Below are 115,343 nucleotides of genomic sequence, written 5' to 3'. Positions count from 1 at the left end.
CGCTAAACCCGTTTTCAAATAATGGAATTTATGGATAATATTCACCAATAAGAAAAACATAGACCGCAAGCCCATAATGGCAAAAATGTTTGAGAAAAATACAATATACGGATCTTTGGTTACTGCAAAAATAGCCGGAATTGAATCGACAGCGAATAACAAATCGGTAAACTCAACAATCAACAACACCAAAAACAAAGGTGTAACCAGGGTTTTGTGATTAATTTTTACAAAGAATTTTTTACCCTCATATTTAGGGTGTATTGAAAATATTTTCGAAGCCCATTTAACTACAGGGTGGTTTTCAGGATCTATTTTGTCATCATCGTCGTTGCTGAAGAACATTTTTACGCCTGTAAAAACCAGGAATGCACCAAAGAGGTATAAAATCCAGGCAAATTTGGCAATAAGTGCAGCACCAACAAAAATGAAGATGAAACGCATAATAATTGCACCCAAAATACCCCAGAACAATACACGGTGGTAATATTTCTCTTCAACCGCAAAGGCCGAGAAAACGAGTACAATTACAAAAATATTATCAACCGAAAGGGCATACTCTATTACGTAACCTGTTAAAAACTCCAGCCCCAGGTTTTGCCTGTAAATGGCTAAGCTGCCATCAAAATCATCAGGAATTAGTTTAATATGGTGCTGATGACTGATTACAATATCTTTCAGGTGGCTGAAATCCTTAATTCCATGCAGCTGATGACCCTCTGTTAACAACAAAAAATAAAAGCCCAAAGCCAGGGCAACCATAACCAAACTCATTATGCCAGCTTGTTTTAAGCTAACGACATGCTCTTTCCGGCTAAAAAGGCCTAAATCCAAAGCAAGTATCAGTACAATAAACAAAAGGAAACCTAAGCTGAAAAGTAGTTCGTTAGTCATTATTTTTTACGTTCTGTAGTATAAAGTACAAGCTGTTCTAAACCTGTTCTGGCTTCGCCGGCATCAAACCCGTGCAAAATAGCAAAAGCTTCGTTCTGGTATTCTAGCATTTTTTGGTTAGCATAATAAACCCCTTCATGCGCATTTACAAAATCAATAATTTGCTGAATTTTAACCGGATCATCCTGGTGGTTTTTAACCAGGTTAATCATTTGTTTACGTTCAGTTTTCTCGGCTTTGTTTAACGCATAAATTAAAGGTAAGGTTACTTTTTTCTCTTTGATATCAATGCCTAATGGTTTACCCACATCATCGGTACCAAAATCGAAAGTATCGTCTTTAATCTGAAATGCGATCCCTACTTTTTCGCCAAACAGGCGCATTTTTTCAATTGTTGCATCATCAGCCCCGGCCGATGCAGCACCCGCAGCGCAGCAAGAGGCAATTAAAGAGGCCGTTTTCTGGCGGATTACATCAAAGTATAAATCTTCCGAAATATCCATCCGTCGCACCTTTTCTACCTGCAGCAACTCACCCTCGCTCATTTGTTTTACCGCTTCCGATACTATTTGTAACAAACGGTGCTCGTTATTGTTTACCGAAAGCAAAAGCCCCTTGGCCAACAAATAATCGCCTACCAAAACGGCAATTTTATTCTTCCATAAAGCATTTATCGAGAAAAAGCCACGGCGCTCGTAGGCGTTATCCACCACATCATCATGCACCAGCGTAGCCGTGTGTAAAAGTTCTACCAATGCAGCCCCACGGTGTGTAGATTCTGTAATTCCACCGCACAATTTAGCAGCAAAAAACACGAACATAGGCCGCATTTGTTTCCCTTTTTGCTTTACAATGTAATGGGTAATCCTATCCAGCAACGGTGCGTCGCTATGCATAGATTCTTTAAAGGTTTTTTCAAACGCTTTAATATCAGCAGCAATAGGTGTTTTTATCTGTTCGATTCCCGGCATTAAGTCGAAAAATTTTGATTGCAAACTTAAGCTAATTTCCCATAAAAAGATAATCTAATGCAAAGCATTGTACAGGCTTAGTAAAGCAGTGCCAGCAATTATTTAGTACTTCAGGCCTGCTATTGCCCATGGTCCGCGCCCCCATGCTTCGGGCTGTGGGCTATTTGGCGCTATCAGGTTTAAAATCAATGACAGGTGCAAGTAAATGTCCCCTCAACCGGCAAAAGCAATTCGCTAAAAAATTAGCTTTATTTATTTCAAAAGTTTACATTTAAACCATTCAATCTAAATAGATGAAAAAGCGCTACAAAATCGTATTGGGTATTTCGGTACTGCTCGTGGCGGGCTATTTATTAGGCCCAAAGCCCAAAAAACCAGTTTACAACCAGCAGCTTACACTGGTGCCCGATCTCGAAGATCTGGATAATTATGTCGCTGGCATCGAAGCCCTTCACAAAATAAAACCCGGCAACGCCGCCGAAATTATCTGGGCCGATAGCAATCATCAGCAAACCGATTACGCCATTGTATACCTCCATGGCTTTTCAGCTTCAAAAACCGAAGGCGATCCTGTGCACATCAACCTGGCCAAAAAGTTACACGCCAATTTATACCTGGCCCGCCTGGCCGATCATGGCATCGATACGCTGGCACCCATGCAATATTTTACAGCCGACCGCCTTTGGGAAACCAGCAAACAGGCCTACGCCGTTGGTAAAAAACTAGGTAAAAAGGTTATTTTGGTTGGTACTTCTACCGGTGGTACCGTGGCCTTGAAACTAGCTGCTACCTACCCCGAAATTAACAGCCTCATTTTACTTTCGCCCAATGTAGCCATTAACGATAAAAATGCATGGATGCTTAACGACCCCTGGGGATTGCAGATTGCCCGTAAGGTATTGGGTAGCGACGAACGCAAGGTAGATGGCCGCACGCTCGAATATAAAAAATACTGGTACACCAATTACCGCATCGAATCGCTGGTAGAACTGCAGGAGTTTGTAGAAAGCACGATGACCAAAAAGGTTTTCGTACAGGTAAAACAACCTGTTTTAATGCTGTACTATTATAAAAATGATCTGGAGCAGGATCCTGTAGTACGCGTAGATGCCATGCTCAAAATGTTCGGTCAGCTGGGAACCCCAGAAAACCTCAAACGCAAAGTAGCTATTCCCAATGCTGGCAACCACGTTTTAGGTTGTTACATTACCTCCAAAGATTTGCCAGGTGTAGAAACCGCTATTGATAGTTTTGTGGAAAACATTCTAGACATAAAAAAGAGTTTGCCGGTTCCGGATATTTCTAGATAAAAATTCATTAATCTATTTATATAACTATTTTCTCAAATATAAAATTCATGAGTTACAATACACTAAGCCTTATTACATCATTAGATAATGATGATGATTTTGAAAAGTTAAAAATCAATTTTATTGAAATGCTTGAAGATTTTCAAATCAGGAAATTTAATCATCCGTTTAAAGGCATTGTGGCTCAATATAATCTAAAAAATTCTGATAAAAGTGACAAGAAGGAATCCATAGAGCAAATTGTAAAAAATATTTCCAGACTTTATCAACAAAAAAAAATCGCATTGATTGAGGTTGATTGTTTTGGTGGAAAATGTGACTCAGAAGGAAAAATTTACGCCAATGGTGATCTTATTGCGGAGGAAGACTATGATCATACATCTCATTTTAAACTACTTAAAATAATTAACGACAATTATCAGACTTGGCATTTCGAACCCTTCACTCGGGAATTCTTCACAAAGAAAGGAGGGATCTGGGGACAAATTAACGATGAAGAATTAATCTATTTTGGTTTGGGAATCGCAACAGCTTTTCAGAACAACCCTCTTTACAGAGTTCAAATGACACATAATGAACTTATACTTGAGAAAAAAGGGGAATATTATATTTACCTGATGCAACCTTTAAGTAATCGAATAAAAATTTTAGGCTCTATAGATAATGATTCTAATGAAACCCTTGAAGATTTAAAGAACGTATTAAAAGAACACATATTATATGCTAAGTCATACGTTTTTCTAGATCTGATAGACAAAGATGAATTTATTAAATTGGTGAACCTGGAAGATGATGAAATGACAGAAGCTTTATATAGATTTCAATCTTTTAATGATCGACCTTTCCCTTCTGCTGTCGATACAAATATTGAGAAGGATGAAAAGGAACAGGCAACGGAAACTGAAGATATCTTAAAAAAAGAAACCGATATGCCTGTTCATAATTCATGGTGGGATAAAATTATGCGATTGTTTGGGGGATAAATGATAATTCACCAAGATTAATTATAAAGCGCGACTTTTAGGAGCATTATATTAATACTTTAAATTTATTCAGTATTTACTCGTTAAACCTTAATTATATAAAGGTATTGGTTTTATAAGCTCAACTGTTTTATTGAAATTTATCTAAAAATGCTCAAAACAAAAAAGTCTTAATTGAATGCTTATGGCTCTTAGGCTATGTAATTTTTACTATACTTGCCGGTTTGGCCTTTTTTGGAAAAGCTATATTCGAAAAGGATATCGACATTAATCTTCACGATACTTATTTTGTTATTAAAGACCAACACTTCCTAATTTGGGGCTTTATTATTTTTTCGTTTATCCTGTATTTCATTAAAGAAAAAAGGTATGTTTTCAGTCGAAAACTTCCTTATACTATCTTTTTGGTTCTGGGTCTGGCCTTCAGCATACTCATCATGAAAGCAGCTCCAGTTGTATCTTTTTTTAACACCCGGTAAAGTGGGTGGACAGTTTATCCGCCACTACAGGCGAAAGTTAAACCAGAAGTTAGCCCGATACACGAATTCGCTGCAACATTTTTAACGCCTTTTAACGGATTACTTTTACTAGCGGTACTGGTAATTGCCACACTCTTATTGGCTACATGCCGTTACGCCAAAAGCAGAAGCAATTGACCTATAATTATTATCCTCGTATTTAATCAGTTAGCAAACAACTGTACTCAAATCCTTTACTTATTAAATTTATTGCTTACCGTTGCAGCAAAATTTCAATCCTATGAAACTCTTTTTTAGCCTGGTATTCACCTGCATCATCAGTATCAACCTTTGCTTTTCGCAAGAACAACCATTTGTTTTGGGCAAAATTGAAAAAATTAAATCGAAACAGCTTTCAGAAACCAGAACATTAAACATTTACTTACCCGAAGGGTATTCACCCGACTCGGCCAAAACCTATCCGGTAATTTACCTTTTAGATGGCTCAGCTAACGAAGATTTCATTCATGTTACAGGCCTTGTGCAGTTTTTAACCATGATTGAAGCCATGCCCAAATCAATTGTGGTAGGTATTGCCAATGTAGACCGGAAAAGAGATTTTACTTTCCCAACCAGCATTGAAGCCGATTTAAAAGACTTTCCAACTACGGGCAAATCGGCCAGTTTCATTTCCTTTATCGAAAAAGAACTTCAGCCCCACATCCAACAGAAATACAAAAGTAGTGGCGAAAAAACAATAATAGGGCAATCGTTGGGTGCCTTATTGGCCACAGAAATACTGCTAAAGAAACCTTCACTTTTCACCAATTACCTGATTATTAGTCCGAGTTTATGGTGGAATAATGAATCGCTTTTAAACGACATCCCAAAGTATACCGAAAACCTTTCGAAAGCTAAGGCCAATGTTTTTATAGCTGTAGGTACTGAAGGAAAAGTAATGGAAGAAGATGCTAAAAAGCTTTCAGCAGTTTTAAAGCCTTACCAGAACCTTAAGGTAAACTTTGCACCCCTACCTAGCGAAAACCATTTAACCATTTTACACAATGGCTTGTATAATGGCTTTGGTTTATTGTACCCTAAGAAAAAATAAGGATTTATATGCTGGTTGGTGAGGACACCAACCAGTAGGAAAAAAGGGAGTCCGTCATTCCCAACTTGATTGGGAATCTTAAAGCACATTGCATTCTGTTCCTACAGATATTGGAATGAAGATTTCTCCACTTGCTATGCTTCATCCGATAGCTATCAGATCGGAATTACGGAACCGCTTTAACCTGTAATATTTTTAACAATCATTTCGGCATGTGCCCGCGAGTTTTCGATAAAAAGCTTGTGGGTATCTAAGCCACCACAAACCACGCCTGCCAGGTACAATCCCTTTACATTGGTTTCCATCGTTTCTTCGTTATAAAACGGACAAAGGCTTTCGGGTAAATCAATGCCGAATTTTCGCAACATCGAAAAATCAGGCTGATATCCGGTCATGGCAATTACAAAATCGTTAGCAATGGTTTTTATTCCTTCAGGTGTTTTAATATCTACCTCATTTTCTCGAATAGCTACCAGTTCTGAATTAAACAAGGCGGTAACCTCTCCCTCTTTAATCCGGTTCTGAATATCAGGCCGAACCCAGTATTTTACATGCGGCCCCAAATCGCCACTCCGCACTACCATGGTTACATTTGCACCTTTACGGTAAGTTTCTAAAGCGGCATCCACTCCCGAATTGTTGGCACCAACGACCACTACATTTTGAAAAGCATACAAATGCGGATCTTTATAATAATGGGTAACTTTAGGCAAATCTTCTCCAGGAATGTTCATCATTAATGGCACATCGTAAAAACCGGTAGCTACAACCACATTTTTAGCAGTATAGGTAGTTTTCGAAGTATTTATTTCAAAAAGCCCCTCTTCTTTATTATCAACCTGTTCTACCCTTTCGAACAAATTAATTTTAAGGTCGAATTTCTCCACCACGCGGCGATAATATTCAACCGCTTCGTTCCGGTTTGGCTTCGGATTGATGGTTACAAATGGTACGCCTCCAATTTCCAGCCTTTGCGAGGTGGAAAAGAAAGTCATAAAAACCGGGTAATTGAACAAACTGTTCACCAATGCCCCTTTTTCTATAATAATGTAGCTAAGATTGGCTTTTTGGGCTTCAATGGCACAGGCCATACCAATGGGGCCGGCACCTATAATTAAAAGGTCGTAATGGTTTTGATTTTCAGACATCAGGATGTTTGTTATTCGCTTTAATGAGTGGTCGTCATCTCTATCCGATAGCTATCGGATGAAGCACCGTCGAATGCCCGCCCTTACAGGCTGGAGAGATCTATTAATAGTTTTCTCGACTACGCTGCGCTCCGCTAGAAATGACGCTTTATTTTTTGCAATTTAATTCATTAAGCTTTCATAGCTTTACTAGGGCAGGCAAAATCGGTTCTTTTTAAACCTGTATTTTTAATGGCTCCATAACCACCAGCGATATCAATTACCTGCTCTACTCCGCGCGATTTCAGAATTGATGCAGCAATCATAGAACGGTAGCCGCCGGCACAATGAATATAGTAAGTTGCTTTCGGGTCAATTTCGCCCATCCAGTCGTCTATAAAATCTAAGGGACGGCTAAGCGTAAACTCCAGATGCTCCGATTCATATTCGCCGGGCTTGCGCACATCGAGCGCAGTAATATCTGCATGAGTGGCAACCTGTTCAAAAGTATCGGCCGAGATCGATTCGATGGTATCTATTTCTTTATCGGCAGCAATCCAGTTTTCAAAGCCAGCATCCAGATACCCAATGGTACTATCGTAACCTACGCGGGTTAAGCGTGTAATGGTTTCTTCTGCTTTCCCTTGCTCGGTAACCAATAAAATAGGTTGTTGCAAATCGGTAATTAATGCGCCAACCCATGGTGCAAACTGCCCGTTCAACCCAATATTAATTGAATTTGGGATAAAACCTTTTGCAAAAACCTGCGGATCGCGGGTATCGAGCATAATTGCTCCGGTTTGGTTGGCCATATCTTCAAATTGCTGAGGAGTTAAAGCATTTAAACCTTTTTCGTAGACTTCATCAATGCTTTCTACCCCACCTTTATTAATGGCAGCGTTTTTGGCAAAATATTGTGGCGGAGGCAAAATACCATCGGTAACCTCAGCAATAAACTGTTCTTTCGTTTCAGCTTTCAATGCATAGTTTACCTGTTTCTGGTGCCCCAATGTATCAAAAGTTTCTTTACTCATGCTTTTGCCGCAGGCCGATCCAGCACCATGTGCCGGGTAAACAATTACATCATCGGCCAAAGGTTTAATTTTTTCGTTTAGCGAGTCGTAGAGCATTCCAGCTAAATCTTCCATGGTTAAGTTGCCTTTTTGAGCCAGGTCCGGACGACCAACATCACCAATAAACAAAGTATCGCCACTAAAAATGCAGTGGTCTTTGCCATTCTCGTCGGTTAACAAATAAGTAGTCGATTCCAAAGTATGGCCAGGTGTGTGTAAAGCCGTAATGGTTAGGGTACCTAATTTAAACTGTTCGCCATCTTTAGCAATGTGTGCTTTAAATTCGGTTTTTGCTGTTGGGCCGTAAATAATCTCTGCACCCGATTTCTCTGCCAAATCTACATGGCCCGAAACGAAATCGGCATGAAAATGAGTTTCGAAAATATATTTAATAACCGCACCGGCTTTTTCGGCCTTTTTTAAATAAGTGGCAACTTCTCTTAAAGGATCGATAATTGCAGCCTCGCCATTACTTTCGATGTAATACGCAGCTTCTGCCAGGCAGCCTGTATATATTTGTTCTATTTTCATGATTCTTCGTACCGTCACCCTGAATTCATTTCAGGGTCTTACAGAAAGATGCTGAAACAAGTTCAGCATGACGATTATTACTAGCAAAAATAGGGCTAAAACCGGATAACTGAAATGATATTACTCATAATTGCAGAAGTTTTACTTAATAGGTTGCTCAGAACCAAAGCAAATAAGGTCGGCGCTGTGCTTTGGTTGACCGGGATTTGCAAGCCCGACCGTATTACAGTTTAATCTTTAGTCAACTCTCCCCTTAGTGGCTCTTCCATCAACCTGCGGCTTTCTTCAAGCGGCAAACCCAGCCCCATCACAAACATCAGTTTGGTTACTGTTGCCTCGAAAGTTAAATCGTAGCCACTTAATACGCCCATTTTTAGCAGCTCCCTGCTGGTTTCGTATCGGCCTAATTGTACCGATCCTTTTTTACACTGCGAAATATCGATGATGATTTTTCCATTTAAAATGGCCTGACGCAAACTATCTAAAAACCATTGCGCGGTGGTGGTATTACCCGAACCGAATGTTTCTAAAATAATGGCATCTACTTTCGAATCGGTAATGGCCTGAACGGCTTGTGGGGTAATGCCCGGATATAATTTCAGCACACCGATATTCGAATTGAAATTGGTATGCAGGGTTAATTTGCCCTGCGGGGCTTTAATGATATAATTTCTGTAGAACTGCAGGTGAACACCAGCCTCGGCTAAAATCGGGTAATTGGGTGAGCGGAAGGCCTCGAATTTCTCACTATTGTATTTAATAGAACGGTTGCCCCTAAACAGCTGCGCATCAAAATAAATGCAAACCTCAGGAAACAATGCCCTACCATCTTCTTTGGTAGCGGCTATTTCCAGCGCTGTAATTAAATTCTCTTTCGCATCCGTCCTGATTTCGCCGATTGGTAATTGCGAACCGGTTAAAACAACAGGTTTATCGAGATTTTCGAGCATAAAACTCAATGCCGAAGCAGTAAAAGCCATGGTATCAGAACCATGCAAAATTACAAAACCGTCGTACTGATCATATTTATTATAAATCAGGTCGGCCAAAGTCTTCCAGATTTCGGGATCCATGTTCGAAGAATCGAGTACCGGATTAAAGGAATGTACGTCTAAATGATAATCTAAACGATTTAATTCCGGAACATTTTCTTTGATTTGTTCGAAATTAAAGGGAACTAACATCCCGTTGGTAGGATCGTTAACCATACCGATGGTACCACCGGTATAAATTATAAGTACTTTGGTCATTTGGTTGGTGAAGGTTGCTCACCGCAAAGAAAGCAAAAAATTACAAATGATCGGGCGATATTTTGAAATTAGCAACAAAAACATCTATTAAAACATTTTTGTTATCAATAAATTAAAAAAATTAGTTTTTCGTTAACAAATCAGCAAAGTAGATATACTCAGCTGGCTGGTGGGTACACGAAACAGTAGATGAAACAAAATAACCAGAACGAGTCAGAGACTCTGTTCCACTAAGAATCCGTAGAGCCCTTCGGAACTCTACCGACAGATGCTGAAACACCCGGCCGACCGGCCGGAAGTTCAGCATGACGATAGTCTTTCTATCGATTGGTGTCTCCACCGACCGAAACTAATAACGATGAGCTAAGCTGGTTGGTAAAGACACCAACTAGTAGCAGAAATTCTTTTTAAACGCCAAAAATCTTTTTCGAATTCTCTGTAGTTACTGCCGCAATCTCTTCGATAGGAGCGTCATAAATATCAGCCAGTTTCTGGGCAATATAAATCAGGTAACTGCTTTCGTTGGGTTTACCCCGGAATGGCACAGGTGCCAAATAGGGCGAATCGGTTTCCAGCACAACATTCGATAATGGAATATCAGCAAGCACAGCATCCAGCCCTGCTTTTTTATAAGTAACAACCCCGCCTATACCCAAATAAAAATTTAAATCAATGGCCTGTTTTGCCTGTGCCAAATTACCGGTAAAGCAATGGAAAATTCCACGAAGTTTTTCGTCCTTTTCACTTTCCAAAACTTCAAAAACCTCATCAAAGGCTTCACGGCAATGGATTACGATCGGCAGCCCCAAATCTTTTGCCAAGGCAATCTGTTTATGAAAGGCATCTTGCTGAATCGCCAACGTAGTTTTATCCCAATATAAATCGATTCCAATTTCGCCGATGGCATAAATTTTCCGTCCGGCAATACTTGCATTGATTTCGTCAAGTACACTCAGGTAATCTTCTTTTACATCGCAAGGGTGCAAACCTGCCATAGCGTAACAATTTGCCGGATATTTTGCCACAAGATCATCAATCATCGCAATCGATTTTACATCTACATTTGGCAGAAACAAACGGTTCACATTGTTTTCAAAACAGCGCTCCATTAACTGCGCCTGCTTTTCGGCATCCTGCTCGTAATATAAATGGGTATGGGTATCGGTAAAAATCATTTTTGTAATGTAAGATGGATGATGGAAAATGGGTGATGTAAGATGGGATCAATTAATCGGACTACTCTTTTGGAGAGGCTCTGAAACAAGTTCAGGGTGACGCTCTTAAAAATTAATTCTTCTTCTTTTTTGTTTTCGGTGTTTTAGGCGCAGCCTTTTGCTTGCTTCCTTCTAACTGCTCATGACTTGCTTCCCAATCCATTTCCTTTTTCAAAAATTTACCAGTTAAACTGATCGGGTTCTGGATTAAACCTTCGGGTGTACCTTCAAACAGGATTCTTCCTCCGCCAGCACCACCTTCTTCACCCAAATCAATTACCCAATCAGCAACTTTTACCACATCTAAATTGTGTTCAATCACCAAAATGGTATTTCCCTTATCAACCAGCTCCTGCAGCACGCCTAAAAGCACGTGAATATCTTCGAAATGGAGTCCGGTTGTAGGTTCATCTAAAATATAGAATGTTTTGCCGGTATCTTTTTTAGATAGTTCGGTAGCCAGCTTAACCCGCTGAGCCTCGCCACCCGAAAGGGTAACTGACGATTGGCCCAAAGTAATGTAGCCTAAACCAACATCCTTTAAGGTTTTTATTTTTCTATAAATAATCGGAATATTTTCAAAGAAATCGCAGGCATCTTCAATACTCATATCAAGCACATCGCTGATCGATTTCCCCCTGAAACGCACTTCTAAAGTTTCGCGGTTATAGCGTTTACCTCCACACTCTTCACAAGGCACCTGTACATCAGGTAAGAAATTCATTTCAATTACCTTCAATCCAGCTCCCTGGCAGGTTTCGCAACGGCCGCCTTTTACATTGAAAGAAAAACGGCCCGGTTTATAGCCCCTTATCTTTGCTTCGGGCAGCTGTACAAACAGGTTCCTGATATCAGAAAACACACCTGTATAAGTTGAAGGATTAGATCGCGGAGTTCTACCAATCGGTGCCTGATCGATCTCAATTACTTTATCAATTTCTTTCAGTCCACTAATTTTCTCGTAAGGAAGCGGAGTTTTTTTAGCCCGAAAAAAATGGTGGTTTAATATCGGATATAAAGTCTCGGTAATTAAACTCGATTTACCCGAACCGGATACCCCGGTTACCGCAATAAATTTACCCAGCGGAAAATCAACCGAAACCGACTTTAAGTTATGCCCGGTAGCTTTAATAATCGATAATTTATGTCCATTACCCTTTCTGCGGATTTTAGGCGTCTCAATTTTCTTGGTTCCGTTTAAGTAAGCAGAAGTTAGGGTTTTCGATTTCAGGATTTCTTTCGCAGTACCTTCGGCAACCACTGTTCCACCGTGAATACCTGCCCCCGGACCAACATCAATTACCCAATCGGCTTCCAGAATCATATCCTTATCGTGCTCTACCACCAATACGGTATTCCCTAAATCGCGCAGGTTTTTTAGTGCGTTAATTAAACGCTCGTTATCACGCTGGTGCAAACCAATACTTGGTTCATCCAGAATGTACATCACATTCATCAACTGCGAGCCAATCTGCGTAGCCAATCGGATCCGCTGTGCCTCACCACCCGAAAGGGTACGTGCGGTTCTATCTAAAGTTAAATAAGTTAAACCTACATCGGTTAAAAACCCGATCCTGGCTTTAATTTCTTTTAATATCTCTTTTGCAATAATATTCTGGCGGTCTGAAAGACGTTCGTCAACCTTTTCAAACCATTGGTAAAGGTTGCTGATATCCATAGAGGAAAGCTCAAAAATATTTTTTCCATCTACTTTAAAATGCAGGCTTTCCTTTTTTAAACGGGCACCGTTACATTCTGGACAGGTTTTCAACTTGCGGAATTCATCCATATCATCAGATGCAGACTCGCTTCTTTTTTCGTTCTGCTCTTCGAGCATCTTAATAATACCATCGAAAGTGATATTATAGTTCTGCACATTCCATTTATTGTATTCTACCTCAACTTTGATCAGATCGGGCGAACCATTCAAAATCATGTTGATTACCTCATCACTTAGTTTTTCGATGGGAGTAGAAAGCGAGAAGCTGTACTTTTTGGCCAATGCCTTCAACACTTGGAACATCCAGATATCACGGTACTCGCCAAGCGGGGCCAAACCACCGTTTAAAATGCTCAGCTTTGGATTCGGGATAACCGATTCCTTATCAACTACAAAAATATAACCTAAACCATCACAACGCTCACAGGCACCATAAGGCGAGTTGAACGAAAAACTGTTTGGCTGTGGCTCATCGTAAGAAATACCTGTTGTAGGGCACATCAAAAACTTACTGAAATGCGCTACATGGTTATCCTTATCGCTGATTTTGATTACGCCCTTACCCATTTTCATGGCGGTTTGAAGCGAATCCAACAAGCGCTTTTTATCTTTGGTATCGATAATCAGGCGGTCAATTACCACTTCTATATCGTGTATTTTATACCTATCGACCTGCATTTTAGCAGTAATATCTTTTATTTCTCCATCCACACGCACCTTTACATAACCTTGCTTACGGATCTGCTCAAAAAGTTCGCGGTAATGCCCTTTTCTACCTTTAACCACTGGGGCTAAAATATTCACGGCAACACCATCAAATTTCTGAAAAATGTTTTGCAATATCTGATCCTCGCTCATGCGCTCCATTTTCTCGCCTGTATTATACGAGTAAGCATCGGCCACACGCGCATAAAGTAAACGCATAAAATCGTAAATCTCGGTAATGGTGCCAACGGTAGAGCGTGGGTTTTTACTGGTGGTTTTCTGCTCAATGGCAATAACCGGACTCAATCCCGAAACCTTATCCACATCTGGGCGTTCCATCCCGCCCATAAACTGGCGGCTGTAGGCGCTAAATGTTTCCATGTAACGGCGCTGACCTTCCGCATAAATGGTATCGAAAGCTAGGGATGATTTCCCGCTACCGCTTAAGCCTGTAATTACAACGAGCTGGTTGCGCGGAAAACTTACATCTATATTCTTTAAATTATGTACCCTCGCACCATATACTTCTACATCTTTTTGCTCACCGAGGTCGATAGATTTATTGCTCATATTTTATTTAAAGTTGGGGAAAAATCAGGCCCAAAAACAAACCAGATTTCAATCGGCAAAATTGCTAAAAATTTTATCAAAAAGAAAGTCTAATTCAATCTGTAATAAGGATTAAATGTCATAATGTAAAAGCTATATTTTGAAATATTTCCATCTTTTTTCCACATCATAAACGTTGCGGAAAGGGCGATAGTTTTGTATTTTTAGAGAAAAACCGGTTCTTTTTTTTGTAAAAATGAAGAAAAATAAAAATGAATTACAATTTGAACAAAAGTCTCTTGAAGATTTAGAGGGTTCGAAATGGCCAGACCTGAAAGAATACCCAACTAATTTGATCAAAAGATGTCATGATTATAGAAAAATACCTATCAACAGACTTACACCAGAGCAATTGAGAACATTAATTGGACAAAACATTGGCTTAAAATATCTGATACCTGTCACAATTGAACTTTTAAGCAAAGATATTCTTACAGAGGGCGACCTATACCCAGGCGACCTACTTGAGAGAACAACAAAAATAGAAGATAGATTCTGGACTGAAAATCTAGTATTAAAAGAACAACTTTCTAAGCTAATTGATTTAAACTCTGAAAAGATCAGAAATAAAAATCTTCAACTTAAAAGCTTATAATAGGATCTTAAAAAACAGGTTACACAGAAAGGCCATGGGACGCATTTAAAGTAATGTAAATCAGGAAAAACTAAGGATAAGCATTCAACTAATGGATAATCTACCACTCTATCGTAGTACCATTCTCTGTGGGATGACCAGTGCACACTAGCACCCTGCCTCTTTCCAATTCATCGTCGGTAAGCACCTCGTTATAATCCATGCGTACACCACCTTTGGTGCAGTTAGCCACGCAAGTGCTGCATACCCCACCGCGACAGCTGTAAGGCAGTTTAATTTTATGTTCCAGAGCAACATCCAGGATCCGTTTAGGCCAGGGTACATCCAGATTGTAGGTTTCCCCTTTAAAGTTTAGAATTACCGAATAGGTATTCTTATCCACCACTTTTTCCGAACTATCATCTTCATCCAATTCATCTTCGGGAAGCACAAAAGTTTCGCGTTTAATCTGTTTTATATCGAAACCCATGCCCAATAAGGTAATGCGGCACAAATCCATATAAATAACTGGTCCGCAGGTGTAGAAAAGTGCATCTTTCCGGTCGAACAATAAATGTTCTTTCAGCAGTTTTTCAATGTAAAACTTATTTAACCTGGCAGTGAGCAAGTTTTTGCTGTTGCTAAATACCCAAACTATTTTTAAACGATCTGGAAATTTCTGCTGCCAATCGCTCAGTTCATCGTAAAACAAGGTTTCTTCTTTTGAGCGGTTGCTATACACCAAAGTAATTTTAGACTTTTTTTCGGTAACCAGCGCCGTTTTCATAATCGAGAACAATGGGGTGATACCCACACCTGCAGCAAAGAGAAAAATATCGCGTTCCAGATTTTCTACCGGCTGATAACTGAATAAACCTTGTGGTTCTTGCGCCAAAAGCACATCACCCTCAGTTGTTTTATGGTGCAGGAAACGCGAAATCTCGCCATTTTCGACACGTTTAACCGTAATCGCGAGTGGCTCATCCACATCCGGTGAACTATTAAAAGAATACGACCGTCTGATTTCCTTATGCTTTCCTTCAAAAACCAGCGATAAAAACTGCCCGGCAAGATACTTAGGATAGCTTTCACCTAACACCTCAAATTCAAAAGTAATGTTATCGCCCGGCTGGTTAATAATTTTCTGGATACTCAGTTTGAACATATTACAAAGAAAGGAAATTGGTTTATTAGTTCAATAGCTCATTACTCATTAGTTAGCATGATCCGTAATAAATTCCGTGTTAATCCGAGAATCCGGGGCTAGAAAACTCAATGGTTCACCCACAAAAAAAGCGTCCCGATTCGAAAACCGGGACGCCTTACCAAATGCTTGTCTTTATCTTAATTTATTATTCGGCATTGTAAGCCAATAATACTCTCGGTTTTGCGTAACCGTAACGTTTCGGATGTTCCATAATCTGTTTCATAGAGATTACTTTATAAACATAGCCACCGGTTTCGCGGTTCAACTTCATTTTGTAGTAATTATCCTGATTTTGATTATCGATTTGCTTGCGCAGGCGTCCGTCGCCAATGTTGTAAGCTGCTGCAACTAATGTCCAGCTTTCAAGTCCCTGATACATTTCTTTAATGTATTTGCAGGCTGCGATAGTTGATTTACGCAAATTATAGCGTTCATCAACCCTACCGTTTACTTTTAATCCATAAGTACGGGCAGTACCGGGCATAAACTGCCAGATTCCGGCTGCGCCTTTTGGCGAAACCCCTTCAGCCATTCCAGATTCGACCAGGGCCAAATACTTAAAATCGTTCGGAATTCCGTATGCTGCAAGTATAGGCTCAATTACCGGAAACCATTTTGCTGCTTTTGCGTGCAAACGGTTGGTTTGAGTATTCCCATAAGTATGTGCTGCAAGGATTTTTTTCATTTTGCGCTCAACTTTTTTATCGCCTAATGGCAAAGTTTCCTGAGCGAAATTTAATTGTGCCATTAAGGATAGAGGGCCGGCCTCATATTCAACTTCCAGGCTATCAGATTTGGGTGTTGTAGTGTTTAATTTTTCTTCTTTTACAAGACTTTTTTGTGCTAAGGGCATTTGGTAAGCGAACACTTTTGCCAAGATAAATAGTGTTGCCACTACCGCAAATGGTACGATGTGTTTCTTTAACATTTTCCTCCTTTTTTTGGTGAACTTATATAAAAACGTTGGCAAAGGTAAAAAATAATAAGCACATTATCAAATAGTTACAAAATTACCTGCAAAAACCAGCCTTTAAAGTGCTTTAAACGGCGATTTTCAATTTTGAATTTCAGCCATTTTTTCCTATTTTAGAGGCTATTTTTTTATCTGATTTTTCAGCTCCAAAAATTGTTATGTTCAGCTATTTTTTATAAATTTGCAGCCCGCATTTTTGATGTGGTTAAAAGCGTATCATGATAAATAAAAACAACAGGAACAGTCGGGATGACAAGTCCAAACCGGGCAGCCGGAGAACAGAAGGCAGAAGCAATGCTGCCGGTTCTGACAAAAGAAGATCAGACGACAAAGACAACAAATTCAAAAAATCATCCGATTCAAAAGATGGCTTCAAACCTAGAAGCGCAGACAGAGATTTCAAATCTAAATCTTTCGGAGACAAAAAAGATTTCAAACCAAGAACAGGAGGGCGTGATTTTAAATCGAAAGATTCGGAACCACAGAGCTTCAAATTTGGTGATCGTGAGTTTAAATCCAAAGATACTGGTTCAGGTGCAGAAGATCGTGGCTTCAAATCAAGAAGCGGTGGATCGAGAGATTATAAACCAAGAACCGGTGACAGAGATTTTAAATCGAAAGAAGGAGGTTCAAGAGATTACAAACCGAGAACAGGAGACAGGGATTTTAAACCAAGAGAAGGTGGAGCAAGAGATTATAAGCCAAGAACAGGAGAACGCGATTTCAAATCTAAGGATGGAGATTCGAGAGATTTTAAACCGAGAAGTGGTGGTTACAAGGATTTCAAATCGAGAGGCAATTCAGATGGTTTTAAACCAAGTGCCGGAAGCTCAAGAGATGTAAAACCAAGGGAACCGAAAGATGGCGATACCCGTCCGTTCAGAAAACGCGAAGAGGTGCAACCAAGGGATACAGAGTTTAACCGTCCGGAAAGAACAGTTATAGCACCCGCCCGCAAAACAAACGAAGATAAAGGCTTAATCCGCCTAAACAGATATATCTCTAATGCAGGTATTTGCTCACGCCGTAAGGCCGATGAACTAATTGCTGCCGGCATTATTACCGTAAACGGTGAAGCAGTTACCGAATTGGGGCACAAAGTAGACCCTGCAAAAGATTTGGTACGCTACAATGGCGAACTACTTAAACGCGAGAAAAAAGTTTACGTACTGCTAAACAAACCAAAAGATTATATTACTACTACCGACGATCCTCAGGAACGTCGTACAGTGATGCAATTGGTAGACAAAGCCAGTCGTGAGCGTATTTACCCGGTTGGCCGCTTAGACCGCAATACAACAGGTTTATTGTTGATGACCAATGATGGTGACCTGGCCGATAAATTATCGCATCCAAAAAACGGCATTACCAAAATTTACAACGTAGAATTAAACAAAGCTTTATCGCAGGGCGATTTGAATAAAATTGCTTTCGGTTTAGAGCTTGAAGATGGTTTGATTAAACCTGATAACATTTCTTATGTTGCAGGTGGCACCAAAAAAGAAATCGGTATCCAGATCCACAGCGGTAAAAACCGGATTGTGCGTCGTATTTTCGAACATTTAGGCTATAGTGTAGAAAAATTAGATCGCGTAGTTTATGGTAATTTAACCAAAAAAGATTTGCCACGCGGCAGATGGCGTTATCTTGAAGATCACGAACTGATTCAGATAAAACACTTAATTAAATAATACTCAAGGCAATCGAAAGATTGCTTTTTTTTGCGCTATTTCGTCCTCCTTTGCAACGAGGATGTGCAGGAAAGGCGATTGTATCGCCTCAATTAAAAACACAAACCTCAACCATGCGCATTACAAAAGATGCGATTTATAAAATTTTCCCATATTTGTTTAAAAACAAGACCATCTTTTATGAAGAAGTATTTTTCTATTTTGTTAATGTCGATGCTATCAACAGCTGCCCTCGCGCAAAAAAATTATTATAACCTTGTTATAGGCACCTATACTGCGCCCGGCAAAAGCGAAGGCATTTACACATACAATTTTAATACTTCAACAGCCGATGTAAGTTTAAAACATGTTACCAAAGGAACAGCTAATCCAAGCTACCTGGCCATTTCACCAGACCGGAAATATGCTTATGCTGTTAACGAAACCGGGAACACCAGTACCGTGAGCGCATTTAAATATGATGCGACAACCGGAGCACTAACATTTATTAACAAAGTAGATAGCCATGGTGCCGATCCTTGCTATATCACAGCCGACACCAAAAATGTAATTGTAGCCAATTATTCAGGCGGCAGTTTGGCCGTATTTTCGCGCAATGCGGATGGCTCATTAACCGAGGCTACGCAGGTAATTAAACATACCGGCAAAAGCATCGACCCAAAAGGCCGACAGGAAAGTGCACATGTACACATGACCTTATTTACACCAGATCACAAATATTTAATTGTTAACGACCTGGGAGAAGACCAAACCTACATATATAGCTACAACGCTGCAGGTAAAGCCAAAACGTTAACCCAGAAATCGGTACTTAAAACCAATGCCGGCACCGGACCAAGACACATTACCTTTAGTCCGAATGGAAAATTTGCTTATTTAGCCCACGAGTTTAATGGCAGCATTACTACTTTTGCCTATGCCAATGGCAAACTGACCAAAATAGACGAAACAGGCACAACACCAAAAGATTTCGCTGGCCGTGTTGATGCAGCCGACATCCATGTATCAGCTGATGGGAAGTTTTTATACGAAACTAACCGGGGCGATGCCAACAGTATCTCTACTTTTTCAATTTTACCCAACGGAAAGTTAAAATTTGTTGAAACGATAAGCACTTTAGGGAAAGGACCGAGAAACTTTAGTATCGACCCAAGTGGTAATTTCCTGCTGGTTGGCCATCAATACACCAATAACGTAGTTATTTTTAAACGAGATAAAAAAACAGGAAAATTAACAGATAGCGGTAAAAGAATCGATGTTGGCGCACCTGTTTGCTTAGTACTCGATTAAATAAAAACGCAATGGAAAATTTCGATTGGACCAAATTCACTTTAAGGGTGGCCATTAAAGCCAAGCTAAAAGATATCTATAACGCATGGACAACAGCCAGTGAGATTGAAAAATGGTTCCTGGTCGATGCCGAATTTTCTGATGAAAACGGACTGATACTGAACAAAACACAAAACGCACTTAAGGGCGATAAGTATAAATGGATCTGGTATCTGTACGATGATATTGAACAAGGTACGATAACCGAAGCCAATGAAACAGATTATTTCCAGTTTACTTTTGCCGGCGATTGCCTGGTTGAAATTAGGCTCCATGAAGAATTTGAATATACCATTGTAGAACTTACTCAAAAAAACATCCCTGAAGACAGTAATTCTAAGAGAAATATTCGATTAGGTTGCCACAATGGCTGGAGTTTCTATCTGATTAACTTAAAGTCGGTTTACGAAGGCGGATTGGATTTGCGCAATAAAGACAACCGTTTTAAACCCATGCTGAATAATTAAAAGGATTTGAAAAAACACCAGAAAGAAATTAACAGCACAGGTTTTACTGTGATAAACGGCATTTACAGTGCTGAAGAAACAAACAAAATTGCAAGAACTATCGATGCGGCCAATGCCGATCGCTCAAATTTCCGAAAATCAGAAGATCTTTTTGCCATCAGACAGTTTTTAAAGGAAATTCCGGACGTAAAAGACCTAATTTTTACACCTGCCTTAAAAAATGTAATCCATGAGCTTTTCGGTCATGACTATTTTCTGGTCAAATCGATCTATTTCGACAAACCCGAAAACTCAAATTGGTTTGTTGCCTATCATCAGGATTTAACGATCTCTGTAGATCAAAAAGTTGAGATAGCCGGATTCGGCCCTTACACTAATAAGCGCAATCAATTCGCTGTTCAACCACCGTTGAACATCCTTGAAAATAGTTTTACAATCCGCATTCATCTGGATGACACAAATAAAGAAAACGGAGCATTAAAAGTAATTCCTGATTCGCACAGTAAAGGAATTTACCGTCCCGAAAATGTTGACTGGGCTATTGAAACAGAAGTAAGCTGCAATGTAAAATGTGGTGGTATTATGATGATGAAACCTTTGCTTTTACATGGCTCGAACCGAACAACCAACAACAAGAAGAGAAGGGTAATCCATTTAGAATTCAGTAATCAAATTCTACCAAAAGAACTAAAATGGTCAGAACAGCTAAATATCGACTAATTAACAATTTGCTTTTTACAGCACAATAAGCTTAACTTTGTGTGTGACGAGCAGCGCTAAATCAACATATTACAAAAAGAATCATGCCAATTGGCTAATGGTGTTGGCACTATTTTTCAGCCTTTTGACTTTTTCAAATTACGGCGTCAATGCAAAAAAAACACCGTCAAATCCCATTTTTCAAACGGAATGGGTTAAGCTCAATAACCTGCAGCAAGCAGTAAAGCTTACATTTAAGCCAATAAGCGTAAAGCCTCAGCTTAATCAAGCCGCTATTGAAGTCGAATTTAGCAGAACAGTAAGGCTAAGACTAAGTCTACTCAAAAAATTGTTCTGTGCTAATTTCACCAATCCAATCTTTTTAATTCAAAAACGCACACCTAATTACCATAGCGAAGCGGAAAACAATAACCCAGTCGGATAAAATTACATCTGCATTAAGTTATTCTAATTCCCAAATAGCCAAGGCTTTTAACTAAGCTTCAGGTTTAATCTTACACTAAATGAAAGGCTTCAAAAAAACAGGGAGGCTCATTGGTTTGGTATTCCTAATCTTTCTGGCATCAATAGGAATTGGTGGTGGCATACCCATCCCACCCACTAACAGAAGAGAAAACCAAATCGAAATAAAAACTGAGCTAAAAGAAACCGAAGAACCGGAAAAGCTTGTGCTTTCTGATTTTAGGCAATAAAAAAGCGGCCCGATTAAATTGGGCCGCTTCTACAAATATTTTAAACTAACCAACGTTAAGCAGGCTCAGCCACCTTAGCTACATTACGGTATGGATAAGAATTACAGATATGGCGACGGGCAAAACGCCCTGGTGAATCGGCATTTACCAATTTGATATAAATCGCTCTCGGCACATCGAAATATTCGTAAGCGCTACCATCAAAAAACTGGATATTTAAAACCGATTGTTTGTATTCGAAATCTAAAATATTAGAATTAGTAATCGTTTCAGTATAAGTTTCGATATTTTGTTCGCGTGTTTCAGGAGCAATACTCACTAAGAAATGATAAGCTTCGATAATTTCTTTACTTCTTGCTTCCGCAGCCAGTTTCTCTTCTTCCACCTGAAATTTATCAGGGTGACACTCTTTCATCATGGTACGGTAAACCGACTTAAGCGCCGCAAGCTCAGCTGTTTTATCTACATTCAACAGCTTTCTGTAATCTACTATTTTCTTCATTTGCCGCAAAGGTACGATTTATAATGATTTGATTTTGAGAAAGTTTTGTTTTGATAAGTATTTCTTTCACAAGCTGTTTAAACTTTTTATTCCGGTAACATCAATTTAACAGTAACATATTTAAAACACCTTTCAAGCCAATAACCTCAAACAGTTGAAGATTCTAAATAAAAAAGCCATCTGAAATAAATCAGATGGTCTTTAATAGATCCTGCAATTCAAAAAAATTAATACTTGGCTTGCAAAGATGACTCAATTACTTCTTTATAAAAACTGATGTATGAGGGCAGGATTTTTTTAAGGTCGAAATCCTGCGCACGTGTAAATGCATTCTCTTTAAAGCGTTTTAGGGTTTCATCGTCCTTTAAAATTTCTATTGCATGTGCCGCCATGTCATCTACATCACCAACATCACTCATGTAGCCACAAAAGCCGTCTACATTTAACTCTGGCAAACCACCGGCATTGGTGGTAATTACCGGCACTTTACAGGCCATAGCCTCCAATGCCGCCAAACCGAAACTTTCGGATTCTGAAGGCATTAAGAAAAGATCTGAAACTGATAAAATTTCCTCTACCGCATCCTGCTTACCTAAAAACCTTACATTTTCGCAAATATTTAATGATCTGCAAAGCTGTTCATTGTAAACACGCTCAGGCCCGTCGCCAACCATTAACAGCTTAGATGGAATTACCGCCTGTACTTTTTCAAAAATGCGAATTACATCGCCCGTACGCTTCACCTTACGGAAATTGGAAGTATGGATTAAAATACGTTCGTTATTGGGAGCAATGGCTTTCTTAAAGTGATCTTTAGCTTGTAGGCTAAAGCGGCTGAAATCGATAAAATTGGGTATTACTTTAATATCCTTGGTAATTTCGAAATGGTTGTAAGTATCTTTTCTCAAATCGTCAGAAACGGTAGTTACACCATCACTTTGGTTAATCGAAAAAGTTACCACAGGCTTATAAGTCGGATCTTTACCAACCAGTGTAATATCGGTACCATGTAAAGTAGTTACCACCGGAATCTGGATGCCGTAGCTAGCCAAAATCTGTTTGGCCATAAAAGCTGCCGAAGCGTGCGGAATAGCATAATGAACGTGTAATACATCCAATTGTTCGAAACGCACGACATCTACCAGTTTACTGGCAAGTGCCGATTCGTAAGGCGCATAATCGAAAAGTGGGTAATCCCTTACCGAAACCTCATGATAAAACAAATTAGCTGAAAAGAAATCGAGCCTGGCCGGCTGACTATAAGTAATAAAGTGAACCTGGTGGCCCTCGTTAGCAAGTGCTTTACCAAGTTCTGTTGCAACTACTCCACTACCGCCAAAAGTGGGGTAGCAAACAATTCCTATCTTCATCGTAAATGTATTGTTGTTACCGCAAATGTAGCCGATTTTACGCTATAATGCATGTCGGTTTATTGCAATAAAAATAGTGACATTTCTGTGTTGTTTCCCTGTTTATTCATGTAACAATAACAACAGTATTTTTATTTAGAAGCGCGGGGGGTAATAGCTCTTTTTAAAGCAGACTAAACAGCAAAAAACGTGGTAAGAATACAAGTAGACCGCGTATTAGGAATGAAATTATTTAAGGTTACGCACTTCCTCTTTTATTACCAGTAAAAGTTCGTTAGGCCTTTGTGTACCAATAAAATATTCCAACCCGTCGCGATCTGTTAATACCACTGCATCTTTACCCGATGAATAAAAACGAATGGTACCCTTAGTATGCAGATTATAAACAGGGTTATTAAAAAAATAGCGGCTGTAAACGGCTTTACGCACATCTACAATACTGTTCAAGTCAATTTTCACGCGTTTGGTTGTCCATAGCCCGTCTAAAATCAGACTGCCATTGTCGACGATAATTTTATACTGGATTAAAAAAAGTAAAAGCATTGAAACGCCAATAATCCCGAAGCCTACCACCAGAAACAAGTCTTGAGTGTTGTCGCGGTCGCGCTCGTAAACGTAGGCAGCGAAACAGAAAGCAGCCATAATAAGCCTGATGAAAATGCGTACATAATCACGGCCAATGTATTGTTTTTCGATATAGGCGTATTTGCTTTCCACTTATTTTATTTTGAGTTCGAATATAGCAACTTTTTTGGTTGTGGTGGTTAATTTATATCGGTTATCCTGTCGCATACCCACAATCCAAACAATTTCACCATTTCCATTTACCAATATCGGCGTTGTATTTTTTAAATGCAAGGGCACTTTTTCGTCAATAAAATAATCGCTCACTTTTTTAGGGTTGCGCATCCCCAGCGGGATAAATTTATCGCCATTCTGCCATTTCCTCAACACCAAAGGATAAATCAGTTTATCGGCATTTACAAAAGCTTTGTTCGCATCCACATCAAACTTTACCTCAGCACTAAAAGCCATAGTAATTTCATCATTCGCAAACTCAATGCTGGCAGTATCGGGATGTATAAACTGATTCGTTATTACGGCGACATCTTTTTCTACAATAACCAGATCGTCCCTGTTGATAATGGCCTGGTGGCTGGCACTAAAAAAATGCGTTCCGCTTAATGCTTTCAGGCTATCCAGAATTTCCTGCACTACATTTTCACCAAAACCAAAAGGTCTTAACAGTTCGTACAACAATAGTTTCTGCGGATTTAACTTCGCAATCTCGTTTAAGGCGATATAAATCCCGTCAGCACGTTTTTCTAAAAGCGTTGCCTGTAACTTCTGAACCTCCAGGGTTAAAAAGATTTCAATTTCCGCAAAGCGCTCCATGTTTTCGGCAAAGGTTTTTTCCAGATGTGGATTTATTTCCTGTAAATGCGGCACCACCTGTAACCGCAATTTATTACGGGTGTAATGTGTACTCAGGTTCGAACTGTCTTCAACGAAAGCGATGTTGTTATTTTCTACTATTTCATTAACCTGCTGTCGGGTCAAAAACAACAATGGCCTGATTAATTTATCGCGCTTAGGCAAAATACCGTGTAAACCGCTAATTCCGGTGCCACGTACCAGATTAATCAATACCGTTTCAACTGCATCATTTTGGTGCTGGGCCAAAGCAATGTAATCGTAACCTTCCTGGCCCCTTATTTCTTCGAACCAGTTATAACGCAACTCGCGTGCAGCCATTTGTGTCGAAATTTTATGCTCGGCAGCATATTTTTTGGTCTCAAAATGCGTTACATAAAAAGGTAACCCTAAATTACTGGCCAGGAGCGCTACAAAATGTTCATCGCGCTGCGCCTCATCGGCCCTTAAATTAAAGTTACAGTGTGCTACACCAATATCTACGCCTATTGCCTTAAACAAATGTAACATCAGTACAGAATCCTTACCGCCGCTTACTGCCAAAAGAATACGGTTACACCCGGTAAACAGCTGGTGCTGTTCAATAAAATCGCGAAATTGCTGTAAGGGTAACATCCACCAAAAATATTTAATTTTAACTGGTATTCCGAACGTTCGGAACAAAAAACTAACTTTGTAGTGTGCAAAAACTATTTGTCTTTTTATTCCTTTTAATCAGTCCGGCATTTTTATTCGGTCAGCAAACCGCGTCGAAAATTAAAATCATCTCCTTTACAAAAGTAAACGGCGACAGGAAAAACAATGCTACCTATCTTCGCAACCCTGTTTTTCAGCAAGACAACGCAACATTAAGCTGCGATAGCGCCGTTTTTTACAGTGAGCGCAACTATTTTGAGGCATACAAAAACGTACACATCAACCAGCTTACAACCGATATTTATTCCGATCAGCTGGAATACGATGGAAATAAAAAACATGCCCACTTAACCGGAAATGTAAAAATGATCGATCCTACTTCGATCTTAACCACCAATATTTTAGATTACAATACACTGAGCAAAATAGGCACATATACCAGCGGCGGTAAAATTGTAAACAAAGATGTAACCCTCACCAGTAAAAATGGTTATTATTTCAGCAATTCGAACGACGCTTACTTCCGATATGATGTAGTGGTGGTTACGCCGCAATCGACCATCAAATCGGATACCATGAGCTACAATACGCAAAGCAAATGGACTTTCTTTTACGGCCCGACAAACATTAAAGGAAAAGACGACAATCTCTACACGGAAAACGGCCAGTATAACACCATGACCGAAGATGCCTTTTTCGGGAAGAAAAATCTTTACACCCAGGGCACCCGATCGTTAAAAGGTGATAGTTTGTATTATTACGGCAAAAAAGGAATTGGTAAAGCGGTTAAAAACATTGTTTTTTCTGATACCAAGGATAAAATGAAAATGTTTGGTGATTTGGGTTACTATTACAAGGTCGACCAAAGAACCCTGGTTACCCGAAACGCTTATCTGGGCATTGGCACCGAAGATTCGATTATGGTGAAAAATAAAAAGCGCCCTGATAGTTTGTGGATGGGTGCCGATACCCTCGAAACACAGATGGTATTGCAAAAAACGCTAAAATTAATTCCTAAAATTTCGATCAAAGCCGATAACCAGGTTGGAGAGGACGATGAAGAAGGCGCTGCAAAAAAAGGCAGTGGCGAAGCCAAGTACAAACCAGAAAGTGAACCATCACAAAAAGAAGACCGCAGTAAACGTAATTTAAGGAATAACAAAGCAGATAAGAAAAAGAAAGGTAAAGGCGACACCAATACCACTGATCCAACAGAACTGCCGAAAGATAAAAACATTGATAGCTTAAAATCCAAGGTAGACTCGGCTGGAAAAACTTTGCCTACACTTCTAACTGATAGCCTGAAAAAGAACAATGTTTTAAAGGCCAAGGCTGATTCGATAATTAAAAAACTACCTGCAATTAAAACAGATAGTATCCAGAAAAAAATAATAACCAAAGCAGATGCGTTGGTAAAAACCACTGGTAAAAGCCAGATAGATAGTTTAAGTAAAAAAGTACTAAAACCCGGAGTTAAGGATAGTTTAACCAAAGCCATAGGCAATTTAAAACCCGGTGCCTTGAAGAACGATACCGCTAAGTTTAGCCCTGCCGATACTGTACAGGCCCGTATTATTAAGGCCTACCACGGCGTAAAGGTATATAAAACCAATATTCAGGCTAAAACCGACAGTCTTTTTTACACCAGTGCCGATTCTACCCTACGTTGCTACAGTAACCCGATCATCTGGTCGGAAGGCTCACAGCAGGTAGGTGATACGATTTATGTACAGTTTAAGAATAAAAAGTTAAACAACTTAAAAGCTTTCAGAAATGCTTTTCTGGTAAATACACCTAAAGATTCGTTAAGGTTTAACCAGATAAAAGGCAGACTGATGACCGGTTTTTTTCATGATGGCAAACTCAAAAACCTGTATGTGGATGGTAATGCCGAAAGTATTTATTACACCCAGGATGATAGCACGAAGGTTTATAAAGAAATGAACCAGACCCTGAGTAGTCGGATTAAATTTATTTTTAAGAATAAAGAAAATGCCATCGAAGACATTGTTTATATCAAAGGGGTTGAGGGTGCATTAAATCCCGAAAATCAAATTGCAAAAGACCATGTTTTAAAGGGCTTTTCATGGAAACCTACCGAAAGGCCTAAATCGAAAAAAGATGCTATTGGTTCTGCCGGAAAGCCAAAGGTTAAAATTAAACCGAAGGCAGTAGCGGGCAAAACTCCTTCGGGCAAAGCACCTGTAAATACCAAAGGAGTAACTGCTGCAGGTAAAACCACAACAACACCAATTGTTGCGCAACCAAAAACAACAGTGGTAAAAGATAGCCTAAACCTGAATAAAAAACTGCCGGCAACTAAACCTGCAGATACAGCCAACTTTGGTATTAAGCCTATTTTACCTAAAAAGGATTCGACTCAGAGGAAAAAAGATTCTACGGTGGTTAAGAGGGCGGCAAGTAACTTCTAAAAGTGTAACCGTCATTTCAACTGAAGCGTAGCGGAATGGAGAAATCTATAATAAATGTGCGTAAATAGATTTCTCGACTACGTTACACTGCGCTCGAAATGACGATTCCTTTATTAAAAACTAGCAAGAACCTATAACTCCCCTTTCAAAAAAGCCATCATTTTTTTCAGTGCAATGGCCCTGTGGCTAATTTTATTCTTTTCGGCCATATCCATTTCAGCAAAAGTAATATTATAACCATTGGGCTGAAATATAGGATCGTAGCCAAAACCTTTCGAACCCGATAATTCCCTTCTGATTGTACCTTCAATTAGCCCTTCAAAAATATGGTTCTTTCCACCCTGCATTAAAGAAATAACCGTTTTAAACCTGGCTTTTCTGTTTTCTTTTCCTTCAAGTTTCTTTAAAACAAGTTCTATGTTTTCTAAACTATCTCGGCTCCCTGAGTACCTTGCAGAATACACGCCGGGCTCGTTATTAAGTGCTTCTACTTCCAAACCGCTGTCATCGGCAAAACAATCCAGGTTAAAATGCTCAACCACATAACTGCTTTTTAAAGTGGCATTACCTTCAAAAGTATCCGCAGTTTCCGGAATATCGGTTAAGCAGCCAATATCTTCGAGGTTTAACACCTCGTACCTGCCTGCCAGGGCCAAACGTATTTCTTCGGTTTTATGTTGATTGTTGGTTGCGAAAACAAGTTTTTTCATTTTAAAAGAGGTAAAGGTTTAGGGTGTAAGGCTTAAGCACCCGTTGCTAAATTTAAAATCCCACATCTTGATATCTGGTACTAAATACTTGATTCTAAAACTAGTTGATTCGACAATACTAAGCCTCTATTTAATTTTCTGCAGGTTGCCCCAAAGCAATTTCTTTGCGGTTAAATCGCTATCTAAATGATGCAGGTTAGGGGCAAAAATGATGCGGGTTGTACCGTGGACAATAATTTCGTTTTGCCAAACCAAATCTAATTTCAAATGTGCAATTTCTACCCCGAACGAAAGCATCGTAACCGGCTTAAAAAACTGGTAAAGTTCGGCAAAGCCGGTGCCCTGGTATTTGGAATAATTCAGGATGGCAAAATCTGGTGTACCGAGATCTACAGCTTTAACAATTTTGCGCAAGAGTTCGCGGCCCTGTTCGGTGCTCACATCGTTACTTTCATCATTAACCAGAATCAGTACCGATTTTTTATTACTGCCTAAAAATTTAAAGGTTTTTTCGGGTGCAGGCTCGGCCGCAACATGCGTAATTTCAGGAGCCTGAGGGTAAATTTTTGGTATTTCGGGCGCTTTAATACCTGGAATTTGCGTTACTTCTGTCTTTAAAACCGATTCTTTTTCTACTTCGGCAACCACCTTTTCGGCTACAAAAACAGGCTCAGTATTACGCAAAGGCTGAATTTCTATACTTTCATCTTTTACCAGAAAAACCTCATCGGTAAAAAATAAGCGTAAAGCATTCGCATTGTTGGTAAGCTGGTTTTCCATTCGTATTTTTGCCGGATAATAATTTCTGTTAAAATTAGTTAAATATCTTATAATAGCGACGCTAATTGTTACTTTTATCCCTTAAAATTTATAGACTGCTCTACGTGAGAAAAGCTTTTTGCCTATTTGTTTTTAGCTTTATTTATAGCATTTCGTTTGCACAAAACGTGGCTGTAGTTAACGGCAAACCAGTAAGTACCAAAGAGTTTATGTGGGCGTACAAAAAAAGCCATAATGGAAATATCAGCGTTTCGTTCGATACTCTACAGGCTTATTTAAACCTTTATATAAATTTTAAGCTTAAGGTTTTAGATGCCCGCGAAATGGGGCTTGATAAAACCCCTGGCTACCAGGAAGAGATCAAAAATTATGAAGAAGCCCTAACTACCCATAAAAAACCGGGTACCAGCAGCAAAGACCATGATTTTTTATTGAACGAATACCGCGAAGGTGTTTTGATGTTTAATGTTTCTGAACAAAAAATCTGGAACAAGGCACAGGAAGATGAGCAGGCAATAAACGAGTTTTACAGTAAAAACAAACAAAATTACAATAAACCATTGAGCGAGGCTAGAGGCGATGTAATTGCCGACTACCAACAAAGTCTGGAAGAAAAATGGTTGATTGGCCTTAAACAAAAATACCAGACTAAAATTAACGAAAGTGAACTAAAAAAGCTGGCCAAGCTATAATTAAGCCATTTTTTTAGTAACCAATAAGTATTAAATTCGCAAAATATAAACAATAGAATGAAAAAAGTTTTTTTAGTAGCAACCGCTTTAATGGGCCTGTTTTTAAACAGTTATGCGCAAAAGCACACTGTAGATAAAGTTGCTGCTGTTGTAGGAGGTAATATTATCCTGCTGTCAGATTTAAATCAACAATACACCCAATATCTTTATCAGGGAAACCCTCCTAATGAAACCATTAAGTGTAAAATTTTGCAACAAACTCTTACCCAAAAGCTACTGAAACAACAAGCCGAAATCGATTCGGTAATGGTTGAAGATGGCGCTGTTGATGATGAGGTAAACAAGCGTATGCGTTTCAGCATGCAACGTGCTGGTGGGCAAGAACGTTTAGAGCAGTTTTTGAACAAATCTGTACTTCAGTACAAAGATGAGATCCGTCCATCAGTAAAAGATGAGCTGATTGCACAAAAAATGCAGCAAAAAATTACAGAGAACATTAACGTTACCCCAATGGAAGTTGAAAAGTATTTCAAATCGTTGGGCGATAGTATCCCTGAATTTAACACAGAAGTAGAAGTTGGAGAGGTGGTGTTAAACCCTCAGTTAACCCGTGCCGAAAAACAAAAATTCCGCGATAAAATTGAAGCTTTAAGGTTAAGGGTTAAGAGTGGCGAGGACATGGGTGTTTTGGCCAAAACTTATTCAGAAGATCCGGGCTCAGCGGCCGATGGTGGTGATTATGGTTTTATCGACAGAAATACCATGGTAAAAGAGTTTACCGCCTGGGCATTTAAACTAAAAGCTGGCGAAATTTCACCAGTGTTCGAAACCGATTATGGTTTCCACTTTTTACAGGTATTAGAACGTAGAGGTGAGCAGGTACACGTTAGGCACATTTTAATTATGCCTAAAACCACACCCGAAAGTTTAACCCGTTTAAAATTACATGCCGATAGTATTTACAACAACATCATTGGCAAAAAACTAAGTTTTGCTGCTGCTGCAAACCTGTATTCAGATAATAAAGAAACCAAATACAATGGTGGTATGATGCTTAATGCTGAGAATGTTCAGGCAAGAAGTACCTTAATTCCGGTTGATAAATTGGATCCATCGGTATTTTTAGTAATCGATAGCATGAAAGTTGGTGGCATTTCTAAGCCTGATTTATTTACAGCTGCTGATGGAAAACAAGGTTACCGCATTTTATACTTAAAAGCTAAAATACCACCGCACAAAGCCAACATGCTACAGGATTTCTCAAAAATCAGAGATGCTGCACAAAGTGATAAAATTAATCGTACTTTAAGCGAATGGTTTGAGAAACGTCGCGAAAGTACTTACATTAAAATAGACGACGAGTTCAATACCTGCGATGAATTAAAAATCTGGACTAAAACCACAGCCGCAAAATAATACCAATGCAGTACAAGAACGAAGTAGAAGCTGTTGATGCGCTTCATCAATCTTTCAATAACATTAAAGCCGAAATAAGCAAGGTAGTTGTTGGACAGGATGACATCATAAAATCTGTTTTAATCGCCATTTTTAGCAACGGACACTGTTTGTTGGTTGGCGTACCCGGATTAGCTAAAACTTTACTTGTTCAAACTGTAGCTTCGGTTTTAGACCTCGGTTTTAACCGCATTCAGTTTACCCCCGATTTAATGCCAAGCGATATTATTGGCGCAGAGATTTTAGGCGAGGACAGGCACTTTAAGTTTATAAAAGGGCCTGTCTTTTCTAATATTATCCTGGCCGATGAAATTAACCGTACACCACCAAAAACGCAGGCCGCTTTATTAGAGGCCATGCAGGAAAAATCGGTTACGGCAGCAGGCCAAACCCATAGCCTACCCAAACCGTTTTTCGTTTTGGCTACGCAAAACCCGATTGAACAGGAAGGAACTTATCCACTGCCCGAAGCGCAGTTAGACCGTTTCATGTTCAACATCCAGTTAAACTACCCTGCCTTTGCAGATGAGTTAAACATCGTAAAAAATACGACCAGCAACAAAACTGTACAGCTGCAAAAAATCATCCATGCCGATGATATCCAGTATTTCCAAAAGTTAATCCGCGATATTCCGGTTACCGATAATGTTTTAGAATATGCGGTTAAACTGGCGGCAAAAACACGTCCGAATACCGAGTTTGCAACCGAAGCAGTAAACAAATACATCAGCTGGGGTGCTGGTCCACGGGCTTCGCAATTTCTTGTTCTCGGTGCAAAATGCCATGCTGCAGTAACAGGCAAATACTCGCCCGATATTGAAGATGTTAAAGCTGTTGCCGAACCCATTCTTCGCCACCGTATTGTACGTAATTATCGCGCAGAGGCTGAGGGCTTATCGATCGAAAAAATTATTAAAGATTTGTTGTAAAGAAGTTATATCCGATAAAAAATCCCGTAGTTAGATAAAACTGACTGCGGGATTTTTCTTTTTAAACTAAAAGGTTGATGTTTGTTTAGCAATATGATCAAAACATTTTGCTCAATAAAACCTAACGCTTAAACAACTATGGCTGAGAAAACAACTGAAACTTTTTGTCCTACGGGCCGCAAAGCCTGGCGCGAATGGCTGTTGAAAAACCATGATACCAAACAATCGGTTTGGCTGGTTTGCTACAAGGCCAAAGCAAACAAACCAACCCTATCCTGGAGTGATGCTGTAGAAGAAGCCCTTTGCTTTGGCTGGATTGACAGCATTAGAAAAACAATTGATGAAGAAAGTTTCACTCAGTTCTTTAGCAGGCGAAAACCCAATAGTGGCTGGTCGAAAATTAACAAGGCCAAGGTCGAGCAGTTAACCGCTGCAGGCTTAATGGCGCAGGCCGGGCTCGAATGTATCAATCGTGCAAAAGAAAACGGCTCATGGATCATTTTAGATGAAGTGGAAGAACTCGTTATACCTTCCGATTTAGCAACAGCATTGGAAAGTACAGCAGACTCAAAAGCATTTTTCATGGGCTTAAGTAAATCGGTACGCAAAGCCATGCTACAATGGATTACTTTTGCCAAACGGTCCGAAACCAGGCAAAAAAGAATTGCCGAACTGGTTGAGCTGGCCAGCCAAAACAAAAAGCCTAAGCAGTTTTAATTTTTAGTTTAACTGTTAGTCGGGATTTGTAATCCCGACTGCTTAATAAGCATTTCTTAATTTATTTAGGTGGATTAAAAATCCACAATACCCCAGATCTGGATTGCAAATCCAGACCAGCACATTACATTTCCTGTACGAGTTGAAAGTAGTTGCAAACAATTATATTTGTGATAACGATGCCTGACCAAAAACTTACCGGTGCAAAAGCTGCCCTCTTAGCTGAATATAAAAAAGCAATAGATGAACTGATTATGGTGATAAGTCCTGTCACTAATGAGCAATTGCTAAAAACCATCGAACCGAAAAGTACCAACACCGATTGCATTTCTATCCAAACCATTTTAACCCATGTAACTGCTGCTATTTTTAGTTATGCGGTGTACATCGAAAACGCTATTGGCCTTAAAACAGAAAGGCCCGAAAGACTATCGTTTAACACAATTAGCCCCTACATTTCCAGGCTGAATGAAGCTTTTGCCTACAATGAAGCGCTATTCACAGAGCAACCCGCTATCACTTTAGAAGAATTTAACTCCGACAAAAAAATACATACCCGCTGGGGACAGGAATACGATGTTGAACAAATATTGGAGCATGCCATTGTTCATATATTAAGGCATAGGCGACAAATTGAAAACGTTTTGGTTAAATTTAAATCTGAATTAAATTGAGTGCACTAACCAATTTTTATAATCGTTTTGCTTTTTTCTATCCATTGGTAGATATTTTTCTTAAACCGCAAAAGAAAAAGTTTTTCCAAGAAATTAATCAGTTACCCCACGGAAAGCTGCTCGAAATTGGTGTAGGTAACGGCTCACATTTCCACCTTTACCAAAAGCATCAAATTACCGGAATAGAAATTTCTTCGGCTATGCTCAACATAGCTAAAAAGCATGCGGCCGGCAATATTGAACTTTTCCAGATGAATGGCGAAGAGCTGGCCTTTGAAGCAGATAGCTTTGATTATGTTGTACTGTCGCACGTAATTGCTGTAGCCCAGCACCCCGAGAAACTCATATTGCAATGCCATAGGGTATTAAAAACAGGGGGTAAATTATTGATATTAAACCATTTTACCCCAAATAACTGGTTAAAATACGTTGACCGGTCTTTTAACTTATGCACTGGCTTATTTCAATTGAAATCTTTATTTTACATCAACAATATTAAAGCTATTGAACGGTTTAAACCCAAAAAAGAAATTGCCTTAAAACCATGTGCTTATTTTAAAATCTTAATGCTCGTCAAATCTTGAAAAAACACTATTGGTATATTGCCCCGGCGTTAGTAATCAGTTTATTTATCTACCTGTTTTACCGAACAGATAAAACACTGGTTAACCAGATTTTCATCCAGCTGAGTTCTTTAAAAACTTACGAAGACTTAAAGTATATCATTACCAGTAGCTTACCATTAAACAAATACATTATTTATTCTTTACCCGAAGGGCTTTGGGTGTTCTGCATTACCCTAACTTCAAAAGGCTTTTACATTAAACTTTTTAACAGACAAATCGACTGTTCTTTAATCCCGCCGGTATTCGCTATAGGGCTCGAATTATTTCAACTACTTCACATTACCAATGGCCGTTTCGATATACTGGATATAACGGTTTCGTTGTTCTTCTGGCTTTTGGCTTTAAAAATAACACATACAAAAGCCAGCCTGGAAAACGTATTTAATGCTTTCAATTTCAATAGTGTCGTGTGTTTACTCAGTTATTGTATTGTTTATTTAGCGCACGTAAACCATTAAAATTTTAATTTAATATTTGCAATTAGCTGGAAATAAATATATTTGCGTCAAATTTCACAGCAATGCTACGTCAAATAAATATCCAACAAATAAACTTTAGCCAGTCTTGTGGCTTAAAGGGTTGGGGTATTGAGGTAAATTTCCTTTCCAATCCTTAAGGTTTAAGGGGCCAACCCATAAAATCTACATTTAACAAATCTTTTTTAATTACCCTTTGCTAAGCCATAAGCGCTTATCAAAATTATTTATATCCGTTATGGACATTTATACCACTGCAGATGAAAAATATCTGCAGGCTATTGAAGAATTGAACTGGGGCGAGCTGCCCAAAGCACTTCAGTATTTTACCGAACTTATTGCTTTTGATCCGGATTACGCCAGAGGTTATTTTCAGCTTGGAAATTTATACCACTACCGTTTTAAAGATTATAAAACTGCGGGTTATTATTACAAGCGCTGTATCGAACTGGATGCTGATTTTCCTGAAGTTTATGAGCCCTATTTAAACCTGGTTATTACGTTGAAAATGCATAAGCTGGCTAAGCAGATTGCAGATAAAGCCTTAACTGTTGCAGGTGTGTGCGAAGCGCATATCTACGAAAATTTGGGTCTGCATGCCGAGCAGCAGCAAAATTTTGCAGGGGCAGCCAATTATTTCAAAAAAGCCGAGCTGTTTAATGCTGTTCAGGATAAACAGAGTGCATTGCAGGAACATCAGGATCGTATTAAAAATAAAATGAACAGTATCAAAGCAATGATTTATGATTTACAGGGATAAAGGCAAGCCTTTATCCTTCTTCCTTTTGGCGATACAAATCAGCTTTTAATCTTTTTATTTTAATTTTGTTATTATCTTTACTGCATAATTACAAAGCATAAATTTTTAAAATCAAAATATTTCGATATGTCAGCTCACGATTCACACGCACCAGTTCAGCAAACTAAAGGCATTTGGGCATTACCATTAACTGCCTGGATTATTGTTTTAATCTTGCTTGTGGCTTTCACAAGACCAATTTTCCACCATGCAGAAGAAGGTACTTCGCACGAAAAAACTGAAGTGCATCACTCAGAAGCTACTGAATCGCACCACTAGGCATTGCTAGTATAAACACAAAAAAAGCGCTGAGTTACAGCGCTTTTTTTGTGTCTTTTTTATGCTAATTGGTATCTGTACCAAAGGCTTGGCCATTACTTGTTTCGGTTGGCGAGGACACCAACCGATAGGATAAACTTAAGCTAGCTGTCGGCATCTTCACCGACAGCCACAGACTAACGTAGCGCTATCTGCAAAACGATACTCCCTTATTTCGGTCGATGAAGACACTAAGCGATAGGATAAATGCCTTATTAATATTTTATTTTAACCATTTAAAACTTTTGTGACAATATTTTTGTGCCTAAAAAATTTGTCACAAAAAAAACGGACACAAAGTTGTGATCGTTTTTCTTATGTGCGTCAAAGTTGCCACAATAATTGCAGATCAACATACTACAGCAGTGCTATTTGTAAAACGATGCTCCCCTATTCGGTTGGTGGAGACATCATATTGTTCGGAAGCTTTTAGATCAACTAAAGATAAGATATAAAGTCAGCGCCTATTTATCCAGCTGGCCCATAATGTTCGGGTAATCAGTTATAATGCCATCTACCCCTAAATCTTTAAAGTATTTCACATCCTTAATCGTATTCACGGTCCAGGGAATAATTTTGATCCCCATGGCATGGCAGCGATCTACCAGGCCTTTACCTACCAATACCGAATATGGGCTGTAAATGGTAGGTTTAAAGCCTAATTTTTCAATGTACGATTCGAAAGGTTCTTTCTCATCAATCAACAGTGAAGTTTGCACCTTCGGGTATTTCTCGTGCAGGTATTGCAGTGTGCGCATATCAAACGACTCGATAATTACCCGTTTCGTTAGTTTTTTAGCGTTTATAATCTCCATAATCAAATCCACAAATTCAGCTGGTTCGGGATGGAATTCGTTGTCGCCATTTTTAATGGTTTTGGTTTCGATACTGTAAACCGGTTTGGCCAGTTTATGTTCCTTAACATAAGCCTCCACTGCATCAATGGTTTCAGTAAGTAGTGGTTTGTAAGCTTTAAATTTCATTTGGCCCGGAAAACGGTCGTGCACCTTACTTCCGACATCAAACTTCTTAACCTCCTCGTAATCCATTTTATAAATGTTAAACTTCTTCTGGTCTTTCAGGGTAATGGGCTTCCCGTTAGGCTGTAAAGAAATTTCATTGTTAAAATAAGGTTCCTGCGAAAGCACCACCATTTTATCTTTCGAAATTACCGCATCCATTTCTAAAGTAGTAACACCTAAATCGAGCGCTTTCAACATCCCTTCTATGGTATTTTCGGGCATAATTCCCCTTGCGCCGGCTTTACCCTGCACATCAAACTTTTGTTTCTGTGCCGAGACATTAAAACATAACAAAGCGAGAGCAGAGAGTAGAAGTATTTTTTTATGCATGAATTTTAAACGTAAAATGAACAATTTTATTTGTGGTATTTTTCTTTGAAGCCCAAACATTAGGCTTGTTTTTAAAGTTCTGGATTAAAACCGCAGCTAAGTACAAGTTCCGAAATAAAAAAAGGGCTTCTTTTTACGGAGAGCCCTGTTTAATTCACATTTTGCTATTTATCTTTCGGCAGGTACAAAAGCCTGTACAATTAAGTTCCAGCTTGCATCTGCAGCTTTTTCGTAGACAAAAACATAGTTAAAGCTTTCTCTTAAGTCTGCTTTATAATCAATGGTAGCCACACCGTAAGTATAGGCTAAATCACTACCAATTGCTTTATCTACACCAGTTGTTTTTAAGCTAATTTTGCTCACCATGCTGTTATAAAAGGCAACAATTTTACCTTTTCCTTCAATGGCTTCATTACCCGGAAAAAGTAAACGTGCATCGTTAGTTAAAAAGCCACCAAATGCAGCAATACCATGCGTTTTTAACAAGGTATTTAAGGTTTTCTCGGTAGTTAAAATAATTTCTTTGCCGGCCTTAACTTCTTTTTCATTTAAGAATTTTGGCGCTACGTGGTCTTTTGGTTCAACAAACTGTGGCGTAACTTTAGCCAAAGGTTTATTGCTTTCTGTACCTAAATCGATAGCCAGTTTCCACTTGCCGTTTTCTGATTTCCAGATAGACAGGTATTGACCGTATTTTTTATCGGCAGCACCAACTTCATACGGACCTGTAGTGAAACCTAAATCTCCGCTACGCGATACTTTGGCCAAATTGGGAGTCCAGGAAACATCGTTTTCACTGTTTGCCTTATTGGTATAAAAAGTTTTGGCATTAATCGGGTTTGGTCTAAACACCAAAGCACTGCCCAGCGAGTATTCAAGAAAGGCATCTTTATCTCCGTTTTTGGCCACCGCTTTGGCAAAATCTTTCTCAGCACTTACTAAAGACTTGGTTGTTCCATCACTTTTTTGAGCAAATGTGCTCAGTGCTAAAAGTGAAGCTATGGCAGTTGAAAATATCTGTTTCATTATCAGTTTAAAAATATAGTTTGGCGAATATAAAATTTTCTTTAGGGTATGGTTTTAAAAGTAATCAACAATTTCACATTATTGACTTATTTCTCCCTGTAAATGGTTTCTAAAACAGTTTGACCTGTAGCTTTTAAAGTATTTTTATCAATATTGGCTAAGTTATCAAGCTGGGTATGCCAGTTGATGTAAAAGCCACTGTTATCGTTATAGTGAATAATATCAATAGAGGGAACACCAGCTTTGTTCATCCAGAAATGATCGTCGACCAGTTTACCGCTTGGAATTTTGGTAAAATAAGAGGCGTAGCCAATCTCATTGCCAATATCCCATACTTTATTAGCCACATCTGGCGCTGCCTGACGGGAGATTTCATCTTGTGTAAACTGTGCATTGCCACCGCCTACCATATCGAGGTTAATACCATAAAGTGCTTTATAACCAGAGGCTACAGCCTGTTTAGCCCAATACTGTGAGCCCAGGCACCAGGTGGTTTCATCAGGTGTTTCATCATTGGCTTTGCCATAATCTTCTAAATCCCACAATATAAAATCGACACCTACATTAGGTTGTTTCTGCTGTATTTGGCGAGCCATTTCCAAAATCACGGCAACACCACTGGCACCATCGTTTGCGGCATCGAAGGCTTTGGTATGGTTGGCAGGGTCGGTATCCTGATCTGAAAAAGGACGGGCATCCCAATGGGCAGTAATTAAAACCCTGTTCTTTTGTGTTGGGTTAAAGGCTGCTACAATGTTCTTAAGCTGAAAGCTTTTGCCATCGTATGTAGTTGTTTTTTCGCCTAGTATCTTCACATCTGCACCAAACGACTTTAATTTGGCCACCAGATAATCGGCACATTTTTGGTGGGCATCTGTCCCCGGAATACGCGGACCAAAGTCTACCTGCGCTTTGGTATAGGCATAAGCGCTATCAGCATTAAAATCAGGAGATACCAGGGTTATTTTCTCTTCGCTCTGGCTGGTGTCAGCTTGCTTATTTCTACAAGCCTGTACCCCCATAAGGGCGATAAAAGGCAGGATAAATATTTTTTTATTCATGATCAATTTAACGGAAAACGGATTCAATTGGTCTAAAATAGAGTTTATTTTATGAAACAATATAATCAACGATCGCTTTTGAGTGAATTTTAGTGGTATCGAATACTGGTATATCAAAATCATCCTGGCTAATAAGCATCGGAATTTCGGTACAGCCCAGAATAATACCTTCGGCACCTGCTGCAACCAATTCATTAACAATTTCTACATACCGCACTTTGGTATGTGGTAAAATCAATCCTCGGCCCAGTTCTTCTTTTAGTGTATGTTGTATATAATTTCTGGTATCCTGCTGCTTTGGAATCAAAACGTCCAATCCGGTAGCTTGGAGTTTTTTGATATAAAAATCTTTCTCCATGGTAAATATGGTACCCAAAAGGCCAATTTTTCTAATCCCAACATTATTTATGGCCTTAGCTGTTTCAGTGCCAATGTGAATAATGGGCACAGCGATACGGTTTTCAATTTCATCGGCAAATAAATGGGCCGTATTTGCGCATAACACAATGGCTTCTACCCCACTGTTTTTTAAACTTTGGCAGGCATTTAAAAGCAATTCAAATGATCCTTCCCAGGTTTTATCCTGTACATCGCAAAAATTAAGGGAGTAAATTAAACACTCGGCAAAATTTAATCCACCCAGGCGTTCATTTACTCCCTCATTTATAAATTTATAATAATCGATGGTTGATACCCAACTTATTCCGCCTACCAAACCAATCTTTTTCATTATAAAAAGTTATTTAGACTTAAGCCTTACTCCATGTAGTTCCTTCTTTACCGTCTTTAAGCTGAATGCCCAACTCCTGCAATCCAATGCGGATCCGGTCGGAAGTGGCGTAATCTTTATTCGCTTTAGCTTCGGTTCTTAAATCAATTACCATTTCTAAAACGCCATTTAAGTCGTTACTTCCGGCATCTTCATCTTTTAAGCCTAAAATATCGAATACGAAATCGTGTACCAGTTGTTTTAATTTAGCTAAAGCTTCGGCCGAAATTTTTCCTTTACCATCGTAAACAGTATTAATCATCCGAACAGCCTCAAACAATTCAGCAATTAAAATCGGACTGTTAAAATCATCGTCCATTGCGTGGATGCATTTCTCTTTCAGTGCATCGATATCAAAATCGTTTTGTTCTGATACAGGTAGTTTATCTAAAAGGCCAACCGCCGTCATTAAACGTCTAAATCCTTTCTCAGAAGCATCCAAAGCATCGTTAGAAAAATCTAAAGTACTGCGGTAATGTGCCTGCAACATAAAGAACTTAACCGTCATTGGACTATAACCCTTTTTTAACAGTGGGTGTGCACCGGTAAATAACTCTAAAGGTAAAAAGCCGTTACCAGCTGATTTAGACATACGTGTACCATTAACCGTAAGCATATTGGTATGCATCCAGTAACGTGCAGGTTGTTTATGGCTGCATGCTTCCGATTGCGCAATTTCGTTGGTATGATGGGTTGCGGCTAAATCCATTCCACCACCATGAATATCAAACTCTGAACCTAAATATTTAGCACTCATGGCCGAACATTCGATATGCCAGCCCGGAAAACCCATGCCCCATGGCGATTGCCATTGCATTAAGGTTTCTGGCTTTGCTTTAATCCAGAGTGCAAAATCCAACCTGCCGCGTTTCTCATCCTGACCACCCAGTTCGCGGGTATTGTTCAGCATATCTTCGAGGTTGCGGTTGGTTAATATGGTATAGTTATATTCTTTGCTGTATTTTTCTACATCGAAATATACGTTGCCATCAATTTCATAACCATAACCATTGGCAATAATCACCTTAATCATTTCGATTTGTTCAATGATATGTCCGGTAGCTGTTGGTTCGATACTTGGAGGCAAAGTGTTAAACATGCGCAATACCTCGTGGAAACCCAAAGTATATTTTTGTACAATTTCCATTGGTTCTAATTGCTCCAGCTTGGCACGTTTTGCAAATTTATCGTCGCCCTCATCCCTGTCGCCCTCTAAGTGACCCGCGTCAGTAATATTACGTACATAGCGCACCTTATATCCGGCGTATTTAAGGTACCTGAAAATTAAATCGAAAGAAATAAAAGTACGGCAATTGCCCAAATGCACATCGCTATAAACTGTAGGACCACAAACATACATCCCAACATTGGGTGCATTTAAGGGTTGAAAAACTTCCTTTTTGCGCGAAAGCGTGTTGTAAAGCTGTAAGCCAGTATTCATATTGCAAATGTAAGATTTAGTTAGAAAGTTGGAACGTTTAAAGTTGCAATGTTTAGCTTATGATTTTTATATAACATTTAACGTAATTTAGTTTTTCTTGTAAAGCGTGACAAAAAATGGTCGAAATCAGAGAAATTTTAGAACAAGATGCTGAGGGCATAGCCAAACTTTCTACAGCCTTGGGTTACGAAAGCAACACAGCCCAAACCCTTAACCGAATTGTGCAGATTAACAACAGCAGCGAAAACTGTGCGTTTGTGGCCGTACTTGATCAGGCTGTGGTTGGCTGGATTCATGGCTTTTTCACCCTACGGATTGAATCTGATCCTTTTGTCGAAATAGGTGGCCTTATTGTAGATGCTAATTTTCGTGGCCAGCAGATAGGCAAACAGCTGATTGAAGGCGTAAAACGCTGGGCAAAAAAACAAAATGTAAAAAAATTAAAGGTAAGGTGTAACACGAAACGTACCGAAAGCCATAAATTTTATGAAACGATTGGCTTTAAAGAGAATAAACAACAGGTTGCATTTGAAATGGAATTGGCTTAGTGCTACCCCGGTTAACCAGTTTAAACAATTAACCAGTTAAACACCTGTACTATTTATTACAACGCTCAAACATTTCGGCATTGCAACAATTCAATCCTATTCATTAACTTTGTGGCATGATTGATTTACCGGTAGTACCTGCTGTAACTGAAGTTAAACGTAAACCAGATTGGTTACGTGTTAAATTACCTGTTGGTAAAGAATATGCACAAGTTCGGAGTTTAGTAGATACGCATAAGCTTCATACCATTTGCGAAAGCGGCAATTGCCCTAATATGGGCGAATGCTGGGGTGCAGGTACGGCAACTTTTATGATTTTAGGAAATATCTGCACACGTAGCTGTTCTTTTTGCGCAGTTGCAACAGGCCGCCCCTTGGCTGTTGATGTAGATGAACCAAACCGTGTAGCCAATTCAGTAAAATTAATGGGCGTTAAACATTGCGTAATTACTTCGGTTGATCGCGATGATTTAAAAGATGGCGGATCGATTATCTGGGCCGAAACTTTACAGGCTATCCGCAGGGAAAGCCCAATTACCACACTCGAAACTTTGATCCCTGATTTTAAAGGTCAGTGGGATAATTTATACCGTGTTTTGGAAGAACGCCCGGAGGTAGTATCGCATAACATGGAAACGGTAAAACGCCTGACCAAACAAGTACGTATACAAGCTAAATACGATAGAAGTTTAGAAGCTTTAAAAAGAATCTCGGAATTTGGTTTAAGAACTAAAACCGGTATTATGCTGGGTTTAGGCGAAACTGAAGAAGATATTTTTGAAGCTATGGACGACCTGGTTGCCAACGGCGTGCATATTTTAACTTTGGGCCAGTATTTACAACCAACACGTAACCACCACCCTGTGGTAGATTGGATACACCCAGATACTTTTGCCATGTACAAAGAAGTTGGCTTGGCTAAAGGCTTAAAATATGTAGAAAGCGGACCATTGGTACGTTCATCTTACCATGCAGAAAAACATCTTTTCCCGATTGATGGGATAGTATAATTAAGGTATTAACCTAATTTTAAAAATGTTTTATAACCTCACTCCTCTACGGAGTGCGTTTATAAAACATTTTTTTGCTTTTGCTGTTCTGTATTGTAACTTAGTAACCAATAGTGACTGCATTTAAAAAATTAACCCTAACCGAGCCAGAACTTGTTCTAGCACTGCAATCGAAAGATCCTGCGGTACTGAAAACGCTGTACAGTATGTATTCATCGGCAATTTACGGTGTTATTTCGCGCATTATTACCCATACCGAACTTGCTGAAGACGTTTTACAGGAAACTTTTGTAAAAATCTGGCAGTCTGCAGAACACTACGACAATACCAAAGGACGTTTGTTTACCTGGATGATGAATATTGCGCGTAATTTATCGATCGACAAACTCCGTTCTAAAGATTTTAAGAATTCACTCAAAAACCAAGATATAGAAAATAACGTAAGTTTCGTTGATGAACAAAACAAGGTTACGTTTAACCCTGATGTACTGGGGGTTAAACAACTTGTAGAGAACCTAAAACCGGATCTGCAGGCTGTTCTTGATTTAGTTTATTACAAGGGCTTTACACATGTAGAAGCTGCAGAAAAGTTAGATCTGCCATTGGGTACGGTAAAAACACGTATACGATTGGCTATTATAGAATTGAGAAGGAATTTTAATTGAGCGTGGAAAATTTAAAGGCATATATAGAATCTGGAGTACTCGAGCTGTACGTTTTAGGTGATTTATCACCCGAAGAAGCGCTGCAGGTAGAGGAAATGGCATCTCAACACCTTGAGGTTAGGGATGAAATAGCCGCTATTGAGCAGGCTATTGAGCAATATGCTATGCAAAATGCTGTAGAACCATCTGCAGATGTAGAAACAAGATTATTCGAAAAACTGGGATTAAGCGAAGTTAAAGTACAGGAACCTTTTCAACCCGCTCCTATTAATACAGAAGAACCAAGAATTATACGTTTGGATGAAAGCGATGGTAAAGTGAGAACTTTACGTTACGCACTTGTAGCTTGTGTAGCTTTATTGATTGTGAGTATGGCCGCCCTGTTTATTACTTATAGTAAGCTAACTGATGCACACGACCAGATTGCCAGTTTAAACCTGGATAAACAAAAATTTGCCGGCGTAGTAAGCAAACTGGAATTTGAAAACCAGGGTTTGGGCAATATGGCTGCAATGGCCGATAGTCAGGAATGGGCAACTATCAGTATGAAAGGCCAGGCCTTTAGTCCTACCGCTAAAATGAAGGTGTATTGGAATAAAAAAGATAAAAGCGTATTGATTAACTATGTGGCTATGGATTTACCTAAAACCGATAAGGAGCACGAATATCAGTTATGGGCCATGGTAAACGGTAAACCGGTAAGCTTAGGCGTATTTGGCAAAAACGATTCTACTTCGAACGAAGCACTGGTTAAAATGCCGGCCATACAGGAAGCACAAGCTTTTGCAGTAACCATAGAACCTATGGGCGGAAGCATAAACCCTACAATGGATAAGCTTACCGTAATGGGTGGCGTATAGATAGAAATTATAAACTGATATAAAAAATCCCGGCATTGAAACTGCAGGGATTTTTTGTTTTCATTTTCTTCTGATCGTCATTGCGAGAAGGCTTTTTTTCAGCCGACGAAGCAATCTTAAACTATAAGTTATAGCGATTGTTGTAGGATTGCTTTCTCGTTCCTCCTCGCAATGACGAAGCTTTTTATTGAAGTCTGTCAGTGATAATGGGTTTAGAAAATCCTGCTTTGTGTTGCCACCAACCGAAAGACAACCAACTTAAGATTTTGCTGCATATTTTACTTCTTCGTAAGGCTGTACCAATACCCATCCTTCACCAAAAAACTCCAGCTGGAAAGATTCGCCACTACCCCTGCCAATAAAAGAACCGAAGGTTAAATTGGTTTTAATATTTGGGCTAAGGTTTTCAGACCAGGCTACAGTAGCATTCGGATCAGTATAAACCGGCTGGTTGCCAGTAACCCGCAACAGAATAGGCTCGCCATGGGTGGTAATGGCAATATAACCACTGCCCGATAGCTTCACTTGAAATAAACCTCCGCTCATCATACCAGCAATACTTTTCAGCATTTTAATTTCGTTTTTGACGCTTTCTTCTAAAGCCAGTACATCATTACCGTTCACAAAAACGGCTTCGTTCTGTAGTTTAATAATTTTTACTTTCTTGCCTTCATCGGCCAGGTAGAGTTTACCTGTACCCGCAGCATGCATCAGTGAGGTGCCTTCGCCCGATATGGCTTTTTTTAGCAAACCACCTAATCCTTTGCTCAATAAACCTTCTCTTTTAAAGTCGATATTGCCGATGTAAGCAACCATTGAACCGGCTTTGGCCAAAATCTTTTGGTTCTTTAAGTTTACCTCCAGCATGGCAGGCTTTTCTAATTCGAAAAAATCATTTTCGTGTGGATTTTCTGCCGATTCCTGAATTAGTTCATTCAGTGTGTACTCCCTTTGTGCCATAATAATTTAAGTTTTCCGTAAGTTTAAGATATCTGTTATTTTAAATTTCCCTTTAAACTATACATTTACAGGCAGGAAGCACAAAGTTTAAGCTGGCTTTTTTTCCACAACCGCACTACGACCTATTAAACAAACTATTTGGATATTAGCACTTTAATTTCTTTTGCAATGTTTAGGGCAAGCTGCGATGCGGTAACTACAAATTGTTCTTTTGCCAAATCGTCGCCTGTTTGGCCATGAATATAGCAGCCTGCGATAGCCGCATCAGCAGCTGTATATTTTTGCGCTACCAAAGCCGAAATAATCCCAGTTAAAACGTCGCCCATACCACCCTGCGCCATGGCCGGGTTTCCGGTTGGGTTGATGTGAACCTTACCAGTAGGTAAACAAACAAAGGTATATTGGTTTTTAAGTATAATTACAATTTGCAGCAGCCGGGCTTGTTCTCTGGCCGTTTGTACTCGGTCCCACCAGGTATTGTGCTCGCCAAATAAACGGTCGAATTCTTTAACATGCGGGGTAAGAATTGAATTTTTAACTAATTTTTTAGTCAGATCTGGTCTTTCTGCTAAAATATTCAGGGCATCGGCATCTATTATCAATTCGCGATTGGCCATAATCAGGCTTTCTAACAACCTTTCATTTTCAGCATCAACGCCTAAACCCGGACCAATGGCAATGGTCTGGTATTTTGCCAGATGCTCAATGCGCATATATTCTACCCTGGGCAAAGCCATTATCTCTGGCAAAGTGGTATTGAGTGCTGTTAGTCCACTTTCGGGTACGCAAGTGGTAGTTAAACCTGCTCCGCTATGCAAACAAGCCATTGAGGCCAGTAAAGCCGCCCCCATAGTATTGGTATTGCCAGCAATAATGAGTGCATGCCCATAAGTACCTTTATGGCTAAAGAGTTTGCGCTTTTTAAGTATTTTTTGAATGTCTTTTTCTTCAGTGAGGTAAAACTCCGTATCCTGCTGCCTGATAAAATCTTCATCCAGCTCAATATCTGCTACCTCATACTTTTCAGTCGCCAGGGCCGATTCGGGGAAGAAAAAATTTATTTTTGGCCGTTGAAAACAGATAGTTTTATAGGCCTTTATTCCATTATAGCTGTCTGTTAATCTATCCTCTGCAAAAAAACCGGTGGGTACATCAACTGCATACACCTTTTTATTTAGCTTATTGATGGCATGCGCCAACTCGGCATAATCGCCGGTTAAAGGTTTATTTAAGCCCGAGCCTAAAATGGCGTCAATAATTAAATCGGGCTTAATGTGTTTTAAATCACCGGGCTGGTTAATGATGGCTTTTTTACAGCGCGATTCATCCAGCCTTTGCAGGTTAATTGCAAAATCATCAGTTTGTTTCGCACTAAAATTTACGACGTAAACTTTAACGTTATCGTAGCCATTAACCAAAAGCAGGTGCGCGATGGCCAAACCATCGCCACCGTTATTGCCTTTCCCACAAAAAATTGCAATGCTCTTGCTCGCATCAAATTCATCCCTGATAAAACATTGTACAAATGCACGGGCAGCTTTTTCCATCAAATCGATGGACGCAATGGGCTTATTGGCAATGGTAAACTGATCGGCGTGGCGCATCTGCGCCGAAGTAAGCAATGTTAGCATATTACTAATATAATATTTTTAGCTAAAAATTGCGATTGTTCGCCTTGACTGCTGATCTGGGCGAAAGTATTTCGCTCACGCTAAACTAATATTTCTATTTTTATACCTTTTATAATGCTTTAGCGTTTTCAATTGAATTAAATTAAATCTCAAAACAATGAATCAAAAACCATCGAATGCATTCGTGGCAGCCGCCTGGATTGCATTAGGTATCGGAATGATCGGCTTTATTGTAGGCTTGTGGCGTTCTGATATGCTCCTAAACGAAAAAGGATATTATTTTACCGTATTGATGTTTGGCCTTTTTGCCGTAATTTCTTTACAAAAAGCTGTTCGCGATAAACTGGAAGGCATTCCCGTTACAGAAATTTATTATGGGTTAAGCTGGTTTTCGACACTGTTAACCATCACCCTACTGGTAATCGGTTTGTGGAATGCAACACTTTTACCAAGCGAGAAAGGTTTTTATGCTTTTGCCTTTCTACTCTCGTTATTTGGTGCCATTACGGTGCAGAAGAATACGAGGGATAGTCAGATTGTGAATAAAAACCGGGATTCGGAATAGTAAGTAAAGCCAGTAGAAAAACCTACTGGCTTTTTTTATTTAAGTCCACATCTATAAGTTCTGTCAAAAAAATTAAACTCCTCAACCTATATGGTACTTTTCATTCGCCAACCGGATATTGATTAAAAAACGATAACACTAAGCGCCGTTAATTAAACCGAAATACCCCATTAATTTATAAGATAAGAATAAAAAAATCACTAATTTAAACAGCAGATACCGAGGCCTATAGTTTTATCATTTTCGAGCAAATCATTGTAAACCTAATTAATATGGCAGGCACATATGGAGCAAAGTAAGGGCTTAAAAAAAACACTTACCCCGTTTATGTTATGGGGACTGGGTGTAGGGTATGTTATTTCGGGAATGTATTTTGGCTGGAATTTAGGCCTCGAAAAAGGTGGTACGCTCGGCATGGCCATTGCCACCGTGGCTATTATGGTAATGTATGTTACCTTTAGTTTCAGCTACGCCGAGCTGGCCTGCGCCATTCCAAAAGCAGGTGGTGTTTTCGATTATGCCAATACCGCTTTAGGCAAAAACGTAGGTTTTATTGCAGGCATTGCACAAATGGTCGAGTTTATATTTGCCCCACCCGCCATTGCTTTTGCCATTGGCGCCTATTTTAATGCTTTCTTTCCGCAGGTACCTATTCTTACCTCTGCCATTGCCATTTACTTTATCTTTACAGCTTTAAATGTATATGGCGTAAAGGCCGCAGCTTCATTCGAGGTTATTGTTACTGTGCTAGCGGTAGGTGAGCTGCTTTTATTTTCGGGAATTACCCTGCCAAAATTCCATTCAGAGAACCTTATTCACAATAATTTTCCCAACGGCTGGAGCGGTGTATTTGCAGCCATCCCCTTTGCCATCTGGTTTTTTCTGGGCATAGAGGGCGTAGCCAACGTTGCCGAAGAAACTAAAAACCCGCAACGCGATATCAGCAAAGGTTTTGGCTGGGGCATATTTACACTGGTGGTCTTGTGTGTACTCGTTTTCATTTCAACTATTGGTATTGGTGGTTGGGAGGCCATTGTTTATAAAAACGGAAAATCGGGCGAGACTTCCGATTCTCCTCTTCCCCTTGCCCTTTCGATGATTACCGGTGATAACCATTTAATGTATCACCTGTTAATTACCGTTGGCTTATTTGGGCTGATAGCTTCATTCCATGGATTGGTTTTGGCAGCCGGCCGCTCTACTTACGAAATGGGGCGGGTTAAAAGTATTCCGGCAATATTGGGCAAAATTTCGCCAAAATTCCAGACACCGGCCAATGCATTAATCGGTAATATGGTAATCGGAATTATAGCACTGCTATCAGGCAAAACGGCCGAAATTATCATCATATCGGTGTTTGGGGCTTTAACACTTTATATCATTTCAATGATTTCGGTAATGGTGCTCCGCAAAAGCAAACCCGAAATGCTGCGACCGTTTAAGACACCTGTTTACCCGCTGTTTCCTGTTATTGCACTAATTATTTCATGTGTTTCATTTATCGCAATGCTGATTTATAATCTTAAATTAGGATTAATTTATTCGGGCATTGTTTTAGGCATATTTCTACTATATAAACTTTTTAAAAAGGTTGATTAATGAGTACAAGCAAAGAAATTCTGGATTATGTTAAAAATCATCCATCGGGTAAAGTAAAGTTAGCTGTTGCAGATATCGATGGTATTTTAAGGGGTAAATATGTAGCCGCCGAAAAATTTGCCTCGTTAGTGGAAGGCCGTTTAGGTTTTTGCGATGTTACCTTTGGTTGGGATGCCGCCGACCTGGCTTACGAAAATGGTAAATACACCGGATGGCATACCGGCTATCCCGACGCGCAGGTCAAAATAGATTTAACCACTTTTAGAAAAATCCCCTGGGAAAACGATGTGCCCTTCTTTTTAGGCGATTTTATTGATGAGCACGACAGGCCAAATATTGTTTGCCCCAGGCAACTGCTAAAAAAGATTATTGCCGAATGTGAAAACGAAGGTTTCTCACCAATTTTTGCGCAGGAATTTGAATGGTTCAATTTTGCTGAAACGCCTGAAACAATACACGAAAAAGGCTTCAACAACCTGAAACCGCTAAGTCCAGGCATGTTTGGTTACTCCATTCTGCGAAGCAGCTATAAAAATGAATTTATGAGCGACCTGTTTGAGTTGCTGAATAAATTCGATATCCCGATTGAGGGGCTGCATACTGAAACGGGCCCCGGTGTTTACGAGGCGGCCATTAAATATGCCGATGCCCTGCAAGCCGCAGATCAGGCTATATTGTTTAAAACAGCTGTTAAAGAAATCGCCTACAAGCACGGTATCTTAGCTACTTTTATGGCAAAGATTAACGAAAACCTACCTGGTTGCAGTGGCCATGTGCACCAGAGCTTATGGGATAATCAACACAAAAACAATCTCTTTTACGATGAAAAAGATGTCGATAAAATAAGTGCAACGATGAAAAACTACATGGCAGGGCAGTTGCATTGTTTGCCACATATTTTGCCTATGATTGCACCAACCATTAACAGCTACAAACGCCTTGTGGAAGGGGCCTGGGCACCCACCACCTTAACCTGGGGGATTGATAACCGCACTACGGCATTGCGTGCGCTGCCCGGAAGCAAAAAAGCCGCGCGTTTAGAAACTCGGATTGTAGGCTCTGATACCAACCCTTACCTTGCGATTTCTGCTTGTTTGGCAGCCGGACTGTATGGCGTTAAAAACAAGCTAAAACTGGAGCAACCGGCAACAAAGGGAAATGGCTATACCGATTTATCAAACGGAACATTATCGCGCAATTTATTCGAAGCCACAGAAAAGATGAAAAATTCTAACGTAGCCAAAGAATTACTGGGCGCAGATTTCGTCGATCATTTTACCATGACCCGCGAATGGGAATGTAAACAATATGCTAAAGTGGTAACCGACTGGGAATTGAAAAGGTATTTAGAAATTATATAACCGAGAGAACCATTTGAACTTAATTCAGAAGATAAAAACAAACTCCATGATATTCGATAAGATCCATCAGTTTAACTTTCCAACCACCATTCGTTTCGGTGCAGGTGCGGCAAAAGAATTGCCAGCCTATCTGGTTAAAAACAATTTAAAAGCACCCTTAATCGTTACCGATCCCACCATAGCACAGCTTCCATTTTTTAAAAGCATCGTTGCAGATTTAAGCGCAAAAAATATTTCGGTAGAGGTATTTAGCGATATCCATAAAAACCCGGTAAAGAGTGATGTTTACAATGGTACCGATGCCTGGGATGCCACCCAACGCGACAGCATTGTGGGTATAGGTGGCGGTGCGGCCTTAGATGTTGCGCGGGCCATTGTACTCCGCGTTAATCATCGCGAAGATTTATTTAAGTACGACGATTTAATAGGCGGCGATGTTTACGTAACCAACGATGTCCCTCATTTTATCACCATCCCAACTACGTCTGGTACCGGAAGCGAGGTTGGCCGCAGTGCCATAATTGCCGATGATGAAACGCATCAGAAAAAAATCCTGTTTTCGCCAAAATTAATGGCACAGATTGTTTTTGCAGACCCGGAGTTAACAATGGATTTACCGCCCTTTATTACTGCCGCAACCGGTATGGATGCCTTAACACACAATATGGAAGCTTATCTGGCTAAAAATTTTCATCCCATGTGCGATGGGATTGCTTTAGAAGGGATTTCATTGATTAAAGATTCGCTGGTGCAGGCTACTAATAATCCTGATTTAGAAAGCCGCAGCAAAATGTTAATGGCTTCGATGATGGGTGCCATTGCTTTTCAGAAAGGCCTCGGCGTAGTACATTCGCTGGCGCACCCGCTATCGTCTCTTTTAGATACCCATCATGGCCTGGCCAATGCCGTAAATATTCCCTATGGCATGCAGTTTAATATTGCAGGCTTCGAAGACCGGTTTAAGAAAATAGCCATTGCATTAGCGCTTCCTGAACAAAGCGGCGATGCTGTTGTAAAATATCTGTTCGATTTGAATACAAGGGTTAATATTCCACATAAATTAAGTGATATTGGCGTTAAAAATGAACATATAGAAACACTAGCCGATTTAGCCTTTGCCGACTTCGCTCACCCAAACAATCCGAAGTCGGTAAGTCGAGAAGATTTTAAACAACTGTATCTAAATGCATTATAACTTAGAACAATAAGATTAGATTTAAAAACTTCAAGCATGCCAATCGGTTAAATCTATGGCAAAAAAAATGAATAATGATGTCTGATAAAATAATAATTGGGGTTACTGATTGCAGTAAATTTGATATTTATCGCAACTGGGTATTATCTTATAACGAAACCGTTGAAGTGATCCAGCTGGGGTATAAGCTCAATAATTTCGACGAAATAAAAAAATGCCAGGGCATTGTATTAACCGGTGGTGAAGATGTACACCCTCGTTTTTACCAGCATCCCGAATATTATCCGTTTTGCTACGAAGATGATATAGACGAAAGTCGTGATGAATTCGAATTTAAGGTTTTAGCTTATACTGAAGCTAATGCCATTCCTGTTCTGGGCATTTGTAGAGGCATACAGGTTGGCAATGTATTTTTTGGCGGCACGCTCATCCCCGATATTCCAACCTGGGGCAAATTCGACCACGCTAAAATGCCAGATAAATCGGACAGGTACCATGAAATTATCATCAATCCCTCATCATGGTTAAGCGATATTGTAAACACCGATAAGGGTTTGGTAAACAGCAATCACCACCAAAGTACCGATAGAACCGGAAAAGGCCTTGTGGCCAGTGCGTTATCGGCCGATGGCGTAGTTGAAGCCATGGAGCGCATGCAGCCCGAAGGAAAACCTTTCCTGTTGTTTGTTCAATGGCACCCCGAAAGGTTAAAAGACCAGCAAGGTCCTTTTAGCAAAAATATACACACCGCATTTTTAAATTCAATTGTTAACCGCAAACAAGATGCAAATCATTAATCCGGCAACCGAAGAAATTATAACCAGCTTAACCGAAGATTCAAAAGAAAGTCTTCAATCCAAGTTCGAAATGCTTAAAAGCGCACAGCAACTGTGGGCCAATAAAAGTTTAGCTGAACGGATTTCCATCCTTTCAAACTTCAGTACTTTACTCGAATCTGAAACAGAAGAACTGGCGCACATATTAACCAGCGAAGTTGGAAAACCCTTGCAACAATCGCGCAATGAAATTAATGGTGCAAGAGCACGGATTAAATGGATGCTCGATCACTCCATAAAGTACCTTTCTGATGAGGTGATGGTTAATGAACCCGGCTTAAAAGAAATTATCAAATACGAACCCCTGGGTGTAGTCTGTAATATTTCTGCCTGGAATTACCCCTACCTGGTTGGTGTAAATGTTTTTATCCCTGCTTTACTTAGCGGAAATGCTGTGATGTACAAACCATCCGAATATGCCAGCTTAACCGGACTTCAAATCGAGAAACTATTAAAGCAGGCAGGTGTACCCGATCAGGTGTTTCAGCTTGCCATTGGTGCAAAAGAAACTGGAGCAGCATTACTGGAAATGGATTTCAACGGCTATTTCTTTACAGGCTCGTACCAGACCGGGAAATACATTTACGAAAAAGTTGCTCCAAAAATGGTTCCCTGCCAACTGGAACTAGGTGGTAAAGATCCTTTATACATTGCCGAGGATGTGGCCGATGTTGCAGCTGCAGCTGTTGGCACTGCCGACGGCGCCTTTTACAACAATGGGCAAAGCTGCTGCTCAGTTGAACGTATTTACGTACACGAGAAAAATTATGAGGCCTATTTATCTGCCTTTGTTAATGAGGTAAAGAGCTGGAAAAGTGGCTCACCAACAGCCGATGGCGTATATATTGGGGCATTAACCCGGAAAGCCCAGATTTCGATTTTAGAGAACCAGATAAAAGACGCGCTGGATAAAGGCGCCAAACTATTAACAGGAGGTAAAAGCCTCAGCGGAAAAGGTTATTATTTTGAGCCAACGGTTTTAACGGAAGTAACCAACGATATGCTGGTGATGCAGGAAGAAAGCTTTGGTCCCATTATAGGCATTATGAAAGTTAAAGACGATGCCGAAGCTTTAAAAATGATGCAAGATACCGATTATGGGTTAACGGCATCTGTTTATACTGCCGATCAGTCGCTGGCAGAAAAAATACTGGCCCAACTGGATGCAGGCTCCGGTTACTGGAATTGCTGCGATAGAGTAAGTGCTGCCCTCCCGTGGAGCGGAAGAAAATATTCGGGCATTGGAGCAACTCTTTCACACCAGGGCTTAAGGGCCTTTACCAAACCAAAAGCATATCATTTAAGAGGCTAAAATGGAGAACAATTTAGATAATCAATTTGTTGAAGGCGAAATTGCCGATTACCTGCTAACTGACACGGGCATACTGGTTGCTTACAGTAAAAGTATTTTACGTACGGTAGCAAACATTAAGGCCAATGTTGCGCTGGTTAAGAAAATTACCAACAACAAGAAAGTGCCACTGTTAATTTATCTAAAAAACTCTCCGGTACCCGATAAAGCAACCAGAAAATTTTCGACCGAACAGTTGCCTAATATTTATACTGCAATGGCCATGGTTTCGAAACCCGGCTTGGCGCAACTTATAATGAGACTGCTCTTTAAATTTCAAAGCCCTCCTATTCCCATAAAATCGTTTACTGATGATGAAAAAGCCAAAGAATGGCTGACCCGTTTTTTGTGAAATACAATTCTGCGGTAATCAACGAAATCTGCGGGAGCCCTTAATGCTCCATTCCCCCTACCTTTCACATTTCTCCTAGCACAAACACCTCCGATTAAAATCTTTTTAATAAATTGCAGGTTAATACTTATTCGGTTAATCCGCAGTTATTTATTTAATGAAAAAAATATTCCTGATTATCACCTGCTGCCTCTTTACAGCCAGCACTTTCGCCCAAAATATTGTTTCTGAAACTGAAAGCGGCGACGCAGAAGGCACCATTGTTCAAACTCCTTGTGCCATTATTCCGGAGCCGGTATCGCTAATGAAAAAGGCCGGTACATTTACTTTACCTGAAAATGTAATTATACAAACCACCAAAAGTGCAGAGCTAAAGCAATCTATTGCTTATTTATCAGATCGGATTACAACCGCTACCGGAAAATTTGTAAGCACTTTAAGTAATTCAACCCACCCTACTATTAAACTTATCCTAAACACGCAAGATGATGCACAACTGGGAGCAGAAGGATATAAGCTGAATGTAAATCCTACACAGATAGTTATTACGGCAAACAAGCCTGCAGGCATTTTCTATGGTGTGCAGTCGTTATTACAGCTCTTCCCTGCCGAAATAGAAAGTAAAGAACAGGTAAATGATATTAAATGGAAAGCACCCTGCGTTGATGTGGTAGATTACCCCAAGCTAGGCTGGCGGGGCTTAATGTTTGATGTTGCCCGTCACTTTTTTACCAAGGAGGAAGTAAAGCAGTTTATTGATGGCATGGTGCGTTACAAGTTTAACCTGCTACACTTACACCTCGCCGATGATGAAGGCTGGCGCATTGAAATTAAAGGTTTGCCTAAATTAACCGAAATAGGTGCATGGAATGTTAAAAAAACAGGAACTTTTGGCGATTTTATTCCACCAACTGCTGATGAACCCCGCACATATGGCGGCTTTTATACACAAGAAGACATTAAAGAACTGGTGCAATACGCACAAGAGCGTTTTGTAAACATTTTGCCCGAAATTGATGTACCAGGGCATAGTTTAGCTATCATTGCCTCCTATCCCGAGCTATCGTGCACGCCGGATGCGGTGAATTATAAAGTACGTTCAGGCGAAAAAATAATGGACTGGAGTCGTGGAGCACCACCGATAGCCCTGGTTGATAATACACTTTGTCCGGCCAATGAAAAAGTTTACACCTTTTTAGATACCGTAATTACTCAGGTTGCACAACTTTTCCCTTTCGAATACATCCACATGGGGGGCGATGAAGCCTCGCATAATTTTTGGGAAAAAAACGATCAGATTAAGCAACTGATGCAAAGAGAAGGTTTAAAAACCATTCCACAGGTTCAGGCTTATTTTGAAAAACGTGTAGAGCAGATTGTAATGGCCAAAGGAAAAAAATTTATGGGCTGGGACGAAATCTTAGAGGGTGGTGTATCACCCACAGCAGCAGTAATGAGCTGGCGGGGCATGAAATACGGCATACAGGCTGCTAATGATAAACATAATGTGGTAATGAGCCCAACCGATTTTGCTTACCTGGATTACATGCAGGCCGATGCCATTACAGAACCTAAAGTTTACGCTTCGCTTAGGCTAAACAAAGCCTACCAGTTTAACCCTGTTCCGGCGAGTGTAAATGCACAGTATGTTATTGGTGCACAAGCCAACCTTTGGACCGAGCAGGTTTTTACATTCCGCCAGGTAGAATACATGGTTTGGCCACGTGCTTTTGCCATTTCAGAATCGGCATGGAGCCCGATTGAGAAGAAAAACTGGATTAATTTTGTTGACCGTACCCAGCAGCATTTTAAACGTTTGGATTTTGCCGAAATTAAGTACTCGCCTGCTATTTACGACCCTATTTTTACCGTAAAACGTAGTGCCGATAAACAGTTAATGGTAGAATTAACCCCCGAAATAGACGGACTGGACATTTACTATAGTTTTGATAACTCGACACCTGATCGTTTTTACCCTAAATATACCACCGCGCTACAAGTTCCAAAAGATGCCAGTATGCTGCGGGTAATTACATATCGTGGTAAACAACCTATCGGAAGATTGATCAGTATGCCGGTTGCCGATTTACAGAAAAGAACGAGATAAAATGACAGGCGAAAAAAGTTTGGAAAAGCTGTTGAAAACAATGAAACCAGTACATAATCCTGGCGAATTTGTATTTTGCAAGGTTGAAAATCTAAATGCAATAGATGTCAACCTTGCGGTTTGCCTATTCAAAGAAGAAGAAGCAACTACAATAATTTTAAAGAAAGAAATTGCTGATCAATTGGGTTTAGAATACGATTTTATCGCCTCGTGGATCACATTAACAGTACACTCTTCTTTAACAGCCGTAGGCTTAACAGCAGCTTTTTCTACTGCACTATCAGAACATGGCATAAGCTGCAATGTAGTCGCAGCCTATTATCACGACCATATATTTGTAGATTTGAAAGATACTGTGGCAGCCATGGATATTTTAAAACAACTCTCCGAATAATGGGAAAAGAAATAGAGCGCAAATTTTTAATCAATCAACAAAAGTGGGATAGCCTGAGCAAACCAGCTGGAAAGCTGGTTAGACAAGGTTATTTGCTTACCGATAAAAATAAAACAGTGCGTGTAAGGGCAACAGAAGCAAAAGGCTTTTTAACCATTAAAGGGCAAACGGTTGGCGCAACCCGTTTAGAATATGAATATGAAATTCCGCTTACCGAAGCCGTAGAATTATTAGATCACTTCTCGCAAGCTGAACTTTCTAAAACACGATATGAGATTGCGTTTGAAGGGAAAGTGTGGGAAGTTGATGTATTTTCGGGCCATAACGAAGGTTTAATTGTTGCAGAAATAGAGCTGGAAAGCGAAACGGAAACATTTAACCTGCCCGACTGGGTAAGCAAAGAAGTTACCGAAGAAGAAAAATATTATAATTCGAACCTCACCATCACTCCTTTTAAAAACTGGATTTAACAGTTTATTTAAATTTTATTTACAAATGAGTTAAACGTATTTCATATATTAGATTAATCGGATTCATCCCCGCCGATAAATAGTTATTTTAGTTTCAATATCTTGAATTTCAAATAATATCAATATAAACCCCAAAAGGATGAAAACAACTAAGTTATTAATGAGTATGGTTATTGCAGCTACGCTATTTTTTGCTGGCTGTAAACCGAAAGATGCTGCCATTCAGGCCGCGATCCAGGCCAAAGAAGCTACAGGTATTACGGTGGCCGTTACTAAAGGCGACGTAACCTTAACGGGTGTAGTTGATGATGAAGCTGCAAAAGCCAAAGCAGAAGAAATTGCAAAAGCAGAAAAAGGAGTAAAATCTGTAATCAACAGCTTAACCATTAAAACTGTAGAAGCACCTGTGGTTATTTCAGAAGATCCTGTTCTGATTAAAAATGTTGCCGATGCTACCAAAGATTTCCCAACGGTGAAAGCTGAGGTTAAAGATGGTGTGATTGTGCTAACAGGCGAGCTTAAAAAAGCTTCACTAATTACATTAATGCAGCATTTGAGTGCATTAAAACCAAAAAAAATCGACAATAAACTAATCATTAAATAACCTAGGCCATGGCATTAGAAGATAAATACAAAGCATTAACTGACGCAGCAACTGCAGCAGGTATAGCAGATTTAGCCGTAAGGGAACAAGACGGGGTTTTATATATAGATGGAACTGCAGCTGATGGAGCCACTAAAGATTCCCTTTGGGAAGTTTACAATCAGATTGATCCAAACTTTACTTCAGGTGATCTTGTTCTGAATGTAAATGTAGCCATTGATGCTGCCGTTACCCATGCAAAAGTGGTTACAGAAAGCAGCAATTTAAATATCCGCAAGGGCCCGGGCACCGATCAGCCCATTGTAGGTAAGGCTGCCCATGGCGAGGTAATTACCCTGGTAAACAGAAGCAATGATTTGTGGTGGCTGGTAAGAACCAATGATGGTGAAGAAGGTTATTGCTATGCACAATACTTAGAAGCTCAGGCTTAAAATATAATAGCCCTCATAGATGTAAAACTATGGGGGCTTATTTCTTAAATCAGCTGGTGTTCGTGCGCGAAATTCAACAAACCAACAATAGATTTTACCCCGGTTTTGCGCCAAATATTTTTACGGTGAGTTTCTACTGTATGTTCCGAAATAAAAAGCATTTTTCCAATGTCAGCTGAGGTATGCTCTTTTGCAATCAACCTGATAATTTCTACTTCCCGTGGAGATAAATTATTGATGGCAATTACATGGTTTTCTTTTTGGTAACCATTAATAAACTTATTGGCCACAGAACTTTGTATATAGGTTTCGCCATGCATTACTTTATTAATGGCCTTATGCAACTCGGTGTGTTTTACATCTGCCAGTAAATATCCTTTAATTCCTGCTTTCAACTTGGCCGAAATACTGTTAAAATCATCTTGTACCGACAATACAATAACTTTCAAGGCAGGAAATTCTCTTGTAATCATCCCCAATAACTCAGCTCCTTCCTTTTCGTTACTACTAAAATTTACGATCACAACATCAGGTGCCTTTAACTGAATAGTCTTTTGATTTGCAGCCATTAAAGTTACATTCCCAACCACCTCTACTCTGTTTAATATTTTTTCTACACATTCCATTAACGTGTACGCGTCATCAACCAGAAAGACCTTAATCTTTTGCATAAAGTTTAGTTTAGCTATTTATCTCTTAATAACTTGCTTTATCAATAATAGTTTGAATCAAACTGACAATTATCAATTTACATCTCTTCTCAATGACAAAAACAATTCATCAAAAGCCATAAATTTTATGTTTTTAGATAGGATAGGCAGTAATGTGATTTTAGCAGGCAACAATATGTGGTGCATATCTTGCCGATCAAATTGAAAGATACTTTTTACATTCAGCAGAGAACCTCTCAAAATCCTTCTTTGCGGCCTGTGGTAAACCGGCACGTATACCAAATTAAAAGCTATACTAAGCAGTAAGCTTTTTAGGCCCAGAAACAGAATAACAAAGTTTGAGCGCATCATGATAAATGGAATAATTAAAATTTCATTTCAACTAATTTAATGAATTATTTAATTATCTGCTATAGTTTTGCAATTTCCAACGCATAAAAAAAGCACAAAGAATAACTCAAAATTGAGGTTCCTTGTGCTTTCAGGCTTTATTGTGGTTTTATTTACTTAAAGGCAGCGCAACACCAGGCTTAATTATACCTTTTAGTGCTACATCGAATACCAATGGCGTAAAAGGGTTAATGGGCCCGCCGCCATTTTCGCCAAAGCCTAAGCGCGATGGTAAAATCATTTTAATTTTACCCCCCACCCCAATTAACTGGATGCCTTGTACAACACCCTGAGGCAACTGGCCTAAAGGTAATTTACGGGGAATGTACTGTACACTTTCTGAAAAAACGCCTGCTTCTTTGGCTATCCTGGCATCAGAAGTATCGAAAACATTAATGCTCCCGTTCGATTTTTTATTGGTAAACTGTCCGGTATAGTCAATTAATACCGTATCTGTTAAAACAGCCCGTTCAGCATTGCCCGGAGCAGCAATTACATATTGCAATCCTGATGGTGCAGTAGTAACTTTAAGTTGGTTATCGGCAATGTATTTAGCTATTTTAGCTGGCTCTACTACTTTATTTTTCTCATTTAAGGCTTTGTACTCTGCCTCGAAGAAAAGTCGTTTTTTAGCATCAAAAATCGAATCTGCATCATTCCCTTTGTGTAATACCTTCTCAATTTTAATGGTAAAGGATGCAATATTAGATTTTAAACCTTTTGGTTTCGGTTGGCCTGAATATTTCTCCATCGAATCTAAATTTAATTTAAAAACAGCACTATCGCCCTCACCCAATAGTTTTAGCCCTGAAGCCAAATCTCCCTTAAACATCGATTTACTGATAGCAAAAAAAGCAGGGCGTTCATTGTCGTAAGTATTTACCATTACCGAATCGGGATTGGTATTGGTTTCTACGGTTTGTACACCGTTTAGTTTTACATAGTCACCGTCCTGGATTTTTGGCTTACCGTCACTTTTATAGATTTTGTAAGTCATATCGCCTTCGCCTTTTTCGAATTTGTTACAGGCCGAAAGGCCCAAGGCTACCGCCAATAGCATTATAATTCCTTTTTTCATTTTCATTAATCGGTATAAATCCCTACAAAGATAGACTATAATAAGCTTCAATAAATCGTAGAAATGTTTTATTTCGTTGCTATCACAAAAAAACGACCAAAAAAAATCCTGCTTAAATAAATAAGCAGGATTTTCTAATCTGATATTATAAATTATTTTTTAACTATTGGAGCAGGCATTTGAACCGGAGGTTGTACCGGTGCTGGCTTTCCTTTAATAATATCTTTAATTTCCAATTCGAAAGCAATTGGGCTAAATGGCATAATACCAACTTGTGGAGCTCCTTGCTCGCCATAACCTAAGTTAGAAGGGATAATAACTTTGATTTTACCACCTTTACCAATTAATTGTAAAGCTTCGGTAAATCCAGGAATTGTACCACCTACTGGCATTTTTTGAGGGCCGTAAGGTTTACCTGGTTTAAATTCATTTTCAGCTTTAGCTAATTTCTCATCGCTGGTATCAAAGATTTTGTATTTACCATCTTTGTTCTTTTTAGTAACTCTACCAGTATAATCAATTAATACAGTATCGCCAAGTGCTGGTTTTTCTGCACTACCTGCGTTTTCGATAATGTAATGTAAACCGCTTGCAGTAGTTTTGGTAGTTAATTTATTATCGTCGATATAAGCTTTTAATTTAGCAGGCTCAGCAGCTTTCTTTTTATCAGCTGTTGCTTTGTAATCAGCCTGGAAAAATTCAGAAGCTCTTTTGTTGAAAGTAGAATCTGCTTCACCAGTTTTTTTCTTGAATACTTTTTCGATTTTTACCGTGAAAGTAATGTATTTATCGTTTTTAAACTGCTCTGGTTTTGGTTGTTTGCTATGGAAAGCCATAGTATCCAAATTCACTTTAAAAGTTGCACTATCACCTTCTCCGAACAAAGTTAACACATCATTCATATCACCAGCATACATTTTCTTTTGTGCAGGAAAAACTGCAGGAGTTTCGCTGTCAAAAGTGCTTGATAATACTGAGTCTTTATCGTTTTTCTGAATGAAATTCATTTTAACGATATCGCCTTCTTTAATTTTTTCGTTACCTGCTGAGTTGTGAATGGTATACAATAACCCTCCAGCTCCCTTTTTCTCTTTGTTACATGCTGCTAAGCCTAAAGTGGCTGCTGCTAGAATAATAATTCCCTTTTTCATTTATTTAATTTGACTTTTTAAGTTTTGATTGTTTTATTTCTGCCTTTTAGGCTAGCAATTGTTCTTTATAATTTTCTAATATCGATTTAAATTCTGAAACTACAGCATCTAACGGTTTTTCTGATGCTCCACCGGCGGCATTTCTGTGCCCTCCGCCATTAAAATACTTTTTACAGATTTCGTTGGCCGGAAAATCGCCTGTTGACCGCACAGAAAGCTTTACTTTATCGGTACGTTCTACAATGAGTGCTGCCAAACGGATGCCATTAATAGAAAGTGCATAGTTTACTACCCCTTCCGTATCGCCGGTAATGCTATGGTATTGCGCCAGTTCCTCTTTAGTAACCGAAATAATGGCCGTGTTGTAATCTCTTAAAACCTCCAGTTTATTAGATAGGCAGTAACCTAAAAAGCGCAGGCGGTTTTCGCTTGAGTTATCGTAAACCAACTCATGAATTTTTGATTGATCGGCTCCCAAATCGATTAGGTTTGCGGCAATACGGTATACAGTTGATGTTGCTGATGAGAAACGGAACGACCCCGAATCGGTCATGATACCGGTGTACAGGCAAGAAGCTACGTCTTTATTGATTAGCTCGCCATCCTGTAACTGATTTACAATAAATTCGTACACCAATTGCGCAGCAGCACAGGCATTAATATCCCAGCAGCGGTAATCGTCAAAATCCTCAGGCTCTAAATGGTGATCGATCATGATCTTTTTAGCACTTGCAGCCCTAACCAACTCGCCTAGTTCGTTAATACGGCTTAAGGTATTAAAATCAAGGCAAAAAATAATCGATGCTTCTTCTACTAACCTGGCCGCTTCTTCTTGCTGCTCGGTAAAAATAATTACATCACCGTTGTTTGGCATCCAATGTAAAAAAGCAGGATAATCGGTAGGTGTAACTACTTTAACATGATGCCCCTTCTGAATTAAATATCCATATAAACCAAGAGATGAGCCCATTGCATCACCATCGGGTTTATGATGCGTAGTAATTACAATGCGCTGTGGCGAAGCCAGTAATGTTTTTAATTCGGGTAGTGTAAGCATATATTTTTTGCGCTGCAAAGCTAAGTAATTTTTAATATTAAATAAGGTGTATTTACGCTTATCCTTTTATATTCATCAATTAAAACGTATTTTTGCAGAAAAATTGATATCAAAGCACAATGAGCACTAACAGAACTTTTACCATGATTAAGCCAGATGCAGTAGCAAACGGCCATATCGGATCTATTATTAACGACATTACTAATGCAGGTTTTAAAATCATTGCATTAAAATATACTAAGCTTACTGATGAAACTGCTGGTCAGTTTTATGCAGTACATGCTGAGCGTCCTTTCTACAAAGATTTAGTTAGCTTCATGTCTTCAGGACCAATTGTTGCTGCTATTTTAGAAAAAGACAACGCCATTGAAGATTTCAGAAAATTGATCGGTGCTACCAACCCTGCAGAAGCTGCAGAAGGTACTATCCGTCAGAAATATGCTAAATCAATCGATGCTAATGCTGTTCACGGTTCAGATTCTGACGAGAATGCAGAAATTGAAGGAAACTTTTTCTTCAAAGCAGACGAGCGTTTCTAATTTCTGATGTAAAATACAAACAATGAAACCTCGAATTTTTCGGGGTTTTATTGTTTTAGCATTTTTGTATCTTTCGTGCTTTAAAATAGTTACTATCCTTTAACCTGTTGAAAATAATTACACCATAAAACAATCAGTGAAACCATCATGATTTACTAATAATCAAAAACTAAGAAATCATGACAGCTTCATCACAAATGAAAACAAATTAATACGAATGAAAAGAATTTTCTTAGTGGCATGTCTTTCGGGCATTGCTGTTGCATCTTTCGCACAAACCAAAACTGCAGCAAAAAAATCGGTTGCAAAAAAAACAACCACAGTAAGTAAAACCTCAACGGTTACTGCATTAAAATCTACTTTAGACTCTACCAGTTATGCCTTTGGTACTTCAATTGGTGCGGGCTTAAAAACTACCGGATTATCAACATTAAATTACGAGGCCTTATTAAAAGGCTTAAAAGATGCATTTACAGGCGGTAAAGTTGTACTAAACCAACAACAGGCACAACAATGTATTAACGATGCATTGGCTAAAGCCTCGGCAGTAAAAAACAAGGCAGAAACTGAAGCAAATAAAATTAAATACGCACCAATTATGAAAGAAGGACAAGATTTCTTAGAACAAAACAAAAAACGTGCTGGCGTACAAACCACAGCAAGCGGCTTACAATACGAAGTTTTAACTGCTGGTACAGGAGTTAAACCAGTAGCTACCGATTCGGTATTGGTACACTATAAAGGTACATTATTAAACGGAAAACAGTTTGATAGCTCTTACGACAGAGGCGAACCAATTTCTTTCCCACTAAATGCTGTTATTGCTGGTTGGACTGAAGGTGTTCAATTAATGCCTGCAGGTTCGAAATATAAATTTTATATCCCTTACAACCTGGCTTACGGAGCACGTGGTGCAGGTGCAGATATTCCACCTTACAGCGCTTTGATTTTTGAGGTAGAGCTGTTGAAGGTAAACGGTAAATAAAACATGATGTAAGATGGGGGATGAAAAATATAAGATTAATCCATCTTCCTGATCGTCATTTCGTTTGAAGCAAAGCAACAAATGAAATGACGTTTTTTTTTGCCCTAAACTCAGCACTTAGCCCAATCTGATGGTGACATCTGATGCCACCGCAAGAACGATTATTGAAACGCCGCAAAACTTTCTTAACTATTTGATGTTCCTATTAAAAATCAACATCAATATGAAAAAGATATTCCCAATAGCATTAATTGCACTTTTGTGCACTACCTTAAGCAGCTGCGAGTTGGTAGAAGGTATATTTAAAGCCGGCGTATGGTCGGGTATTATTATTGTAGTAGTAGTGGTTGCACTGTTAATCTGGATATTATCCAAAGTATTTGGCGGGGGGAAAAGTTAGTTTTGACTTCGGAGTCTGGAGTCTTCAGTCCATAATCCGAAGTCTTTCAGGGTATAGGTAAAAACCTATGCCCAACATTTTTATTATAAAAATATCATTTCTGTAATCACTTCGCTTCCAGCGTGTTCATTCAATTTTTGGATAATACCTTGGCGCACTAAGATCAGTTCATTTTTAATCACTGAGGATTCGATCCTTAAAAAAAGCTTTTTATCGTGAATATAAATCTGCTTGGTACGGTTGGCAATGGCAGTACCCATAATTTCAGGCCATACCGATAGAATGGAAGTTTCATCGAACTTTCGGCGTATACGATACACATCAAGCATTTTGCTTATGGCATCTTTTAAGGTAACATCGTTAGGTTTACGCATTTTCTATAGTTCCATTATCAACTTCAAACAAAGTTACATCAACTTCTATTTTTTCGAAAATCGATTTTACTCTTTCTTTTCCGGTATCGGTTATAAATATCTGTCCAAAATCATGATGCGATACCATTTGCATTAATTTTTGAACGCGGTTATCATCCAGCTTATCAAATATATCATCTAATAAGAGTAAAGGTTTAAACCCTTTGTTTTTGGCAAGGTAGGCATACTGCGCCAATTTTAAGGCAATTAAAAAGGATTTCTGCTGTCCCTGCGAACCGAATTTCTTTAGTGGCATATTGCTGATTACGAAAGCCAGTTCATCTTTATGTATACCTGTGGTGGTACGTTCGAGTACGCGGTCTTTCTCCACCGATTTTTTCAACAAATCTTCAAAAGTCGCATCGTTGAGCTGCGATTGGTAATTCAGTTCTACCACTTCCTTGTTTTCGGTAAGGTAAATGTAATACTGGTTAAACATTGGGATAAACTCATCCATAAATGCCTTACGGGTACCGAATATCTTGTTGCCAGCTAACACCAGCTGCTCATCTAAAATTTCGAGCAATGCAGGATCGTATCTGCGCGTAATGGCAATCTGTTTCAATAAAGCGTTGCGGTTAGCTAAAATACGGTTATAGGTAATCAGCTGATCGAGATAATGTCCGTCGGTTTGCGAGATTACGTTATCGATAAACTTTCTGCGTTCTTCACTCCCTTCCATAATCAGGTTCACATCGTATGGCGACACCATTACCACGGGAAACAAGCCAATATGATCGGCCAGTTTATCGTATTCTTTTTTATTGCGTTTAAACTGCTTTTTCTGATTGCGTTTTACCCCGCAAGAAATTTTTTCATTCTTCTCACTGCGGTCAAAGTCACCCTGAATCATAAAAACCTCTTCGCCTGTTTTAATCTGCTGGGTATCGATTGGGTTAAAATAACTTTTACACAGGCACAGGTAGTGGATGGCATCGAGCATATTGGTTTTGCCCGATCCATTATTACCCGTAAAAACATTTACCGTTTCCGAAAAACGGAGACCGGCGTCGGTATAGTTCTTGAAATTGAGCAGGGTAATATTTTTTAACCACATAAATATGTCACAAATTTACCGTTTTTTAGCCGCTTAACATTCATTGTTTAAAATTAACGTTAATTACATTTAAAAATATTGTACTTTCATAGCAAGGAAAAATTTCAATGGTTGCACAAAAAATGTTAGAAGGAAATGTTCTGTGGTCCTACGATCATGAACTGACCAATGAAAAGGGTACTGGCTGGATTAAAAAATTAGCCGGTTTATTTTCATTTTTAAAGCCGAGACACAAACACGAAGGTAATATATTGCTTGCCTCGAACGGGATTTTTATTACGGGCGACGAGCAGCTGGAAGTGCCTTTATCGAATATAGAAGAAGTTTATATGGGTTTCGACGAGCTGTTTCCGGCTTCAGCCATCAAAAACTTTGGCTTATTCTGGCAGCCTATCCGCATCCGCTCAACCATCAGTCGTTCGGAAAGCCAAACAGTTTACCTGGTAATTAACCGTACAGGTATTTTTAGCGACAACCAAACATGGTTTAACACGCTAATTAGCCTGCTCCGTTAATTGTGACGGACATTTTGCACTTTTGCCCCCTAAATAACTAATGTTTAATTAAATACTTCAAAATAAAGATTGATACTTTGATTGAAAAATGTATTTTTGCAATCTTAATTTTTTAAACAAACATGTCTACAACAGATAATCAGACAATTCAACCGACTAAAAAAGGTTCATTTTTACAAGAGAATAATAAGAGCTTACTTTTTATAGCAGGCGCTGTAGTTGTATTAGTTCTAATCTACCTTTGGTATCAGGGCGTGTACTTAAAAGGCCGTGCTGAAGAAGCAGCGAGCAAAATGTACAAAGCAGAGCAATATGTTGGTGTAGATTCATTATCGAACAAAGCCGTTAAAGGCGAAAGTGGTTATCCGGGTTTTGAGCAAATTGCTAAAGAATACGATAACACCAAATCGGCAAACTTAGCAAACCTTTATTTAGGTGGTATTTATTTACGTAAAGGCGAGTTTAAACAAGCAGTGGAATCGTTAAGCAAATATAGCGCTACTGGTAGCCCGGTTGCTGATCCCTTAGCTTTAGGCTTATTAGGCGATGCTTACAGCGAGTTAAAGGATTATAAACAAGCAGCTACTTACTATAAAAAAGCAGCTGATAAAGCGAGTAAATTTACTTCGCCAATGTTTTTAAAGAAATTAGGATTAGTTAACGAAAACCTTAAAGATTTTAAAGGCGCTGTTGATGCTTACACTAAAGTAAAAACACAATACCCTGAAAGTGCAGAAGCACAGTTAATTGATGCGTATATTGCAAGAGCACAAGAGCAAGTTAAATAATCATTAACTATATTTTACTTAAAAGATCATCGAAAGATGGTCTTTTTTTGTTTCGTCTCATTCCATCCGATAGCTCCAATAGGGCGCGATCTGTTCCAGCTTTATATCAGTGGCGAAATGCCTACCCGTAAAGATGGAGGAGATCTGTTTCTTTTTTTTGGAAATCAATTGAAGATGCTTTTGGCCTGGTTCAGTCCCGCTCTTCGTTTTTTCCGGCGCTGATTTACCTGGTAAAACAAGTTGTTAATGAAGAAGCCCCCGAACCACTTCAATCAGGTTTAAGGAGCAAAGTCAGTAGTGCTATTTGGGGTTGCATGGTGACAGAAAGATTTAACGCAATCTTAAGAATAGTTTAGTATTGATAATCCTTCGCCATTTGCAGAGCAAAAAAGCATAGTAACTGAAACCTAGTTCCTATAACTTTTAAAGGTGGAGGTGCTGAAATAAATTCAGCATGACGGATTGGAATAACTACCAGTTAACCGATCTAAACAATTAACCAGTTAACCTAAATTATTTATTAAAAGCCGTCATAGTGTGAGCCGGGCCAACGGTAACAAAACTCTTAATCAGGTCTACGCTTTTATCAATTAACGCAGGAAGTTCTAACTGCTCGTTTTTATCAAATAAACCCAACACGAAATCTACCTGGCGGCCTTTTGGATAGTCGCTACCGATACCAAAACGTAAACGTGCGTAGTTTTGCCCGCCGCAAACCTCTTCTATGCTTTTAAGACCGTTATGGCCTGCGCTTGAGCCTTGTAGTTTTAATCTCAGCTTACCCAGTGGCAATGCCAGGTCATCAACAATCACCAGCACGTTTTCGGGCGCTATTTTAAGCTCTTTCATCCAATAGTTTACCGCTTTACCACTTAGGTTCATAAAGGTAGTTGGCTTAATTACATGTAGCTTCTTGCCTTTAAAACCCACTTCTGCATAATAAGCCAGGCGGATATTATCAAAGCTTCCGTTTAAGCCCTTAACCAGTTCATCGGCAATATCAAAACCAATGTTGTGTCTGGTATGCGCATAATCCGGACCGATATTCCCTAAGCCTACGATAAGATATTTCATGGCGCAAAGATAAAATGTTTAATGGAAGATGGAAAACAGATCATGGAAAGCTGGGCGATTAGCATTAAGTATTTGGCGGAAGATTAAGCTTAAAGCGAAAAGACCAAAGAATAAAGCTCAAATAATAAAAAATCAATAAAATAAAAAAGCGGTAAAGAATTACTTCTCTACCGCTTCCAGTATCTGTGAAATCAGCTACTATTTTTTACCTTTAGCAGCTTCAGTTTCTGCTTGTTTTAATGCTCTTGACATTGCAACAGAAACGATAGTATCTTCAGGAGTGTTAGTGATTACGTATTTATCACCTGAAAGGTCACGAACACGGAATAAACTACCTACTTCTAATTTCTCTAAGCTTACTTCTACGTTTTGTGGCATGTTAGCTGGTAACGCTTTAACACGTAGTTTACGTAATTTCTGGATTAATTTACCCCCCATTTTAACACCTGGAGAAGTTCCGGTTAATTTAACAGGGATTTCCATAACGATTTCTTTCTCGTCGAATAATTGAAGAAAATCGATGTGTAATAATACGTCGGTAAGTGGGTGAAACTGAGTATCTTTAACGATAGCTTTAGTTTTAGTACCGTTGATGTCGATCTCCACAAAGTTCACTTCCGGGGTATAAATAACGTCTCTTAAGTCGGCAATAACTACAGCAAAATGTTGTTGTTCTTTACCACCATACAATACCGCCGGAACTTTACCTTCGTAACGAAGTTCCTTGGCATCGCGTTTCCCTACGTTCTCTCTTGGAGAACCGCTAATTGCGATTGTTTTCATTTTTATTTTCTATTTATTTATTAGTATTAAGTATAGGTAATTTGTATCAAGACTTAAAGCTTTCTACGCATCACTTTCTACCTTTATTATTCTCTTTTTTGTTTAATTGGTTAACTGAGCACAAAATCTACAATTAACCGATTAACCAGTTTATACAATTAACCGACTATACTCTAAACAGATCGCTAATTGAGCCGTGTTCGTTTACATTGGCAATTGCCCTTGCAAATAAACTTGCTGTACTTAGCACTCTAATTTTCGGGCTTTCCTGTTTTAAAGGAATAGTATCGGTAACAATTAACTCGGTTAATACCGAATTTTCTACCGTTTCAATAGCTTTACCTGATAATACAGCATGTGTACAAACCGCTCTAACACTCGCAGCACCATTTTCCATAATCAAAGCCGCAGCTTTTGATAAAGTTCCTGCTGTATCGCAAATATCGTCGATCAATACAACGTCCTGTCCCTGCACATCACCAATAATCGACATCGATTCGATTTCGTTGGCACGTTTACGGCGTTTATCACAAATAATTACCTCTGCATTAAAAAACTTGGCAAATGTACGTGCCCTGTACGAACCACCCATATCAGGCGATGCGATAGTTAAGTTTTTTAAGCCTAGGCTTTTGATATAAGGCACAAAGATAACCGAGCCGTCTAAGTGATCAACCGGAATATCGAAGAAACCTTGTATCTGTGCAGCATGTAAATCCATCGTCATGATGCGGTGAATACCTGCCGACTTTAATAAGTTAGCCACCAGTTTAGCACCAATAGCCACACGTGGTTTATCTTTTCTATCCTGACGGGCCAAACCATAGTAAGGAACTACAGCAGTAATGTAATGTGCTGATGCTCTTTTAGCGGCATCAACCATTAACAAAAGCTCCATTAAGTTATCGCTAGGCTGGTAAGTAGACTGGATTAGAAAAACATCACTACCACGAACTGATTCATCGAAAGAAGGCTGAAATTCGCCATCACTGAATTTGTGAATGGTTACGTTACCAAGTGGTTTGCCGTAATGTTCGGCAATCTTAAGTGATAATCCCTTAGAACCTGTTCCGGAAAAAAGTTTAACCGGGTTGAACTGCAATGGCATGGGTCCGTGTAGTTTGCTGTTAAAAAAAATCGGATCATGTCTGTTTAAAACATGATCCGACGTTAAATTTCTGTTGTCCGACCTGGATTCGAACCAAGACAAACGGTACCAAAAACCGTTGTACTACCCTTATACTATCGGACAAAAACTTCTCGAAGATATTTCCTCGAAAGGGAATGCAAATGTAGGAAGCTTATTTCAAATTTGCAAGAGTGATTTTAAAATATTTTTAATTTCTTTCCCGCTCTTCCTGATTGCGATGCAAAGATAAAAAAATCATCATATAGCGTGCAACATTTTCTTTTTTTCTGCGACTTTTTTTACTACGAACCACTTAAATCATTTATTATCAAAGACTAAATTTTCACTATGAATTACTCGAGGATTAACACCATTGGGGGCTGGCTATGCTTCATTGTTGCCGCAACCACCTACATTTTAACCTTAGATCAATCTGTAAGTTTCTGGGACTGTGGCGAATTCATCGCTTCGGCCTTCCGGATGGAGGTTGTACACCAGCCTGGCGCACCAATGGTATCGATGATCCAGCGATTATTTTCTACGCTTGCCCTAGGTGATAAAACCAAAATTGCCTATTTTATGAATGTAGCTTCGGCATTGGCCAGCGCAGGTACTATTTTATTCCTGTTTTGGACCATTACTGCCCTCGCTAAAAAAACCATTGTTAAAAAAGGTGAAGCCATAAGCGCTCAAAAAATAATCAGCATAATGGGCGCAGGTCTGGCTGGTGCATTGGCTTATGCCTTTTCTGATAGCTTCTGGTTCTCTGCAGTAGAGGCTGAAGTTTATGCCTTGTCGTCGCTCTGTACCGCAATCGTATTCTGGGGTATCTTAAAATGGGAATCGCAGGCCGATGAACCTAAGGCAGACCGCTGGTTATTGTTTGTAGCTTATATCATGGGGCTTTCAATCGGTGTGCATATTCTAAATTTACTTACCATCCCTGCCTTAATATTTGTTTACTATTTTAAAAAGCACCCATCGCCAAAATGGCAAAATATTGCAAAAGTATTTTTTATTTCTATCGCAGTATTGGCTGTTGTACAATTTGGCCTGATCCAATATCTGGTGGCCTCTGCAGCCAAATTTGATTATTTCTTTGTAAATACTTTAGGTTTTGGATTTGGAACCGGTGTAATGCTCTTTGCTATTTTGCTTATCGGAGGACTCGTATATGGTATCCGCTATTCCATCCTTAAAAACAAAAGGGCCTTAAACTTAATCCTATTATTTACTGTATTGCTCTTATTCGGTTACAGTTCTTTTGCGCTTTTAATTATCAGGGCACAGGCCAAACCCAATTTAAATAATACCGATCCCGAAAATGTGTTTAACTTTTTAAGCTATGTAAACCGTGCCCAATATGGCGACAGGCCTTTGTTGTATGGCGAGAATTACAATTCGGAAAAGATCGACATTAAAGAAACCGGACAGTTATATAGAAGAGGAGAAAAAAAATACGAATCGGCGGGAACCAGATCTGAATATGTTTTCGGCGAGAAAACCCTTGCACCGCGCATGTATAGCGATAAACCTGAGCATGTTAAATTTTATAAAAATTACATGGGCTTTGACGATACGCATAAGCCAACCTTAATGGATAACCTGAAATACATGTTTTCTTTCCAAACCGGCCAAATGTACATGCGCTACTTTATGTGGAATTTTGTAGGCAGGCAGGATAATGAAGATGGCCAGTTTGGTGGCCGCCCAGGCACCTGGTTAAGCGGCATTAAACCTATAGATGCCATCCGATTAGGCGACCAGAAAAACCTGCCACCATCGATTGTAGAAAACAAATCTTATAACCGTTTCTTCTTTTTGCCTCTAATTATCGGGCTAATCGGTGCTGTTTGGCACTTTAAACGCAACCAGAAAGATGCTGGTGTTGTTGGGTTAATGTTTGTTTTTACCGGCATTGCCATTGTAGTGTATTTAAACTCGGTTCCAATTGAGCCGCGCGAAAGAGATTATGCCTATGTAGGTTCGTTTTATGCTTTTGCCATCTGGATTGGCCTGGGTGTATTCGGGTTAAAAGATTGGGCGTTTAAAAAGCTAACGCCTGTAAGGGCAAGTATCTTCGCCTCCATTATCGCTTTATTTGCTGCACCACTTATTATGGCCGAACAAGGCTGGGATGACCATAACCGATCGGATAGTCACGTAGCCCACGATATGTCGGTTAATTACTTAAAATCGTGCGCACCAAACGCCATCTTATTCACTTATGGTGATAACGATACCTACCCGGTTTGGTACGCACAGGAAGTGGAAAACATCCGTCCGGATGTACGCGTAGTAAACCTAAGCCTGTTTACAGCCGACTGGTATATTGACGGGATGCGAAGGAAACAAAACCAATCGGAGCCCCTGCCCATTACTTTGACACCTAACCAATATGTAGCCGGAACACGCGACATTATGTATTACCAGGATTATAAAATTGCACAGCGTATTGAGCTGAAAGAAATCCTGGATGTACTGCTATCGGATAACGACGCGGATAAGGTAACCATGAACGATGGTTCAAAATACAATGTGTTGCCAACCAAAAACCTGAAACTTTCGGTAAGTCCGCAGCAGGTTTTAGATACAGGCACGGTACCCAAAGAGGATGCAGGCAAAATTGCCGATAGCATGGAGTGGACATTTAACCAGAATTACGTGACCAAAGGCACGCTGGCTTTATTTGATATTCTGGTACACAACAACTGGAAACGCCCGATTTATTTTACCGGAGCAATGCCTGATGAGCAATATGTAGGAATGAATAAATACCTATACTCGGAAGGACTGAACAAAAGGTTATTGCCTTTAAAACCAGATACGGCAATTGAACAAGATTTTGACCGCATTAACATTAAACCTTTATACAACAACCTGATGAACGTTTATGGTTATGGTAACATTAAAAATGCCAGCCATTTAGACAGACAGTCATCAGATGATGTAACCATGTTATCGAACATGTTTAACGGTTTATTAAATGGCCTGATAAACGAAGGTAAAATTGCGGAAAGCAAAAAGGTAGCCAATAAATTTATGGACGTGATTCCCACTAAATTTTACAGCATGCGCCAGGTAATGAGCACCTATTATTTTACAGAAAGCCTGTACCGTTTAAACGACCTTAATCGGGCAAATGAAATGATTAGAAAAACAGCTGATTATGTAAATAAGGAACTCACGCATTTGGCAGATGTTTCAGAAAGCAAAAACCAGCTCGCTGCAGAGCAGGATGTGCGCTTTTATCTGGCCTATTTAGGGCAAATGGTAAAACTTACAGAAGCCTTTAAACAAGACGGGTTAAGCAAAAACCTCGAAAAACAATATAACAACCACATTATCAGGTTTACCCCATTTGCAACGGGCTAAGCTAAAAACAGTTCAAATTTTAACCCACGGGCAGATTTTACATTTCAGGCCCGTGGTTTTTTATTTTCCGGATTGGCCAAAATCCTTGAAGTGAACGGGATTAAGGCGTTAAATTTTGTTAAATCAATCTAAAAAATTACCTGTTTTATCGACTAGAATAGTTAATTTCGGCAGCATTTTTATGTAAAAACAATTTTTAATATCATTAAACAAACCAATGAATTATTCAAAAGTTAATAATATAGTAGGCTGGATCTGCTTTTTAATTGCTACAATAACTTACGTTTTAACCCTCGAGCCTTCCGCTAGCTTCTGGGATTGCGGCGAATTTATCGCATCAGCATTCAGGATGCAGGTAGTTCACCAGCCAGGTGCACCTTTATTCCTAATGATCCAACGTTTCTTCTCTATTTTTGCCACCGGCGATTTAACCCGGATTGCTTACTGGATGAACGTAGGTTCTGCGGTTTCGAGCGGGGCAACTATTTTATTCTTATTTTGGACAATCACTGCGCTGGCTAAAAAAACCATTGTTAAAGCTGGTGAAGAACTTACCAGTGGTAAACTGATCAGTATTATGGGTGCCGGAGCTGTTGGCGCACTAGCCTATACTTTTTCTGATAGTTTTTGGTTTTCGGCAGTTGAATCGGAGGTTTATGCGCAGTCGTCGTTATTTACTGCGATCGTTTTCTGGGCTATCCTTAAATGGGAAGCACATGCCGATGAGCCAAGAGCCGATCGCTGGTTGCTGTTCATCGCCTATATTATGGGTTTATCAATCGGTATCCACTTATTAAACTTATTAACTATCCCTGCGCTGGCTTTTGTTTATTATTTCAAAAGAACTGATAAAGCTACTACAGGTGGTATTTTTAAAACCTTAATTGTTGGTATTTTAATTTTGGCTGTTATCCAGTATGGAATTATCCAATACCTGGTTTCGTTCGGTGCATATTTCGATTTATTCTTCGTAAATACATTGGGCATGGGCTTTGGCACAGGGGTTTTATTCTTTGCCATTCTATTAATCGGCGCCTTGGTTTGGGGTATTCGTTATTCGATTAAACACCAAAAGAAACTTTTAAACTTAGGTTTAATTTCTACAGTACTGATTATTTTCGGTTATGCATCATTTTCGATGATCATTATCAGGGCTAAAGCAGATCCTAACTTAAATAACAGTGCTCCTAAAGATGCTTTCTCTTTCTTAAGCTACCTGAATCGTGAGCAATACGGCGACAGACCTTTGGGTTATGGCCCTAACTATAACTCAGAAAGAACAGGTGTAACTGAAGGAAAAACCATCTGGAGAAAAGGAAAAGAAAAATACGAAGTAGCCGGCAAAAAAACCGATTACGAGTACAACAACAATACTTTGTTGCCACGCATGTATAGCGATGACCCTAAACATGCCCAGTTTTACAAAGAATGGATGCATTTAGACGATTCTAAAACGCCAAACCTGGTAGATAACGTAGGTTTCTTAGCCAGCTATCAGATTGGTTATATGTACATGCGTTACTTTTTCTGGAATTTTGTTGGTCGCCAAAATGATGAGCAAGGTCAGGGTAGCGGTTTTGAAGGAGAGTGGATTAGTGGCGTTAAACCTATCGATACATGGTTACGCGGCAATCAAAGTAACTTACCACCATCAACCATTGATAACAAAGCTTATAACCGTTTCTTCTTTTTACCTTTAATTATGGGCATTATAGGTGCCTTATGGCACTTTAAGCGCAACCAAAAAGATGCAGGTGTAGTTGGCTTGTTATTCTTCTTTACAGGTATTGCCATTGTATTATATTTAAACCAGAAGCCTCTTGAGCCGCGCGAAAGGGATTATGCTTACGTAGGCTCTTTCTATGCTTTTGCCATATGGATCGGTTTGGGTGCGCTCGCCCTCAAAGAATGGGTATTTAAAAAATTAACACCAACTGCCGGTGCCATTGGCGCAACAGTAATTGGTTTATTGGCTGCACCGGTTATTATGGCCGAGCAAGGCTGGGATGACCATGACCGTTCTACCAAACTGGTTCCACATGATATTGCTTTAGATTACCTGCAATCATGTGCGCCAAACGCTATTTTGTTTACGTATGGCGATAACGATACCTATCCGTTATGGTATATTCAGGAAGTAGAAAATGTGCGTCCAGATGTGCGTATTGTAAACCTGAGTTTATTTGATACTGATTGGTACATTAATGGCTTACGTCAAAAGCAAAATGAGTCGGCTCCATTGCCAATTACCATGAAACCTGAACAATATGTACAGGGCGAGCGCGATGTAATGCCTTACGATGATTATAAACTTGCAGGCAACGTTGAGCTTAAAAACGTGGTTGACTTGTTATTATCAAACGATGAGAGCGATAAAGTACCAATGCAGGATGGATCGAAATCTAATTTCCTACCAACCAAAAACTTTAAAATTACTGTAGATCCGCAGCAGGTAGTAAGCACCGGAACAGTTTCGGCTGCAGATGCTTCGAAAATTACCACCGAAATGGACTGGAAATTTAACAAAGGTTATGTTACCAAAGGAACTTTAGCGATGTTCGATATCCTGGCGCACAACAACTGGAAACGTCCGATTTATTTCGCTTCTACAGTACCTTCTGAGCAATACAACGGTTTAGACAAGTATTTATACAGCGAAGGATTAGCATTGCGTTTATTGCCATTCAAAGCTGACACGACCTCAACAGATGAACGTCCGGAGCAGTTAAATACACCAGCTTTGTACAATAACGTGATGACTAAATTTAAGTGGGGTAACATGAAAACCGCTAAATATTTAGATCCACAATCATCTGATGATACTTTTATCTTCACCAACATTTTCAGCAGCTTAACCAGCAGCCTGATTAAAGATGGTAAAATAGCAGAAGCTAAAAAAGTTGTAGATAAATATTATGAGGTAATGCCAGATAAATTCTTCGGGATCCGTACAGTAGTAGTGAAGTTCTACATGGCCGAAAATTTATACAAACTAGGTGAAACAGCCAGAGCGAACGATATTTTAGAAAAATCGGGTGATTACATCACTAAGGAATTAAATTACCTGGCCGATATTTCTGAATCGAAAAAAAGCTTAACAGGCTCGCAGAATATTCAAACAGGCTTGTATTATCTGGATAGGATGATTAAAACCAGTAAGGCAGCTGGTCAGGATAAATTGAGCGACAAGCTTCAAAAAACATTTAACACATTGGAAGGTCGTTTATCGATCTTCTTCCCGCAACAAGGTCCGCAATAGTAAGGGGATTCTAAAAATAGTTTACAAGCAGCTGCATTAATTTGTAGCTGCTTTTTTATTTATATCAAATACGTTCGCTTGCGCTCATTTCTAATGAGTGCATATTCAGCTTTGTGATTCAATCGCAAGTAAAAACCACCTTAACATCGTAAAAGACGACAAGCTACTAACACACTCGTTAGAAACGAGCGTGAGCAGAAATTTAACAAAAAAAATCCTGTCCGGCATAGCCAAACAGGATTCAAATTTATTTTAGTTAATGATGATTATTCGTTAACGACACCCATCGCACAGAATTTATCAATCCGTTGTTCGATCAGTTTATCGGTTTTTAGCTTACCTAATGAAGCTAAATCTTTAAGAATGTATTCTTTTAAGGTTTGCCCCATCAATTCAGGATCCTGGTGCGCACCGCCCAAAGGCTCAGGAATGATCCCGTCAATTAACTTATTGCCGAACATATCATCAGACGTTAGTTTAAGGCATTCTGCTGCTTTTTCCTTAAAATCCCAGCTTCTCCATAAAATAGAAGAGCAAGATTCAGGAGAAATAACCGAATACCAGGTGTGCTCAAGCATATAAACCTTATCGCCAATACCAATACCCAAAGCTCCGCCTGAGGCGCCCTCTCCTACAACGACACAGATAATCGGTACGCGAAGGATTGACATTTCTAACAAGTTACGTGCAATGGCTTCACCTTGTCCGCGCTCTTCGGCTTCTAAACCCGGGTAAGCACCCATGGTATCAATAAAAGAAATTACAGGTTTATTGAATTTTTCGGCCAGGCGCATTAAGCGTAAAGCTTTGCGGTAACCTTCAGGGTTAGCCATACCAAAATTGCGGTACTGCCGCTCTTTGGTGTTTTTACCTTTCTGGTGACCAATAACCATTACTGTTTGGCCGTTTATTGAAGCAAAACCACCTATAATAGCTTTATCATCTTTAACCGTTCTATCGCCGTGCAACTCAATAAAATCATCACAGATCATGCTGATATAATCGAGTGTTTGCGGGCGGTCTGGGTGACGGCTCATTTGAACCTTATTCCAACCGGTTAAATTTTTATATAAGTTATTGGTAGTTTCATCTAATTTACCGTCAAGCTCATCTAAAGTGGCAGACATATCTACCTTAGTTTTTTCGGCAACTTGCTTAACTTTCTCTATCTGCTGAACCAGGTCGGCAATAGGTTTTTCAAAATCGAATGATGTTTTTATCTGCTGCATAATTGAACCACAAAAATAAGTAATTATTTTTAGTTTGCAGTGATGAGTTTTTGGTTTACAGTTTTACTATACAAATACCTGTCGCAAAGCAGATTATTATCTTCTACGATCTGGAAAGCAATTGCAGCTATCTTTCAGTTAAAGTAGCCCCACCCCGTTCTGCCGGTTGAAATCTGTGAAACAAGCAAGCATACCATAAATAAATAAAACAGATGCTTAAAACAGCATCTCACTATGGTCAGGTTTAGTTTACGCAGGCTTTTGCTACTATCAGGGAAATTTCCCTGCACTGCCATGGGTTATTTAGTTCTGATCCGATAGCTATCAGATGAAATGAATCCCGATTTTTTCATCGGGAGTAATGTAAAGCAGGACCAACATTAATTGTTGTACTGGTATTGTGCTTCAAAAAATTAAAAAGCAAAAAAAGAGGTCCGTGAAGGCACGAACCTCGGCGGTGAGAGTTGACAACTTAAATGGCATTGCGTCTATAAAAGTTGTCAACTCTGGATTTGGGAATCCTAAAATCGGTATATCCTTAAAATCCTGATTAAAACTTAGCCGATTCGCCAGCTTTTGGCAAGGCTTTTTTAATAAACTCGCGGATATGGTTATTGGCTGTTTTTAAATCGTCTTTACGCAGGTACATCATGTGTCCGCTACGGTAACCTTCCCAGCTCACCCTATCCTGTAGTTTACCGGCAGCATCTAACTGCCACATGCTATATTTGGCGTTGAAGTAATCGCAGGCACCATCGTAGTAGCCGGATTGTACGAGCAAATGCAAATAAGGGTTTTGAGCCATGGCCTGGCGCAGGTTATCTCCGGTTTGGTCGCCACTTTTATCCCACGGATAAACCGAGCCGAACATGTTGTACTTTAAATCTGTTTTATAATTAAGCTCATTGCGTAGATACATATTTATAGCCGGCGTGAAAGAGTGTAACCAGGAAGTTAACTCAGCATTATAATCAGGGCCTTCGCCAGCACTCATTTTATCTATACCGCGATAGCGCGAATCTAAGCGACCAACAGTAAAGCCTTTATCCCTTAATAATTCTTTCCAGAAAAAATCGGTAGGTACGTTGAGATTATGATCTAAAATTACCTTTTCAGAAAGACCTGAGTAACGGGCCATTTTACCTGCAATGGCTTTCTTTTTATCGGCACTAAGCATACCGCCTTGCGAAATGGCCGGAATGAGCTCGTTAATGGTAAACGTTTCTACCTCGGGTAACATTGCAGTTAAATCTTTGCTCTGTAAATCTGCTGCCAGAGCTTTATGGTACCAGGCCGTGGCCGCGAAATAAGGCAAACGTAAAGCTGCATCAACCGGGCCACTACGCTCAATACCCAGCTCGGTAGGTGAAACCAATACAACTCCGTTTAAATACATCCACTGGTTGTTTTGCAACTCAAGCGCTAATCCCGAAACGCGTGTAGTACCATAACTCTCGCCAATTAAAAATTTAGGCGAGGCCCAGCGGTTATTGCGGGTTACAAAGGTATTTATCCACTCGGCCAGGTATTTAATATCAGCACGCACCCCAAAAAATTTATTGCCGGGAATATCTTTGCTCACCGCTCTCGAATAACCTGTGTTTACCGGGTCGATGTAAACCACATCGGCCACATCTAAAATAGAATATGGGTTTTCTTTATAACCATAAGGCTGAACGGGATAACCCTCATCATCAATATTTAATACCACAGGGCCAGTGTAGGCAATGTGCATCCAAACAGATGCAGAACCAGGACCTCCGTTAAAAGAAATCACAAGAGGCCTTTTATCACGGTTTTGTACATCACTGCGTTCGTAGTAAGTATAAAACAAACCTGCAATTGGTTTTCCATCTTCATCCCAAACTGGCAGGGTGCCGGCAGTTGCCTTATAGGGCACGGCCCTACCATCAATAGTTACAGAGTGATTGCTTACCACTGTACTCTCTACTTTTATATTCCGCTCGTTGTTACCCGGTTTGGCTTCTTCCTTAACGGTAACCTGTGTGGCGGTAACAGTTTCTTTTGACTGATTTTTTTTTGGGCCTTGTTGGGCCTGGACCATAAGACCTCCTATTAGTAAGGTGGCTAGTACAAATCTGAATTTCATTGCGTTAGTTGGTTTGGTTTCTAAATATCAAACTATTGTATGGTTAATCAAAAATCGCATTAGAAATGTTACCAATAAAAAAGCCTGCATTGCTTTTGGCAATGCAGGCTGCTTAAATGTTAAAATCTAAATTCGCTATATGCAAATATTTATATCACTGCTTCCGCTGTGGCACTATAAATTTGCCAGCCACTTGTGGTATTTCCGGTAATGGTAACATAGATGTGGTAGTCGTAGGTACCATCTGAAATATAGCCCTCAAATTTATCTACATTAATTGTACCTCCCGAATGTGAAACATTGGTTAAAGTAACGGTACCAACTCCTTGAATAGTGGTTGTTACAGCACCATAAAGTTGCCCCGCATTATACTGGGTAGTTGCTACTCCCGGTACACTATTATCAGCTGTAAAGTTTTTGGTAATTACGATAGGAGGCAAATGTTTGACCGCACTCTTGGCTACATCCGGCTTAAAACTACTGAATAAACAAATGGCAGCTGCCAGGATTAATGCAAAATAACGTGTTGTTTTCATGTTTTTTTAAGATTAAGTTGTTTATAAATTTATTTTTTGGTGGCTGCTAAAATAACTTCGTACAAATATTTACCCGGTCTGTTTATACGTGTATTAAACCTAACATTCAGTTTAACTGGTCTTTTGCTCCAGGTACCGTAAGGTAATTGCGATGGCGGTCCCCAAATTGGAGCGTTTGCTGTGTCAATAGATGCAATGTTGCTGGCATTAATCCGATAATAACAGTTTATACCGTTACTTTGTGTATCCCAATAAAGCGCAGGGAAAGGACTAGTAGCATAATCGTAAAGCACAGCTGTATCGGTAACAGTAGTTTTATATGCAAAAGTACCTAGGGTTTTAAGGTAAGTATTACCACTTGGTCTTTGTTTGTACTCTGACGGAGTAATTAGCGCGCCGTTTTTATCTTTAAATTTAAGTACAACCTGATTTGGAGAATCGGCAATACGCTTAATTTTCAACCATGCTGTAGTTGAGCGACCTACGGTAGCATCAATCCAATCTGCATCGTAAGCAAACCTGATTGCGGTTTCGCTGGTTGCCTCAACAGCAAGTGAGTATGGTGCATTAATATACTCATACTCTACCTGTGGTGCCAATATAATGGTACATATACTATTGTACACTTTTGTGCCGTTTGGATTTTCAACCTGGATATCCAGCAAATACTCTCCCGGAGGGATATTGTTACTTCCCTCATTAAAAACCATTTGCCCGCTGGCAGGTGCTACTTCGAAAGGCGTTTTCTTAACGCGAGTTCTTTTCGCATTGATTAAAGCAAGTGTGGTATCAGTTCTGGGATCGTAAGGTAACTTCCAAACATCTAACTCATACTCTTTAAAAAATTCATCGGCACGTTTTCCGGTTGCTTTATTCCGAACATTTAACAAGGTTACTTTAAACGGTGGTGTTGACGCATCTGGTATTAATCCTTGCGACAGATAAAACGAGCCTGCATTAACCCTTAAGGGATTTGAAGAATAGCGCAGGTAATCACTTAAAAAGCCTTCTTTTACTTTTCTGCAGGCATTTAAGCTTACGGCAGCTATGATAAGGCAAAGTATGCCTCCAAATAAATATATCTTTTTCATAAAATATTGCTTTAAAAATCTTTTACTTTAAATGTCCATGGATGCGAATTGCTCAGTACATGAACAATACCGTTTGTGGTTTGAATACCTGAAGTTTGACAAACAGTACTTCTATCTAACAACGCAGGATCTCCGGTTGGATCTTCCATTTTACCATTTACCATAATATCTCTGTCTCCCAGTACTTTTACAAAATAGACCAACCTGGCGTCAGTGGTTATAATCCCATCCACAAGGTAACCTGTTGTTTTTGTATAGGAGATCAGGAAATTTTCAGCTGGAGCCACCACCGAGTGGTAAATTTCTCCGGCTTCCGTAAGTTGTCCGTAGGAGATTTTACCTTTAAAAACGTAAATCCCCAGCGAATCGCGAAGCATGGCAGGTGTAAAATATTTAAAAAGAGAATCTAAAGTATACTTTTTGTTCTCATCGATTTGACGGGCTTCATCACGCTTAATGTTCAGAAAGTTATTAATCGAATAATTGTTGGGTACAAAGAAGGTCACATCTCCGTTAATGATATCTTTTAAACCCGCTTTATCAATCACCATTAAAGTCGTATCGAAAACCTTTTTAGGATGCGACTTTAAAAAATCGTAAGTATTAAAATTCACCTTTGGATTGCTTAGCCCTCCATCGATAATGCCGTTGCCTTTTTTACAGCCGAAAAAAATCGCTACAGCTGCAAAAATTATAAATATGTATCTTTTCATGTTGTATATGCTTAATATTTACCTTTCCAAAATTCGGTTTGGTTAATGAGGTTGTTGTTTTGCAGAATACTGTTGGCAATTGGCCATCTCCAGCCTTTAAGTGTTTTACGGGCATCAGTCATCCAGATTGGGCTACGGTTCATCCTTACTCCGTCGAAGAAATTCTGCCCTTCGCCTGCAAGTTCGCGTACACGCTCGTTCATAATGTCAATTTTTAAGAGGTTACCCACAGCACTGCTCGCCCCAGTATTTGCTCTTGTTCTTACCACATTCAAAGCTGTTTTCGATTCAGGATCCCTGTTCAGCGCATTCAGTGCTTCTGCCTTTAATAAGTACATATCTGCTAAGCGGTAAATAATCAGATTACTCTCGATGTAAGGCTCGGTTGGCGTTTTGTAACCCACATCACTGTATTTTATCAAGAGATCGATATCAGCGCTGCTACTGTAGCCATAAAATTTTTCTAACCGGATATCTGCAGTGTTTGGATAGATATTGAAAAGAAAGTCAGGATTAACATAATACAAAGGCTTACCGAAACTATTTGTGTAAGGCTCCATTAAGGTTTGAAAACCAATACCTCCATAGAAATAAGCTTCCTTTTTTGCATTTGAAGAAGGGATTACAAAAATATTCTCTTTTGAATTGGTATTCTTAAATGGCATTCTGATATTCTCGCCAGTTTCCAATCCGTAGGTATCTACCCTGTTAATAATAGAATCGGTATAAACCAGGGTCTTAGCATAATCGTGTCGCCAAGCGGTAACGTGCGCCAGCAGTCCTAAAGCTGCGCCTTTATTAGCCCTTGCCCGTTGATATTGCGTGGTGCCTTCAAAAGTCATTAATGCCGATGCCTTTGTAGCATCACTGATTACCTGATCGGTAATCTTTTCTTCCGGCGACTGTGCCAATAACTTAATTTGTTCTGCAGTATAAATCGCGTCATTTTGTAATGGTACTTCGCCCCAAACCCTCGCCAGGTAGAAATAGCACAGGCCACGCAAGAAATACGCCTCGCCAATAATATAGTTCTTCCCTTTAGCACCACCTGCAAAAGAAGCATCGGCTATAGTTGGCACCTTATCTATAACAAGGTTACAAACATTAATTACTTTGTACCAGTTGGTCCATGTATGTGCACCACCTTCACGATAATAAACGGCATTTAAACCTCCATTTACATAAGGACCCTGCATGTTGGTATCATCAGTTTTAAACTCACCGTAAGGTAAATCGCCCCAAATAAAGAAAGCATTATCTGTATATAAACTGGTACGTAAAAGCGCATAAGCCCCACCTATAGCCCCTTGGGCATCAGATTCATTTTTCCAGAATTTATCATCGTAAGTGGCATTATCTAATTCATTATCTAAAGCCTTTTTACAGGATGGAGCAATTAATATGGTTAGTAGCGTTGCTATAATGAGCAAACTACTTCTTGTTTTTTTATAATTCGTTTTCATCTGCTTATTTATTAAAATTCTACCTGAAGACCAAAGGTGTATTTTTTAGGGATAGGGTAACCATCGCCAAAATCATATCCTTGCGCATTTACTGCCTCAGCATCAATTCCAGAGAATTTCTGGAACATCACCAGGTTATCAACCATAGTGTACAGTTTTAATCGGTTAATGCTTAACTTTTTCATCCAGGGATAATTTTTTGGTGTAAAATCGTAACTCAGGTTTACATTTTTAATCCTAACATACCAGCCTGGTTCTACGTAAAAGCTCTGATTAGACCTGAATACATATAAACCTGCAAAGGGATTGAGTGCTGGGAACGTAGCATTATCGCCAGGTTTACGCCAGTAATTGTATTGCTCATAATCTCCAATTGATGCTCTGGCCAAATCTTCAGGATCACCATAAAATAAGCCATTAGATAATCGCTGTGCCAAAGTGCTGTTTACAATGGTTCTGCCCAGGGTAAACGTGGTAAAAACAGACAATGAGAAGTTTTTATACCTGAAAGCATTGTTAATACCACCCGTAGCCTTTGGATTTGGATCGCCATAAAAGGTAATATCATTTTCACCATTGTTATCAGAAATTTTATAATCTCCACTGATATCTCTCCATTTTGGCATACCCAAAATTAATGTACCCCATTTGGTGCTACCTACCTGCCCAGTGTAAGGGTTTACCAATAAATCGTTTATAGAGTTAATTACGCCATCGGTAATGTACATCTGAAACATGTTTAGCGGCTTACCTACTACATAGATGGTCCCATTGCTATACAAATCGCGGTTTCCGTTTGGAAGCGCGGTAACTATATTTTTATTGAATGAAATATTAATTGACGGGCTCCATTGAAAAGCAGACTCCGGTTTAAAAACCCTACCTGAAATCTGAAATTCAAGTCCGGAGTTTCTAACACCTGCAGCATTGCTTAGCGAGGTGCTGTAACCAGAGGTTTCGGGTACCAGTACCTTTAGCATTTGTCCGGTCGTATTTCTTACATAAGCATCGGCCGTAATACTTAAGCGGTGTTTAAAAAGGTCTAAATCTAAACCAATATTGGTTTGTGCCGATTCTTCCCAGGTTAAATTATTGTTGGTTAATTTATTAAAGTTTGGGTAGATTACCGGAACACCATCGTAAGTGCCGGCGTTGCTACCGTTATAACCTGCACCACCAAGTGCAAAGCTATTGTAACGATCGTTATCACCAATACTGGCCTCATCGCCACTTAAACCCCAGCTAAACCTTACTTTTGCCATATCAATCCATGAAATATTTTTCATGAAATTTTCCTCTGTAGCTACCCAAGCAGCAGAAAACGAAGGGAAAACGGCCCATCTGTTATCACGTCCAAATCTTGAGGATGCATCGGCCCTGAGGTAGGAATCGAAAAGGTATTTTTCTTTATAATCATAGTGTGCACTGCCAAAGAACGAAAGCTTGGCATAAGTAGAATGATCTGATCCACCTGATAAATCTCCTTGCGCAACACCAGACACTACTTTGATATTATCATTCGGAATCCCTTCACCCGCTACATTTAACGATTTATTATCGCGGCTCTCAAAAGCCTGTCCGGCAAGAAAATTTAAGTTATGCGTTTCGTTAATGCTAAAGTGATAAAGTAAGGTATTGGTAACTAAATACTTTAAGCCTTCGCTATATCCCGAATAAGCATAAGCCCTCCCATTGTATTCGCTTCTGGCCGGACTAAAGAAATCTCGTTTAGACGAACTATAGTTAATGGCTGCCTCGGTGTTAACAGAAAGGTTTTTAACAATATTATAGGTTAACTTCGTTACAATACTCACATTATTATCAGAGTTGTTATTCCGTACAGCGTTATAAGGTGCGTCTATATCTGCCCTATCCTGATCGGATAAATAAAACAATGAAGAGGGCATACTTACAGGATTAATTTTAAATGCATTGCGATAGCCCTGCTCTTCTGGCCTAACCCTGCCTGCCAGTCTTATCCCCCTGCTTAAACGCAGTGAAGTTTGCATCTGAAATTTTTCACTGAAGTTTGCACCTAAATTCGCATTAATAGAATAGCGTTCGTAGCCAGTAGCTTTAATAATTCCTTTCTCATTGTAGTGGCCAACACCAACACGGTAATTGAATTTTTCACTTCCACCTGATACGGCCAAATCCTGATTAGAAACTGTGCCATTCTGGTAAAATAAATCCTGCCAGTTGTTATTATTATTAAATGAAGGATTTAAACTATCAGTTAACATAATCGGAACCCGGTCTCTTAACTGTGTAGGGTTTGCGTAGTTATAAATCAGATCGAGTTTTCTTCTTCTTTCTTCAGCACCAATAACAGTTTGTAAAAAATCGGGTTGCTTAACTATTCCGTAATAAGTATTAAAACTTACTTTCGGGACACCAGCTACTCCTCTTTTTGTTTTAATCAAAATTACACCGTTTGCACCCCTCGAACCGTAAATGGCTGCTGCAGATGCATCTTTCAATACATCGATAGATTCTACATCATTAGGGTTTAATGAGGTTAAAAAATTGGTTCCGGTTTGGGTGAATGATTCGACCTCATCTTCTGATATCGGTAAACCATCTATAACATACAGCGGGTTACTGAAGGCCCTGTCGCCATCAAATTCTCCTGCCGACATGATCCGGGTATTACCACGCACCATTAAAGAGGTACTTACCCCTGGCTGACCGGTAAAGTTTTGTACGTTCACCCCAGGTAATTTACCCTGTAAAAGTATGTCAACACTAGCAGCCGGAAGATTCTCGATATCTTTACTGGTTACTGTGGCAAGTGCAGCGGTAGAGTTTTTTCGCTTTATTTGCTGATAACCCACCACAACCACATCTGTTAATGATTGTTGATCGGGATTAAGGTTAACGTTAATTTCGCTACGCCCATTTACCTGTACTTCTTTTAATTTGTAGCCTACATAACTGAAAATTAAAGTGGCCTCTTTTGAGGCAGTTAAGCTATACCGGCCGTTTCCATCGGTACTTACTGCTGTTGTGGCATTTTTTACCTTTACCGATACGCCGGGTAACGACAGGCCATCGTCAGAGCCCTTGACAACTCCGGTAATTTTTAACTGGGCTGATACGGACGTAACAACCAGCAGAAAAACGGCAAGAAGGCCGATTTTTCGGATGTAAAATTTGGTCATGAAAAAAAAATTAGGTTTGATTAGTTGTTATTTTTACCGCTTACAATAAATTATAACCAGTAATTATTTTGGGAACGTTAGTTTTGTTTGTTATCTTAAAGGTAAGGTCAAACAAATCACATTTTTTTACAAAACAATGCGCAAACGTTTGATCGATATTCTATGAAATAAATCAAAAAAACCTCACCTAAAAATTTAGTAATTGTTTATTTTAAAGGATATTTGAGGGATTATTACAAAATAAAAATGTAAAGGCTACATTAACGCTAAAACGCCACAAATTATAGCACAAACGTTTGACTGAACAGGGATTTCAATACCTTACCACATAAAAAAACCGACACTGTTTTTAGCAATGTCGGTCTGTAAAAAAGGGATGATTTGTTTTATTTATCCCACCATACTTTACCTACGAGTTTATCTCCACCCGGAACAGCGGCTGATGCAGCCTTGTAGTTCGTGGCATTAGATACACCTTCAAAAAGCGGGTAAGGAAAACGACGGGGAATTGAGCCACCGGTGTTGGTATTAGGATATACCACAGGAACTAAAGCTGGAATTCCAGTTCTTCTCCAGTTAGACCAGGTTTCGTAAAAATCGAGCATGGTGATGGTATGTGCCCAGTATTGCGTAGCAATCATATCTAAACCATTTGTTGGTACATAAGGATGTGCAGTTAAATAAGCAGCAGCATCGGTTGCACTAACAGCCATTGCAGCATCGTACTGCGAAAGATAAGTCATAGCAGATGTTACACCTGCATTATAATGTGTAGCGGCCGAACCTCCAATACCATAACGTTGGGCAGCTTCGGCCCAAAGTAGCTCAGTTTCTGCATAGGTAAGGATAAAGGTATTGCCATTTCGTTTTAGCATACCTGGGTTTGGTGAAGAATAATCTGTAAAATCGGTATAAGATGGATCCTGACGGACATCTCTACCAGCAATACCACTTAAATCTTTACCGTTTGGCATTCCCTTTTGTACCGCAGCTGCGGTAATATAAGCTGGGTTCTGGTCTTTAGTCCCATCAGTTAAATACAATTTGGTTACTGCTACTTTACTTAAACGCGGGTCGTTATTGGTTTTTAAGTAGTTGATAAATGTACTGCTCCATCTGGTATAAAAATTCTCCTGACCGCCATCACCCAATAAAACCTGGGCATTTCTGTTTTGGGTAACACGGCTACCGTTAACATCATGCTTGAAAAAAGCATTATCTGCATCGCCTGTCATGGTTTTACCCACCGCCTTGTTAATATAAGTTTGTGCTAAAGTCGCATCTGCTTTGGTTAAACGCATGGCCATACGCAACATTAAACTGGCAGCAAATCGTTTCCATTTTGCAATATCCCCGGCAAATACCAAATCGCCAGTTACTGCATCTCCACCTACGCTTAAAGCATTCCCTGCCTCATCAACCTCTTTCAACAAATCGGCATAAATGGCTTGTTGTGCATCATATTTAGGGTACAAGTTTCCGGTATAATAACCTTTACCTGCATCAAAATAAGGCACATCGCCATATAAATCGGTTAAGCGTTCAAAAATTAAGGCTTTCCAGATTCTGCCCATTTGGTAAACATTGTTGTATTGGGTTTTACCTTTGGTAAATTCTACCAGATCGGCAGCGTATTTTACCTGATCGGGATAGGCTTTTTCCCAGTAAGCGGCTGTATAACCTTCGTTTAACATGTATTTATCTCCTGCCCAATACCCAATTACCGACGACATTCCCTGCATCATTGTAGAGGCATAAATTAAATTCCCCCGCCAGGTTTCGTAGGCAAAATCGATGCTTCCGGTATAGTTTAACTGCGCTGTTGATAATAAATAATTAGGATTATATTGTTCTTGCCCAACCGAAACCGGGTCTGTATTAATTTTTTCGAAGTCTTTTGTACAACCAGTTATCAATGCTAATCCAGATAAAATAAGTGGTATGTATAATTTTATGATCGTTTTCATTTTCAATTCGTTTAAAGGATTATAACTTAACACTTAAATTTAAACCATAGGTGCGCACAGGCGGCACACCGCCTAACTCCATACCGGGAAAAGTGGCATTATAACTCGATTCGGGATCGATATTATCCGTCTTTTTCATGATAATGAATAAGTTACGCCCAACAAAACTTAAATTGAGACCTTTAATCTTATTGTTGAACATTTTTGCCGGGAAATTATATCCCAATATCACCTGTCTGAATTTGACAAAGCTGGCATCCTGAACAAATTGTTTTGATACGTTGTTGGCATAGGTGGTATAATAATTGGCTGCATTTATACCCAATGCATCGCGGTTTTCTAAAGTAGCCTGGTGAAGTCCGAAAACATAACCGTAGTAATCGGTTGCCGAGAAAATTTTTCCACCCCATTTACCATCAATTAAGAAAGATAGGTTAACACCTTTATAGCTAAATTCGTTATTCCAGCCTGCACCCCATTTCCCATAGGCAGAACCGTAAGCTTTTAATTCGCCTCTTTCTGCCGCTCCGTTGGTATCCTTAACAATATTTCCGCTGGCATCGTATTTAAAATCGTAAGCCATTACCTGTCCAACTGGCAAGCCTGCTATGTTTTGTAAAAAACCAACATTACTTCTTGAAGTGGCCAGTAGCTGAGAAGCGGTACCTGGTGCCAGCGTAATTACCTTATTATCGTTGTACGATCCGTTTACGCTTGATGTCCAGCTGAAATCTTTATTTTTTAGCACCACGCCAGAGATTAATGCTTCGACACCCTTGTTTTGTAATTCGCCGATATTTAAAGTGGCACCATTGTAACCAGTGGTAGTTGAAGTAGGTACATCCAGAATTTCATCACTCGATTTTTTGTTATACCAGGTCAGATCAAGATTTAATCTATCGCCAAAGAAGCGCATCTCAGTACCAATTTCGAGCTCTTTCGCTTTCGAAGCAAATAATGATGCATTTGGGATAGATGAATTTACGATATTCCCAATCGGACTTCCGTTAACCGTTTCGCTGCGCAGGTTATAATACAATTGCGTTTTAAACGGTAAGGCTCCTTGCCCCACTACAGCGTATCCTGCCCTTAATTTACCGAAGCTTAAGAAAGATGGCTTCCATAGTTCGGAAAAAACGAACGAACCGCTAATGGCGGGATAAAATACGCTTAGTTTATTATCTTTTCCTGGTGTTGCTAAAGTAGAAAACCAGTCGCTTCTTCCACTTCCCGTTAAGTAAAAGATATCTTTATAAGTAAATTCTAAAGTACCATAAATGGATTGTGTTTCCTGATCGCTTTGGGTAACGCTAACCGTTTTCCCGCCGGTATTGGATAGGGTATAGATTCCAGGTATCTGGAAGGAACCGCCCTGGTTAGTAGTTTGCGTTAATTTGGTGCGGCGATAACTAGCGCCGATATTTGGCGTAATCGAAAAATCGTCTATTTTGAAAGATTTACCGATTAAACCATCCACATTGATATCAGAAAAATTTGTTAACTGTTCAGTGTAACCTCCATCCAGATCGTAAGCCGTTCCGGAAGGTGTTACGCCCAAATAGGTCTCGTTATACGCATCTCTACCAGCTCTTGCCTGCAAAAATAATCCATTATCGAAAGTATATTTTGCATTGGCCGAACTTAGTAAACGTTCTTTTTTGGTGTTATGGATAAATTCGTAAGCTGCAAACCAGGGATTAGTTGCGTAAGGATTACCTGTATTATAAAGGATTTCGTTTCCTTTATCGTTTTTCCATGGTTTTAAATCATTAATATTTATACTGGTTGGTAAAAAAGCAGCGTTGTAATTGGCATTACCAGCACCATCCGAAACCATTGGACGGTTTTTAGCTTGCTCTAAAATATAGTTAAAACGCGCATCCACAACCAGGTTTTTAACCGGATCGAAAGTACTTGACAGGGTAAAATTCTGTCTGTTCAGGCCTGAGTTAGGTACAACAGAATTGTTGTGCAAGTCGCTTCCCGAAACGCGGATTACCCCGCCGGTAAAGGTTTTATTTAATGCTAAAGTATTGGTAAAGCTATTTCCCGTTTTATAAAAATCCTCGATATTACTTTGCTGAGCGGAATAAGGCCTGCTTACTCCATCAAATTGTATCACATTCGAGCCATCCAATCGCGCACCCCAACTCGATCCGCCCGTAGAGGCTGCAGCGAGTTGAGTAGCTGGTTTTTGTCCATTTACACCCTGACCATAAACATACTGCCAGTTTGTCCTGTCCATCACCTGCTCGCCCACATAGTTGCTGTTAAACTCTATGCTGTTTCCCTTACCACTTTTTGTGGTGATTAAAATTACACCAGCTTTGGCACGATAACCGTATAATGCTGCTGCTGCCGCCCCCTTTAAAACCGAAATACTTTCAATATCATCGGGATTTAAATTGCCGATGGCATCACCACGGTCGGGCGCATTATCATATTGCCCGCCAGAGTTACCAACGGAGTTTGCGTTGAATCTGCCCACCGGCTCGCTCTCCATGGGAATACCATTAATTACATATAAAGGCTGACTGCTTTGGCCCAGACTGGAAACACCGCGGATAATAATACTGGTTGCTGCACCAGCACCACCTGACGTTGAACTAACATCTAAGCCGGCAACTTTACCTACCAATGAGTTTAATACACTATTTTCTCTTGCCTGGGTTAAGGTTTCGCCGCCCACTTGTGTAACCGAATAGCCTAATGCTCTTCTTTCTTTCTTAATACCTAAAGCAGTAACTACCACATCGGTTAGTTGCTTGGTATCTTCTGTTAACACAATATCAATAATGGTTTTAGTCCCGATTGAAATTTCTTTGGTTTGAAAGCCTGCGTAAGACACAACCAGAACTGCATTTTCGGGAGCATTTAATGCAAACTTACCGTTTATATCAGTAGAGGTACCAATACCGGTACCTTTTACCCGCACACTGGCACCGGGTAAAGCACCTCCAAGTGCATCTTTTATCGTTCCCGAAATCGGGACTTCCTTATTCTTGCTAATGACAATTAAGCCGCCATCAGAAACAGAATATTTCAGGTTGGTTCTGTTTAATATAGCTGCCAGCACATCCGTAACCAAAGTATTGGTTACAGTAATGCTTACATCCCGGTTTACAGGTACGTAAGAAGAGCTGTAAACAAAATGGTAACTGCTCTGCTGCTCAATAATCTGTAAAACCTTTGCCAGCTTTGTTTTCTTGACATCTAACGAAATTTTTTCCTGGGAAAAAACAGATGCTGAAACATTAAGGCAAGTAATGAAAACCATAATACAGGCTAGTTTCATTAGCATAATGAATTTTAAAAGCATCCTGTATCTCGGATGCCCTTGCAGTAAGTAATAATAAATCATATTTTTGTTTTTTTTGGTTGCATAAGTTCTTGGCAGCAATCTGTTTGCGCATAAACTGCCATTAATTAATCAAGAAAGAAACCTATAAGGGCGGTGCTCCAACACCGTCCTTTTTTTGGCCTTATTTCGAAATGGTTATCTGTTTTCCTTTTATCTCATATTTAAAATTATTTTCGGTTGCTTTTAATGCGTGTAAAACTTCTTCAATACTCTCGTTGGTAATGGTTGCTGTAAAACGGTATTTTTCGATCTCAGGATCTTTGAAGCTGATTTCTACGTTATACCATTTTTCGAGGACGTTTTTAATTTCATCAAAATCCTGATCGTAAATTTCGATCCGGTTCTGGGTCCAGGCGGTTTCTACAATGGTACTATCTTTAATTTTAGTGTAATGGTTTATAGTAATTTCTGGCTTTGGTGTAGTTGGTTTAACCAGTTTGTTATGCTGCTTTGGAGCCACAATTTTATAAAAAGTAACTTTCTGGCTGGGTTTTAAAGTAATGGTACCGCCATTACCACTTACGGCTTCCATGGTAATTAAACCGCGAATCAGTGTTGCTTCTGATGTAATTTCGTCGGGGTAAGCTTTAACGTTAAATGCAGTGCCCAGCACATTGATGTTAAAATCGCTGGTATGTACTTTAAAAGGTCTGTTTTTATCGTGCGCCACATCAAAAAAAGCTTCTCCGGTTAAGGTTACCTCGCGGCATTTATCGTTAAAACCTTTGGTAATGGTTAAATTACTTTTCGCATTCAGCAAAACAGAGGTTCCATCCTGCAGCATAATTTTTTTACGCTCGCCGCTTTTAGTGGTAAAACTATATAACTGCTGTACTGCGTTCTGGTTACCTTTATTAAAATATAAGCGATATAAAAGTGCTGAGCTCAACACCAAAACTATCGCTGCTGCGATTTTTAACCAACCATAACTTTTAAGCTTTACAGTTTCAATTACCGGAAACATCGTTTCTGCTAAATTTTCGCGCTGTTTATTTAAGGGGCGTTTATTTCCACTCAGTATCACATATAATTTTTTTGCCTCTGCTATCACCAATGCCTGCTCGGGATGGGCATTAATGTATTTCTCCCAATATCCAATGCAGAGTGCATCTGTTCCAGCACAATACTGCTGAAAAGTACTATCGACAAGGAAGTCTTCTGCATTGAATTTACTTCTATCAACCATTTTATTTTTGCCTTTTATATATCAGTGCCTAAAAGCTTTACTTTTTCCTAAGGAAATTTTAACTTTTTTTTAACACAACGAAATATATGCCCTGAAGAGCTCGGGAGAAGGAAATTTAATTTCAACAAAATGGTCTATTTATTCGCTAATTAATGGCAAGTGAAATAGGACGGTGCACAACCGTGAATGAATTACCGGTAAGCAAATGATCGAATGAACTAGCCCTTAAACTCTTTCCTCAATATTTTGAGTGCATCGTAAATGGTATTGTAGGCTGTTTTAATAGTTTGATTGGTTTGTTCGGCTATTTGCTCATAACTAAAACCATCAAAAAACTTTAAATGGATAAGCTGTTTTTGGCGGAAGGTTAGTTTTTCTAAAGCACTTTTGAGCTGATGTTTCACCAGTTCATCGCTTTGTACTTTTACAATAAATTCTTCATAACTCATTTCCATCCAATCGCCATCGGCACCTGCATTAAAAAGGGCATCGTTAATTTTGCGCTTTCTTTCGAGAATCCGTAGCAGTTTACGTTTAAGAAAGGTTCGGAGATAGGCTTCCACATTTTCGACCCTTGCCAGGGTTTCGTGTTTTTCCCAAATGGTGGTAAAAACCTGATCGGTAGCTTCGCTTGAAGTATCGGCATCGGCGCATACCCTAATCCCAAAATTAACCAACGGATAATAAAGTTCTGCATAGAGATCAAAAAACGCATCCTTATCGCCGGCGCGTAGCCGTTCCCAGAGTAAGTGATGCGTTAGTTTATCTTTCATTGAAAATGCGTTGTTGTTAAAGCAATATTAACTAAAAACAACAAGATTATTACCAACTTGCTTAATAAAGCGCGCAGGTTTTTAAAAGGATCCAGCCATCCCCCGCAGGCGTTAAATCCTGTGGGGGTAGAAATTATTTTAAAGCCGTTTTACTGAAAATATGGTACTCACCAGGAGCCAAATTTGCGGTGTAGGTGTTGGAAGATAAGCTCATGCTGGTGCCAGTAGCATCGAGCCATGCACCGGTGGCTCCAAAATCGATATTAGCGGCCTGATTTACCACGTCGAAATTGCCTACCACAATTACAGTATTGGTACCTTCGGTTAATTTAATGTATTTAACGTCTCCGGCCAGATTATAAGTAAAACTGGTTGAATTAAAAATACTGTTGTTCTTTTTTAGCCTGATGAATTTTGCATAGGCATCGTATAACGCCTTGCGGTTAGGATCGATAAAATATTCCCACCTGATGGGTTTATCGCCGGTTCGGCCATTAAAATCGATGCTCACATCGTAACCCAACTCACCAAACTGCCAAATCATTTTAGGGCCCGGCATGCTGAATAAAAAGGCAGCGATTAATTCTTCCCTTTTCAAAGAAGTAGCCAGATTGCCTTTTATCATATAACTACCTGATCCGTTGCCGTAGCTGATGTTTTTAAAATTTAAGCGTTCTTCATCATGACTTTCGCCATAGCTTACCAGGTTTTCTGATTTAACAAAACCATGGTTGGTATAAAAGCCCCATTGAAAATTAGAACCGCCCAGCCAGCCCATCGTAGCTTCGTTCATATCGTGATTCAGGTTGTTCCAAAGCATCATACCATCATCGGCCAAAACCTTCTCTTCTGTTTCTTCTGCAAAATGCTCCAGTATTACATAAAAATTAGGATCTACACTTTTAATATAACTGTTGTAGTCTTTCCAGATCGCAATACGGCCGGCATCATAAAGCCTAAATTGTGCATCATCGGTTGATGATTTCTGGGTAAAGCCTTTGGAAAGATCGAAGCGGAAACCATCAATTTTGTACTGCTCCATCCAAAATTTGATGACATCTTTTGAAAACTTTTTCGTTGCCGCACTTTCGTGATTCAAATCGTAACCTACGTTGAAAGGGTGTTTGGCATCAACATTAAACCATGGACTCGAACCAGTTGGCTTTGAACCGTCAAAATATAGCTGCACCATCGGCGACTGACCAAAGGAGTGGTTCAGTACCATATCCATAATTACCGCAATACCTTTTCCGTGGCACTCATCGATAAAATTTTGCAAAGCCGTTTTGGTACCATAATATTTATCGGGTGCAAAATAGAATGATGGATTATAACCCCAGCTCAAATTGCCCTCAAACTCATTAACAGGCATCAGTTCTATCGCATTTATGCCTAAACCGATCAGGTAATCTAATTTGGCCAGCGTTGAAGCATAGTTATGATCGGCAGTAAAATCGCGTACCAATAGCTCATAAATAACCAGGTTGTTTTTATCAGGTCGGCTAAAACTGGTGTTTTTCCAGCTGTAAACCGGCTGATTGGCTTGCATGATGCTCACAATTCCGGTCGTTTTTCCGGTTGGATAGGCTTTCAGATTGGGATAGGTAGCCGCCGAAATGTAACTGTCGTTATCGGGATCTAAAATCTTTTCGCAATACGGATCAGCCACTTTAAGGTTTCCATCAACATAAAACTGATAGGCATATTCTGTATTAGGGTTCAGGTTATCTAACTGAATCCACCAGTAATTTCCATTGGGAGTATTTTTCATTGCCGATGAGGTGGTAGACCAATTGTTAAACTCACCGATTAAAGAAACCGTTTTTTTTCCTGGCGCATAAAGCGTTACAATGGCCGATGTTCCATTATTAATAAAAATAACGCCATCTTTTGCCCCGGCGGGTAAATCGGATGTTTGGTTTACCGGCGTAGGTTCAGGCGTATTGTTAGTCGCTTTTTTGCAGGCGGTATGCGTTGCTGCCATTAACAGCAAGAGATAAAATACTTTTTTCATTTGGTTAGAAATTATTTTTTATAGACTCTCGTCATTGCGAGGAACGAAGCAATCTTACTACGACCGCATTAAATTGCTTCGTCGTTCCTCTTCGCAATGACGTTTAACTTATAAGTAAAAAGGTTAAACACTTCTATTTTCTTCTACTTCCAGTTTAGAAGCCAGCACCTGGTCGGTTTTCTTTTCGCGGATAAATAAATAACAAATTACAGCGGCGAGAATCATTAAGCCGCCACCCAACTGAACGGCCAGCAGCCTGTCGTTATTTAACACATTGCGCATTAACCAGCCAAAACCTAGTGAGGCAATAATTTCGGGCAGTACAATAAAGAAATTGAAAATCCCCATATAAATACCGATTTTATCTTTCGGTAACGAACCGCTTAGCATGGCATATGGCATAGAGAGAATACTTGCCCAGGCAATGCCTACCCCTGTCATACATAAATACAACATATTTTTATCGTGCACCCAGGCCACGCTAATTAAACCAACAGCACCGCAAATTAAACAAAGGGCGTGTGTGGTTTTTCGACCTAAAGCATCTGCAATTTTAGGAAGTACCAAGGCAAAGAGAAATGTAACCACGCTGTAGTATGCCAACGTTAAACTACCAAAATCGGCACCATGTGCATAAACCGGATCGGCCGCATCTTTACCCCCAAAAACATTAACGGCAACCGCGGTGGTATAATAAAACCACATTAAAAATAAGCCCGGCCAGGTAAAAAATTGCACAAGCGATACCACCTGCATCCTTTTAGGCATATTACGCAGGGCATGAAAAATCTCTCTGATCCCACCTCCAAAACCACTGTTACTTGCTTTTTCTTTGAAATTAACATCCTGCGGGGGATATTCTTTGGTTGTAAGTACCGTCCACATTACAGCGGCAAAAAAGAAAAATGCACCGATATAAAAAGAGAACTTTACATTTTCGGGAATGCTGCCCTGCTCCGCAGTATTGGTTAAATGAAAAATATTGTTCATGATCCACGGTAAAGCCGAAGCTACACTCCCACCTAAACCAATCATCATGCTTTGCATAATAAAGCCCCGGTTTACCTGACTATCGGGTAGTTTATCGGTTACAAATGCGCGGAAAGGTTCCATGGCGATATTGCCAAAAACATCTAAAATCCACAATAAACCGGCAGCCATCCACAACACACTGCTGTGCGGCATAAAAATCAATGCAATACTACTAACAATAGCCCCTATTAAAAAATATGGCCTTCTTCTGCCCCACTTAGGATGCCAGGTACGATCGCTCAGATAACCAATTACCGGTTGTACCAGAAGTCCGGTTAAAGGAGCTGCTAAAAACAATAGAGGAACCTGATCGGGATTGGCACCAAGGTTTTCGTAAATACGCCCCATGTTGGCCCGTTGCAAATCCCAACCAAACTGGATACCGAAAAATCCAACGCTCATGTTGATAATCTGAACCAGTGTTAATTTCGGGTTCTCGAATACTGTTTTTAAACTCATGGTACTTAATTTGTTTTACCACAGAGGGCACTAAGTTTTACACAGAAAACACTGAGTATTAAATCTGCTCTGTTTTGTCTGTGCTTTTTCTTTGTGTACGCTGTGGTTAATATTGTTAAAATTCTATTACCTGTGCGCTTATAGGCGCCAATGTTACTGGTATAGCCGTTCCTACCGGAATATTTAATTTTTTATCACTCAGCAAATCCGTAACCGGAGATGAAGATTTTACTTTTAAAATGTGATCGGGTATTTCGATGCTGGCCGTTAAAGTTTGGCTTCGATCAAAATTGGCTACCACTAACAGCCGCTGCTTGCCTGAGTAACGGATAAATGCATACATGCGATTGTTCATATTGCCACTAACCGGAACCTCATAAATTTCGCCATGTAAAACAGCATCGCTACTTGTGCTTACCTTTAAAAGTTGTTGATAATAGGCCCTTAGCTTTTTTTGATCAGCAGTTAATTTGCCGCCATCGAAAAAACCTCCGTTCATCCATTGCTGTTGATTTGGAACACCCCAATAATCAAAAATTGTAGTGCGGTTATCGTCGCCGCCAAAACCCTCCTCGCCTTTTCCGGGTTCGCCAACTTCCTGACCGAAATAAAGCATTACAGGGCCTGCGCCTAAAGTTGCCGAAATAACCATAGCAGGGAGCGCCAATTCGGCCTTGCCTGCAAAGCCTGCAGAAGCAATACGCTCTTCGTCGTGGTTTTCTAAAAAGCGTAACATGCGATCGCCAAACCCGGCACTTTCTTTCTGCCAAACCCTACCTATATCTTTTACATCAGCGTTTGATTCGTTCCTGATCAACCTTTTTAAGCCATCATACAAACCAACTTTATCGTACAAATAATCGAATTTACCCTCGTCTAAATATTGTTTATAAACTTGTGGATTATAAGCTTCACCCAGAAAAATTAAATCCGGTTTTGTTTTTTTAACCTGCGGGATTACCCAGTTCCAAAAGGCAATGGGCACCATTTCTACCATATCGCAACGGAAACCATCAACTCCTTTATTGGTCCAATAAATTAAAATATCACGCATTTTTAACCAAACCGGTGGGATAGGATCAAAATAGGTTTTCTCTCCATTCTGGTAATCTACACCATAATTTAACTTGATGGTTTCGAACCAGTCATCGTATTTAGGTTGCGCCGCAAATACATTATTCCCTGTGGCCTTTGCCGGATTTTCATCAAATGTTCCGTCTTGTAAAACCGCAACGGACGTTTGTTTAGGTTCATATTGAGGTACCTGAAATTTTTGACGGGGGATGTAATAAAAATCATTTTTAGGGCTAAAACCTTTGGTTACATCATCCTGCGCACCAAAATCCACTACATTTTTGGGTTTGGCATACGAATGGTAGCTCCGCGCAACATGATTGGGCACGAAATCGATAATCACTTTCAGGTTTTTAGCATGTGTTCTTTTTACCAGTGCTTCGAACTCCTTCATCCGGTTTTTAACATCAACAGCTAAATCGGGATCTACATCATAATAATCACGGATGGCATAAGGCGAACCGGCCCTTCCTTTCACCACATCGGCGTCATCTACCTTTATTCCATAAGCAGAATAATCGGTTAAACTGGCGTGGGCAATGGCCCCAGTGTACCAAACATAATTTACGTGGAGCTCTTTAATGCCATCTAAAGCTTTATCGGTTATATCGTTAAACTTACCCGAACCATTTTGTTGGATGGTACCGTAAGGAATATTGGCTGTGTTTTTATTCCCGAATAAACGGGGCAGTAACTGATAGATAACGATTTGTTTATCGTTCATTTTTCCGTGCTGTTTTTGTGCAAAGGATTGGGTAGCGAGTATTATAAAGATAGAGAAAAGGGTTAACATCCTCCCCCTGCCCCTTCCAAAGGGAGACAAGAGTGATATTTGAAAATTTTTCTTGTTAATTGAAGATTGCGGGGCTTCCCTTCTACCTTCAATCTTTAAACCCTCTACCTTTATCATACCAACTCGGCGTTATTTACTTCAATTTCGGCATTTCCTTCCAATTTATAAACCTGATTTCTGATTCCGATTTCTAAACCTACAGCGGTATTATTTTTTATGCTGATACCATTTTCGGTGATATTGATTTTTAAGGTAGCTCCCCTGAAACCAATGGTAAACGAAAACGATTTCCATTTGCCCGGCAAGAAAGGGTTAAATTGTAGTTTGCCGTTACGCACGCGCATGCCTGCAAAGCCTTCTACCACGCTCATCCAGGTACCTGCCATCGAGGTAATATGCAAACCATCTTCGGTATCGTTATTATAATCGTCGAGATCTAAACGTGCGGTACGCAGATAAAATTCGTAAGCACGGGCCTCATCATTCAATTTTGCTGCTAAAATACTATGCACACAAGGTGATAAAGAGCTTTCATGAACGGTACGCGGTTCGTAAAAATCGAAATTACGTTTCAAGGTATCCAGATCGTAATCTTCTTCAAAGAAATATAAACCTTGCAAAACATCAGCCTGTTTGATAAAGCATGAACGTAATATGCGGTCCCAGCTCCATTTCTGATTAATCGGCCTTTCGCTTGCTGGCAAATCTTTAACCAGGATCTGCTCTTTATCCAGATAACCATCCTGCTGTAAGAAAATGCCCTGTTCCTTATCTTCAGGATAATACATCTTTTCGATGATATCGGCCCAATCTGCAAATTCTTTCTGATCGAATTTTAAGCTTTTAATCAGGCTGTTGTATTTTTCTGGTTGTTGTTGTTTTACGGTTTTAGCAGCTTCAGTCGCATATTTCATGCACCAGGTAGCCAGCAAATTGGTGTACCAGTTGTTGTTTACGTTGTTTTCGTATTCGTTAGGTCCGGTTACGCCAAGCATTACGTATTGCTGTTTTTCGTTACTCCAGTTAACACGTTGTTTCCAAAAACGGGCAATGCCGATGAGTACTTCCAAACCGTAATCAGACAGGTAACTTTCGTCGCCGGTGTAACGGATATAATTGTAAATGGCAAAGGCAATGGCACCGTTGCGGTGAATTTCTTCGAAAGTAATTTCCCATTCGTTGTGACATTCTTCGCCGTTCATAGTTACCATCGGATACAGCGCTGCTCCATCTTTAAAACCTAGCTTAGCTGCATTTTCAATAGCTTTACCCAATTGTTTGTGGCGGTAAACCAGCAGGTTTTTGCTTACTTCCTGCGGAGCAGTGGCCAAGTAAAAAGGCACACAATAAGCTTCAGTATCCCAGTAGGTAGAACCTCCGTATTTCTCGCCGGTAAATCCTTTCGGGCCAATATTCAGGCGATCATCTTTACCAGTGTAGGTTTGAAACAGCTGAAAAATATTAAAACGGATAGCCTGTTGTGCAGAAACATCGCCCTCAATAACGATATCACTTTCTTCCCATTTGCTTGCCCAGGCCGTTGCTTGCTCTTGCAATAAGGTGTCGAAGCCTTTAGCTGTGGCTTTGGCAATAACTGCTTTGGTTTCTTTTAAAAGAGTTGTTTTAGGGTAATTTTCGGAAGATAAATTAGCCGCGATTTTAATTAGTGTTACTTCTTCATTTGCGTTTACAGCTACAGAAAATGTTTGACCCACAAATTTTTCTTTGCGTACATCAGTGGCACCAATATTTAATTGCTGGCCGTTTTGGTAAACCTGAATGTGGCTTCCGGTACAAACTTCAAATTGGGTTTTCTTGGTACTTAACTGAATGTAAGCTTCAGCACCCGAAATTTCGTCAGTTACCTGATCCCAGAATTTTTCATCGTAATTGCTATCCTGGTTTTTAACATCACCATCAATAAACGGGGTTAATGTTAAGGTTCCATCGAAATTTAAAGGTGTAATGCTGTAACGGATGGCACCTACTTCATCATCGGCAATGCTGCAAAAGCGGGTAGATTTAACTTTAACTGTTTTACGACTTTTTAATTTCGCGGTGAAAGTACGTTCCAGGTATCCTTCGTGCATATTTAATACACGTTTAAAATCACTTACTTCTGCAGTAGCCAGATCGAGCACTTCTTCGTCTATTTTAACTTCGATACCAACCCAGTTTGCTGCATTTAAAACTTTAGCAAAATATTCAGGATAACCGTTTTTCCACCAACCCACACGTGTTTTATCTGGATAATAAACGCCTGCTACATAATTACCCAATAGGGTTTCGCCGGTGTAAGTTTCCTCAAAATTGGCTCGCTGCCCCATCCGGCCGTTACCCAAACTGAAAATACTTTCCGAAATTTTATTTAAATGTGGATCAAAGCCTTCTTCGATAATGTTCCACTCATCTGCTTTAATGTAATTTTTCATTTTCTAGTATCAAGTAGTTTGTATCCAGCTGTAAGACGTGACCAAACTTTATTTTATATTATTTAAAGGGAGTGTCGGGTAATTAGTATTATGAGTATCAAGTAATGAGTATCAAGATTAGCTAAAATATCGCCTCAAAATCCAGCCTAATATTTATTACTTAACTGATACTTGCTACGCCTTTACAACTCCTCTAAATCTTTAACTGTTAATTTATCCAATCCGCTTACTACCTTGTCGGCTTTGGTAAGCACGCTTTTTTCACCAATTCCAATGGCTTTCATCCCACCTCTTTTGGCTGCTTCTACCCCTGCAACGGCATCTTCAAAAACCACACATTCTTCTGGCTTAAAGCCCAAGAGTTCTGCGCCTTTTAAAAAAACTTCGGGATCGGGTTTTGATTTGGTAACCCTATTGCCATCTACAATTTCATCGAAAAAATGCGCAAGTTGGGTACGTTCTAAAATGATTGCCGAGTTTTTACTTGCCGAACCCAGTGCCAGTTTATAACCCGCCTGATGTATCGTTGTAAGAAAATCGACTGTGCCCGGCAAAACCTCTGCAGGTGTCATTTTGGCAATCATATCTACATACCAGCTATTTTTTAAGGTAGCCAGTTCTTCTTTTTCGGTATCGGTTTTATCTACACCTCCCCAGGCCAAAATCTTGTTTAAACTTTCTACCCGGCTTACCCCTTTCAATTGCTCATTCTGCTCTTCGGTAAAATCGAAGCCCATGGTATTGGCCAAACGTTTCCAGGCTTTATAGTGGTAAACAGCTGTATCAACCAGTACACCATCTAAATCGAAAAGACAGGCCTTAATGGAGGCTGAGGGCGAAAGGTTAAAGGTGGAAGGTTGGGTATGATTTGTATCTTGCATTTTGTTATATTTTTATCAAGTATCATATAGCGAGTATCGAGATAGAATACCTGGTTTTACTTTCCGCTTTAGTCTTTCTACTTTTAGCTTTTTTAATTTAGCTCCAGTACCAAAGTTGTTTTGGCCGATACTTTAATTTCTTTAAAAACTATAGTTTCGTTGGTAAGCACATTTCTGGCTGCTGTAATTCCGGCTGTGCGTTCAACAAACCTTTCGGTGTTTAAGTTTTTCTCTTTTTCAGTATTGTTTACAATTACCATTACCGTACCTTTTACATTGGCTGTGTACCGGAAATAAACATAAACATCATCCTGTGGCACAAACTGCATTAGCTTTCCACTATGCAGGGCAGTACTGTTTTTTCGGAAATTGGCCAGGGTTTTAACAAAATTAAAGGCTTCGCTTTCTTTCCCTGTACGACCATCGGCTAGGAATTTGTCTTTCTTATCGCCTTCCCATCCACCCGGAAAATCGGCACGTACCAGACCATCTGGATTGGAGAAGTTTTTCATCAGAATTTCGGTACCATAATACATTTGCGGAATGCCGCGCATGGTTAATAATATGGCCATTCCCATTTTATACTTATCGAAATCTTCGTTTACTACCGAGTAAAAACGGCTCATGTCGTGGTTATCGAGTGCAATACAGTTCCGGGTTGGATCCTGATATAAAAAATCGTGTGCAACTACATCGTATAAACGGTTTATGCCATCTGTCCAGCCATTTTTACCATTCAAAGCTTCGTAAATGGCATCTTTAACTGCCATATCGGTAATACCTGGTAAATGCGTATCGAAACCTCGGTTTACCGTATTGCCCTGGGTGAAAAAGGCCTGATTGGCCACTCCGTTTACAAAGGTTTCGCCAAAAATTGACAGTCTGGGGAATTCGGCTTTAATTTTAACTGCCCAATCGGCCATATAAACAGGGTCGTTATAAGGATAAGTATCCAAACGCAGGCCGTCGATTCCGGCATATTCGATCCACCAGATGTGATTTTGAGTTAAATAATTTTGCACGTAAGGGTTCTGCTCGTTTAAATCGGGCATAGAAGGTACAAACCAGCCATTCAACATTTGTTTACGGTCGGCAGTAGCGGCATGTGTATCCATTACCGTTTGATCGCGGTAACTGGTTTGCGTATATTTTGGCCATTGGTTTAACCAGCTTTTCATTGGTAAATCTTTATAAAACCAATGCTGGGTACCAATGTGGTTGTGTACAATATCTTTAATCACTTTCACCCCCTTGGTATGGGCCAGTTCTACATATTGTTTGTAGAGTGCATTGGTGCCATAGCGGGGGTCGATTTTATAGTGATCGGTTACGGCATAACCATGATAAGAGGCTTGTGCCATATCATTTTCTACCTCCGGAGTCATCCAAACGGTGGTTACGCCTAAATCTTTAAGGTAATCGAGGTGGTTTATTACCCCTTGTATATCGCCACCGTGACGGTAGTACATACTATCGCGGCTTAAAGCTGTTTCCTTTAAACCCTTAACCACATCGTTGGTTTTATCGCCATTGGCAAAACGATCGGGCATTAACAGGTAAATGAAATCTTTTTGCGTTATACCCTGAATCCGGCCAGCGCTTTTATCGCGGTTTTTTAATTCATAGCTGTAACTGAATATTTTTTTGCCGTTTATCAGAAAATTGATTGGAAACGTTCCCGCCTTTACGGTTGATGAGAGGCTTAAATCGAGGAAAAGATAATTTGGGTTTTCGACCTTATTAATTTTAACCAGTTTAACGCCAGGGTAATTTAAGGTAACAGTTGCATTGGCAATTTGATTGCCATGTACCAGCAATTGCAATTTCGGGTTTTGCATACCGCTAAACCAGAACATCGGTTCGATACGTTCTAATTTTTGGGCAAATAGGTTAACACTGCTTAACAGCGTAACCAGGGTAAGGAATACTTTTGTTAATCGCATACCATTTGTACAGGCATGGATTTTAGTTTGAGCATTATTTTTTAAAGAAAGAACGGAAGGAAAAATAGCTGAGGTAAGAAATCTGATCATGCTTAAACTTTGAAAAGGTTTAAAAACCCTGCAAAGATCAAATGATCCTCACAGGGCGATTTTAGTTAATGATTAATTTTTAACGAGGGTATATTTATTCCCTGCTACATCCAGCGTAATGGTATAATTACCAGCAGTAGCTACTGCTATATCAGCGCCACCAGCAGTTAGATTGCCACCACTGCCACCAAGGTTAACATCCCATTTGTGATCTTGTCGGAATTTAATTGAACCAACAGTGAGGTTTGTTGTTACTTTCCAGGTTCCTTTACCATCATTGATAAATTTCATGTCGGTATCGGTATCCCATTTGCCGGGAGTTGCATCGCCAATAATTGCCCAAACTTTAGCATCCTCTATTTTAATGGTTTTGGCTGTCATGTTTACCGTTACTTGTTTTAAGCCGGCAACACCTGAAGCGATATCTCCACCCGAAGTGCTAATTGCTCCGCCACCTGCATCGCCATAAGCTACATCCCATTTCTTTTCGGGAGTGATTTTAAAATTACCACCATCAAACTTGATGATACCCACGTACGTTCCATTACTGCTTAGTGAAACCAGACTATCGGCAGTTGCCGGGTTCCAGCCCTGATAGTTACCAGGAACATAAATCCAGGCTGAGGCCAAATAAGGCGTTGCACTTAAGGTAATGATATTCGAATAGGTTAAATCGTTTACTGCTGCGCCCGATTTTAAACGCACTTCAACCTGGGCAGCCACTCCAATTTTTCCTCCTAAAGCTAAAATCATGTTATTGATTTCGGTTACCGTTGGTGCATAGGTTTTAGCGGTAACCACAATCTCTTTCGGGGCAGCAAAGTCGGTACCCTTTAAAGCAAACTGCAAGGTGGTGTTTACAGGTACCACATAGCCTGTTGATGTAGCCAAAGGATAGCTTAGTGTTAACGCTACCTGTGCCCCGCTGGCTTGTACTAAATTTAATGTAGTAGTTGATGCAGTAAGCGTTCCTGCCGTTCCAACCACTGAAACCGTTTGGGTTTCGTCTTTTTTGCACGACCAAAGCGATAAGGCGATGAAGCAAAAGGCTAAGGTTTTGAAAAATATTGATTTCATATCTTATTAAATATTAAGATTAATAACCTGTGTTTTGAACCAGATTCGGGTTGGCAATTAAATCTGCTGCCGGAATCGGGTAAATGTTGCGGTGAGCTGGAATGGATGTTCCGGCTTTAACACCACCTTTAAATGGCCATAAGTAAGTAGAACCGGTAAATTTTCCGTAACGTACCAAATCTGTACGGCGGTGACCTTCCCAATACAACTCGCGACCACGCTCATCCAGGTAAAAATCGACCGTTAAAGCCGCTGTAGTAACATTACCATTTGCATTACCGTAAGCACGTTGGCGTAGTGCATTTACATAAGTTAATGCCTGACCAACTGTACCACCAGAACCACCGCGTGCTACTGCTTCACCATAAATTAAATATTGCTCTGCCAAACGGAACAAAGCAAAATCAAGCGAGCTGAAAGTTCCGTTTAATGATGCAGGAATAGTATTGGTACCTATAATGTTTTTAAACTTGGTTACACGCAATCCATCGGTAAATACACCAATTTCATCAACTGTGCTTTTAGCACCGAAAAAAGTACCCCGTTTATCGGCATTTCCATTTGCATCAGGAAATAACGCAGGCAGGTTTTGACGGGTTCTGTTTCCTCCCCAGCCACCATTTGGCACACCGTAAGAGGCAGTACCCATATCGGCATTAATACCGGCGTTGATGATGAAAGTAGTACCACCATAATTGGTACCATTTACGCCGTCATAATTAATTGTCAGGATGTTTTCGGTGTTGTTGATATTATTATCAGCTTTGAAAAGATCCATATAATTAGCTTTTAAGCTATAGTTAGCTGCAATTACTTTACTAGAATAAGTAATGGCTTCAGTATATTTAGCTGTACCGGTATACACTTGTGCGTTTAGGTATAACCTCGCCAATAAAGCCCAGTCGGCACCTTTATCTGCACGACCATATTCATTGGTACGTGGTTCAGCTAAATCGCCTTCAATTGCTTTAAGTTCTGATTCTACATAAGAAAACAATGCAGCTCTCTGAATTTGTTTTGGAGCCACTTTACCAATCTCGTCGTTTTCGGTAACGAAAGGTGGGTTACCAAAAGCATCTAACAATACCCAGTATTGGTATGCGCGTAAAAAACGGGCTTCAGCGCGGTACTTTGCAATAGCAGTAGCATCAGCACCTGTAATATTGCGCGAGGCCAGTTTTTCTGGCGTACTTTCGCGAAGGAATTCGTTACAAACTGTAATCTGTAAAATGCTTCTCGAATATAAACCTCTTAAAAACTGGTTATCTACACTTGGCGTTCCATAATCCAGTTCAGGAATACCAGTATCGCCCCAGGCACAAATGGCCTCATCGGTAACCAGCTCCTGCGAGGTCCAGAATAAGCGTAAAAAATCTGCGAAACCAGAGTTTAATCCACCAATATCACTATTATCCGATCCGGTAGAACTGGTTAATGCATAAGTAGCATACAGTTTAACCAAACCTTGTTTATAACCTGCCGGAGTAGCATAAACGGTTGCCGAAGTAACATCGTTGGTAGGCAAAACGTTCAGGTCACCTTTTTTGCATGAATTTAATGACAACAATAAAATACCTGATGCCAATATCGTTCTAAATGAATTTTTCATCTCTATCTCTTTATTAAAAACCAACATTAAAACCTAAGGTATATGTACGCGGACGTGGATACAGGTTGTAATCGATACCGCTACTTAGCTCAGGATCAATTCCATTGTAGTTCGTTACCGTAAAAACGTTCTGGCAGTTTGCCGAAATCCTTAACGAAGCAGTTCCGTTTTTAGATAATTTTCCGGCATTATAAGAAATACCTGCATTATCCATTTTCAGGAACGAAGCGTTTTTAACATAATAATCGCTCAGGAATTGGTTGTTCTGGAAATTGGTAGACAAGAAATCGGTTGATGCATTGTTGATTACCCCCGACGGACTTAAGATATTTGATCTGATTCCAAAGTTTGATGAAACGTTATCGTACACATAGTTGCCGAAATTGGCCCTAAGTGATGTGGTAAAGCTCCATTTTTTGTAAGAAAAAGAAGTATTAAAGCCAAGAGTAATACTCGGATCTGGTGATTTATAGAAATACTGATCGCTGGTATTGATTACGCCATCTTTATTCAAATCTTCATATACACCTTCCAATGGTTTGCCATCGGCATTATAAACCTGTTTATACACATAAAATGATCCTGGAATCTGATTAACCGCATTGTATTTTAAGGTTACACCAGTACCGCCAGTAATATCGCCAGCACCAACTTTCGAAGCCGGATCGGGATTAAGTGTTAGATTGGTTACCTTTCTTTTGTTGTATGCAACGTTTACGCCTAGATCCCAGCTGGTGTTTTCGGTTTTAATGGCAGCGAAATTTAAGCTGGCCTCAGCACCCCTTACATCCATATTACCCACATTGGTGGTTAATTCGTTATTGAAGTTGGTACCCACCGGAATGTTGATTTTACTTAACAAATCGGAAGTTTTTTTGTAGTACACATCAATACTTCCATATAAACGGCCTTTCATAAAACCGTAATCCAAACCTGCGTTGTAAGTTGTAGTGGTTTCCCATTTCAAATCCGGATCGTAAGCAGCCGGTGTGTAATAATTATAGAAAGTATTACCAATCTGATACTGACCGGTGTTGCTGTTGGCATAATATTTAGATAGGTAATCGTAATAACCAATACCATCTTTATTACCCGTTTGACCGTAGCTTAAACGCAATTTCAGGTCAGAAACCGATTCGCTGTTTTTAAGGAAATTTTCGTTCGAAATTCTCCAGGTAAAGGCAGCTGAAGGGAAATAACCCCAACGGTTTTTCTCCGAGAATTTAGAAGAAGCATCGGCCCTTAAAGTACCAGATAAAATATATTTATCGGCCAAAGTATAAATGAACCTTCCGTAGTATGAAAGCAATTTATCGCGATCAGTAGAGAAAGGGAAAACTGGTACTACCTGCACCTCACCTGTTCCTTTGTACGAGGTAAAATTGTAACCTGTTTTTGAGTTATCGTAATAACCGTAACCTGCTGTTACATCGAAACGGCTTTTAATACTTGCCGCCGTATGTGCATAGTTTAGGTAAAACTCAGAAAGCTTATTGGTTTCAGTATTTAAAGAATGCGTGTAGGAACCTTGTGTGGCTACACTTTGAGCCGCAAAAATAGGAACATGCACAGCCCCGTGACCTTTAGATACATCGTAACCTAAATTTAAATTAGCGTGCAATTCAGGTAAAAAGTGAAAAGAGTAATCGAAACGTGCATTTCCAAAACTTCTTTCGGCTTTACCATTGTTATCGTTAAGCCTAATCAGGGCTACCGGGTTACGTGGTGCATTCGGGTTTACCGAACCATCGCTTCTTAACCATTCGAAATAATTACCAAATTTGTTGCTGGCGGTAACCGATTGGGTTGGATCGAATTGAATAGCAGAACCTACAGCGCCAGAATTGGCAAAATGCGAATCTGTTAAAGCTCCTTTCAGGTTCAAATCAATTTTCAGGTGATCCTGAAATAATTTTGGTGAAATACTGATTGCACCTGTACCACGCGAAAAATGATCGGTAAGTAAAAGTCCCTGTTGATCTAAATAACCTGCCGAAACACGGTAAGGCACGCCTTTAAATGAACCGGCAATACTTAAGCTGTTATCGGTTGAGAAAGCATTCTGATAGATTTCGTCCTGCCAGTCGGTATTAGCGCCACCAAGTAAGGCGGTAAATTTCTTACCATCATCATACGAAGCATTTGGATTGGCATTTACAAAACTGCGGATTTGTTCAGAAGATAAAATATCTACCTTTTTAGCAACAGTTGCAATAGAGTTATTCGTACTGAAATTGATTACCGGAGCGCCTGAAGCACCTTTTTTAGTGGTAATTAAAATTACCCCGTTCGATGCCCTCGAGCCATAAATGGCTGTTGCATTCGCATCTTTTAAAACGGTAAAGGTTTCGATATCGTTCGGGTTAACCAATGATAGCGGACTTGGTGCATTGCCAATTGAGTTTCCGCTGAAAGGTACCCCATCAATTACCACCAAAGGATCGTTGCTGGCATTAAGCGATGCACCACCACGGATACGGATGGTACTTCCCACACCTGGCTGACCGCTGTTGGAAACGATGTTAACCCCTGCTACTTTACCCTGGATAAGCTGCTCGGGTGTTGTAATGGTACCTTTTTGAAAATCCTTGGCATTTACAGTAGTGATAGATCCCGTTAGGTTTTTCTTCTCGGCAGTACCGTAACCAATTACCACAACTTCGTTGAGTTTTTGTGCATCGGGTACCAATTGGAAATTAACAGTAGCGTTTGCCGAAACGCTCACCGTTTTATCGAGGGTTTGATAACCGATAAAACTTGCAGATACGGTTATAGAACCGTTTGATAATCCTGCCAGTTTAAAAACACCATTCGCATCAGTCGATGTACTTCTGGTTGTTCCTTTAACAATTACGGAAGCACCAGGTAATGGTAAGCCGGTTTCATCAAGCACTTTACCAGATACCGATCCGGTTTGTGCTTTTACCATTAATGCTGAAAAAACTAACAGCACCAAAAGCCCCTGTTTTAACAGGTAAAATACTCTCATATTTGAAGCTCGTTTAAGTATAAAAATTTGGTTAAATATTATAGTGATTTACACATAGGCCTAATTTACAGCACATAATGACATTTCAAAATTTATTTAAAAAATATATTTGGCACCATTTTTTGGCCCGAAATTTCTGGCTAAAAAATTCATTTTTCGACATAACTAAATTCAACGTTAAATTATTGTTAATTCATTAATTATCTAATTATCAATTAATTATAAATGTTAAATTTAAAAATAAAGTGTATTTTTTACACTAAGCCACTTTTAACCGATTTTTCGGGAACGTTCCCGAAAAATCAGAATCATTTTCGGGTCAATTTTCGGGAACGTTCCCGAAAACAAGTCGAAATTCTGCGTATTTTACACTAAGTGTCGATTTTTTTTTGAAATTTTTGAGCTAAAAAAAGAACGGATTTTCAGGCCGTTTTTTAGCCTGTTGAAGTCGAATTTCTTTTGATGATTTTAGAGGTCAAAACCACCTCATTTGCAGTGTTTTTATTGGCGTTATCATCCAAAATAGAGAACAGCAACCGGGCCGCCTCTTCCCCTATTTCGGTGGCCGGCTGGGTTATGGTTGTAAGTGACGGGTTGAGTAAGGGTGCAATCTCCAAACTGGAGAAACTGATCACCTTTAAATCAGTCGGGATATCGATCTTTAAATCGTAACATGCGTAGTAGGTAGCAAAAGCCAAACGTTCTACAGAAGTAAAAACCCCGTCGGGTTTTAATCCGGTTAATGCATCTTTAATGATGATGCTGTTTTCTTCGTAACTGTTACTGCAATCTACAATCAAGTGCTCATCAAACGGAACCTGGTATTTAGCAAGCGCATCAATATAGCCTTGCATACGGGTTTTACCAATAGATAAACTTTTATTTACCACCAGATAGGCAATACGCTTGCAGCCTTGTTCTATCAGGTGTTCGGTAGCCAGAAAACTGCTGTCATAATCATTTGTAATTACGCGGGGGGTATCAATATCTTCGTAAATCCTATCGAAAAATACCAGAGGTAGCCGTTTTGCCCCAAATTTATTCAGGTAATTGTGGTCGTTGGCTTCGCCAGATACAGACATGATAATACCATCGGCCCTGCCATTGTGCAGGTGGCGGATAAAAGTAACCTCTTTTTTGTAATCATCGTCGGTTACGTAAATGAGGATATGGTAACCGTTTTCGCGTGCTACCCGTTCTATGCCGTGTATAGCCTGCGAGAAATAGTTATTGGCCAGTTCGGGCACAATAACTGCAATGGTTTTACTTTTTTGCTCGCGCAGATTGCTGGCGTAGTGGTTGGGCTGATAGTTTAATTCTTTTGCTTTGGCTAGTATGCGCTCTTTGGTAGCCACGTTAATATCGCTATTATCCCTGAAAGCCCTCGAAATTGTTGAAGTAGATAAATTTAAAGCCTTCGCTAATTTCTTAATATTAATACTATCCATTTTTGGCGATTAAATTCAATTAACCTGAATTAATGCTGTAAATATAAAGCATAAAAATCCTAAATAATTTATAAGCACTGCAAATTATCTGTTTAGTAGGGCTAAAAAAAATTAAGAACACATAACCAAACAAAGGAAAACCGAGTTAAATTACCCGTGATTTTTAATTGTTTTCCCAATAAATTATATCATTTTTAAGGCCCTGAACTAGCAAATAAATATTTACTTTTTTAAAACAAAAAGCATATTTAATGTATTAATAGTTAAAGGTTAATGATCATGTTTGCTTTTACAAAATGTAAAGAAGACTGAATGGAAATAAAACTACAAAATGGGAAATAAGAAAATACTCATTGCAGACGATGACGAAGGCATTGTTGACGCTGTGACGATGATTTTGGAAGTGATGGGCTATGATGTTGATTATACTTATGACGGCGGGGCGGTAATAGATGCGGTAAAAAATAAGCCAGATTTAATTATGCTCGATATCTGGATGAGTGGTTACGACGGCAGGGATATCTGCAAACAATTAAAAAATGATCCGAAATACAGCGGAATCCCAATCCTGATGATTTCAGCCAGCAGGGATATCAGACAATCGGCTATGGATGCCGGAGCCAACGATTTTATGGAAAAACCCTTCGAAATGGATTCTCTGCTCAATAAGGTAGATCATCTTTTAAACTAAGCGTCTTGCCATTACTGATCTAACGCTTTAAAATAAATCCGCTCAGGCAATTGTTTAAATACAAATTCAGTAACATGGCAAAGCCAAAGCCTGTGGTTTTTAACTTCGCCTTTAAAGGTTTCCAGTATATAATCGCCACCGCCACCCAGGTTTTCATCGCGCACGTAAACGAGTTCTAAAATTTCGGCCTGCTCAAAATGCTGATCCGCCATGAGCAATTTACATTCGCCTGCCGATGCAGCAATCCAGTTTAGCAAATCATCGGCTCCCTCAACCATTTGCAGGTCGCCGGAAGCTCCGGCCCATTCTGGAATATCGGCATACCATTCGTGTTTTGCATTTTTATAAAAGCGGATCGATCTTTCCATCTTTTGTAAAGAAAAAAAATCTAATCCAATAATGCTAAAAAAAATAGCGAAATTTAAGCAAAATTAATCCCTGCTACCCCCTACTCTGGCTTGCTTTTTTAATTTGCAACCTTCATTAGGAGTTACTGCGGGTTAGGTTTTAACCATTCATGTCGGAAGAAAACAATACGGTTTTAAGGAAAATAATCCACATTGATATGGATGCTTTTTATGCATCGGTAGAGCAGCGCGATTTTCCGGAATACCGGGGCAAACCAATTGTGGTTGGCGGTAAACCCGATAGTCGTGGCGTGGTGGCTACTGCAAGTTACGAAGCCCGCCAATTTGGGATCCGTTCGGCCATGTCGTGTAGTAAAGCCTACCAGCTATGTCCTACGGCTATTTTTGTATATCCGCGTTTCGATGCCTATTCTGCTGTTTCAAAGGCCATCAGAGAAATATTTAGCCGTTACACCGATCTTATAGAACCCTTATCTCTTGATGAAGCTTATCTGGATGTTACCGAAGATAAATTGGGCATTGGATCGGCAATTGATATTGCCCAGTCGATTAAAGACGCCATTAAAAACGAATTGAACTTAACAGCCTCAGCCGGGGTATCTGTTAATAAATTTGTGGCCAAAGTAGCTTCTGATATGAACAAACCAGATGGCTTAACGTTTATTGGCCCATCAAAGATTAAGGCTTTTATGGAAAAACTTCCGGTTGAAAAGTTCTTTGGTGTGGGTAAAGTAACCGCCGGCAAAATGAAAGCCATGCAGCTTAACACGGGAGCCGATTTAAAGAATTTAACAGAATCGCAGCTGGTTGCTCAGTTCGGTAAATCGGGTAGGTTTTATTATAAAATTGTACGTGGAATAGATGAGCGGCCGGTACAAGCCCACCGCGAAACAAAATCAGTTGGTGCTGAAGATACACTCCCCGAAGATACCAACGACGATGCTGTAATGCACGATTTGCTGAAACAGATTAGTGAAACAGTAAGCAAACGTTTGGAAAAATACCAATTGAGTGGTAAAACAGTTACCTTAAAAATAAAATTTGCCGATTTTAAGCTCATTACACGTAGCAGGTCGTTTTCTACACCTATTTACCAGGCAGAGGTAATGTATAAGGAAGCGGTTAAGCTGCTTGAAGAAGCAGAGCTGGGTGCATCAAAAGTAAGGCTGCTCGGCATTACTTTGTCGCGCTTTTATGAGGACGGATCGGTTGAGAAGCCGGAAAGCAACCAGCTGGAGTTTGAATTTTAGTCTACTGCTGTTATTTACCATATGAGACATTTAAGGGCATATAAGCGTATTCGTTCAAGTTCGTTTTTACAGGTTGTATAGAAATAGCTATTCATTTGCAACGAATTAAAAATGCGACAGAGTCGCGAAGCTAAAGTGCACGCGTTAATAAACGCGCACAAGCCAAAAGTGCTAATCGAGTAGGAAGATAGG

Annotated in this window: 98 protein-coding genes (1 of these 98 running past the window's edge); 45 read left to right on the top strand and 53 right to left on the bottom strand. The window is 39.6% G+C overall.

What is annotated here, in order from left to right; genetic code table 11:
- Together DBR40_RS20415 and DBR40_RS20410 are read right to left on the bottom strand one after the other, a co-directional pair.
- Window positions 1-894, bottom strand: partial view of a TerC/Alx family metal homeostasis membrane protein gene (locus tag DBR40_RS20415; RefSeq protein ID WP_124561598.1) — the 5' portion only. The gene continues 162 nt to the left of window position 1, outside the view; 894 of the gene's 1,056 nt are visible here — the first part of the coding sequence; it begins with the start codon at window positions 892-894; the stop codon falls past the left edge of the window.
- Entirely contained in the window at window positions 894-1,865 is a 972-nt protein-coding gene (locus tag DBR40_RS20410; RefSeq protein ID WP_124561597.1) for a polyprenyl synthetase family protein, read from the bottom strand. The genes DBR40_RS20415 and DBR40_RS20410 overlap by 1 nt, the downstream gene beginning before the upstream one ends.
- Before the next feature lie 293 nt (window positions 1,866-2,158).
- On the opposite strand from DBR40_RS20410, the gene DBR40_RS20405 reads away from it, so the two are divergent.
- The 3 genes from DBR40_RS20405 (at window position 2,159) to DBR40_RS20395 (ending at window position 5,727) form a co-directional block, all read left to right on the top strand.
- Entirely contained in the window at window positions 2,159-3,175 is a 1,017-nt protein-coding gene (locus DBR40_RS20405; protein WP_124561596.1) for an alpha/beta hydrolase, read from the top strand.
- Between the two features lie 47 nt (window positions 3,176-3,222).
- Complete coding sequence (locus DBR40_RS20400; protein WP_124561595.1) at window positions 3,223-4,158, top strand: hypothetical protein; 936 nt, start codon at window positions 3,223-3,225, stop codon at window positions 4,156-4,158.
- Between the two features lie 759 nt (window positions 4,159-4,917).
- The gene (locus DBR40_RS20395) at window positions 4,918-5,727 is read left to right on the top strand and encodes an alpha/beta hydrolase (protein WP_124561594.1); all 810 of its coding nucleotides are present in this window, start codon (window positions 4,918-4,920) and stop codon (window positions 5,725-5,727) included.
- A gap of 179 nt (window positions 5,728-5,906) precedes the next feature.
- Here DBR40_RS20395 and DBR40_RS20390 read toward each other — a convergent pair whose 3' ends face one another.
- The 5 genes from DBR40_RS20390 to uvrA form a co-directional block, all read right to left on the bottom strand.
- Window positions 5,907-6,875 carry a YpdA family putative bacillithiol disulfide reductase gene (locus DBR40_RS20390; RefSeq protein WP_124561593.1) on the bottom strand — a complete coding sequence of 323 codons (969 nt, stop codon included), beginning with the start codon at window positions 6,873-6,875 and terminating at the stop codon, window positions 5,907-5,909.
- Between the two features lie 170 nt (window positions 6,876-7,045).
- A complete protein-coding gene (locus tag DBR40_RS20385) occupies window positions 7,046-8,458 on the bottom strand; it encodes an MBL fold metallo-hydrolase (protein ID WP_124561592.1) in 1,413 nt (470 codons plus the stop codon).
- A gap of 230 nt (window positions 8,459-8,688) precedes the next feature.
- Window positions 8,689-9,708, bottom strand: a complete 1,020-nt coding sequence (locus tag DBR40_RS20380; protein ID WP_124561591.1) for an asparaginase — start codon at window positions 9,706-9,708, stop codon at window positions 8,689-8,691.
- Between the two features lie 407 nt (window positions 9,709-10,115).
- The gene (locus DBR40_RS20375; protein ID WP_124561590.1) at window positions 10,116-10,883 is read right to left on the bottom strand and encodes a TatD family hydrolase; all 768 of its coding nucleotides are present in this window, start codon (window positions 10,881-10,883) and stop codon (window positions 10,116-10,118) included.
- A 112-nt stretch (window positions 10,884-10,995) separates the two neighbouring features.
- Complete coding sequence (gene uvrA / locus DBR40_RS20370; protein WP_124561589.1) at window positions 10,996-13,917, bottom strand: excinuclease ABC subunit UvrA; 2,922 nt, start codon at window positions 13,915-13,917, stop codon at window positions 10,996-10,998.
- Between the two features lie 235 nt (window positions 13,918-14,152).
- Here uvrA and DBR40_RS20365 point away from each other — a divergent pair, with 235 nt between their 5' ends.
- Window positions 14,153-14,551 carry a contact-dependent growth inhibition system immunity protein gene (locus tag DBR40_RS20365; protein WP_124561588.1) on the top strand — a complete coding sequence of 133 codons (399 nt, stop codon included), beginning with the start codon at window positions 14,153-14,155 and terminating at the stop codon, window positions 14,549-14,551.
- A 100-nt stretch (window positions 14,552-14,651) separates the two neighbouring features.
- Here the strand turns inward: DBR40_RS20365 and DBR40_RS20360 are convergent, their stop codons facing one another.
- The gene (locus DBR40_RS20360; RefSeq protein ID WP_124561587.1) at window positions 14,652-15,695 is read right to left on the bottom strand and encodes a ferredoxin--NADP reductase; all 1,044 of its coding nucleotides are present in this window, start codon (window positions 15,693-15,695) and stop codon (window positions 14,652-14,654) included.
- 187 nt (window positions 15,696-15,882) lie between these two features.
- A complete protein-coding gene (locus DBR40_RS20355) occupies window positions 15,883-16,665 on the bottom strand; it encodes a lytic transglycosylase domain-containing protein (protein WP_124561586.1) in 783 nt (260 codons plus the stop codon).
- A gap of 263 nt (window positions 16,666-16,928) precedes the next feature.
- Between DBR40_RS20355 and DBR40_RS20350 the strand changes: the two genes are divergently transcribed.
- From DBR40_RS20350 to DBR40_RS20325, 6 genes are all read left to right on the top strand, one after another.
- The gene (locus tag DBR40_RS20350) at window positions 16,929-18,401 is read left to right on the top strand and encodes a pseudouridine synthase (RefSeq protein WP_124561585.1); all 1,473 of its coding nucleotides are present in this window, start codon (window positions 16,929-16,931) and stop codon (window positions 18,399-18,401) included.
- Between the two features lie 180 nt (window positions 18,402-18,581).
- Window positions 18,582-19,691, top strand: coding sequence for a lactonase family protein (locus tag DBR40_RS20345; protein WP_124561584.1), 1,110 nt, complete (start codon window positions 18,582-18,584; stop codon window positions 19,689-19,691).
- An 11-nt stretch (window positions 19,692-19,702) separates the two neighbouring features.
- On the top strand, window positions 19,703-20,197 hold the full coding sequence (locus tag DBR40_RS20340; RefSeq protein WP_124561583.1) for an SRPBCC domain-containing protein: 495 nt from the start codon (window positions 19,703-19,705) through the stop codon (window positions 20,195-20,197).
- Window positions 20,198-20,203: 6 nt separating this feature from the next.
- Entirely contained in the window at window positions 20,204-20,917 is a 714-nt protein-coding gene (locus DBR40_RS20335; protein ID WP_124561582.1) for a phytanoyl-CoA dioxygenase family protein, read from the top strand.
- A 43-nt stretch (window positions 20,918-20,960) separates the two neighbouring features.
- Complete coding sequence (locus tag DBR40_RS20330) at window positions 20,961-21,341, top strand: hypothetical protein (protein WP_124561581.1); 381 nt, start codon at window positions 20,961-20,963, stop codon at window positions 21,339-21,341.
- Between the two features lie 79 nt (window positions 21,342-21,420).
- The gene (locus tag DBR40_RS20325; RefSeq protein WP_124561580.1) at window positions 21,421-21,609 is read left to right on the top strand and encodes a hypothetical protein; all 189 of its coding nucleotides are present in this window, start codon (window positions 21,421-21,423) and stop codon (window positions 21,607-21,609) included.
- A 55-nt stretch (window positions 21,610-21,664) separates the two neighbouring features.
- On the opposite strand, the gene DBR40_RS20320 is transcribed toward DBR40_RS20325, so the two are convergent.
- The 4 genes from DBR40_RS20320 to tilS form a co-directional block, all read right to left on the bottom strand.
- Window positions 21,665-22,111, bottom strand: coding sequence for a KTSC domain-containing protein (locus tag DBR40_RS20320; protein WP_124561579.1), 447 nt, complete (start codon window positions 22,109-22,111; stop codon window positions 21,665-21,667).
- Window positions 22,112-22,338: 227 nt separating this feature from the next.
- Window positions 22,339-23,481: an N-acetyl-alpha-D-glucosaminyl L-malate synthase BshA gene (bshA, locus tag DBR40_RS20315; protein ID WP_124561578.1), complete on the bottom strand. Its 1,143-nt coding sequence runs from the start codon at window positions 23,479-23,481 to the stop codon at window positions 22,339-22,341.
- 228 nt (window positions 23,482-23,709) lie between these two features.
- Complete coding sequence (locus tag DBR40_RS20310; RefSeq protein ID WP_124561577.1) at window positions 23,710-24,198, bottom strand: hypothetical protein; 489 nt, start codon at window positions 24,196-24,198, stop codon at window positions 23,710-23,712.
- Complete coding sequence (tilS, locus tag DBR40_RS20305) at window positions 24,199-25,530, bottom strand: tRNA lysidine(34) synthetase TilS (protein ID WP_124561576.1); 1,332 nt, start codon at window positions 25,528-25,530, stop codon at window positions 24,199-24,201.
- A gap of 65 nt (window positions 25,531-25,595) precedes the next feature.
- Here tilS and DBR40_RS20300 point away from each other — a divergent pair, with 65 nt between their 5' ends.
- On the top strand, window positions 25,596-27,983 hold the full coding sequence (locus DBR40_RS20300) for an OstA-like protein (protein WP_124561575.1): 2,388 nt from the start codon (window positions 25,596-25,598) through the stop codon (window positions 27,981-27,983).
- Window positions 27,984-28,114: 131 nt separating this feature from the next.
- Here DBR40_RS20300 and DBR40_RS20295 read toward each other — a convergent pair whose 3' ends face one another.
- Window positions 28,115-28,693 carry a non-canonical purine NTP diphosphatase gene (locus DBR40_RS20295; protein ID WP_124561574.1) on the bottom strand — a complete coding sequence of 193 codons (579 nt, stop codon included), beginning with the start codon at window positions 28,691-28,693 and terminating at the stop codon, window positions 28,115-28,117.
- Window positions 28,694-28,819: 126 nt separating this feature from the next.
- On the bottom strand, window positions 28,820-29,473 hold the full coding sequence (locus tag DBR40_RS20290) for a hypothetical protein (RefSeq protein WP_124561573.1): 654 nt from the start codon (window positions 29,471-29,473) through the stop codon (window positions 28,820-28,822).
- Between the two features lie 104 nt (window positions 29,474-29,577).
- Here DBR40_RS20290 and DBR40_RS20285 point away from each other — a divergent pair, with 104 nt between their 5' ends.
- The 9 genes from DBR40_RS20285 to DBR40_RS20245 all read left to right on the top strand — a co-directional run bounded on the left by DBR40_RS20285 (window position 29,578) and on the right by DBR40_RS20245 (window position 36,120).
- Window positions 29,578-30,165 (top strand): hypothetical protein, encoded by a 588-nt coding sequence (locus DBR40_RS20285; RefSeq protein ID WP_233603948.1) that lies wholly within the window; start codon window positions 29,578-29,580, stop codon window positions 30,163-30,165.
- A gap of 57 nt (window positions 30,166-30,222) precedes the next feature.
- Window positions 30,223-31,581: a peptidylprolyl isomerase gene (locus DBR40_RS20280; RefSeq protein ID WP_124561572.1), complete on the top strand. Its 1,359-nt coding sequence runs from the start codon at window positions 30,223-30,225 to the stop codon at window positions 31,579-31,581.
- A gap of 5 nt (window positions 31,582-31,586) precedes the next feature.
- Entirely contained in the window at window positions 31,587-32,549 is a 963-nt protein-coding gene (locus DBR40_RS20275; RefSeq protein ID WP_124561571.1) for an AAA family ATPase, read from the top strand.
- A 138-nt stretch (window positions 32,550-32,687) separates the two neighbouring features.
- Window positions 32,688-33,266, top strand: coding sequence for a YdeI/OmpD-associated family protein (locus DBR40_RS20270; RefSeq protein ID WP_124561570.1), 579 nt, complete (start codon window positions 32,688-32,690; stop codon window positions 33,264-33,266).
- Between the two features lie 179 nt (window positions 33,267-33,445).
- A complete protein-coding gene (locus tag DBR40_RS26900; RefSeq protein WP_199748396.1) occupies window positions 33,446-33,940 on the top strand; it encodes a DinB family protein in 495 nt (164 codons plus the stop codon).
- Complete coding sequence (locus DBR40_RS20260) at window positions 33,937-34,524, top strand: class I SAM-dependent methyltransferase (RefSeq protein WP_124561569.1); 588 nt, start codon at window positions 33,937-33,939, stop codon at window positions 34,522-34,524. Before DBR40_RS26900 ends, DBR40_RS20260 begins: the two co-directional genes overlap by 4 nt.
- On the top strand, window positions 34,521-35,024 hold the full coding sequence (locus DBR40_RS20255) for a hypothetical protein (RefSeq protein WP_233603947.1): 504 nt from the start codon (window positions 34,521-34,523) through the stop codon (window positions 35,022-35,024). The genes DBR40_RS20260 and DBR40_RS20255 overlap by 4 nt, the downstream gene beginning before the upstream one ends.
- A 256-nt stretch (window positions 35,025-35,280) precedes the next feature.
- Window positions 35,281-35,802 (top strand): hypothetical protein, encoded by a 522-nt coding sequence (locus DBR40_RS20250; protein WP_124561568.1) that lies wholly within the window; start codon window positions 35,281-35,283, stop codon window positions 35,800-35,802.
- A gap of 126 nt (window positions 35,803-35,928) precedes the next feature.
- The gene (locus tag DBR40_RS20245) at window positions 35,929-36,120 is read left to right on the top strand and encodes a hypothetical protein (protein ID WP_124561567.1); all 192 of its coding nucleotides are present in this window, start codon (window positions 35,929-35,931) and stop codon (window positions 36,118-36,120) included.
- A 503-nt stretch (window positions 36,121-36,623) separates the two neighbouring features.
- On the opposite strand, the gene DBR40_RS20240 is transcribed toward DBR40_RS20245, so the two are convergent.
- The 5 genes from DBR40_RS20240 to cysS form a co-directional block, all read right to left on the bottom strand.
- On the bottom strand, window positions 36,624-37,511 hold the full coding sequence (locus tag DBR40_RS20240; RefSeq protein WP_124561566.1) for a glycerophosphodiester phosphodiesterase family protein: 888 nt from the start codon (window positions 37,509-37,511) through the stop codon (window positions 36,624-36,626).
- Between the two features lie 168 nt (window positions 37,512-37,679).
- On the bottom strand, window positions 37,680-38,537 hold the full coding sequence (locus DBR40_RS20235) for a nuclear transport factor 2 family protein (protein WP_124561565.1): 858 nt from the start codon (window positions 38,535-38,537) through the stop codon (window positions 37,680-37,682).
- Window positions 38,538-38,623: 86 nt separating this feature from the next.
- Entirely contained in the window at window positions 38,624-39,598 is a 975-nt protein-coding gene (locus DBR40_RS20230) for a M28 family peptidase (protein ID WP_124561564.1), read from the bottom strand.
- A 49-nt stretch (window positions 39,599-39,647) separates the two neighbouring features.
- On the bottom strand, window positions 39,648-40,328 hold the full coding sequence (locus DBR40_RS20225; RefSeq protein ID WP_124561563.1) for an aspartate/glutamate racemase family protein: 681 nt from the start codon (window positions 40,326-40,328) through the stop codon (window positions 39,648-39,650).
- Between the two features lie 19 nt (window positions 40,329-40,347).
- Complete coding sequence (gene cysS / locus DBR40_RS20220) at window positions 40,348-41,808, bottom strand: cysteine--tRNA ligase (protein WP_124561562.1); 1,461 nt, start codon at window positions 41,806-41,808, stop codon at window positions 40,348-40,350.
- A 116-nt stretch (window positions 41,809-41,924) separates the two neighbouring features.
- On the opposite strand from cysS, the gene DBR40_RS20215 reads away from it, so the two are divergent.
- The 4 genes from DBR40_RS20215 to DBR40_RS20200 all read left to right on the top strand — a co-directional run bounded on the left by DBR40_RS20215 (window position 41,925) and on the right by DBR40_RS20200 (window position 44,891).
- On the top strand, window positions 41,925-42,356 hold the full coding sequence (locus DBR40_RS20215; protein ID WP_124561561.1) for a GNAT family N-acetyltransferase: 432 nt from the start codon (window positions 41,925-41,927) through the stop codon (window positions 42,354-42,356).
- A 116-nt stretch (window positions 42,357-42,472) separates the two neighbouring features.
- Entirely contained in the window at window positions 42,473-43,366 is an 894-nt protein-coding gene (gene lipA, locus DBR40_RS20210) for a lipoyl synthase (RefSeq protein WP_124561560.1), read from the top strand.
- Between the two features lie 113 nt (window positions 43,367-43,479).
- The gene (locus DBR40_RS20205) at window positions 43,480-44,031 is read left to right on the top strand and encodes an RNA polymerase sigma factor (protein WP_124561559.1); all 552 of its coding nucleotides are present in this window, start codon (window positions 43,480-43,482) and stop codon (window positions 44,029-44,031) included.
- Between the two features lie 2 nt (window positions 44,032-44,033).
- A complete protein-coding gene (locus DBR40_RS20200; RefSeq protein ID WP_124561558.1) occupies window positions 44,034-44,891 on the top strand; it encodes an anti-sigma factor domain-containing protein in 858 nt (285 codons plus the stop codon).
- Between the two features lie 258 nt (window positions 44,892-45,149).
- On the opposite strand, the gene DBR40_RS20195 is transcribed toward DBR40_RS20200, so the two are convergent.
- Together DBR40_RS20195 and DBR40_RS20190 are read right to left on the bottom strand one after the other, a co-directional pair.
- The gene (locus DBR40_RS20195; protein WP_124561557.1) at window positions 45,150-45,851 is read right to left on the bottom strand and encodes an AIM24 family protein; all 702 of its coding nucleotides are present in this window, start codon (window positions 45,849-45,851) and stop codon (window positions 45,150-45,152) included.
- A 134-nt stretch (window positions 45,852-45,985) separates the two neighbouring features.
- A complete protein-coding gene (locus DBR40_RS20190; RefSeq protein WP_233603946.1) occupies window positions 45,986-47,482 on the bottom strand; it encodes an NAD(P)H-hydrate dehydratase in 1,497 nt (498 codons plus the stop codon).
- Window positions 47,483-47,639: 157 nt separating this feature from the next.
- Between DBR40_RS20190 and yiaA the strand changes: the two genes are divergently transcribed.
- From yiaA to DBR40_RS20130, 12 genes are all read left to right on the top strand, one after another.
- Window positions 47,640-48,047, top strand: coding sequence for an inner membrane protein YiaA (gene yiaA / locus DBR40_RS20185; protein ID WP_113950314.1), 408 nt, complete (start codon window positions 47,640-47,642; stop codon window positions 48,045-48,047).
- Window positions 48,048-48,332: 285 nt separating this feature from the next.
- Complete coding sequence (eat, locus tag DBR40_RS20180; protein WP_124561556.1) at window positions 48,333-49,646, top strand: ethanolamine permease; 1,314 nt, start codon at window positions 48,333-48,335, stop codon at window positions 49,644-49,646.
- Complete coding sequence (locus tag DBR40_RS20175) at window positions 49,646-51,007, top strand: glutamine synthetase family protein (protein ID WP_124561555.1); 1,362 nt, start codon at window positions 49,646-49,648, stop codon at window positions 51,005-51,007. Before eat ends, DBR40_RS20175 begins: the two co-directional genes overlap by 1 nt.
- Before the next feature lie 46 nt (window positions 51,008-51,053).
- Window positions 51,054-52,202, top strand: a complete 1,149-nt coding sequence (locus DBR40_RS20170; protein WP_124561554.1) for an iron-containing alcohol dehydrogenase — start codon at window positions 51,054-51,056, stop codon at window positions 52,200-52,202.
- A gap of 77 nt (window positions 52,203-52,279) precedes the next feature.
- Entirely contained in the window at window positions 52,280-52,999 is a 720-nt protein-coding gene (locus tag DBR40_RS20165; protein WP_124561553.1) for a gamma-glutamyl-gamma-aminobutyrate hydrolase family protein, read from the top strand.
- The gene (locus tag DBR40_RS20160; RefSeq protein WP_124561552.1) at window positions 52,986-54,350 is read left to right on the top strand and encodes an aldehyde dehydrogenase family protein; all 1,365 of its coding nucleotides are present in this window, start codon (window positions 52,986-52,988) and stop codon (window positions 54,348-54,350) included. Before DBR40_RS20165 ends, DBR40_RS20160 begins: the two co-directional genes overlap by 14 nt.
- A gap of 1 nt (window position 54,351) precedes the next feature.
- Entirely contained in the window at window positions 54,352-54,741 is a 390-nt protein-coding gene (locus tag DBR40_RS20155; protein WP_124561551.1) for an STAS/SEC14 domain-containing protein, read from the top strand.
- Window positions 54,742-54,898: 157 nt separating this feature from the next.
- Window positions 54,899-56,848: a beta-N-acetylhexosaminidase gene (locus tag DBR40_RS20150; RefSeq protein ID WP_124561550.1), complete on the top strand. Its 1,950-nt coding sequence runs from the start codon at window positions 54,899-54,901 to the stop codon at window positions 56,846-56,848.
- A gap of 1 nt (window position 56,849) precedes the next feature.
- A complete protein-coding gene (locus DBR40_RS20145; RefSeq protein ID WP_124561549.1) occupies window positions 56,850-57,242 on the top strand; it encodes an ACT domain-containing protein in 393 nt (130 codons plus the stop codon).
- Entirely contained in the window at window positions 57,242-57,712 is a 471-nt protein-coding gene (locus DBR40_RS20140) for a CYTH domain-containing protein (protein WP_124561548.1), read from the top strand. The genes DBR40_RS20145 and DBR40_RS20140 overlap by 1 nt, the downstream gene beginning before the upstream one ends.
- Before the next feature lie 139 nt (window positions 57,713-57,851).
- Window positions 57,852-58,316: a BON domain-containing protein gene (locus tag DBR40_RS20135; protein ID WP_124561547.1), complete on the top strand. Its 465-nt coding sequence runs from the start codon at window positions 57,852-57,854 to the stop codon at window positions 58,314-58,316.
- Between the two features lie 8 nt (window positions 58,317-58,324).
- On the top strand, window positions 58,325-58,747 hold the full coding sequence (locus DBR40_RS20130; RefSeq protein ID WP_124561546.1) for an SH3 domain-containing protein: 423 nt from the start codon (window positions 58,325-58,327) through the stop codon (window positions 58,745-58,747).
- A 44-nt stretch (window positions 58,748-58,791) separates the two neighbouring features.
- Here DBR40_RS20130 and DBR40_RS20125 read toward each other — a convergent pair whose 3' ends face one another.
- From DBR40_RS20125 to DBR40_RS20110, 4 genes are all read right to left on the bottom strand, one after another.
- Complete coding sequence (locus tag DBR40_RS20125) at window positions 58,792-59,418, bottom strand: LuxR C-terminal-related transcriptional regulator (protein WP_124561545.1); 627 nt, start codon at window positions 59,416-59,418, stop codon at window positions 58,792-58,794.
- A gap of 499 nt (window positions 59,419-59,917) precedes the next feature.
- Window positions 59,918-60,886 (bottom strand): FKBP-type peptidyl-prolyl cis-trans isomerase, encoded by a 969-nt coding sequence (locus DBR40_RS20120; RefSeq protein WP_124561544.1) that lies wholly within the window; start codon window positions 60,884-60,886, stop codon window positions 59,918-59,920.
- Window positions 60,887-61,038: 152 nt separating this feature from the next.
- The gene (locus DBR40_RS20115) at window positions 61,039-62,037 is read right to left on the bottom strand and encodes an FKBP-type peptidyl-prolyl cis-trans isomerase (protein WP_124561543.1); all 999 of its coding nucleotides are present in this window, start codon (window positions 62,035-62,037) and stop codon (window positions 61,039-61,041) included.
- 46 nt (window positions 62,038-62,083) lie between these two features.
- Entirely contained in the window at window positions 62,084-63,094 is a 1,011-nt protein-coding gene (locus tag DBR40_RS20110; protein ID WP_124561542.1) for a DHH family phosphoesterase, read from the bottom strand.
- Between the two features lie 119 nt (window positions 63,095-63,213).
- Between DBR40_RS20110 and DBR40_RS20105 the strand changes: the two genes are divergently transcribed.
- The 3 genes from DBR40_RS20105 to DBR40_RS20095 all read left to right on the top strand — a co-directional run bounded on the left by DBR40_RS20105 (window position 63,214) and on the right by DBR40_RS20095 (window position 65,018).
- Window positions 63,214-63,633 (top strand): nucleoside-diphosphate kinase, encoded by a 420-nt coding sequence (locus tag DBR40_RS20105; protein WP_025144153.1) that lies wholly within the window; start codon window positions 63,214-63,216, stop codon window positions 63,631-63,633.
- Window positions 63,634-63,850: 217 nt separating this feature from the next.
- Entirely contained in the window at window positions 63,851-64,618 is a 768-nt protein-coding gene (locus DBR40_RS20100; protein ID WP_124561541.1) for an FKBP-type peptidyl-prolyl cis-trans isomerase, read from the top strand.
- Window positions 64,619-64,841: 223 nt separating this feature from the next.
- Complete coding sequence (locus DBR40_RS20095) at window positions 64,842-65,018, top strand: hypothetical protein (RefSeq protein WP_199748394.1); 177 nt, start codon at window positions 64,842-64,844, stop codon at window positions 65,016-65,018.
- A gap of 83 nt (window positions 65,019-65,101) precedes the next feature.
- Here the strand turns inward: DBR40_RS20095 and DBR40_RS20090 are convergent, their stop codons facing one another.
- Together DBR40_RS20090 and recF are read right to left on the bottom strand one after the other, a co-directional pair.
- Complete coding sequence (locus DBR40_RS20090) at window positions 65,102-65,392, bottom strand: DUF721 domain-containing protein (RefSeq protein ID WP_124561540.1); 291 nt, start codon at window positions 65,390-65,392, stop codon at window positions 65,102-65,104.
- Window positions 65,385-66,488, bottom strand: a complete 1,104-nt coding sequence (gene recF / locus DBR40_RS20085; protein ID WP_124561539.1) for a DNA replication/repair protein RecF — start codon at window positions 66,486-66,488, stop codon at window positions 65,385-65,387. The genes DBR40_RS20090 and recF overlap by 8 nt, the downstream gene beginning before the upstream one ends.
- 122 nt (window positions 66,489-66,610) lie before the next feature.
- Here recF and DBR40_RS20080 point away from each other — a divergent pair, with 122 nt between their 5' ends.
- Window positions 66,611-67,003, top strand: a complete 393-nt coding sequence (locus DBR40_RS20080; RefSeq protein WP_124561538.1) for a hypothetical protein — start codon at window positions 66,611-66,613, stop codon at window positions 67,001-67,003.
- Between the two features lie 122 nt (window positions 67,004-67,125).
- The gene (locus tag DBR40_RS20075) at window positions 67,126-67,791 is read left to right on the top strand and encodes a tetratricopeptide repeat protein (RefSeq protein WP_124561537.1); all 666 of its coding nucleotides are present in this window, start codon (window positions 67,126-67,128) and stop codon (window positions 67,789-67,791) included.
- A 513-nt stretch (window positions 67,792-68,304) separates the two neighbouring features.
- On the opposite strand, the gene pth is transcribed toward DBR40_RS20075, so the two are convergent.
- From pth to DBR40_RS20060, 3 genes are all read right to left on the bottom strand, one after another.
- The gene (gene pth, locus DBR40_RS20070) at window positions 68,305-68,865 is read right to left on the bottom strand and encodes an aminoacyl-tRNA hydrolase (protein ID WP_124561536.1); all 561 of its coding nucleotides are present in this window, start codon (window positions 68,863-68,865) and stop codon (window positions 68,305-68,307) included.
- Window positions 68,866-69,063: 198 nt separating this feature from the next.
- Window positions 69,064-69,648, bottom strand: a complete 585-nt coding sequence (locus DBR40_RS20065; RefSeq protein ID WP_124561535.1) for a 50S ribosomal protein L25/general stress protein Ctc — start codon at window positions 69,646-69,648, stop codon at window positions 69,064-69,066.
- A gap of 166 nt (window positions 69,649-69,814) precedes the next feature.
- A complete protein-coding gene (locus tag DBR40_RS20060; RefSeq protein ID WP_039479579.1) occupies window positions 69,815-70,756 on the bottom strand; it encodes a ribose-phosphate pyrophosphokinase in 942 nt (313 codons plus the stop codon).
- 369 nt (window positions 70,757-71,125) lie between these two features.
- Here DBR40_RS20060 and DBR40_RS20050 point away from each other — a divergent pair, with 369 nt between their 5' ends.
- Window positions 71,126-74,152: a protein O-mannosyl-transferase family gene (locus DBR40_RS20050; RefSeq protein WP_124561534.1), complete on the top strand. Its 3,027-nt coding sequence runs from the start codon at window positions 71,126-71,128 to the stop codon at window positions 74,150-74,152.
- Window positions 74,153-74,369: 217 nt separating this feature from the next.
- Window positions 74,370-77,411 (top strand): DUF2723 domain-containing protein, encoded by a 3,042-nt coding sequence (locus DBR40_RS20045; protein WP_124561533.1) that lies wholly within the window; start codon window positions 74,370-74,372, stop codon window positions 77,409-77,411.
- A gap of 266 nt (window positions 77,412-77,677) precedes the next feature.
- Here DBR40_RS20045 and DBR40_RS20040 read toward each other — a convergent pair whose 3' ends face one another.
- The 21 genes from DBR40_RS20040 to DBR40_RS19940 all read right to left on the bottom strand — a co-directional run bounded on the left by DBR40_RS20040 (window position 77,678) and on the right by DBR40_RS19940 (window position 112,842).
- The gene (locus tag DBR40_RS20040) at window positions 77,678-78,640 is read right to left on the bottom strand and encodes an acetyl-CoA carboxylase carboxyltransferase subunit alpha (protein WP_124561532.1); all 963 of its coding nucleotides are present in this window, start codon (window positions 78,638-78,640) and stop codon (window positions 77,678-77,680) included.
- 550 nt (window positions 78,641-79,190) lie between these two features.
- Window positions 79,191-80,750, bottom strand: coding sequence for a S10 family peptidase (locus DBR40_RS20035; protein ID WP_124561531.1), 1,560 nt, complete (start codon window positions 80,748-80,750; stop codon window positions 79,191-79,193).
- 149 nt (window positions 80,751-80,899) lie between these two features.
- Window positions 80,900-81,286: a hypothetical protein gene (locus DBR40_RS20030; RefSeq protein ID WP_124561530.1), complete on the bottom strand. Its 387-nt coding sequence runs from the start codon at window positions 81,284-81,286 to the stop codon at window positions 80,900-80,902.
- 29 nt (window positions 81,287-81,315) lie between these two features.
- Complete coding sequence (locus DBR40_RS20025) at window positions 81,316-82,377, bottom strand: DUF5007 domain-containing protein (protein WP_124561529.1); 1,062 nt, start codon at window positions 82,375-82,377, stop codon at window positions 81,316-81,318.
- A gap of 11 nt (window positions 82,378-82,388) precedes the next feature.
- Entirely contained in the window at window positions 82,389-83,090 is a 702-nt protein-coding gene (locus DBR40_RS20020; protein ID WP_124561528.1) for a fasciclin domain-containing protein, read from the bottom strand.
- An 11-nt stretch (window positions 83,091-83,101) separates the two neighbouring features.
- Window positions 83,102-84,553, bottom strand: a complete 1,452-nt coding sequence (locus DBR40_RS20015) for a RagB/SusD family nutrient uptake outer membrane protein (RefSeq protein ID WP_124561527.1) — start codon at window positions 84,551-84,553, stop codon at window positions 83,102-83,104.
- An 11-nt stretch (window positions 84,554-84,564) separates the two neighbouring features.
- Window positions 84,565-87,714, bottom strand: a complete 3,150-nt coding sequence (locus DBR40_RS20010) for a SusC/RagA family TonB-linked outer membrane protein (RefSeq protein WP_124561526.1) — start codon at window positions 87,712-87,714, stop codon at window positions 84,565-84,567.
- Window positions 87,715-88,100: 386 nt separating this feature from the next.
- Window positions 88,101-89,681 (bottom strand): SusD/RagB family nutrient-binding outer membrane lipoprotein, encoded by a 1,581-nt coding sequence (locus tag DBR40_RS20005; RefSeq protein WP_124561525.1) that lies wholly within the window; start codon window positions 89,679-89,681, stop codon window positions 88,101-88,103.
- A gap of 19 nt (window positions 89,682-89,700) precedes the next feature.
- Window positions 89,701-92,976, bottom strand: a complete 3,276-nt coding sequence (locus DBR40_RS20000; RefSeq protein ID WP_233603945.1) for a SusC/RagA family TonB-linked outer membrane protein — start codon at window positions 92,974-92,976, stop codon at window positions 89,701-89,703.
- A gap of 187 nt (window positions 92,977-93,163) precedes the next feature.
- Complete coding sequence (locus DBR40_RS19995; protein WP_124561524.1) at window positions 93,164-94,228, bottom strand: FecR family protein; 1,065 nt, start codon at window positions 94,226-94,228, stop codon at window positions 93,164-93,166.
- A 218-nt stretch (window positions 94,229-94,446) separates the two neighbouring features.
- Window positions 94,447-95,001 carry an RNA polymerase sigma factor gene (locus DBR40_RS19990; RefSeq protein WP_124561523.1) on the bottom strand — a complete coding sequence of 185 codons (555 nt, stop codon included), beginning with the start codon at window positions 94,999-95,001 and terminating at the stop codon, window positions 94,447-94,449.
- 133 nt (window positions 95,002-95,134) lie between these two features.
- Window positions 95,135-97,015 carry an alpha-amylase family glycosyl hydrolase gene (locus tag DBR40_RS19985; RefSeq protein WP_124561522.1) on the bottom strand — a complete coding sequence of 627 codons (1,881 nt, stop codon included), beginning with the start codon at window positions 97,013-97,015 and terminating at the stop codon, window positions 95,135-95,137.
- Between the two features lie 123 nt (window positions 97,016-97,138).
- A complete protein-coding gene (locus tag DBR40_RS19980) occupies window positions 97,139-98,506 on the bottom strand; it encodes an MFS transporter (RefSeq protein ID WP_124561521.1) in 1,368 nt (455 codons plus the stop codon).
- A gap of 115 nt (window positions 98,507-98,621) precedes the next feature.
- On the bottom strand, window positions 98,622-100,490 hold the full coding sequence (locus tag DBR40_RS19975) for an alpha-amylase family glycosyl hydrolase (protein ID WP_233603944.1): 1,869 nt from the start codon (window positions 100,488-100,490) through the stop codon (window positions 98,622-98,624).
- Window positions 100,487-102,805 carry a glycoside hydrolase family 65 protein gene (locus DBR40_RS19970; protein ID WP_124561520.1) on the bottom strand — a complete coding sequence of 773 codons (2,319 nt, stop codon included), beginning with the start codon at window positions 102,803-102,805 and terminating at the stop codon, window positions 100,487-100,489. Before DBR40_RS19970 ends, DBR40_RS19975 begins: the two co-directional genes overlap by 4 nt.
- Window positions 102,806-102,987: 182 nt before the next feature.
- Entirely contained in the window at window positions 102,988-103,686 is a 699-nt protein-coding gene (gene pgmB, locus DBR40_RS19965) for a beta-phosphoglucomutase (protein ID WP_124561519.1), read from the bottom strand.
- Between the two features lie 92 nt (window positions 103,687-103,778).
- The gene (locus DBR40_RS19960) at window positions 103,779-105,719 is read right to left on the bottom strand and encodes a glycoside hydrolase family 13 protein (protein WP_233603943.1); all 1,941 of its coding nucleotides are present in this window, start codon (window positions 105,717-105,719) and stop codon (window positions 103,779-103,781) included.
- A 72-nt stretch (window positions 105,720-105,791) separates the two neighbouring features.
- Window positions 105,792-106,796 (bottom strand): SusE domain-containing protein, encoded by a 1,005-nt coding sequence (locus DBR40_RS19955; RefSeq protein ID WP_124561518.1) that lies wholly within the window; start codon window positions 106,794-106,796, stop codon window positions 105,792-105,794.
- Between the two features lie 19 nt (window positions 106,797-106,815).
- Window positions 106,816-108,405, bottom strand: coding sequence for a RagB/SusD family nutrient uptake outer membrane protein (locus DBR40_RS19950; RefSeq protein ID WP_124561517.1), 1,590 nt, complete (start codon window positions 108,403-108,405; stop codon window positions 106,816-106,818).
- Window positions 108,406-108,418: 13 nt separating this feature from the next.
- Window positions 108,419-111,394, bottom strand: coding sequence for a SusC/RagA family TonB-linked outer membrane protein (locus tag DBR40_RS19945; protein WP_124561516.1), 2,976 nt, complete (start codon window positions 111,392-111,394; stop codon window positions 108,419-108,421).
- A 434-nt stretch (window positions 111,395-111,828) separates the two neighbouring features.
- Complete coding sequence (locus tag DBR40_RS19940) at window positions 111,829-112,842, bottom strand: LacI family DNA-binding transcriptional regulator (RefSeq protein ID WP_124561515.1); 1,014 nt, start codon at window positions 112,840-112,842, stop codon at window positions 111,829-111,831.
- A 331-nt stretch (window positions 112,843-113,173) separates the two neighbouring features.
- On the opposite strand from DBR40_RS19940, the gene DBR40_RS19935 reads away from it, so the two are divergent.
- Window positions 113,174-113,533, top strand: coding sequence for a PleD family two-component system response regulator (locus DBR40_RS19935; RefSeq protein ID WP_124561514.1), 360 nt, complete (start codon window positions 113,174-113,176; stop codon window positions 113,531-113,533).
- Window positions 113,534-113,544: 11 nt separating this feature from the next.
- On the opposite strand, the gene DBR40_RS19930 is transcribed toward DBR40_RS19935, so the two are convergent.
- Window positions 113,545-113,901 carry a DUF6717 family protein gene (locus tag DBR40_RS19930; protein ID WP_124561513.1) on the bottom strand — a complete coding sequence of 119 codons (357 nt, stop codon included), beginning with the start codon at window positions 113,899-113,901 and terminating at the stop codon, window positions 113,545-113,547.
- A 149-nt stretch (window positions 113,902-114,050) separates the two neighbouring features.
- On the opposite strand from DBR40_RS19930, the gene dinB reads away from it, so the two are divergent.
- Complete coding sequence (gene dinB / locus DBR40_RS19925) at window positions 114,051-115,151, top strand: DNA polymerase IV (RefSeq protein WP_124561512.1); 1,101 nt, start codon at window positions 114,051-114,053, stop codon at window positions 115,149-115,151.
- Window positions 115,152-115,343: the final 192 nt, after the last annotated feature.

Origin of the sequence: Pedobacter sp. KBW01, assembly GCF_003852395.1 — a bacterium.
Lineage (GTDB): Bacteria > Bacteroidota > Bacteroidia > Sphingobacteriales > Sphingobacteriaceae > Pedobacter.
Note: the sequence above shows the minus strand (reverse complement) of the source record. Positions and strands in the feature narration are given on the sequence as shown.

Coding starts and splice junctions, on each gene's coding strand:
- DBR40_RS20410 (WP_124561597.1), bottom strand. CDS start 1,865: ATGCCGGGAATCGAACAGATAAAAACACCTATTGCTGCTGATATTAAA.
- DBR40_RS20405 (WP_124561596.1), top strand. CDS start 2,159: ATGAAAAAGCGCTACAAAATCGTATTGGGTATTTCGGTACTGCTCGTG.
- DBR40_RS20400 (WP_124561595.1), top strand. CDS start 3,223: ATGAGTTACAATACACTAAGCCTTATTACATCATTAGATAATGATGAT.
- DBR40_RS20395 (WP_124561594.1), top strand. CDS start 4,918: ATGAAACTCTTTTTTAGCCTGGTATTCACCTGCATCATCAGTATCAAC.
- DBR40_RS20390 (WP_124561593.1), bottom strand. CDS start 6,875: ATGTCTGAAAATCAAAACCATTACGACCTTTTAATTATAGGTGCCGGC.
- DBR40_RS20385 (WP_124561592.1), bottom strand. CDS start 8,458: ATGAAAATAGAACAAATATATACAGGCTGCCTGGCAGAAGCTGCGTAT.
- DBR40_RS20380 (WP_124561591.1), bottom strand. CDS start 9,708: ATGACCAAAGTACTTATAATTTATACCGGTGGTACCATCGGTATGGTT.
- DBR40_RS20375 (WP_124561590.1), bottom strand. CDS start 10,883: ATGATTTTTACCGATACCCATACCCATTTATATTACGAGCAGGATGCC.
- uvrA (WP_124561589.1), bottom strand. CDS start 13,917: ATGAGCAATAAATCTATCGACCTCGGTGAGCAAAAAGATGTAGAAGTA.
- DBR40_RS20365 (WP_124561588.1), top strand. CDS start 14,153: ATGAAGAAAAATAAAAATGAATTACAATTTGAACAAAAGTCTCTTGAA.
- DBR40_RS20360 (WP_124561587.1), bottom strand. CDS start 15,695: ATGTTCAAACTGAGTATCCAGAAAATTATTAACCAGCCGGGCGATAAC.
- DBR40_RS20355 (WP_124561586.1), bottom strand. CDS start 16,665: ATGTTAAAGAAACACATCGTACCATTTGCGGTAGTGGCAACACTATTT.
- DBR40_RS20350 (WP_124561585.1), top strand. CDS start 16,929: ATGATAAATAAAAACAACAGGAACAGTCGGGATGACAAGTCCAAACCG.
- DBR40_RS20345 (WP_124561584.1), top strand. CDS start 18,582: ATGAAGAAGTATTTTTCTATTTTGTTAATGTCGATGCTATCAACAGCT.
- DBR40_RS20340 (WP_124561583.1), top strand. CDS start 19,703: ATGGAAAATTTCGATTGGACCAAATTCACTTTAAGGGTGGCCATTAAA.
- DBR40_RS20325 (WP_124561580.1), top strand. CDS start 21,421: ATGAAAGGCTTCAAAAAAACAGGGAGGCTCATTGGTTTGGTATTCCTA.
- DBR40_RS20320 (WP_124561579.1), bottom strand. CDS start 22,111: ATGAAGAAAATAGTAGATTACAGAAAGCTGTTGAATGTAGATAAAACA.
- bshA (WP_124561578.1), bottom strand. CDS start 23,481: ATGAAGATAGGAATTGTTTGCTACCCCACTTTTGGCGGTAGTGGAGTA.
- tilS (WP_124561576.1), bottom strand. CDS start 25,530: ATGTTACCCTTACAGCAATTTCGCGATTTTATTGAACAGCACCAGCTG.
- DBR40_RS20295 (WP_124561574.1), bottom strand. CDS start 28,693: ATGAAAAAACTTGTTTTCGCAACCAACAATCAACATAAAACCGAAGAA.
- DBR40_RS20290 (WP_124561573.1), bottom strand. CDS start 29,473: ATGGAAAACCAGCTTACCAACAATGCGAATGCTTTACGCTTATTTTTT.
- DBR40_RS20280 (WP_124561572.1), top strand. CDS start 30,223: ATGAAAAAAGTTTTTTTAGTAGCAACCGCTTTAATGGGCCTGTTTTTA.
- DBR40_RS20275 (WP_124561571.1), top strand. CDS start 31,587: ATGCAGTACAAGAACGAAGTAGAAGCTGTTGATGCGCTTCATCAATCT.
- DBR40_RS20270 (WP_124561570.1), top strand. CDS start 32,688: ATGGCTGAGAAAACAACTGAAACTTTTTGTCCTACGGGCCGCAAAGCC.
- DBR40_RS26900 (WP_199748396.1), top strand. CDS start 33,446: ATGCCTGACCAAAAACTTACCGGTGCAAAAGCTGCCCTCTTAGCTGAA.
- DBR40_RS20250 (WP_124561568.1), top strand. CDS start 35,281: ATGGACATTTATACCACTGCAGATGAAAAATATCTGCAGGCTATTGAA.
- DBR40_RS20245 (WP_124561567.1), top strand. CDS start 35,929: ATGTCAGCTCACGATTCACACGCACCAGTTCAGCAAACTAAAGGCATT.
- DBR40_RS20240 (WP_124561566.1), bottom strand. CDS start 37,511: ATGCATAAAAAAATACTTCTACTCTCTGCTCTCGCTTTGTTATGTTTT.
- DBR40_RS20235 (WP_124561565.1), bottom strand. CDS start 38,537: ATGAAACAGATATTTTCAACTGCCATAGCTTCACTTTTAGCACTGAGC.
- DBR40_RS20230 (WP_124561564.1), bottom strand. CDS start 39,598: ATGAATAAAAAAATATTTATCCTGCCTTTTATCGCCCTTATGGGGGTA.
- DBR40_RS20225 (WP_124561563.1), bottom strand. CDS start 40,328: ATGAAAAAGATTGGTTTGGTAGGCGGAATAAGTTGGGTATCAACCATC.
- cysS (WP_124561562.1), bottom strand. CDS start 41,808: ATGAATACTGGCTTACAGCTTTACAACACGCTTTCGCGCAAAAAGGAA.
- DBR40_RS20215 (WP_124561561.1), top strand. CDS start 41,925: ATGGTCGAAATCAGAGAAATTTTAGAACAAGATGCTGAGGGCATAGCC.
- lipA (WP_124561560.1), top strand. CDS start 42,473: ATGATTGATTTACCGGTAGTACCTGCTGTAACTGAAGTTAAACGTAAA.
- DBR40_RS20195 (WP_124561557.1), bottom strand. CDS start 45,851: ATGGCACAAAGGGAGTACACACTGAATGAACTAATTCAGGAATCGGCA.
- DBR40_RS20190 (WP_233603946.1), bottom strand. CDS start 47,482: ATGCTAACATTGCTTACTTCGGCGCAGATGCGCCACGCCGATCAGTTT.
- yiaA (WP_113950314.1), top strand. CDS start 47,640: ATGAATCAAAAACCATCGAATGCATTCGTGGCAGCCGCCTGGATTGCA.
- eat (WP_124561556.1), top strand. CDS start 48,333: ATGGAGCAAAGTAAGGGCTTAAAAAAAACACTTACCCCGTTTATGTTA.
- DBR40_RS20175 (WP_124561555.1), top strand. CDS start 49,646: ATGAGTACAAGCAAAGAAATTCTGGATTATGTTAAAAATCATCCATCG.
- DBR40_RS20170 (WP_124561554.1), top strand. CDS start 51,054: ATGATATTCGATAAGATCCATCAGTTTAACTTTCCAACCACCATTCGT.
- DBR40_RS20165 (WP_124561553.1), top strand. CDS start 52,280: ATGTCTGATAAAATAATAATTGGGGTTACTGATTGCAGTAAATTTGAT.
- DBR40_RS20160 (WP_124561552.1), top strand. CDS start 52,986: ATGCAAATCATTAATCCGGCAACCGAAGAAATTATAACCAGCTTAACC.
- DBR40_RS20155 (WP_124561551.1), top strand. CDS start 54,352: ATGGAGAACAATTTAGATAATCAATTTGTTGAAGGCGAAATTGCCGAT.
- DBR40_RS20150 (WP_124561550.1), top strand. CDS start 54,899: ATGAAAAAAATATTCCTGATTATCACCTGCTGCCTCTTTACAGCCAGC.
- DBR40_RS20145 (WP_124561549.1), top strand. CDS start 56,850: ATGACAGGCGAAAAAAGTTTGGAAAAGCTGTTGAAAACAATGAAACCA.
- DBR40_RS20140 (WP_124561548.1), top strand. CDS start 57,242: ATGGGAAAAGAAATAGAGCGCAAATTTTTAATCAATCAACAAAAGTGG.
- DBR40_RS20135 (WP_124561547.1), top strand. CDS start 57,852: ATGAAAACAACTAAGTTATTAATGAGTATGGTTATTGCAGCTACGCTA.
- DBR40_RS20130 (WP_124561546.1), top strand. CDS start 58,325: ATGGCATTAGAAGATAAATACAAAGCATTAACTGACGCAGCAACTGCA.
- DBR40_RS20125 (WP_124561545.1), bottom strand. CDS start 59,418: ATGCAAAAGATTAAGGTCTTTCTGGTTGATGACGCGTACACGTTAATG.
- DBR40_RS20120 (WP_124561544.1), bottom strand. CDS start 60,886: ATGAAAAAAGGAATTATAATGCTATTGGCGGTAGCCTTGGGCCTTTCG.
- DBR40_RS20115 (WP_124561543.1), bottom strand. CDS start 62,037: ATGAAAAAGGGAATTATTATTCTAGCAGCAGCCACTTTAGGCTTAGCA.
- DBR40_RS20110 (WP_124561542.1), bottom strand. CDS start 63,094: ATGCTTACACTACCCGAATTAAAAACATTACTGGCTTCGCCACAGCGC.
- DBR40_RS20105 (WP_025144153.1), top strand. CDS start 63,214: ATGAGCACTAACAGAACTTTTACCATGATTAAGCCAGATGCAGTAGCA.
- DBR40_RS20100 (WP_124561541.1), top strand. CDS start 63,851: ATGAAAAGAATTTTCTTAGTGGCATGTCTTTCGGGCATTGCTGTTGCA.
- DBR40_RS20095 (WP_199748394.1), top strand. CDS start 64,842: ATGAAAAAGATATTCCCAATAGCATTAATTGCACTTTTGTGCACTACC.
- DBR40_RS20090 (WP_124561540.1), bottom strand. CDS start 65,392: ATGCGTAAACCTAACGATGTTACCTTAAAAGATGCCATAAGCAAAATG.
- recF (WP_124561539.1), bottom strand. CDS start 66,488: ATGTGGTTAAAAAATATTACCCTGCTCAATTTCAAGAACTATACCGAC.
- DBR40_RS20080 (WP_124561538.1), top strand. CDS start 66,611: ATGTTAGAAGGAAATGTTCTGTGGTCCTACGATCATGAACTGACCAAT.
- DBR40_RS20075 (WP_124561537.1), top strand. CDS start 67,126: ATGTCTACAACAGATAATCAGACAATTCAACCGACTAAAAAAGGTTCA.
- pth (WP_124561536.1), bottom strand. CDS start 68,865: ATGAAATATCTTATCGTAGGCTTAGGGAATATCGGTCCGGATTATGCG.
- DBR40_RS20065 (WP_124561535.1), bottom strand. CDS start 69,648: ATGAAAACAATCGCAATTAGCGGTTCTCCAAGAGAGAACGTAGGGAAA.
- DBR40_RS20060 (WP_039479579.1), bottom strand. CDS start 70,756: ATGCCATTGCAGTTCAACCCGGTTAAACTTTTTTCCGGAACAGGTTCT.
- DBR40_RS20050 (WP_124561534.1), top strand. CDS start 71,126: ATGAATTACTCGAGGATTAACACCATTGGGGGCTGGCTATGCTTCATT.
- DBR40_RS20045 (WP_124561533.1), top strand. CDS start 74,370: ATGAATTATTCAAAAGTTAATAATATAGTAGGCTGGATCTGCTTTTTA.
- DBR40_RS20040 (WP_124561532.1), bottom strand. CDS start 78,640: ATGCAGCAGATAAAAACATCATTCGATTTTGAAAAACCTATTGCCGAC.
- DBR40_RS20035 (WP_124561531.1), bottom strand. CDS start 80,750: ATGAAATTCAGATTTGTACTAGCCACCTTACTAATAGGAGGTCTTATG.
- DBR40_RS20030 (WP_124561530.1), bottom strand. CDS start 81,286: ATGAAAACAACACGTTATTTTGCATTAATCCTGGCAGCTGCCATTTGT.
- DBR40_RS20025 (WP_124561529.1), bottom strand. CDS start 82,377: ATGAAAAAGATATATTTATTTGGAGGCATACTTTGCCTTATCATAGCT.
- DBR40_RS20020 (WP_124561528.1), bottom strand. CDS start 83,090: ATGAAAAGATACATATTTATAATTTTTGCAGCTGTAGCGATTTTTTTC.
- DBR40_RS20015 (WP_124561527.1), bottom strand. CDS start 84,553: ATGAAAACGAATTATAAAAAAACAAGAAGTAGTTTGCTCATTATAGCA.
- DBR40_RS20010 (WP_124561526.1), bottom strand. CDS start 87,714: ATGACCAAATTTTACATCCGAAAAATCGGCCTTCTTGCCGTTTTTCTG.
- DBR40_RS20005 (WP_124561525.1), bottom strand. CDS start 89,681: ATGAAAACGATCATAAAATTATACATACCACTTATTTTATCTGGATTA.
- DBR40_RS20000 (WP_233603945.1), bottom strand. CDS start 92,976: ATGAAACTAGCCTGTATTATGGTTTTCATTACTTGCCTTAATGTTTCA.
- DBR40_RS19995 (WP_124561524.1), bottom strand. CDS start 94,228: ATGGTTGATAGAAGTAAATTCAATGCAGAAGACTTCCTTGTCGATAGT.
- DBR40_RS19990 (WP_124561523.1), bottom strand. CDS start 95,001: ATGAAAGATAAACTAACGCATCACTTACTCTGGGAACGGCTACGCGCC.
- DBR40_RS19985 (WP_124561522.1), bottom strand. CDS start 97,015: ATGAAAAAAGTATTTTATCTCTTGCTGTTAATGGCAGCAACGCATACC.
- DBR40_RS19980 (WP_124561521.1), bottom strand. CDS start 98,506: ATGAGTTTAAAAACAGTATTCGAGAACCCGAAATTAACACTGGTTCAG.
- DBR40_RS19975 (WP_233603944.1), bottom strand. CDS start 100,490: ATGATAAAGGTAGAGGGTTTAAAGATTGAAGGTAGAAGGGAAGCCCCG.
- DBR40_RS19970 (WP_124561520.1), bottom strand. CDS start 102,805: ATGAAAAATTACATTAAAGCAGATGAGTGGAACATTATCGAAGAAGGC.
- pgmB (WP_124561519.1), bottom strand. CDS start 103,686: ATGCAAGATACAAATCATACCCAACCTTCCACCTTTAACCTTTCGCCC.
- DBR40_RS19960 (WP_233603943.1), bottom strand. CDS start 105,719: ATGATCAGATTTCTTACCTCAGCTATTTTTCCTTCCGTTCTTTCTTTA.
- DBR40_RS19955 (WP_124561518.1), bottom strand. CDS start 106,796: ATGAAATCAATATTTTTCAAAACCTTAGCCTTTTGCTTCATCGCCTTA.
- DBR40_RS19950 (WP_124561517.1), bottom strand. CDS start 108,405: ATGAAAAATTCATTTAGAACGATATTGGCATCAGGTATTTTATTGTTG.
- DBR40_RS19945 (WP_124561516.1), bottom strand. CDS start 111,394: ATGAGAGTATTTTACCTGTTAAAACAGGGGCTTTTGGTGCTGTTAGTT.
- DBR40_RS19940 (WP_124561515.1), bottom strand. CDS start 112,842: ATGGATAGTATTAATATTAAGAAATTAGCGAAGGCTTTAAATTTATCT.
- DBR40_RS19935 (WP_124561514.1), top strand. CDS start 113,174: ATGGGAAATAAGAAAATACTCATTGCAGACGATGACGAAGGCATTGTT.
- DBR40_RS19930 (WP_124561513.1), bottom strand. CDS start 113,901: ATGGAAAGATCGATCCGCTTTTATAAAAATGCAAAACACGAATGGTAT.
- dinB (WP_124561512.1), top strand. CDS start 114,051: ATGTCGGAAGAAAACAATACGGTTTTAAGGAAAATAATCCACATTGAT.